The organism is Pseudomonas sp. GW821-FHT09E12 (assembly GCF_059416085.1).
The window spans coordinates 532212-647554 of record NZ_JBWKOM010000004.1 but is presented as its reverse complement, the minus strand read 5'-3'; the positions used below and the strand labels follow the sequence as shown (position 1 = coordinate 647554).

Annotated in this window: 100 protein-coding genes and 1 pseudogene (1 of these 101 only partly in view); 57 read left to right on the top strand and 44 right to left on the bottom strand. The window is 64.3% G+C overall.

The window, feature by feature from the left end; genetic code table 11:
- Nucleotides 1-610, bottom strand: the 5' portion of a protein-coding gene (gene pbpC / locus AC07PQ_RS14810) for a peptidoglycan glycosyltransferase PbpC (RefSeq protein ID WP_493185803.1). The gene continues 1703 nt to the left of window position 1, outside the view; only the first 610 of its 2313 coding nucleotides appear in the window; it begins with the start codon at nucleotides 608-610; its stop codon lies off the left edge, out of view.
- A 217-nt stretch (nucleotides 611-827) separates the two neighbouring features.
- On the opposite strand from pbpC, the gene AC07PQ_RS14805 reads away from it, so the two are divergent.
- Complete coding sequence (locus tag AC07PQ_RS14805; RefSeq protein WP_007921634.1) at nucleotides 828-1121, top strand: hypothetical protein; 294 nt, start codon at nucleotides 828-830, stop codon at nucleotides 1119-1121.
- A gap of 80 nt (nucleotides 1122-1201) precedes the next feature.
- Here the strand turns inward: AC07PQ_RS14805 and AC07PQ_RS14800 are convergent, their stop codons facing one another.
- Complete coding sequence (locus AC07PQ_RS14800; protein ID WP_493185777.1) at nucleotides 1202-6106, bottom strand: alpha-2-macroglobulin family protein; 4905 nt, start codon at nucleotides 6104-6106, stop codon at nucleotides 1202-1204.
- 189 nt (nucleotides 6107-6295) lie between these two features.
- Between AC07PQ_RS14800 and AC07PQ_RS14795 the strand changes: the two genes are divergently transcribed.
- Nucleotides 6296-7642: an MATE family efflux transporter gene (locus AC07PQ_RS14795; protein ID WP_493185776.1), complete on the top strand. Its 1347-nt coding sequence runs from the start codon at nucleotides 6296-6298 to the stop codon at nucleotides 7640-7642.
- Nucleotides 7643-7703: 61 nt separating this feature from the next.
- Here AC07PQ_RS14795 and speA read toward each other — a convergent pair whose 3' ends face one another.
- The 4 genes from speA to AC07PQ_RS14775 form a co-directional block, all read right to left on the bottom strand.
- The gene (speA, locus tag AC07PQ_RS14790) at nucleotides 7704-9617 is read right to left on the bottom strand and encodes an arginine decarboxylase (RefSeq protein ID WP_007921637.1); all 1914 of its coding nucleotides are present in this window, start codon (nucleotides 9615-9617) and stop codon (nucleotides 7704-7706) included.
- A gap of 223 nt (nucleotides 9618-9840) precedes the next feature.
- Nucleotides 9841-10212, bottom strand: a complete 372-nt coding sequence (locus AC07PQ_RS14785; protein WP_007921638.1) for a translation initiation factor Sui1 — start codon at nucleotides 10210-10212, stop codon at nucleotides 9841-9843.
- A 296-nt stretch (nucleotides 10213-10508) separates the two neighbouring features.
- Nucleotides 10509-11045: an NUDIX hydrolase gene (locus AC07PQ_RS14780; RefSeq protein WP_007921639.1), complete on the bottom strand. Its 537-nt coding sequence runs from the start codon at nucleotides 11043-11045 to the stop codon at nucleotides 10509-10511.
- 3 nt (nucleotides 11046-11048) lie between these two features.
- Entirely contained in the window at nucleotides 11049-12116 is a 1068-nt protein-coding gene (locus tag AC07PQ_RS14775) for a DUF2333 family protein (RefSeq protein ID WP_007921640.1), read from the bottom strand.
- 292 nt (nucleotides 12117-12408) lie between these two features.
- Between AC07PQ_RS14775 and AC07PQ_RS14770 the strand changes: the two genes are divergently transcribed.
- The 14 genes from AC07PQ_RS14770 to AC07PQ_RS14705 all read left to right on the top strand — a co-directional run bounded on the left by AC07PQ_RS14770 (nucleotide 12409) and on the right by AC07PQ_RS14705 (nucleotide 31191).
- Nucleotides 12409-14073, top strand: a complete 1665-nt coding sequence (locus AC07PQ_RS14770; protein ID WP_007921641.1) for a response regulator — start codon at nucleotides 12409-12411, stop codon at nucleotides 14071-14073.
- Nucleotides 14074-14125: 52 nt separating this feature from the next.
- Nucleotides 14126-16090, top strand: coding sequence for a methyl-accepting chemotaxis protein (locus AC07PQ_RS14765; protein ID WP_493185775.1), 1965 nt, complete (start codon nucleotides 14126-14128; stop codon nucleotides 16088-16090).
- Nucleotides 16091-16275: 185 nt separating this feature from the next.
- Nucleotides 16276-18069, top strand: a complete 1794-nt coding sequence (locus AC07PQ_RS14760) for a protein-disulfide reductase DsbD (RefSeq protein ID WP_493185774.1) — start codon at nucleotides 16276-16278, stop codon at nucleotides 18067-18069.
- A 144-nt stretch (nucleotides 18070-18213) separates the two neighbouring features.
- A complete protein-coding gene (aroQ, locus tag AC07PQ_RS14755) occupies nucleotides 18214-18669 on the top strand; it encodes a type II 3-dehydroquinate dehydratase (RefSeq protein WP_007921644.1) in 456 nt (151 codons plus the stop codon).
- 24 nt (nucleotides 18670-18693) lie between these two features.
- A complete protein-coding gene (gene accB, locus AC07PQ_RS14750) occupies nucleotides 18694-19155 on the top strand; it encodes an acetyl-CoA carboxylase biotin carboxyl carrier protein (protein ID WP_007921645.1) in 462 nt (153 codons plus the stop codon).
- 17 nt (nucleotides 19156-19172) lie between these two features.
- On the top strand, nucleotides 19173-20528 hold the full coding sequence (gene accC, locus AC07PQ_RS14745; protein WP_007921646.1) for an acetyl-CoA carboxylase biotin carboxylase subunit: 1356 nt from the start codon (nucleotides 19173-19175) through the stop codon (nucleotides 20526-20528).
- Between the two features lie 287 nt (nucleotides 20529-20815).
- Nucleotides 20816-21694 (top strand): 50S ribosomal protein L11 methyltransferase, encoded by an 879-nt coding sequence (gene prmA / locus AC07PQ_RS14740; protein ID WP_007921647.1) that lies wholly within the window; start codon nucleotides 20816-20818, stop codon nucleotides 21692-21694.
- Nucleotides 21695-21724: 30 nt separating this feature from the next.
- Entirely contained in the window at nucleotides 21725-22963 is a 1239-nt protein-coding gene (locus AC07PQ_RS14735) for a DUF3426 domain-containing protein (RefSeq protein ID WP_493185773.1), read from the top strand.
- Nucleotides 22964-23159: 196 nt separating this feature from the next.
- Nucleotides 23160-24173 carry a tRNA dihydrouridine synthase DusB gene (dusB, locus tag AC07PQ_RS14730; RefSeq protein ID WP_007921649.1) on the top strand — a complete coding sequence of 338 codons (1014 nt, stop codon included), beginning with the start codon at nucleotides 23160-23162 and terminating at the stop codon, nucleotides 24171-24173.
- Nucleotides 24170-24490, top strand: coding sequence for a DNA-binding transcriptional regulator Fis (gene fis, locus AC07PQ_RS14725; protein ID WP_007921650.1), 321 nt, complete (start codon nucleotides 24170-24172; stop codon nucleotides 24488-24490). The genes dusB and fis overlap by 4 nt, the downstream gene beginning before the upstream one ends.
- An 81-nt stretch (nucleotides 24491-24571) precedes the next feature.
- The gene (gene purH, locus AC07PQ_RS14720; protein WP_007921651.1) at nucleotides 24572-26179 is read left to right on the top strand and encodes a bifunctional phosphoribosylaminoimidazolecarboxamide formyltransferase/IMP cyclohydrolase; all 1608 of its coding nucleotides are present in this window, start codon (nucleotides 24572-24574) and stop codon (nucleotides 26177-26179) included.
- Between the two features lie 177 nt (nucleotides 26180-26356).
- Entirely contained in the window at nucleotides 26357-27652 is a 1296-nt protein-coding gene (gene purD / locus AC07PQ_RS14715) for a phosphoribosylamine--glycine ligase (protein ID WP_007921652.1), read from the top strand.
- Between the two features lie 99 nt (nucleotides 27653-27751).
- Nucleotides 27752-30535, top strand: coding sequence for a hybrid sensor histidine kinase/response regulator (locus AC07PQ_RS14710; RefSeq protein ID WP_493185772.1), 2784 nt, complete (start codon nucleotides 27752-27754; stop codon nucleotides 30533-30535).
- 62 nt (nucleotides 30536-30597) lie between these two features.
- Nucleotides 30598-31191 carry a MarC family protein gene (locus AC07PQ_RS14705; protein WP_007923493.1) on the top strand — a complete coding sequence of 198 codons (594 nt, stop codon included), beginning with the start codon at nucleotides 30598-30600 and terminating at the stop codon, nucleotides 31189-31191.
- Nucleotides 31192-31272: 81 nt separating this feature from the next.
- Here the strand turns inward: AC07PQ_RS14705 and AC07PQ_RS14700 are convergent, their stop codons facing one another.
- From AC07PQ_RS14700 to cobG, 5 genes are all read right to left on the bottom strand, one after another.
- Nucleotides 31273-31533, bottom strand: a complete 261-nt coding sequence (locus AC07PQ_RS14700) for a hypothetical protein (protein WP_009041974.1) — start codon at nucleotides 31531-31533, stop codon at nucleotides 31273-31275.
- An 837-nt stretch (nucleotides 31534-32370) separates the two neighbouring features.
- Nucleotides 32371-34068 (bottom strand): precorrin-3B C(17)-methyltransferase, encoded by a 1698-nt coding sequence (cobJ, locus tag AC07PQ_RS14695; RefSeq protein ID WP_493185771.1) that lies wholly within the window; start codon nucleotides 34066-34068, stop codon nucleotides 32371-32373.
- On the bottom strand, nucleotides 34068-34799 hold the full coding sequence (locus tag AC07PQ_RS14690) for a precorrin-2 C(20)-methyltransferase (RefSeq protein WP_493185802.1): 732 nt from the start codon (nucleotides 34797-34799) through the stop codon (nucleotides 34068-34070). Before AC07PQ_RS14690 ends, cobJ begins: the two co-directional genes overlap by 1 nt.
- Nucleotides 34799-35425: a precorrin-8X methylmutase gene (locus AC07PQ_RS14685; protein ID WP_007932940.1), complete on the bottom strand. Its 627-nt coding sequence runs from the start codon at nucleotides 35423-35425 to the stop codon at nucleotides 34799-34801. Before AC07PQ_RS14685 ends, AC07PQ_RS14690 begins: the two co-directional genes overlap by 1 nt.
- Nucleotides 35418-36731: a precorrin-3B synthase gene (cobG, locus tag AC07PQ_RS14680; protein ID WP_493185770.1), complete on the bottom strand. Its 1314-nt coding sequence runs from the start codon at nucleotides 36729-36731 to the stop codon at nucleotides 35418-35420. Before cobG ends, AC07PQ_RS14685 begins: the two co-directional genes overlap by 8 nt.
- Nucleotides 36732-36869: 138 nt before the next feature.
- On the opposite strand from cobG, the gene cbiE reads away from it, so the two are divergent.
- The 26 genes from cbiE to AC07PQ_RS14550 all read left to right on the top strand — a co-directional run bounded on the left by cbiE (nucleotide 36870) and on the right by AC07PQ_RS14550 (nucleotide 63186).
- Nucleotides 36870-38075 carry a precorrin-6y C5,15-methyltransferase (decarboxylating) subunit CbiE gene (gene cbiE, locus AC07PQ_RS14675; protein ID WP_493185769.1) on the top strand — a complete coding sequence of 402 codons (1206 nt, stop codon included), beginning with the start codon at nucleotides 36870-36872 and terminating at the stop codon, nucleotides 38073-38075.
- 108 nt (nucleotides 38076-38183) lie between these two features.
- On the top strand, nucleotides 38184-39281 hold the full coding sequence (locus AC07PQ_RS14670) for a cobalt-precorrin-5B (C(1))-methyltransferase (RefSeq protein WP_457275541.1): 1098 nt from the start codon (nucleotides 38184-38186) through the stop codon (nucleotides 39279-39281).
- On the top strand, nucleotides 39278-39991 hold the full coding sequence (locus AC07PQ_RS14665; RefSeq protein ID WP_493185768.1) for a cobalt-precorrin-6A reductase: 714 nt from the start codon (nucleotides 39278-39280) through the stop codon (nucleotides 39989-39991). Before AC07PQ_RS14670 ends, AC07PQ_RS14665 begins: the two co-directional genes overlap by 4 nt.
- A 205-nt stretch (nucleotides 39992-40196) precedes the next feature.
- Nucleotides 40197-40532: a type II toxin-antitoxin system RelE/ParE family toxin gene (locus tag AC07PQ_RS14660; RefSeq protein ID WP_009041967.1), complete on the top strand. Its 336-nt coding sequence runs from the start codon at nucleotides 40197-40199 to the stop codon at nucleotides 40530-40532.
- A gap of 5 nt (nucleotides 40533-40537) precedes the next feature.
- Nucleotides 40538-40861: a helix-turn-helix domain-containing transcriptional regulator gene (locus AC07PQ_RS14655; RefSeq protein ID WP_007932872.1), complete on the top strand. Its 324-nt coding sequence runs from the start codon at nucleotides 40538-40540 to the stop codon at nucleotides 40859-40861.
- Nucleotides 40862-40974: 113 nt separating this feature from the next.
- A complete protein-coding gene (locus AC07PQ_RS14650) occupies nucleotides 40975-41373 on the top strand; it encodes a DUF2946 domain-containing protein (RefSeq protein ID WP_007932873.1) in 399 nt (132 codons plus the stop codon).
- A 48-nt stretch (nucleotides 41374-41421) separates the two neighbouring features.
- Nucleotides 41422-41916 carry a copper chaperone PCu(A)C gene (locus AC07PQ_RS14645; RefSeq protein ID WP_493185767.1) on the top strand — a complete coding sequence of 165 codons (495 nt, stop codon included), beginning with the start codon at nucleotides 41422-41424 and terminating at the stop codon, nucleotides 41914-41916.
- 54 nt (nucleotides 41917-41970) lie between these two features.
- Nucleotides 41971-42375 carry a DUF2946 domain-containing protein gene (locus tag AC07PQ_RS14640; RefSeq protein ID WP_493185766.1) on the top strand — a complete coding sequence of 135 codons (405 nt, stop codon included), beginning with the start codon at nucleotides 41971-41973 and terminating at the stop codon, nucleotides 42373-42375.
- 91 nt (nucleotides 42376-42466) lie between these two features.
- Complete coding sequence (locus AC07PQ_RS14635) at nucleotides 42467-44602, top strand: TonB-dependent copper receptor (RefSeq protein ID WP_493185765.1); 2136 nt, start codon at nucleotides 42467-42469, stop codon at nucleotides 44600-44602.
- Between the two features lie 146 nt (nucleotides 44603-44748).
- A complete protein-coding gene (locus AC07PQ_RS14630; RefSeq protein ID WP_007930931.1) occupies nucleotides 44749-46131 on the top strand; it encodes a PepSY-associated TM helix domain-containing protein in 1383 nt (460 codons plus the stop codon).
- A gap of 158 nt (nucleotides 46132-46289) precedes the next feature.
- On the top strand, nucleotides 46290-48428 hold the full coding sequence (locus AC07PQ_RS14625; protein WP_493185764.1) for a TonB-dependent receptor: 2139 nt from the start codon (nucleotides 46290-46292) through the stop codon (nucleotides 48426-48428).
- A gap of 143 nt (nucleotides 48429-48571) precedes the next feature.
- The gene (locus AC07PQ_RS14620) at nucleotides 48572-49360 is read left to right on the top strand and encodes an ABC transporter ATP-binding protein (protein ID WP_493185763.1); all 789 of its coding nucleotides are present in this window, start codon (nucleotides 48572-48574) and stop codon (nucleotides 49358-49360) included.
- Nucleotides 49357-50322: an ABC transporter substrate-binding protein gene (locus AC07PQ_RS14615; RefSeq protein ID WP_493185762.1), complete on the top strand. Its 966-nt coding sequence runs from the start codon at nucleotides 49357-49359 to the stop codon at nucleotides 50320-50322. Before AC07PQ_RS14620 ends, AC07PQ_RS14615 begins: the two co-directional genes overlap by 4 nt.
- Nucleotides 50319-51329 (top strand): FecCD family ABC transporter permease, encoded by a 1011-nt coding sequence (locus AC07PQ_RS14610; protein ID WP_493185761.1) that lies wholly within the window; start codon nucleotides 50319-50321, stop codon nucleotides 51327-51329. The genes AC07PQ_RS14615 and AC07PQ_RS14610 overlap by 4 nt, the downstream gene beginning before the upstream one ends.
- 343 nt (nucleotides 51330-51672) lie before the next feature.
- Nucleotides 51673-52938 carry an urea ABC transporter substrate-binding protein gene (urtA, locus tag AC07PQ_RS14605; RefSeq protein ID WP_007930955.1) on the top strand — a complete coding sequence of 422 codons (1266 nt, stop codon included), beginning with the start codon at nucleotides 51673-51675 and terminating at the stop codon, nucleotides 52936-52938.
- A 175-nt stretch (nucleotides 52939-53113) separates the two neighbouring features.
- Nucleotides 53114-54616 carry an urea ABC transporter permease subunit UrtB gene (urtB, locus tag AC07PQ_RS14600; protein ID WP_037036347.1) on the top strand — a complete coding sequence of 501 codons (1503 nt, stop codon included), beginning with the start codon at nucleotides 53114-53116 and terminating at the stop codon, nucleotides 54614-54616.
- Entirely contained in the window at nucleotides 54616-55695 is a 1080-nt protein-coding gene (gene urtC / locus AC07PQ_RS14595) for an urea ABC transporter permease subunit UrtC (protein ID WP_062823804.1), read from the top strand. Before urtB ends, urtC begins: the two co-directional genes overlap by 1 nt.
- A complete protein-coding gene (urtD, locus tag AC07PQ_RS14590) occupies nucleotides 55692-56552 on the top strand; it encodes an urea ABC transporter ATP-binding protein UrtD (protein WP_007932912.1) in 861 nt (286 codons plus the stop codon). The genes urtC and urtD overlap by 4 nt, the downstream gene beginning before the upstream one ends.
- Nucleotides 56553-56706: 154 nt before the next feature.
- Entirely contained in the window at nucleotides 56707-57405 is a 699-nt protein-coding gene (gene urtE, locus AC07PQ_RS14585; protein WP_007932913.1) for an urea ABC transporter ATP-binding subunit UrtE, read from the top strand.
- Between the two features lie 42 nt (nucleotides 57406-57447).
- The gene (locus AC07PQ_RS14580) at nucleotides 57448-58299 is read left to right on the top strand and encodes an urease accessory protein UreD (protein ID WP_007932915.1); all 852 of its coding nucleotides are present in this window, start codon (nucleotides 57448-57450) and stop codon (nucleotides 58297-58299) included.
- A 64-nt stretch (nucleotides 58300-58363) separates the two neighbouring features.
- Nucleotides 58364-58666 (top strand): urease subunit gamma, encoded by a 303-nt coding sequence (gene ureA, locus AC07PQ_RS14575; RefSeq protein ID WP_007927275.1) that lies wholly within the window; start codon nucleotides 58364-58366, stop codon nucleotides 58664-58666.
- Between the two features lie 8 nt (nucleotides 58667-58674).
- A complete protein-coding gene (locus tag AC07PQ_RS14570) occupies nucleotides 58675-59208 on the top strand; it encodes a GNAT family N-acetyltransferase (RefSeq protein WP_493185760.1) in 534 nt (177 codons plus the stop codon).
- A gap of 6 nt (nucleotides 59209-59214) precedes the next feature.
- Entirely contained in the window at nucleotides 59215-59748 is a 534-nt protein-coding gene (locus tag AC07PQ_RS14565) for a GNAT family N-acetyltransferase (protein WP_087089953.1), read from the top strand.
- Nucleotides 59745-60053, top strand: coding sequence for an urease subunit beta (locus AC07PQ_RS14560; RefSeq protein WP_007927269.1), 309 nt, complete (start codon nucleotides 59745-59747; stop codon nucleotides 60051-60053). Before AC07PQ_RS14565 ends, AC07PQ_RS14560 begins: the two co-directional genes overlap by 4 nt.
- 141 nt (nucleotides 60054-60194) lie before the next feature.
- On the top strand, nucleotides 60195-61895 hold the full coding sequence (ureC, locus tag AC07PQ_RS14555; RefSeq protein WP_284172003.1) for an urease subunit alpha: 1701 nt from the start codon (nucleotides 60195-60197) through the stop codon (nucleotides 61893-61895).
- 154 nt (nucleotides 61896-62049) lie between these two features.
- Entirely contained in the window at nucleotides 62050-63186 is a 1137-nt protein-coding gene (locus tag AC07PQ_RS14550; protein WP_493185759.1) for a sensor histidine kinase, read from the top strand.
- A gap of 181 nt (nucleotides 63187-63367) precedes the next feature.
- Here AC07PQ_RS14550 and AC07PQ_RS14545 read toward each other — a convergent pair whose 3' ends face one another.
- Both AC07PQ_RS14545 and AC07PQ_RS14540 read right to left on the bottom strand, forming a co-directional pair.
- A complete protein-coding gene (locus tag AC07PQ_RS14545; RefSeq protein WP_007923674.1) occupies nucleotides 63368-63670 on the bottom strand; it encodes a chaperone modulator CbpM in 303 nt (100 codons plus the stop codon).
- A 40-nt stretch (nucleotides 63671-63710) separates the two neighbouring features.
- Nucleotides 63711-64649, bottom strand: coding sequence for a DnaJ C-terminal domain-containing protein (locus AC07PQ_RS14540; protein ID WP_007923673.1), 939 nt, complete (start codon nucleotides 64647-64649; stop codon nucleotides 63711-63713).
- A gap of 299 nt (nucleotides 64650-64948) precedes the next feature.
- Between AC07PQ_RS14540 and AC07PQ_RS14535 the strand changes: the two genes are divergently transcribed.
- Complete coding sequence (locus tag AC07PQ_RS14535) at nucleotides 64949-66214, top strand: Hsp70 family protein (protein WP_493185758.1); 1266 nt, start codon at nucleotides 64949-64951, stop codon at nucleotides 66212-66214.
- A gap of 126 nt (nucleotides 66215-66340) precedes the next feature.
- On the opposite strand, the gene AC07PQ_RS14530 is transcribed toward AC07PQ_RS14535, so the two are convergent.
- The 3 genes from AC07PQ_RS14530 to AC07PQ_RS14520 form a co-directional block, all read right to left on the bottom strand.
- The gene (locus AC07PQ_RS14530) at nucleotides 66341-67351 is read right to left on the bottom strand and encodes an AI-2E family transporter (RefSeq protein WP_007932772.1); all 1011 of its coding nucleotides are present in this window, start codon (nucleotides 67349-67351) and stop codon (nucleotides 66341-66343) included.
- A 163-nt stretch (nucleotides 67352-67514) separates the two neighbouring features.
- A complete protein-coding gene (locus tag AC07PQ_RS14525) occupies nucleotides 67515-67805 on the bottom strand; it encodes a PsiF family protein (protein ID WP_007932771.1) in 291 nt (96 codons plus the stop codon).
- Nucleotides 67806-67876: 71 nt separating this feature from the next.
- Nucleotides 67877-68665 carry an AraC family transcriptional regulator gene (locus tag AC07PQ_RS14520; protein WP_493185757.1) on the bottom strand — a complete coding sequence of 263 codons (789 nt, stop codon included), beginning with the start codon at nucleotides 68663-68665 and terminating at the stop codon, nucleotides 67877-67879.
- 97 nt (nucleotides 68666-68762) lie between these two features.
- Between AC07PQ_RS14520 and AC07PQ_RS14515 the strand changes: the two genes are divergently transcribed.
- Nucleotides 68763-69650 carry a DMT family transporter gene (locus AC07PQ_RS14515; RefSeq protein ID WP_009041942.1) on the top strand — a complete coding sequence of 296 codons (888 nt, stop codon included), beginning with the start codon at nucleotides 68763-68765 and terminating at the stop codon, nucleotides 69648-69650.
- Nucleotides 69651-69687: 37 nt separating this feature from the next.
- Here AC07PQ_RS14515 and AC07PQ_RS14510 read toward each other — a convergent pair whose 3' ends face one another.
- The 3 genes from AC07PQ_RS14510 to AC07PQ_RS14500 form a co-directional block, all read right to left on the bottom strand.
- On the bottom strand, nucleotides 69688-70578 hold the full coding sequence (locus tag AC07PQ_RS14510; protein ID WP_053259454.1) for an esterase/lipase family protein: 891 nt from the start codon (nucleotides 70576-70578) through the stop codon (nucleotides 69688-69690).
- A gap of 136 nt (nucleotides 70579-70714) precedes the next feature.
- Nucleotides 70715-71020, bottom strand: a complete 306-nt coding sequence (locus AC07PQ_RS14505) for a DMT family transporter (protein WP_007932767.1) — start codon at nucleotides 71018-71020, stop codon at nucleotides 70715-70717.
- A 9-nt stretch (nucleotides 71021-71029) separates the two neighbouring features.
- Nucleotides 71030-71668, bottom strand: a complete 639-nt coding sequence (locus tag AC07PQ_RS14500) for an FMN-dependent NADH-azoreductase (RefSeq protein WP_007932766.1) — start codon at nucleotides 71666-71668, stop codon at nucleotides 71030-71032.
- A gap of 143 nt (nucleotides 71669-71811) precedes the next feature.
- On the opposite strand from AC07PQ_RS14500, the gene AC07PQ_RS14495 reads away from it, so the two are divergent.
- Entirely contained in the window at nucleotides 71812-72723 is a 912-nt protein-coding gene (locus AC07PQ_RS14495) for a LysR substrate-binding domain-containing protein (protein WP_007932758.1), read from the top strand.
- A 121-nt stretch (nucleotides 72724-72844) separates the two neighbouring features.
- Here the strand turns inward: AC07PQ_RS14495 and AC07PQ_RS14490 are convergent, their stop codons facing one another.
- The gene (locus AC07PQ_RS14490; protein ID WP_493185756.1) at nucleotides 72845-74920 is read right to left on the bottom strand and encodes an AsmA family protein; all 2076 of its coding nucleotides are present in this window, start codon (nucleotides 74918-74920) and stop codon (nucleotides 72845-72847) included.
- 388 nt (nucleotides 74921-75308) lie between these two features.
- Between AC07PQ_RS14490 and AC07PQ_RS14485 the strand changes: the two are divergent.
- From AC07PQ_RS14485 to AC07PQ_RS14455, 7 genes and pseudogenes are all read left to right on the top strand, one after another.
- A pseudogene (locus AC07PQ_RS14485) lies at nucleotides 75309-75560 on the top strand (hypothetical protein); the annotation flags it as partial.
- Between the two features lie 241 nt (nucleotides 75561-75801).
- On the top strand, nucleotides 75802-76434 hold the full coding sequence (locus tag AC07PQ_RS14480) for a TetR family transcriptional regulator (protein ID WP_007925240.1): 633 nt from the start codon (nucleotides 75802-75804) through the stop codon (nucleotides 76432-76434).
- Between the two features lie 268 nt (nucleotides 76435-76702).
- Nucleotides 76703-77203: an urease accessory protein UreE gene (gene ureE, locus AC07PQ_RS14475; RefSeq protein ID WP_007925239.1), complete on the top strand. Its 501-nt coding sequence runs from the start codon at nucleotides 76703-76705 to the stop codon at nucleotides 77201-77203.
- On the top strand, nucleotides 77200-77874 hold the full coding sequence (locus tag AC07PQ_RS14470) for an urease accessory protein UreF (RefSeq protein ID WP_493185755.1): 675 nt from the start codon (nucleotides 77200-77202) through the stop codon (nucleotides 77872-77874). The genes ureE and AC07PQ_RS14470 overlap by 4 nt, the downstream gene beginning before the upstream one ends.
- Before the next feature lie 52 nt (nucleotides 77875-77926).
- A complete protein-coding gene (ureG, locus tag AC07PQ_RS14465) occupies nucleotides 77927-78541 on the top strand; it encodes an urease accessory protein UreG (protein ID WP_007925234.1) in 615 nt (204 codons plus the stop codon).
- 38 nt (nucleotides 78542-78579) lie between these two features.
- Nucleotides 78580-79152, top strand: coding sequence for a HupE/UreJ family protein (locus AC07PQ_RS14460; protein WP_493185754.1), 573 nt, complete (start codon nucleotides 78580-78582; stop codon nucleotides 79150-79152).
- Nucleotides 79153-79338: 186 nt separating this feature from the next.
- Nucleotides 79339-80472, top strand: a complete 1134-nt coding sequence (locus AC07PQ_RS14455; RefSeq protein ID WP_493185753.1) for an AGE family epimerase/isomerase — start codon at nucleotides 79339-79341, stop codon at nucleotides 80470-80472.
- Nucleotides 80473-80577: 105 nt separating this feature from the next.
- Here the strand turns inward: AC07PQ_RS14455 and AC07PQ_RS14450 are convergent, their stop codons facing one another.
- The 9 genes from AC07PQ_RS14450 to amaB all read right to left on the bottom strand — a co-directional run bounded on the left by AC07PQ_RS14450 (nucleotide 80578) and on the right by amaB (nucleotide 91966).
- Entirely contained in the window at nucleotides 80578-81483 is a 906-nt protein-coding gene (locus tag AC07PQ_RS14450; RefSeq protein WP_493185752.1) for a cation diffusion facilitator family transporter, read from the bottom strand.
- 246 nt (nucleotides 81484-81729) lie between these two features.
- On the bottom strand, nucleotides 81730-82497 hold the full coding sequence (locus AC07PQ_RS14445) for an SDR family oxidoreductase (RefSeq protein WP_007925222.1): 768 nt from the start codon (nucleotides 82495-82497) through the stop codon (nucleotides 81730-81732).
- A gap of 1007 nt (nucleotides 82498-83504) precedes the next feature.
- Nucleotides 83505-84224, bottom strand: a complete 720-nt coding sequence (locus AC07PQ_RS14440; protein WP_007925221.1) for an ABC transporter ATP-binding protein — start codon at nucleotides 84222-84224, stop codon at nucleotides 83505-83507.
- Nucleotides 84221-85096: an ATP-binding cassette domain-containing protein gene (locus AC07PQ_RS14435; RefSeq protein WP_007925220.1), complete on the bottom strand. Its 876-nt coding sequence runs from the start codon at nucleotides 85094-85096 to the stop codon at nucleotides 84221-84223. The genes AC07PQ_RS14440 and AC07PQ_RS14435 overlap by 4 nt, the downstream gene beginning before the upstream one ends.
- On the bottom strand, nucleotides 85093-86388 hold the full coding sequence (livM, locus tag AC07PQ_RS14430; protein WP_493185751.1) for a high-affinity branched-chain amino acid ABC transporter permease LivM: 1296 nt from the start codon (nucleotides 86386-86388) through the stop codon (nucleotides 85093-85095). Before livM ends, AC07PQ_RS14435 begins: the two co-directional genes overlap by 4 nt.
- Before the next feature lie 2 nt (nucleotides 86389-86390).
- Nucleotides 86391-87305: an ABC transporter permease subunit gene (locus AC07PQ_RS14425; protein WP_007925218.1), complete on the bottom strand. Its 915-nt coding sequence runs from the start codon at nucleotides 87303-87305 to the stop codon at nucleotides 86391-86393.
- 179 nt (nucleotides 87306-87484) lie between these two features.
- Nucleotides 87485-88621 (bottom strand): branched-chain amino acid ABC transporter substrate-binding protein, encoded by a 1137-nt coding sequence (locus AC07PQ_RS14420; RefSeq protein WP_007925216.1) that lies wholly within the window; start codon nucleotides 88619-88621, stop codon nucleotides 87485-87487.
- 362 nt (nucleotides 88622-88983) lie between these two features.
- Complete coding sequence (gene amaA / locus AC07PQ_RS14415; protein WP_493185750.1) at nucleotides 88984-90267, bottom strand: L-pipecolate oxidase; 1284 nt, start codon at nucleotides 90265-90267, stop codon at nucleotides 88984-88986.
- Nucleotides 90268-90475: 208 nt separating this feature from the next.
- Entirely contained in the window at nucleotides 90476-91966 is a 1491-nt protein-coding gene (gene amaB, locus AC07PQ_RS14410; protein WP_493185749.1) for an L-piperidine-6-carboxylate dehydrogenase, read from the bottom strand.
- Between the two features lie 163 nt (nucleotides 91967-92129).
- On the opposite strand from amaB, the gene AC07PQ_RS14405 reads away from it, so the two are divergent.
- From AC07PQ_RS14405 to nadE, 3 genes are all read left to right on the top strand, one after another.
- The gene (locus tag AC07PQ_RS14405) at nucleotides 92130-93035 is read left to right on the top strand and encodes a LysR family transcriptional regulator (RefSeq protein WP_493185748.1); all 906 of its coding nucleotides are present in this window, start codon (nucleotides 92130-92132) and stop codon (nucleotides 93033-93035) included.
- A gap of 231 nt (nucleotides 93036-93266) precedes the next feature.
- A complete protein-coding gene (gene pncB, locus AC07PQ_RS14400) occupies nucleotides 93267-94493 on the top strand; it encodes a nicotinate phosphoribosyltransferase (protein ID WP_007925207.1) in 1227 nt (408 codons plus the stop codon).
- A 3-nt stretch (nucleotides 94494-94496) separates the two neighbouring features.
- Nucleotides 94497-95324, top strand: coding sequence for an NAD(+) synthase (nadE, locus tag AC07PQ_RS14395; RefSeq protein ID WP_007925206.1), 828 nt, complete (start codon nucleotides 94497-94499; stop codon nucleotides 95322-95324).
- A gap of 218 nt (nucleotides 95325-95542) precedes the next feature.
- On the opposite strand, the gene azu is transcribed toward nadE, so the two are convergent.
- Complete coding sequence (azu, locus tag AC07PQ_RS14390; protein ID WP_007921507.1) at nucleotides 95543-95989, bottom strand: azurin; 447 nt, start codon at nucleotides 95987-95989, stop codon at nucleotides 95543-95545.
- A 349-nt stretch (nucleotides 95990-96338) separates the two neighbouring features.
- Here azu and AC07PQ_RS14385 point away from each other — a divergent pair, with 349 nt between their 5' ends.
- The gene (locus AC07PQ_RS14385) at nucleotides 96339-96926 is read left to right on the top strand and encodes a cytokinin riboside 5'-monophosphate phosphoribohydrolase (RefSeq protein WP_102678306.1); all 588 of its coding nucleotides are present in this window, start codon (nucleotides 96339-96341) and stop codon (nucleotides 96924-96926) included.
- Nucleotides 96927-96995: 69 nt separating this feature from the next.
- The gene (locus AC07PQ_RS14380; RefSeq protein ID WP_007921504.1) at nucleotides 96996-97181 is read left to right on the top strand and encodes a hypothetical protein; all 186 of its coding nucleotides are present in this window, start codon (nucleotides 96996-96998) and stop codon (nucleotides 97179-97181) included.
- 24 nt (nucleotides 97182-97205) lie between these two features.
- On the opposite strand, the gene AC07PQ_RS14375 is transcribed toward AC07PQ_RS14380, so the two are convergent.
- The 14 genes from AC07PQ_RS14375 to AC07PQ_RS14310 all read right to left on the bottom strand — a co-directional run.
- A complete protein-coding gene (locus tag AC07PQ_RS14375) occupies nucleotides 97206-97625 on the bottom strand; it encodes an NUDIX hydrolase (protein ID WP_493185747.1) in 420 nt (139 codons plus the stop codon).
- 118 nt (nucleotides 97626-97743) lie between these two features.
- On the bottom strand, nucleotides 97744-98649 hold the full coding sequence (locus AC07PQ_RS14370) for a transglutaminase family protein (protein WP_007921501.1): 906 nt from the start codon (nucleotides 98647-98649) through the stop codon (nucleotides 97744-97746).
- The gene (locus tag AC07PQ_RS14365) at nucleotides 98649-101135 is read right to left on the bottom strand and encodes a circularly permuted type 2 ATP-grasp protein (RefSeq protein WP_493185746.1); all 2487 of its coding nucleotides are present in this window, start codon (nucleotides 101133-101135) and stop codon (nucleotides 98649-98651) included. Before AC07PQ_RS14365 ends, AC07PQ_RS14370 begins: the two co-directional genes overlap by 1 nt.
- A gap of 87 nt (nucleotides 101136-101222) precedes the next feature.
- Nucleotides 101223-104498 (bottom strand): transglutaminase family protein, encoded by a 3276-nt coding sequence (locus tag AC07PQ_RS14360; protein ID WP_007921496.1) that lies wholly within the window; start codon nucleotides 104496-104498, stop codon nucleotides 101223-101225.
- A 173-nt stretch (nucleotides 104499-104671) separates the two neighbouring features.
- Nucleotides 104672-105190: a hypothetical protein gene (locus tag AC07PQ_RS14355; RefSeq protein WP_101336681.1), complete on the bottom strand. Its 519-nt coding sequence runs from the start codon at nucleotides 105188-105190 to the stop codon at nucleotides 104672-104674.
- Nucleotides 105191-105316: 126 nt separating this feature from the next.
- Nucleotides 105317-107617 (bottom strand): YgiQ family radical SAM protein, encoded by a 2301-nt coding sequence (locus AC07PQ_RS14350; RefSeq protein ID WP_007921487.1) that lies wholly within the window; start codon nucleotides 107615-107617, stop codon nucleotides 105317-105319.
- Between the two features lie 226 nt (nucleotides 107618-107843).
- Nucleotides 107844-109241: a replicative DNA helicase gene (gene dnaB / locus AC07PQ_RS14345; RefSeq protein ID WP_007921486.1), complete on the bottom strand. Its 1398-nt coding sequence runs from the start codon at nucleotides 109239-109241 to the stop codon at nucleotides 107844-107846.
- Nucleotides 109242-109374: 133 nt separating this feature from the next.
- Nucleotides 109375-109821, bottom strand: a complete 447-nt coding sequence (gene rplI, locus AC07PQ_RS14340; RefSeq protein WP_007921484.1) for a 50S ribosomal protein L9 — start codon at nucleotides 109819-109821, stop codon at nucleotides 109375-109377.
- Nucleotides 109822-109842: 21 nt separating this feature from the next.
- Nucleotides 109843-110742 (bottom strand): hypothetical protein, encoded by a 900-nt coding sequence (locus AC07PQ_RS14335; RefSeq protein WP_009041913.1) that lies wholly within the window; start codon nucleotides 110740-110742, stop codon nucleotides 109843-109845.
- Nucleotides 110743-110778: 36 nt separating this feature from the next.
- Nucleotides 110779-111009 carry a 30S ribosomal protein S18 gene (rpsR, locus tag AC07PQ_RS14330; RefSeq protein WP_002551829.1) on the bottom strand — a complete coding sequence of 77 codons (231 nt, stop codon included), beginning with the start codon at nucleotides 111007-111009 and terminating at the stop codon, nucleotides 110779-110781.
- Between the two features lie 28 nt (nucleotides 111010-111037).
- Nucleotides 111038-111463, bottom strand: a complete 426-nt coding sequence (rpsF, locus tag AC07PQ_RS14325; protein ID WP_007921481.1) for a 30S ribosomal protein S6 — start codon at nucleotides 111461-111463, stop codon at nucleotides 111038-111040.
- Nucleotides 111464-111738: 275 nt separating this feature from the next.
- Nucleotides 111739-112506: a 23S rRNA (guanosine(2251)-2'-O)-methyltransferase RlmB gene (rlmB, locus tag AC07PQ_RS14320; RefSeq protein WP_007921480.1), complete on the bottom strand. Its 768-nt coding sequence runs from the start codon at nucleotides 112504-112506 to the stop codon at nucleotides 111739-111741.
- On the bottom strand, nucleotides 112503-115109 hold the full coding sequence (gene rnr, locus AC07PQ_RS14315) for a ribonuclease R (protein WP_007921477.1): 2607 nt from the start codon (nucleotides 115107-115109) through the stop codon (nucleotides 112503-112505). The genes rlmB and rnr overlap by 4 nt, the downstream gene beginning before the upstream one ends.
- Nucleotides 115109-115343 (bottom strand): hypothetical protein (locus AC07PQ_RS14310; protein ID WP_493185745.1); only part of this gene is annotated, 235 nt, incomplete at its 5' end. The genes AC07PQ_RS14310 and rnr, both read right to left, overlap by 1 nt.

Genomic DNA, 115343 nt, shown 5'->3' with positions numbered 1-115343 from the left:
GCGCGGCATGCCGGTCCGGGCGCAGCCGGCTCGGCGCCTGGGGCAGTACCGCCAGCAGCGCCGCTTCGGCGTGGGTCAGGTGCTGCGGCGACTTGCCCAGGTAAGCCCAACTGGCCGCGGCCACCCCTTGCAAGGTGCCGCCGAACGGAGCGCGGTTGAGGTAGAGCGTGAGGATCTGCTGCTTGCTCAGGTGCCATTCCAGCTGCGCGGTGCGCCACAGCTGGCGCAGCTTGCCGTGCCAGGTTCGCGAGTGGGGATCGAGCAGGCGCGCCACCTGCATCGACAGGGTGCTGCCGCCGGACAACACCCGCCCGCCCGTGAGGTTCTGCCAGGCGGCACGCGCCAGCGCCATCGGGTTGACCCCGGGATGGCTGTAGAACCAGCGGTCTTCGTAGGTCAGCAGCGCGTCCAGGTAATAGGGCGAGACTTCGTCGGTGCGCACCGGATAGCGCCAGACGCCATTGGCATCGGCAAAGCGCCACAGTGGCGTGCCATCCTCGGCCAGCACCACCCGCGCCAGGTCATCCTTGGGCAGCGGCAGCGGCCAGATGCGGTCGGCCAGCCAAAGCCCGGCCCACAGCAGCAACAGGCCGCCCAGCACGGTCCGCAGGATGCGCCAGCCTCGGCGACCGCTTGGTTGCGGCGATGGCAAGCCGGGCGACTGTGCCTGGCCAAATATTCGCCACCAAAAACTGCGCAGGCGCGATGCAACTAATCGAAAAATCAAACCCGCGAACCTCTATGCTTGGAACGGAACTCGCCAGCGCGATTGATGGCCAAAGGCTCAGGTCTGGCAAGCACGCCAACTTTTTCATCAGGATGCACGCATGCAGGTAGAAAGCTTTTTTGAATGGCTCGGCCAGGCGCTGGGCTCGGTCATACGGTTTATCGTCGATGGCCTCAGCGGTCTGTTCAACGCCCTGACCAACGCCGGCGGCAACTTTATCGACGGCTTGTCGCGGGCGCTGGGCATGGACACCTCGATCATCAGCATCATCACCCTGATCGTCGGGCTGATGCTGCTGTACTCGGCGGTCCGCGCCTTCATGCGCGCCTCGATCGTCATGGGCATCATCTGGCTGCTGCTGGGGTTGTGGCTGCTGAGCTGGGTGGTGCACTGACCGATAGACGACCGCTGCGCGGTCGTATCGCGAGCAAGCCCGCTCCTATATAAGGAACGCGCTTGCCGCGATCGCCCTTCTCAACGCCCCTTGATCACCATCTCCGGCAGGGTTTCACCCACGGCCTGCCAGTTCGGCCGGTACATCGACTCCACTTGCGGCGGCGGCACACGGTAAGTGCCGGGCGTGACTGCGCGTGCCAGGTACAGCAGGTGCGTGACGCTGTCGTAGCCGTCCAGGTTCAGCGCCGCCACATAGCGGTCATCGCGGAATTCCTGGTGCTTGAGGCTGGCGTTCTGCATCGACTCGCGCCATTCCTTGACCTGGCTGCTGGCGTTTTCCAGGCTGGCGGCGCTCTGCGCCAGGTTCTGGTTTTCCAGTTCCAGGCCGGCCGGCAGCAGGTCCACCACCAGCGCATCCGGCACCCGCTGCTTGGCGCTGACCGCCAGGTGCACCAGCACCAGGTCGCCGCTGCCCAGGGCCCGCAGGTTCAGTGGCTGGCCGTTCATCCCCAGGTATTCGCGCCGAATGCTCAGGTTCTCGCCACCGGCCAGCGGCGCATGCTGTGGATAACCGGAAATGGTCAGTTGCTGGTACACCGGCTCGCTGCCCTGATTGCTGATCGACAACGGCGACGCCAGCAACGCGCCTTGCAGCTTCAGGCCGGGCTGGCCGTTGTTCAGCTCGCGGCTTTCGGCACCGCTGCTCAGTTGCGCGGTCCAGTTGGCTTCCGGCTTGCCCAGCAGGCCACGACCGGCGAGGAACAGCGAGTTGCGCTCCTGGGTCGACAGGTACGGGCTGGCCGCCAGTTGGTCGGACAGCTCGAACAGCCGCTCCTCGCGCTTGCCCTTGGCCAGGTCGTGCTCTTCCAGCAGCGCCAGGATCAGCGCCTGATCCCGTAGCGGGCTGCCGTAGTCGGCCAGCCAGTCCTTGCTGTTGCGCGAAGCCGCCAGGCCCGCGGTCAAGGCCTGCTCGGCCCGTGGCTGGTCGCCCATTTTCTGCAAGGCGATGGCCAGCTGTACCAATGGCAGGCCGGAGCGCGCATCGGTACGCCGTTCGAACAGGCTGCGCAGCGCGCCCAGCGGCGCCTGCTGACTGCGCGCCAGCACCAACCCGGCGTAGGCCTGCACGGCAAAGCGCGTGTGCTCGGCATTTTCGCTGTAGTTGACCTCGATCAGGTTGCGCTCCTGCAGGTAACGCAGCAGGCGTTCGTTGGCCTTCTTCAGCGCCTCGGCCGGCACCGCGAAGCCCTGGTCGCGGGCCCGCAGCAGGAAGTCGGTGACATAGGCGGTCAGCCAGTATTCCTCCTCGCCGTCCGCGCCCCACAGGCCGAAGCTGCCGTTGTAGCGCTGCATGCCCAGCAGGCGTTCGATGCCCAGCTCGATCTTGCGCTTGCGCTCGGCATCCGGCTCGCCTTCCAGGCCCAGGCGTTTCAGGCTGACGGCATCGGCGTACAGCGCCGGGTACAGGCCGCTGGTGGTCTGTTCCAGGCAGCCGTAGGGGTAGGCCTTGAGTGCGCGGATCTGCTCGCCGAGGTTCAGCGGCGGCCGGCTCGACAGGCTCAACAGTGCTTCACGCCCGGCCGGCTCGAATGCCGCCAGCTCGCCTTCCGGCAGGCTCCAGGGCTGATCCTTGAGTACCGCGCGGTAATGCCTGAGCAACGCCGGGTAAGCCGGTCGCACCCCCAGGGTCCATTCGCGGCTGAACGGCGGCAGGCTCTCGCCCGGAAGGTCCAGGCCATTGACCAGCACCTTGACCTTGCCCTGGCCGAAGCCGCCCAGCGCCCGCACCGGAATCCGCAACGTGGTGCGCTGGCCCTGGGTCAGTTGCACGCTCTGACGGGTTTCGTTGACCAGCGCCAGCTGGCCTTCGGCGCTCAGTTGCACATCGAGTTTCTGCGCCTTGCCCGACAGGTTGGACAGGTCCAGCGCCAGGGTGGTCTGGTCGCCGCCGGCGAGGAAACGCGGCGCCGACAGTTCGGCGATCAGCGGCGCGGCGATCACCGTCTTGCCTTCGGCCATGCCGTAGCGCTCGTCGGTCCAGGCCTGGGCCATCAGGCGCAGTTCACCGTTGAAGTCGGGGATGTCGACGCTGACTTCGCCTTCACCCTGCTCGTTCAGTGTCACCGGCGCGCTTTGCAGGGCGACTATGGTGACGCTGGTGTCCGGACGCTTGCCGCCCTTGGCCAGCGCCGCGTCGCCACCGAAGGCCAGGCTGGCCAGGCGGCCCTGGCCGGCTTCGATCAACTGGCCGTAGATATCCAGCTGGTCGGCGCCATAGGCCTTGCGCCCGAACAGGCTGGAGTACGGGTCCGGGGTCGGGTATTCGGTGATGTTGAGGATGCCCACGTCCACCGCCGCCAGCAGCACATGGGCCTGTTTCGGCACGCTGCCATCGGCGTTCCTGGCCTGGATCTTCACCTTGAGCGGCTGTTTGGGGCGCATTTTTTCCGGCGCCGTCAGGGTCAGGCCGAGCTTGCGCTGGGTACGATCCAGGGGCAGGTGCAACACGCCCACCGCGCGTTTCGGGGTGATGTTGGCCTTGCGCTCGCCGGGGCGGATCACCAGCGCACTGACGTACAGGTCGTGGCGCGCCCATTTCGGATCGAGCTTGATCCCATAGCTCTTGCCTTCGGCCGGTACGTCGATTTCCTGCCACCACAACGGACCGTCGCTGGACTCCACCAGCAGGTAACCCTTGCCGGCGGCCGGCGGGGTCACCGTGACATTGGCGGTGTCGTCGTCGCCATACAGCGGTTTGTCCAGCGCCAGCTTGACCTGGTCGGGCCGCACCGCGCCGCCTTCGGCGTTGTCCTGGGAACGGTAGCCGGCCCAGAAACGCAGGCTGCTGACCAGCCCGGTCTGCGGGTCTTCGACCTCGACGCGATAAGGGCCCCACTCCACCGGGAAGCTGACCTTCGCGGTATCGCCAGCCTTGATGCTCAGGACCTGTTCGTCCTGGGTGAGGAATTTCTCGTTGAAGTGATAACTCCAGCCGTCGCTTTCCGAGTAGTTCCAGTAGTAGTCGCGGCGCTCGCGCACCAGGCGCACCTTGAGGTTGTCCGCCGCCAGCTTCTGGCCTTCATTGTTGGCCACCAGTAGCTCGAACTCGGCCGGGCCGTCGCCGTCGGTTTCCGCACCGTCGAACAGCGCGCGCAGCCCCGGCAACCTGTCCGCCGGCCATACCGGCAGCACCACCCGCCGGGTGATCGGGCGACCGCCCGACTCCTGCAGGCTGCCCTGGACGATCAGTTGCAGCGGCGAACGGGCCTCGGCCCATTTGCTTTCCAGGGCGATCAGTTCTTCGCCGTTTTCATCCAGCGTCGACTCTTCTATCTCCAGGTCCTGGCTCAGCTCTTCTTCGGTGACCGAGCCGAACTGGTAGCCCGGCAAGGCCTTGACCGCCTCGCGCAGCGGCCGCACATAGATCTGGCCGCTCAGGCGATTACCGGCGGCCGGGGCGCCATACAGGTAACGGCCGTTGACGCTGATCTCGACGGTCTCGTCCGGTTTGAGCGGTGTGTCGCTGCCCTTGAGTTCCAGCGCCAGGCGCTCGGGCAGGAAGTCTTCCACAAGGAATTCGTACAGTTGCGGCTTGCCGTCGCCGAGGTCGAACACCAGTTGCCAGCGCCCGGTCGGCGCTTCGCCGGCCAGTTGCAACTGGTACTGATAGAGCCCCGAGGCATCGGCGTCCCAGACGAACTTGCGGCTGACCTGCTCATCCGGCCGGCGCACTTCGACGCTCACCGGCTGCGGCTTGACCGCATTGCCGTCCTTGTCCCGCAGCAGCGCGTTGAGCAGCACGGTTTCGCCCGGGCGATACAGGTCGCGGGGGCCGAACACGAAGAACTGCAACGGATGGGGCTGGGGGCCGCCGATATTGAATTCGGCCAGGTCCAGGGCGGCGCCGTTCAAGCGCAGCAGGCTGGTCTGCTCGCCCTGGTGGGCCAGCAGCACTTCAGCTTTCTTCGGCAGCGGCAACTCGGCATGGCCGCCCTTCTCGGTCTTGCCCTGGCCAAGCACGCGGCCATCGCCATCCAAGAGCTCCAGGCTGACGCCGTCCAGCGCCTTGCCGCCTTCCAGGGCCTGGGTGAAGACATCCAGGCGGTTCTGGTAACGGTGCACCGACAGGCCGATGTCGCTGAGGGTGAACAGGGTTGCCGGTTGCGAATAGTTGTAGGTGCCCGAGGCACGCATCACCGCCAGGTACACGCCCGGCTGTTGCAGCGGCTTGAGCCCGGCGATCGGCAGCAGCAGGGTTTCCCGGGTATTGCGCGCCGGATTGAGGTCGAAGCGGCCGCCATACACCAGGTCGGCCATCGGCAGCAGTTCCCGGGACTCGTAACTGTGCAGGCTGTTATTGCGCCCCCATTGGGCGAGGAACATCGGCAGCGATTCGGGCTTGATACGGAAGAACTCGACGTCGACCTTGTCGACGTTCAGCGCAATCACCGGCAGGCCTTCGGCGAGGCGGGTCGGCAACAGGGTGCCGCGGCTGGCGAACCCGACTGTGGCCTGCAGGTCGCGGGTTTCCAGGCGGCTAACGTATTCGGCGGCCAGGGTCGCGTCGTTCACCCCACGCAGCCCGGCGTCGACGGTCAGCACCAGTTTGCGCTGCGGCTCCAGGTGGCGCAGGCGCAGCTCCATGAAGTTGTCCGACAGCTCCCAGGCGCCGTCGACCTTGCCGCTCTTGCTGTCCACCAGATGCAGCTTGTCGGCGAACTTCTGCTGCGGGTCCAGGGGCACCGAGAAACTCACCGACAGGGTGCTGGCCCCGTCGAGCTGCACCTCGGACACGTCCACCACGTTCAACTCGCGACCGGCGTAGCGTTGCTTGAGCACAGCGACATCCTGCACGGGCCGGGCCTTGGCCGCGGGCACTGCCGCTGTCGGAGCCGAAGGGGTCGCCGCCTTGTCGGAGGTCGAGGAATCGCAAGCGCTCAGCAAGGCCAGCGCACAGGCCAGGAACAATCCTTTGTTAAACATGGGGCACTCATTGGCAGGAGTATCGAAGGGTTGAACTATATCTCACCGCCGTCCGGCTGGCTGTGGCGCAGCGCACATTGATCGACAGAGGGCCTATCACCCGCAGCGTCTTTGTAGGATTCGGGCCGTGATCGGGATGGCATGGCCGGGCGGGCAAGCGGCTACAATGCCCGCTCTCAAGGAGCCTGCATGTCCAGCCTGATTTCTGCCTGGCGCCACCGTCCGACCCATGCTCGGGTGTGGGCGCTGGCCGCGCCGATGATTCTTTCCAATATTTCCGTGCCGCTGGTGGCGCTGGTCGACAGCACCGTCATCGGCCATTTGCCCCATGCCCACCAGCTCGGCGCGGTGGCGGTCGGCGCCAGCCTCTATACCTTTCTGGCCTGGGCCATGGGCTTTCTGCGCATGGGCGCCACCGGCTTTGCCGCCCAGGCCGCCGGGCGCGCCGACGGTGCGGCGCTGCGGCAGATCCTGGTGCAAGGCCTGCTGCTGGCCATGGGTCTGGCCCTGCTGCTGGGCGCCATAGGCGTGCCGCTGAGCGGCGCGGCCTTGCAGCTGATGCAGCCTTCGGCCGAGCTGGACGAAATGACCCGCACCTTCTTCCATACCCGCTTGCTCGGGCTGCCGGCGGCGCTGGCCAGCATGGCCCTGGTCGGCTGGTTCCTCGGCACCCAGAACGCCCGGGCGCCGCTGGCGATCCTGCTGAGCACCAACCTGATCAACATCGCCCTCAACCTGTGGTTCGTGCTGGGCCTGGACTGGGGCGTGGCCGGCTCGGCCAGGGCCTCGGTGATCGCCGAATGGACCGGTGCGCTGATCGGCCTGGCCATGACCCGCCCAGCCCTGCGCGCCTACCCGGGGCAGATTGCCTGGGCGGCGTTGCAGCGCTGGGCCAGTTGGCGGCCGTTGCTGGCGGTCAACCGCGACATCTTCATCCGCAGCCTGGCGCTGCAATCGGTGTTCTTCCTGATCACCGTGCAAGGCGCGCGCCTGGGGGACGCGACCGTGGCCGCCAACGCGCTGCTGCTCAACGGCCTGCTGCTGACCGCCCACGCCCTGGACGGCCTGGCCCACGCGGTGGAAGCCCTGTGCGGTCACGCTATCGGCGCCCGCGATCGCCTGGCGCTGCGCCGTTCGCTGGTGGTGGCCGGCGGCTGGTCGCTGCTGGCCAGCATCGGTTTTGCCGTGCTGTTCCTGTGCGCCGGGCACCTGTTCATCGAGATGCAGACCGACATCGCCGAAGTGCGGCAGACCGCCTTCACCTACCTGCCCTACCTCGCCGCCCTGCCGTTGATCGCAGTCTGGAGCTACCTGCTGGACGGCCTGTTCATCGGCGCCACCCGCGCCCGGGAAATGCGCAACGGCATGCTGCTCAGCGTGCTCGTCACCCTGCCCTGCGCCTGGGCCTTGCAGGGCCTGGGCAACCACGGCCTGTGGCTGACGTTCCTGCTGTTCATGCTGGTGCGCAGCCTGACTCTGCTGGCCTTCGCCCTCGGGCTGCGCCGGCACGACGGCTGGTTCAGCCCGGCCCGCTGAGCTTTGCGGCGCGCATAAAAAAACCACCGCAAGCGGTGGTTTTTCTTGAGCCGTCGAAACCTCAGGAAGACAGGTACGACGAGCGGGTCAGGCCCAGACGCAGGGCGTCGAGGAACTGGGTACGCTCGCTGGCGCTGATCTTCGCGCTAGCCACCTTGTCGCGGTAATGAGTCATCAACTCCTCCGGCGACAAGTGCACGTAACGCAGCATGTCTTCGATGGTGTCATGGGTCTCGATCCCGGCGTGGTACACGGTGCCGTTCGGGTTCTGGTAGATGTTCACCGAGTCGGTATCGCCGAACAGGTTGTGCATGTCGCCGAGGATCTCCTGGTAGGCACCGACCAGGAACACGCCCAGCAGATAGTCCTCACCCTCGTTCAGGCCATGCACCGGCAGGCTGGTCTCGATGCTCTGCTCGTCGACGTACTGGTTGATCTTGCCGTCGGAGTCACAGGTCAAGTCTTGCAGCACGGCGCGGCGCAGCGGCTCTTCGTCCAGGCGATGCAGGGGGATGATCGGCAGGACCTGGTCGATGGCCCAGGTGTCCGGCAGGCTCTGGAACACCGAGAAGTTGCAGATGTACTTGTCGGCCAGCTTGTCGTTGAGTTCGTCCAGTACCTGGCGGTGCGAGCGCTGGCGCGCCTTCAGCGAGTTGTGCAGGCGCCGGCACACGGCGAAGTAGCACTGCTCGGCCAGGGCTTTCTCGGCCAGGGTCAGCTTGCCGTCGGCGTACTGGGCGGCCACGTCGCTCATGTAGTGGGTGGCGCGCCAGTAGGTTTCGGTGACCATCTCGATATCGGTCGGGCCCAGCAGATCCACCAGCCATTGCACGGTTTCCGGCAGGCTTTCCTTGTTCTCGATCAGCGGCACGTCGTCGTTGTGTTTCTCGACGTCGGTCACCTGCACCACCAGCATGGCGTGGTGCGCGGTCAGCGAACGGCCGCTTTCGGAGAAGATGTGCGGATGCGGCAGGCTCTGCGCGTCGCAGAACTCCTTGAGCATGCCGACCACGACACCGGCGTAGTCGTCCATGTCGTAGTTGATCGAACTGGCGTTGCGCGAGTGGGTACCGTCGTAGTCCACGCCCAGACCGCCGCCGACGTCGATGTGATCCACCGGCAGGCCGAGGTTGCGCAGCTCGCCGTAGTAACGGATGGCTTCCTTGAAACCGTGCTGGTAGTCCGCCAGGTTGGCGATCTGCGAGCCCATGTGGAAGTGCAGCAGGCGGATGCCCTGGTCCAGGCCGGCGCCACGGAAACGCTCGACCACCGACAGCAGCTGCGCCGCCGACAAGCCGAACTTGGATTTCTCGCCACCGGTGTCGGCCCACTTGCTCGACGCCAGGGACGACAGGCGCACGCGCAGGCCAACCTGCGGCTTGACCTTGAGCGAGGCGGCCTCTTCGATCACCAGGCCCACTTCGGATTCTTTCTCGATCACGATGAACACGTTGTGGCCCAGCTTCTGGCCCATCAGCGCCAGGCGGATGAACTCACGGTCCTTGTAACCGTTACAGACGATGGTGCCGCCTTTCGGCGCCAGCGCCAGCACCGCCAGCAGCTCGGGCTTGGAGCCGGCTTCCAGGCCGATGGAGACGTTCTGGGTGGCGATGATGTTCTCGATCACCGCTTCCTGCTGGTTGACCTTGATCGGGTACAGCGCGGTGTACTTGCTCTGGTATTCCAGGCGTTCGATGTTGGCGTCGAAGGCACCGGTCAGCTGGCGCACCCGGTCCTGCAGGATATCCGGGAAGCGCACCAGCAGCGGCAGGGACAAGCCGCTCTTGCGCAGCTCCTCGACTTGTTCGAACAGGTCGATGGGCGAGCTGTTCGGGCCGTTCGGACGAACTTCGACGCGACCGGCGTCATTGATCGCGAAATACCCGGCCCCCCAATGGCGAATCCCATAAACACTGCGGCTGTCCGCAACTGTCCATTGGCTGCCATCGTCTTTGCGTGTGCGTCGTACGGACATCGAAGTCCCCTATAAAGAAGTCATAGAGCGCCACCCCGGTCCGGGGCTGGCGCAGTCTAAAGAATGAAAATGACGATTAGCCTGCAACGAGGACATAGACCTCGGTTACAGCGCTGAGTTTAGAAACCGGTCATGAACAGGCTCTGTGAAAACCATGAAGACGACGGCAAGCCTGAATCGGATCAGGGCTGCATCAAGTCGGGGGTGGTTTTCACAGAGGCTGCTAGCCGCCGGACTTCTTCGCCTTGAAACCGTGCTTGATCAGCTCTGCCAAGAGTAGCTCGACATGATCGCCCTGGATCTCGATGACGCCGTCTTTCAGCGCGCCACCGGTGCCACAACGTTTCTTCAACGTGGTCGCCAGTTCCTTGAGCGCGTCTTCGGCCAACGGCACGCCGGTGATGGTGGTCACCGTCTTGCCGCCACGGCCCTTGCTTTCGCGACGCACGCGAGCGATGCCGTCGCCGGCAGGGATAACGGTTTGTTTGCAGATGCAGGCTGCCACCGGCTGGCTACAGTCCGGGCAATGTCGACCTGCGTCGGTGGAAAATACCAGGCCACCAAGGGCGGCGAAGGATGCGGCTTTTTTGGCCACCGGCAATCCTCTTGGGAGGACAAAGACTGGTCGAAGCACATGGCCTGTGCCATCGACCGCGAAGCCCCACTCAGGCAGGGGCAGCGCTACTGGACCGGTACACCTTGTAGGAGCGAGCTTGCTCGCGATGGACGTCAGCGATAACGCGTGCTTTCAGATAGCACCCATCATCCTTGCGTTCTTCGCGAGCAAGCTCGCTCCTACAAAAGCAAGCCGGCTCAGCTTGAAAAAGGTCGCGCAGTGTAACGGCAAAAAGCCGACTTGCTAAGAGCCTAACCGCGCCAATTTATACAACTTTAACGACGCCGCGCCAGATAGCGCTGCAAGGCCGCCAGGGAGTCCGGGCAATAGGGCTTTTCGGTGATTTCCCGCATCACTTCGTCGATCGCAATGAAGCGCGCTTCCAGCACCTCTTCCGGCTGCAAGCGCAGGGGCCCGTCCCAGACCGCCGAAAAGGCCGAACACCAGAGACGATTGTCGGTGTCTTCGAAAAAGAAATGGTCATGGGCGGTCAATTCCACCCCGCTCACGCCCAATTCTTCCTCCAGCTCCCGGGCCGCCGACTCGGCGTAGCTTTCGACAGCCAGCACCATGCCGCCCGCGGCCACGTCCCAATAACCGGGATAAATGGCCTTGCTCAGGGTGCGCCGATGCACGCACAGCTCACCGGCGGAATTGAACAGCAGGATATAGGTGCCGCGCCCGATCAGGCCGCGCTCGCGCAACTCCGAGCGGGCCAGCGTGCCCAGCAACTGGTCTTCGCCATCGACCCAGGCGACTTGTTCGGCATCGGAGGCCGCGCGATGCGCGGCCTCATTGGAGGTAACCACCATGAATCAACCCTGATTGAGCAATTGACGCAAGTCGATGACAGCCGCGTTGGCGCGGGAAATATAGTTGGCCATGACCAGCGAGTGGTTGGCCAGCACGCCGAAGCCGCTGCCATTGAGAATCATCGGGCTCCAGACCGGCTCCTGGGACGCTTCCAGTTCACGGATGATCTGGCGCACGCTGACGGTGGCGTTCTTCTTGGCCAGCACATCGGCGAAGTCGACCTCGATGGCACGCAGCAGGTGCGACAGGGCCCAGGCCTGGCCGCGTGCTTCATAGAACACGTTGTCGATCTGCATCCAAGGGGTTTCCACCACCTCCTCGTCGACCTGCGGCGACTGGCCCGGCGCCGGGGTTTCGGTTTTCAGCGCAGTGTTGAGCTTGACCCGGCCGACGCTGGCCGACAGGCGCTGGGACAACGAACCCAGGCGGGTCCCGACATCACCCAGCCAGTTGTTCAGGTTGTCGGCACGGGCGTAGAACAGCGCGCTCTTCTGGTTCGGATCGGACAGGCGTGCCTGGTAGCGGCTCAGGGAGTTGATGCCTTCCTGGTACTCGGACTCGCTGGACGGCAGCACCCAGCTCTTGTTGTCGAAGTTGAAGCGTGGCTCGGCCTTGGCCAGGTCGGCGTCCTCGGCGGACTGCGACTGGGAACGGGCGAAGTCCTTGCGCAGGGCCCGGGTCAGGTCACGGACCTGCACCAGCACGCCGTATTCCCAGCTCGGCATGTTGTCCATCCACAGGCCCGGCGGGAAACGGTCGTTGGAGATATAGCCACCCGGCTTGTTCAGCAGGGTGCCGGCCACGGTCTTGAGGGTTTCCACCGTGGTGTAGCCCACGACCATCTGCTTGCCTTCCTTCTCGGCGGCAATTTGCGCGCCTTGCTGGACGGGGAACAGCGACGGTTCCTGGCTCCAGTACCAGCCCAGGGCACCGGCCACCAGCAGGTACAAGGCCACCAGGGTGCCCAGGGCGCGGCTGAACAGCAGGCCACCAAAGTAGCTGCGTGTCGCCGACGTGGGTTCGGCAGCACGATCCGGCGCGCTGCCCGCGCGGTTCTTCCAGTCCAGCATGGCTATATCCTTTCAATCACTTGGGTTCATCGGTTCGACCACAACCCTACTCCATCGTGCCTCGAACCGAACGGATTAAAAATCATCCGCCGCGCAAGGCGCCACATGCCGGGTGTACATCGAGCGGCCACTATAAATGAAGCACAGTTCAGAACCTATGCGACCAGTCGGTCGGGAACTGAATAAGGTCGCTTTGCAGATTGTTGACGTACGACACTCGTACAATCCATAAGAGGTGCTAGCATAGAGCCACCAGTCGATCTCAGCATGCACCCTAACTAGTAGTCAGGATATGACCGAGCCAGAAGACCCCAGCCGTGAGCGCCTCAAGCACCACTTTGCCCAGCGGGTCATTCACCAGGCTCGTCAGATCCTCGAGATATGGCAGCGCCTGCAGCGCAGCGAATGGTCGACCGCCGACATGTCCGAACTCAGCGAGGCCAACCTGCGCCTGCTGCGTTTCGCCGAACGTTTCGAACAACCCGAACATACCCAGCTGGCACGCAGCATCAGCGACTCGCTGGAAGCGGTGGACGCCAACCGCGGACGCCTGAGCAGCGGCCTGATCACCGACCTCAACCGCCTGATGCAACGCCTGTCGCGCACCGGCCTGCGCCATGGCGACCAGTTGGAGCAGACCTTCCTGCCGCCCCTGCGCAAGCCGATCTACGTGATGCTGCAAGACCACGATCGCGGCGAGCGCCTGGCCAAGCAGCTGGAATTCTTCGGCCTCAGCGCCCAGTCCCTGGACAGCATCGCCGCGTTTCGCTCCTCGATGGTCGAGCGCTTGCCGGCGGCGATCGTCATTGACGTCGACTTCTGCGGCAACGGCATGGGCCTGCAACTGGCCGCCGAAGCCCAGGAAGGCCTGGAGCAGAAGCTGCCCCTGCTGTTCTTCAGCCTCCACGAAACCGACACCCCGACCCGCCTGGCCGCCGTGCGCGCCGGCGGCCAGGAGTTCCTCACCGGCACCCTGGAAGCCTCGAGCCTGCTGGAGAAGATCGAGATCCTCACCTGCGTCGCCCAGTACGAACCTTATAAAGTGCTGATCATCGACGACTCCCGCGCCCAGGCCCTGCACACCGAGCGCCTGCTCAACAGCGCCGGGATCATCACCCGGACCCTGATCGAACCGATCCAGGCCATGGCCGAACTGGCCGACTTCCAGCCGGACCTGATCATCCTCGACATGTACATGCCGGCCTGTACCGGCACCGAGCTGGCCAAGGTAATCCGCCATAACGACCGTTATGTCAGCGTGCCGATCATCTACCTGTCGGCCGAAGACGACCTGGACAAGCAGCTGGACGCCATGAGCGAAGGCGGCGACGACTTCCTGACCAAGCCGATCAAGCCGCGCCACCTGATCACCACCGTGCGCAACCGCGCCGCCCGCGCGCGCAACCTCAAGGCGCGCATGGTCCGCGACAGCCTCACCGGGCTGTACAACCACACCCATATCCTGCAACTGCTCGAAGACTGCAGCTTCCGCGCGCGCCGCGAAAACAAGCCGCTGAGCTTCGCCATGCTGGATATCGACCACTTCAAGCGGGTCAACGACAGCCACGGCCACCCCATGGGCGACCGGGTGATCAAGAGCCTGGCGCTGTTTCTCAAGCAACGCCTGCGCAAGACCGACTTCATCGGCCGCTACGGTGGCGAAGAATTCGCCATCGTCATGCCCGACACCGACCTGGAAGCGGCCTGCAAGGTGCTGGATGAAATCCGCCAGCGCTTTGCCGAAATCCATTACCCGGCCCAGCCCCAGGACCTGTGGTGCACCTTCAGCGCCGGAGTGGTCGAACTGCGGGAAGACTCCGACAGCCTGATGATGGCCAGCCAGGCCGACGAAGCGCTCTACCGCGCCAAGGACAGCGGGCGCAACCGGGTCCAGGCAGCGCGCCATCAAAGCGCCACCTTTTCACCAGAATCCACTGATTCGGTCATAACCTTGTAATACAAACGCAATAAGTTCAGGCGCTTACCATTCAAGTCGTTGGTAGGACGCGATGCGCCTGAAGCTGCTGACCAATCTCAATACCCTGCTATTAGTTGCCGTTTGCCTGGCCCTGGGCGCAACGCTCTGGTGGTCGCAACGCGCCCTCGAGCGCCCCTACCTATTGATGGAGCGCTACCTGGGGCTGTCCCAGCAGTTCCAGAACCAGGTGGCGCGCAACATCGAGGACTACCTGGCCAGCGGCGACGCCCTGCGCCTGAGCAGCGCCAGCCAGGCCATCGAAACCCAGCAGGCCCAGCTCGACGAACTGCCCGCGGAACTGGCGCAAAGCCTGCGCCCGAGCCTGTCGGGCCTGGCCGAGTTCAGCAAGACCGACCTGCTGGCCGCCGGCAAACTGGCCGGCGATCCGCAAGCGCTGCTGCTGCAGGCCGAGCGCGAGCTGGGGGCCAGCCTCGAACAACTGAGCCAGTACGCGACCGGGGCGGCCAGCAATCCGAGCGCCGCGACCTACCTGCCGTTGCTGCTGACCGCCTCCCAGCACCTGGGCAAGCTGTCCCTGGCCCGCGACAAACTGGTGAGCAGCGGCCGCAGCGAACTGGCCGCCGATGTCGAGCGCGAAGTGAGCAACATGCGCGCCCAGGCCGAGCAGCTGGAAACCCTGCCGTTGCTGGGTGTCGCGGCCAGCAATGCGTCGAACACCGATGATTTCGCGGCCATGATGGGCCTGGAGAACACTGAGAAGGCCGCCGTCGAAGACGCCGGCATCGGCCTCAAGCGCGAACTCAACAGCCTGCTCGGCCGCTACCCCGCCGAGCTGAACCGCACCCGCGAACAGATCCAGAAACGCGCCGACCTCAGCACCGCCACCCACCTGAAAATCACCGCCGTGCAGCAGGCCATCGCCGAACTGGAACCGGTCGTGCGCGCCCAGCACGGGCAGATCCAGGGCGAAGTGCGGCTGATGCAGGGCCTGATGATCGGCCTGATCCTGCTGATCGCCCTGCTGATCGACACCTTGCAGCGTCGGCTGGCACGGGTCCTGACCAATCTGGCGCCGGCCCTGTCGACCTGGGCCGAAGGCGACTTCAGCCGCGACATCCAGCTGGGCCGGACCAACCGCGAACTGCACGACATAGAAGAATCCCTGAACCGCCTTCGCGCCTACCTGGTGGACCTGGTGGGCACCATCCGGCAGAACGCCGAACAGGTCGCCGGCAGCAGCCGCGCCCTGGCGGAACTGAGCAGTGGCCTGCACGGCGGGGCCGAGCGCCAGGCCGGCGACACCGCGCAGATCCGCGACGCCCTCGGCGAGCTGGAAGCGACCATCCAGCAAGTCGCCGGCGATGCCAGCCAGGCCGCCGATGCCAGCCGCAGTGCCGGAATGGCGGTGGAACAGGGGCAGAAAGTGATCGGCCTGAGCCTGACCGGGTTACATGCCCTGGTCGGCGAAGTGCAAGGCAACGCGCAGATGATCGAACAGCTGGCCGAGGAGTCGGCAACCATCGGCGGCGTGCTCACGGTGATCCGTTCCATTGCCGACCAGACCAACCTGCTGGCCCTGAACGCCGCCATCGAAGCCGCGCGAGCCGGGGAAATGGGCCGCGGTTTTGCCGTGGTCGCCGAAGAGGTGCGCTCCCTGGCCCAACGCACGGCGGGTGCCACCGCCGAGATCCAGACCCTGATCGCCGGCCTGCAGGCCGCTGCCCGGCAATCGGTGGAAGGCATGCGCGCCCAGGTCGAACATGCCGAAGCCACGGCCAGCCAGGCCCAGGCCGCGGACGGCGCGCTGGATGAAATCGTCGGGGCGATCCAGACCATTTCCGATACCGCCATCCGCATCGCCGATGTCACAGCCCAGCAAAGCGGCGCCGTCAGCGAAATCCGCGACCACAGCGAGCGCATCCATCAATTGGGCGGGGATAACCTGCAACGCATCGGCGAAGGCCGCGAACAAGGCGAGAACCTGCTGGCCCTGGGCGGCCAGCTGCACACGGCGGTGCAGGCGTTCCGCGTCTAGCCCTGTAGTCCTGTAGCCGCTGCCGAGCCTGCGAGGCTGCGATCGAGGACGCAGTCCTCGCAAAACCGGCCTATGCAGGTTGCCTGAAAGAACGCGGTCGCAGGCTCGGCAGCGGCTACGGGGCGCATACGCATACCCCACCGCTCTCCGCTATCATGCGCACACCTTCGATTCGCGAGATTGCCATGCGTCGCCTGCTTTGCCTGATGCTGTTTGTGCTTGCCCTGCCGGCGACCGCCGCCGGGTTGCTGGACAGCCGCCCCAGCTCAACCCTGGGCTCGATCAATAACAGCGCCGACTTCCTGCCGGTGCGCGAAGCGTTCCAACTGAGCCTGCTGCAAAGCACGCCGCAGTCGATCAAGCTGCGTTTCGTCGCCACCGAGGGTTACTACCTCTATCGCCACCGCTTCCAGTTCCGCGCCGAGCCCGCCGATATCACCCTGGGTGCCGCCCAACTGCCCAAGGGCGAACAGAAACACGATGAGTTTTTCGGCGACGTCGAGGTCTACCACGGCATTGTCGATGTCGAACTGCCGCGCAGCGCCACGGACCAACGGGGCTTCACCCTGGCCGTGACCTACCAGGGCTGCGCCGACAAGGGCCTGTGTTATCCACCGGAAACCGAGCGTTTGCAGATCGATGGCGCGGCCTCTTCGGCAAATGCCTCAAGTGCCGGCGGCCCCGCTACCGATAATGGGAAAACCGCCTGGAGCTGGCGCGAACTGGCGCTGTTCTTCCTGGCCGGCATCGGCCTGACCTTCACCCCCTGCGTCCTGCCGATGCTGCCGATCCTGTCCGGTGTGGTCCTCAAGGGCCAGGTCGGCGGCTGGCGCGGCTTCAATCTGTCGCTCGCCTACGTGTTGCCGATGGCCGTCTGTTTCGCCCTGCTCGGCGCCTTGATGGGGCTGTTCGGCGCCCAGCTCAATTTGCAGGCACGCCTGCAATCGGCCTGGGTGCTGGTGCCCTTTGCGTTGTTCTTCGTCGTGTTCGCCCTGGCGATGTTCGATGTCTTCGAACTCAAGCTTCCGCGCTTTATCAGCCAGCGCCTGGAACGCATCGCCGGGCGCACCGAAGGTGGCTCGCTGTGGGGCGCGGCGATTCTCGGGGTGGTGTCCAGCCTGCTGGTATCGCCCTGCGTTTCGGCGCCGCTGGCAGGCGCCCTGCTGTATATCAGCGCCAGCGGCGACGCCCTGGGCGGTGCCCTGAAACTGTTCGCCCTGGGCCTGGGCATGGGCGCGCCGCTGTTGCTGGTGGCCACCGGCGGCGCGGCCTGGCTGCCGAAAAGCGGGCCATGGCTGGTCTACGTGAAAAACGCCATTGGCGTGCTGTTGCTCGGCCTGGCGATCGGCCTGCTGAGCCGGGTCTTGCCGGGCCAGGTCAGCCTGTTGCTGATTGGCGCGCTGGCGGCCGGTGTCGGCCTGTTTCTCGGTGCTCTGGAGTTTGTCTACAAGGCACCGCGCGCGCGCCTGGCGCAGCTGTGCGGGCTGTTCCTGCTGTTTTATGCCCTGGCCTGCTGGTACGGCGCGTTCAGCGGCCAGACCGATCCGTTCAGCCCGCTCGCCCGCCCACCGGTCGCGGCCACCAGCAACAGCGCCGGGCAAACCAGCGCCGGCCAGTGGCAGACCGTCACCACCCCCGGCGAGCTGGAGCAGGCCCTGGCCGATGCCCGGAATGCCGGTACCCCGCTGCTCCTCGACTGGTACGCCGACTGGTGCATCAGTTGCAAAGTCATCGAACGCGAGGTGCTCAACGACCGCCAGGTCGTCGAACGCCTGCGGGACTACCGCCTGGTGCGCTTCGATATCACCGCCAGCAACCGCGAACAGCGCGCCCTGCTGGACCGCTACCAACTGTTCGGCCCGCCGGCGCTGATGTTCTTCGGCAAAGATGGCGTCGAACGTGCCGATGTGCGTGTGGTCGGCGAAATCAGCGCCGCGGACTTCGCTGAACGCATTGCTGCAGCAAATGACCGGATTTAGTCAGTTGGTCACATATTTTAGGTAAACATCGGTCATCGTGCTGCCTATTGCAGAGAACTGGACAGTCACAAAGGCTTTGCGGCATAGTCGCCGGGTTCTGATAACCGCACATTCCAATCACTGCGCAATAACAAGGAACGGCAGATGGCGACCCTACTGGTTCTTCACGGACCCAACCTGAACCTGCTCGGCACCCGTGAACCGGGGGTCTACGGTGCAGTCACCCTGGCTGAGATCAATCAGGACCTGGAACGCCGGGCCCGCGAGGCCGGCCACCATTTGCTCTACCTGCAAAGCAACGCCGAGTACGAATTGATCGACCGTATCCACGCCGCCCGCGATGAAGGCGTGGACTTCATTCTGATCAATCCAGCAGCTTTTACGCATACAAGCGTCGCATTACGTGACGCGCTGCTGGCGGTGAGCATCCCATTCATCGAAGTGCATTTGTCTAACGTGCACAAACGCGAACCTTTCCGCCATCACTCCTACTTCTCCGACGTTGCGGTGGGAGTGATCTGCGGCCTTGGCGCCAGCGGTTACCGACTGGCCCTGGAGGCCGCACTAGAGCAGCTTGAACAACAAGCTAAACGCCCCTGACCGACCCTTGGGAGTTGATGATTCATGGATATCCGTAAAGTTAAGAAACTGATCGAACTGCTGGAAGAGTCCGGCATCGACGAGCTCGAGATCAAGGAAGGCGAAGAGTCCGTACGCATCAGCCGCCACAGCAAGACTCCAGCCCAGCAGTACTACGCACCGGCACCGATGGCTGCTCCAGTTGCCGCGCCTGCCGCTGCCGCTCCGGCCGCCGCTGCCGCACCAGCAGCTCCAGCTGCCCCAGCGCTGAACGGCACCGTTGCCCGTTCGCCGATGGTCGGCACCTTCTACCGCAAATCCTCGCCAACCTCGCCAGCCTTCGTTGAAGTCGGCCAGAGCGTGAAGAAAGGCGACACCCTGTGCATCGTCGAAGCCATGAAGATGATGAACCACATCGAAGCTGAAACCAGCGGTGTGATCGAATCCATCCTCGTCGAAGACGGCCAGCCGGTTGAGTACGACCAACCGCTGTTCACCATCGTTTGAACCGCGGAGAGCCAACGATGTCTGCGAAGTTGGAAAAAGTTCTGATCGCCAACCGCGGTGAAATCGCCCTGCGGATTCTGCGTGCCTGCAAAGAGATGGGTATCAAGACCGTCGCCGTTTACTCCAAGGCCGACAAGGAACTGATGCACCTGGGTCTGGCGGACGAATCCGTCTGCATCGGCCCGGCCTCCGCCGCGCACTCCTACCTGCACATTCCGGCGATCATCGCGGCCGCCGAAGTGACCGGCGCCACCGCCATTCACCCAGGCTACGGCTTCCTCGCGGAAAACGCCGACTTCGCCGAGCAGGTCGAGAACTCCGGCTTCGCCTTCATCGGCCCGAAAGCCGAGACCATTCGCCTGATGGGCGACAAGGTATCGGCCAAGCACGCCATGATCGCTGCCGGCGTACCTACGGTTCCCGGTTCCGACGGCCCGCTGCCGGAAGACGAAGAAACCGCGTTGCGCATCGGCCGTGAAGTCGGCTACCCGGTGATCATCAAGGCCGCTGGCGGCGGCGGTGGTCGCGGCATGCGCGTGGTGCATAAAGAAGAAGACCTGATCTCCTCGGCCAAGCTGACCCGCTCCGAAGCGGGCGCGGCGTTCGGCAACCCGATGGTCTACCTGGAGAAGTTCCTGACCAACCCACGTCACGTGGAAGTCCAGGTGCTGTCCGACGGCCAGGGCAACGCGATCCACCTGGGCGACCGCGACTGCTCCCTGCAGCGTCGTCACCAGAAGGTGCTTGAAGAAGCGCCGGCTCCGGGCATCGACGAAACCGCGCGCCAGGAAGTCTTCGCCCGCTGCGTCAAGGCGTGCATCGACATCGGCTACCGCGGCGCCGGCACCTTCGAGTTCCTGTACGAGAACGGCCGTTTCTACTTCATCGAGATGAACACTCGCGTGCAGGTAGAGCACCCGGTATCGGAAATGGTCACTGGCGTCGACATCGTCAAGGAGATGCTGAGCATCGCCGCTGGCAACAAGCTGTCGATCTCCCAGAAGGACGTGGTCATTCGTGGCCATGCCCTGGAATGCCGGATCAACGCCGAAGACCCGAAAACCTTCATGCCAAGCCCAGGCACGGTCAAGCATTTCCATGCTCCGGGCGGCAATGGCGTACGCGTCGACTCGCACCTGTACAGCGGTTACGCGGTTCCACCGAACTACGACTCGTTGATCGGCAAGCTGATCACTTACGGGGCAACCCGTGAAGAAGCCATGGCGCGCATGCGCAATGCGCTGGACGAAATCGTGGTCGACGGGATCAAGACCAACATCCCGCTGCACCGCGACCTGACCCGTGACGAAGGCTTCTGCAAAGGGGGCGTGAACATTCACTACCTGGAGCACAAGCTGGCCGGTCAACACTGATCGACACCGCACCAGAACGACAAGGCCGCTTTCGAGCGGCCTTGTCGTTTCTGCCCCCTTTGTAGGAGCGAGCTTGCTCGCGATAGGGCCATCAGCGACAGCGCGCATTTTCCTGGCGTTATGCGGCGCCCTTGCAGGCATCGCGAGCAAGCTCGCCCCTACAGAGAGGCGGTGCGGGCAAGTGGAAATGGTGCCTGGCGTGTCGTCTTCTGCGCCTCGCTCGCGTAAACTTGCGCGCTTCTCGCAGCCCGCTAGGCTGCACATTACATATTTCAAAGGTGCCCGCCATGCCTTGGCTGCAAGTCCGTCTCGCCATCAGCCCAGAACAAGCCGAAACCTACGAAGACGCTTTTCTCGAAGTCGGCGCCGTTTCGGTGACCTTCATGGACGCCGAGGATCAGCCGATCTTCGAACCGGAACTCAACACCACCCCGCTGTGGAACCACACTCACCTGCTGGCCCTGTTCGAAGACGGCACCGAGGCCGCCAGCGTGCTGGCCCACCTTGAGCTGCTGACCGGCAGCCCGCTGCCCGAACATCACAGCGAAGTGATCGAAGACCAGGACTGGGAACGCAGCTGGATGGACAACTTTCAGCCGATGCGTTTCGGCCAGCGCCTGTGGATCGTCCCGAGCTGGCACGCCGCTCCCGAGCCGGACGCGGTCAACCTGTTGCTCGATCCGGGCCTGGCCTTCGGCACCGGCACGCACCCGACCACCGCCCTGTGCCTGGAATGGCTCGACGGTCAGGACCTGAAAGGCTGCAACGTGCTGGACTTCGGTTGCGGTTCCGGGATCCTGGCGATCGCCGCCCTGCTGCTGGGCGCCAAACAGGCGGTGGGCACGGACATCGACGTGCAGGCCCTGGAAGCCTCCCGCGACAACGCCGGGCGCAACAACATCGCAGAAGCGCTGTTCCCGCTCTATCTGCCGCAAGACCTGCCGCAGGTCCAGGCGGACGTGCTGGTCGCCAACATTCTCGCCGGCCCGCTGGTCGCCCTGGCGCCGCAACTGTCCAGCCTGGTCAAGAGCGGCGGACGCCTGGCGTTGTCGGGCATCCTCGCCGAACAGGGTGAGGAAGTCGCTGCCGCCTACGCCCGGGACTTCGACCTGGATCCGATCGCCAACCTCGATGGCTGGGTACGCATCACCGGCCGTCGGCGCTAGAATGGCCGCCTGTATAAACCGGATCGCCGCATGACCGACAGTTTCGTCACCCAGTGTCCGCATTGCCAAACCAGCTTCCGCGTCAGCCACGCCCAGTTGAGCGTGGCCCGTGGCGTGGTGCGCTGCGGCTCGTGCCTGCAGGTGTTCAACGCCGCACGGCAGTTACTTGAGCAACGCGCTGGCAAGGACGCTGTCGTCACACCTCCCGCACCGACGGCCCCTGCTGAACCGCTGACCCCGCCGCCACCGCGCGCCATCAGCCAGAAGCAGTGGAGTGCCACCGAGCTCGACCTGGACAGCCTCGACCTGGACGAGGAACTGGCCAAGCTCGAACAACGGGAAATCCAGCCGACCAAGGCCTTCGGCCAGGAACGCGCCTCCAGGGAAGACGCCCTCAGCGCCCGCCGCGACCAGCCGGATGCCGAAGAGGAACACTGGCCCGACAGCCTGTTCAGCCAGCCACCAGGCACCAGCGGCGACCTGAACGAAAAACCTGAACAGCCGCCCGTCGACGCCGGCCGCTCCGGGCGTACCGAACCGTCGCTGTCCTTCAACCTGGACGATCTGGAAGACGAACCCAAGGCGCCCTCCCTGCTCCTGGACGACGACCTGGAGCCCACGCCAGCGCACGGCTCCCTGAAGGCCGACGAGCCCGATGAGATCGAGCCGCCAGCCAGCCCGGCGCCACGCAACAAGCGTGGGCGCGCCGAGCCCGCGGCGCCGGACGCCGTGCTGCTGGACCTGGAAGACGACCCGATCCAGCTGGACTGGCAAAAACGCCGCTCGCCCTGGGGCCGCCGCCTGCTCTGGAGCCTGTTGATCCTGCTGGCCGCCGCCGGCCTGGCGGGCCAGTACATCGCCTATCACTTCGACGAACTGGCGCGCCAGGACCAGTACCGCCCCTGGTTCCAGCAGTTTTGCCCGGAACTGGGCTGCACGGTGCCCTCGAAGGTCGATATCGGCCGCATCAAAAGCAGCAACCTGGTGGTGCGCAGCCACCCGGACTTCAGCGGCGCCCTGGTGGTGGATGCGATCATCTACAACCGCGCGCCGTTCTCCCAGCCCTTCCCGCTGCTGGAACTGCGTTTCGCCGACCTCAACGGCCATCTGATCGCCAGTCGTCGCTTCAAACCCGGCGAATACGTCAAGGGTGAGCTCGAAGGGGTGTCGGAGATGCCGCCGCAGACACCGATCCATATCGCGCTGGACATCCTCGATCCGGGCCCCAAGGCCGTCAACTACAGCCTAAGCTTTCACTCGCCCGAGTAAGGCGCGCCATCCGAGCAAAGGCCGCCCGGGATTGACGGCGGTTTTCTGACTGCTGCCCAGCGGACCAAACCGTTGGCAATAACAGAATAACTGTTCAGATTTTATCCAATTCAGCCTTTATCCAGTCATCGAGAGCGGGTATCATGCCAACCCTTTTTCGAACTCTCATGATCCGGCCCCACAACAGGGAAGTCCTATGTCGGCGGTACGCATCGGCCCATATACATTGCACAACGGCTTGATTCTCGCCCCCATGGCGGGCGTCACCGACCAGCCCTTTCGTCAGCTTTGCAAGCGGCTGGGTGCAGGCCTTGTAGTCTCGGAAATGGTCACCAGCGACATGAGTTTGTGGAACAGTCGCAAATCGCGCCTGCGCATGATCCACGAGGGCGATCCCGAGCCGCGCTCGGTACAGATCGCCGGTGGCGATGCACAGATGCTGGCGGATGCCGCCCGCGCCAACGTCGAGTTGGGCGCACAGATTATTGATATCAACATGGGTTGCCCGGCGAAGAAGGTCTGCAACAAGGCCGCCGGCTCCGCGTTACTGAAAGATGAAGATCTGGTGAACGAGATCCTGCAGGCCGTGGTGGCCGCAGTCGATGTGCCGGTCACCCTGAAGATCCGTACCGGCTGGGACCGGGCGAACAAGAACGGCCTGACGGTGGCGAAGATCGCCGAACAGGCAGGCATCACGGCATTGGCGGTCCATGGCCGGACCCGGGCCGACCTGTACACGGGCGTTGCCGAGTACGACACCATCGCTGCGATCAAGCAGGCGGTGTCGATCCCGGTCTTCGCCAACGGCGATATCGACTCGCCCGAGAAGGCCCGCTACGTCCTCGACGCTACCGGTGCCGACGGGCTGTTGATTGGCCGGGCCGCTCAGGGGCGGCCATGGATTTTTCGTGAGATCGAACATTTTCTGCGTACCGGTCAAACCCTGCCGGCACCTGAGCTGTTCGAGGTGGAACGTATTCTGCTTGAGCATCTGGCCGCGCTGCATGCCTTCTATGGCGATGTCATGGGCGTACGCATTGCTCGCAAGCATGTGGGCTGGTATCTCGCAACTCTGCCGGGCGCCAGGGAGTTTCGCGCCCACTTCAATCGTTTGGAAGATACGGAAGCACAGTGCGCCAACGTTCGTGAGTTCTTTGCCGAGCGTTACAAGAGCCTGGTGACAGGGGACGGAGAAGGGGTGGCCGCATGACGATGATGACCGAGACTTTAGTGAGTGGAACAGCACCCGTGAGCGACAACGTGAATTTGAAACAGCACCTCAATACGCCGAGCGAAGAAGGCCAGACCCTTCGCGGGAGTGTCGAGAAGGCGCTGCACAATTATTTCGCCCACCTTGAGGGCGCGGCCGTCACGGACGTGTACAACCTGGTGCTCTCCGAAGTCGAGGCTCCTTTGCTCGAAAGCGTGATGAACTACGTCAAGGGCAACCAGACCAAGGCCAGCGAGCTGCTCGGTCTGAACCGCGGCACCCTGCGCAAGAAACTCAAGCAGTACGATTTGCTGTAAGCATTCAATCAAACCAGAAAGGCGCCCGCGTAAAACCGGTCGCCTTTTTTGCTGACTCCTTTGCTTTTGATGGAAATTGAGATGACCGACCAGACTACCCGCCTGCCGATCCGCCGCGCCTTGATCAGTGTTTCCGACAAGACCGGGATCCTCGAATTCGCCAAGGAGCTGGAAGCCCTGGGCGTGGAGATCCTCTCCACCGGCGGGACCTTCAAACTGCTGCAGGACAACGGCGTGGCCGCAGTGGAAGTCGCGGATTACACCGGTTTCGCGGAAATGATGGACGGCCGGGTGAAGACCCTGCACCCGAAAATCCACGGCGGTATCCTCGGTCGTCGCGGTATCGACGACGCCATCATGAACGAGCACGGCATCAAGCCGATCGACCTGGTAGCGGTCAACCTCTACCCGTTCGAAGCCACCATCTCCAAGCCGGGCTGCGACCTGCCGACCGCCATCGAGAACATCGACATCGGCGGCCCGACCATGGTCCGTTCGGCGGCCAAGAACCACAAAGACGTGGCCATCGTGGTCAACGCCAGCGATTACGGCCAGGTGCTGGAAAGCCTCAAGGCCGGCGGCCTGACCTACGCCCAGCGTTTCGACCTGATGCTCAAGGCCTTCGAGCACACCGCGGCCTATGACGGTATGATCGCCAACTACATGGGCACCGTGAACCAGGCGGCCGAAACCCTCTCGACCTCCGGCCGCAGCGAATTCCCGCGCACCTTCAACAGCCAGTTCATCAAGGCCCAGGAAATGCGCTACGGCGAGAACCCGCACCAGAGCGCGGCGTTCTACGTGGAAGCCAAGCCTGCCGAAGTCGGCATCGCCACCGCCACCCAGCTGCAAGGCAAGGAACTGTCGTACAACAACGTGGCCGACACCGACGCCGCGCTGGAATGCGTGAAGAGCTTCGTCAAGCCGGCCTGCGTGATCGTCAAGCACGCCAACCCGTGCGGCGTGGCCGTGAGCCCGGACGCCGAAGGCGGTATCCGCCAGGCCTACGAACTGGCCTACGCCACCGACACCGAATCGGCCTTCGGCGGCATCATCGCCTTCAACCGCGAACTGGACGCCGAGACCGCCAAGGCCATCGTCGAGCGTCAGTTCGTTGAAGTGATCATTGCCCCAAGCGTCAGCGAAGAAGCTCGCGCCGTGGTGGCAGCCAAAGCCAACGTGCGCCTGCTGGCCTGCGGCGAGTGGTCGGCGGACCGCGTTCCGGCCTGGGACTACAAGCGCGTCAACGGTGGCCTGCTGGTGCAGAGCCGCGATATCGGCATGATCGGCGCCGACGACCTGAAAGTGGTGACCAAGCGCGCCCCGACCGAACAGGAAATCCACGACCTGATCTTCGCCTGGAAAGTGGCCAAGTTCGTCAAATCCAACGCCATCGTCTACGCCAAGAACCGTCAGACCATCGGCGTCGGCGCCGGCCAGATGAGCCGCGTGAACTCCGCCCGTATCGCCGCGATCAAGGCTGAACACGCCGGCCTGCAAGTGCAGGGCGCAGTCATGGCGTCCGATGCGTTCTTCCCGTTCCGCGACGGCATCGACAACGCGGCCAAGGTCGGCATCACCGCAGTGATCCAGCCAGGCGGCTCGATGCGCGACAACGAAGTGATCGCCGCCGCCGACGAAGCCGGAATCGCAATGGTATTCACCGGAATGCGCCACTTCCGCCACTAAGCATCAATGGGGCGCCACCCTCCCCTGTAGCCGCTGCCGAAGGCTGCGATAGACCCGAAGGGTCTTCAGCGATCTGAAATCCTGCAACCGCTTCGCGGTTGATCGCAGCCTGGCGGCAGCGGCTACAACGTCAGGCTTGCGCGCTTCCCCAAATTAGCGTCATCCGAGGTTTTTGAAATGAATGTACTGATCATTGGTAGCGGCGGTCGTGAACACGCCCTGGCCTGGAAAGTCGCTCAAGACCCACGGGTCGAGAAAGTCTTCGTGGCGCCGGGCAATGCCGGCACCGCCATCGAGGCCAAGTGCGAGAACGTGGCCATCGACGTATTGGCCCTCGAGCAGTTGGCCGACTTTGCCGAGAAGAACGTGTCCCTGACCATCGTCGGTCCGGAAGTACCGCTGGTGGCTGGCGTGGTCGACCTGTTCCGCTCCCGTGGCCTGGACTGCTTCGGTCCGACCGCTGGCGCGGCCCAGCTGGAAGGCTCGAAAGCCTTCACCAAGGATTTCCTGGCGCGCCACAAGATCCCGACCGCCGACTACCAGAACTTCACCGAGATCGAGCCGGCCCTGGCTTATCTGCGGGAAAAAGGCGCGCCGATTGTGATCAAGGCCGACGGCCTGGCCGCCGGTAAAGGCGTGATCGTCGCCATGACCCTGAGCGAGGCCGAAGACGCCGTGCGCGACATGCTGGCCGGCAATGCCTTCGGCGACGCCGGTTCGCGTGTGGTGATCGAAGAGTTCCTCGACGGCGAGGAAGCCAGCTTCATCGTCATGGTCGACGGCAAGAACGTGCTGCCCATGGCCACCAGCCAGGACCACAAGCGCGTCGGTGACGGCGACAGCGGCCCGAACACCGGCGGCATGGGGGCCTACTCCCCTGCCCCGGTGGTCACCGCCGACGTGCACCAGCGCGTGATGGACCAGGTGATCTGGCCGACCGTGCGCGGCATGGCCGACGAAGGCAACGTCTACACCGGTTTCCTGTACGCCGGCCTGATGATCGACAAGGCCGGCAACCCGAAAGTCATCGAGTTCAACTGCCGCTTTGGCGATCCGGAAACCCAACCGGTGATGCTGCGCCTGCAATCGAGCCTGGTGCTGCTGGTCGAGGCCGCCCTGGCCCAGGCGCTGGACAAGGTCGAAGCGCAATGGGATCCACGTCCGAGCCTGGGCATCGTCCTGGCCGCTGGCGGCTATCCTGGTGACTACGCCAAAGGCGCGGTGATCGAAGGCCTGGACGCGGCCGCCAAACTGGAAGGCAAAGTCTTCCACGCCGGCACCGCGCTCAAGGACGGTCAGGTGGTAACCTCCGGCGGCCGCGTGCTCTGCGCCACCGCCCTGGGCGAAAGCGTGGGTGCCGCGCAGCAGCAGGCCTACCAACTGGCAGCTAAGATCGATTGGCAAGGCTGCTTCTACCGCAAAGACATCGGTTACCGGGCCATTGCCCGCGAGCGTGGCGAAAGTCAGGAGTAATCCTGTCTTCCTGTCCGGCAGGGGCCCCAGGCCCTTGCCGGACGGCTCCAGCGCCGCGCATAGTTATAATCTGGCATCAACCTACGAAGGGATTTCGCCGTGCGCTGGCTCAGGACTGCCATAGGTTTCACCGTCACTCTGCTGACCCTGCTCTGCTTGATCCCGGCCCAGGCCGCACAAGGCAGTAACTGGGCCGTTTTGCTCGATGAACAGGCCGACCTGCAACTGAGCGATATCCGCTCCCCGCGCTACACCAATCAATTCAGCCCGATCGAACTGGAACGCATCACCGCCGCCGAACCCGGAGGCGCGTTATGGCTGCGTTTCAAACTGCAACCGGGCAAGCACGAACAACTGCTGCGGATCTTCGCGCCCGATCTGTCACGCCTGGACATGTATGTGCTGGACGGCGACAACCTGGTCGAGCAACTGACCTCCGGCACCCAGCAGCCCCAGGCCGAACGGCCTTTGCCCAGCAGCGACTTCATGCTGCCGCTGCCGCAGAACCAGAAGACCCTCGATGTCTACCTGCGCCTGGTCTCCGACCATCAGTTGCGCCCTTACATCACCCTGCAACCGGCGGTCATGACCGCGGCCAATCAAGGCCAGAGCGTGCTGTACGGCCTGCTGTTCGGCTGCATGGGCATGCTGATGCTGCACAACCTGGTGCGCTACGCCTACACCCGTTCGCGCAGCAGCCTGTGGCTGGCGTCCTGCGAAGCCCTGGTGATGCTCAGCCTGGCGCTGATGCTCAACCTGTTCGGCCCCTGGCTGCCGGACTGGCACGCGATACAGACCCCTGGCGCCTACCTGGCGCTGTTGCTGACCACCCCTTGCGGGCTGATGTTCGTCTATCGCTTTTTTGCCCCGCTGGGCCCGCACCCACTGAACAAGCTGCTGCTGGTCGACATCCTGATGGTCGGCCTGTGTAGCCTGTTGCTGCTGTTCGTCGATTCGCTCCCGCTGAACCTCATCACCTACGGCCTGGTGGCCCTGGTCGGCCTGAGCATGCTGTTCATCGCCGGTTATCACTGGCACAAAGGCTACCGCCCGGCGCGCTTCTTCGTGGCCGGCATGGGCATCTTCAACATCGGTGCGTTGATCGTGCTGCCAGCGTTGCTGGGGCTGACCATGGTCGCGCCCCAGGGCCTGATCATTACCTTGCTGGTAACCATGTGCCTGAGCGGGCTGGCGATGAGCATTGCCCTGGGCGAGCGCCAGCGCAGCATCACCGAGAACGAGTTCAGCGTCAGCCGCGACCTCGCCGCCAGCAACGCCGAGGTCAATGCCAAGGCCGAGTTCCTGGCCAAGATCAGCCACGAGATCCGCACACCGATGAACGGCGTGCTGGGCATGACCGAGCTGCTGCTGGGCACGCCACTGTCGGTCAAGCAACGCGACTACGTGCAAACCATCCACAGCGCCGGCAACGAGCTGCTGACCCTGATCAACGAGATCCTCGACATCTCCAAGCTCGAATCCGGGCAGATCGAGCTGGACGACGTGCAGTTCGACCTCAATGCACTGATCGAGGACTGCCTGAGTATTTTCCGCGCCAAGGCCGAGCAGCAGAACGTCGAGCTGATCAGCTTCATCCAGCCGCAGGTGCCACGCGTGATCAGCGGTGATCCGACGCGCTTGCGCCAGGCCATGCTCAGCCTGTTGGAAAACGCCCTGAAGAAGACCGACGAAGGCGAGGTCCTGGTGGTGGTCGCGCTGGACGAGCGCACCAGCAAACCGCGCCTGCGCATCGCCGTGCAGGACAGCGGCCAGCCGATGGAAGCCGAAGAGCGCGATGCCCTGCTGCATTCGGAACTGCACAGCAAGAACTTCCTCGCCAGCACCCGCCTGGGCGGCAATCTCGGCCTGGTCATCGCCCGCCAGCTGATCCTGCTGATGCATGGCGAGTTCGGGGTCAAGACCAGCGCCAACCAGGGCAGTACCCTGTGGCTGACCCTGCCGCTGGACCCTGAGCGCCTGGAGCACCCGACGTCCGACCTGGATGGCCCGCTGCAAGGCGCCCGGGTGCTGGTGGTGGACGACAACGACACCTGCCGCAAGGTCCTGGTGCAGCAATGCAGCGCCTGGGGCCTGAACGTCAGCGCCGTGCCTTCGGGCAAGGAAGCCCTGGCCCTGCTGCGCACCAAGGCGCACCTGCGCGACTACTTCGATGTGGTGCTGCTCGACCAGAACATGCCCGGCATGACCGGCATGCAACTGGCGGCCAAGATCAAGGAAGACCCGAGCCTGAACCACGACATCCTGCTGATCATGCTCACCGGCATCAGCAACGCGCCGAGCAAGGTCATCGCGCGCAACGCCGGGGTCAAGCGCATTCTCGCCAAACCGGTGGCCGGCTACACCCTCAAGACCACCCTGGCCGACGAGCTGACCCAGCGCAACAAGGGCCAACTGGTCCCCCATCAGCCCCATTCGCTGAGCGGGGTTGCGGTGCCGGTCAAGGTGCCGAGTGACTTCCGCATCCTGGTCGCCGAGGACAACAGCATCTCCACCAAGGTGATTCGCGGCATGCTCGGCAAGCTCAACCTGCAGCCCGATACCGCGAGCAACGGCGAAGAAGCCCTGCAAGCGATGAAGGCCCAGCGCTACGACCTGGTGCTGATGGACTGCGAAATGCCGATCCTCGACGGTTTCTCCGCCACCCAGCAGCTGCGGGCCTGGGAAGTCGGCAACCAGCGCGTGCGCACGCCGGTGGTGGCGCTGACCGCGCACATCCTCACCGAGCACAAGGAGCGCGCGCGGCAGGCCGGCATGGACGGGCACATGGCCAAGCCGGTGGAGCTGTCGCAACTGCGCGAACTGATCGAACACTGGGTGGCGCAGCGCGACCTGCAGGACCGCACCACGGCGCAACCGTCCTGAGCCGACAGTCCGGCAAACGCCTGTTAAACTCCGCTCGCCCTCCTTCGCTGTGAGTTTGCGCCATGCTCCATGTGCTGTTCAGCGTGTACCTGAAGATGCTGGTGCTCTACAGCCCCTTCTTCGTCCTGTCCTGCTTCATCAGCCTGACTCGCGGCTACTCCAGCAAGGAGCGTCGGCGCCTGGCATGGAACGTTGCCCTGGCGACCCTGGCCTCCAGCGTGCTGCTGTATCTGTTCGGACGGGTGATCTTCAATGTGTTCGGCATCACCGTGGACGCCTTCCGCATCGGCGCCGGTAGCGTGTTGTTCATCTCGGCACTGGGCATGGCCCAAGGCAAGTCGGCGATCCAGACCGACAACGTGCAGCAGGACGTGACCATAGTGCCCTTGACCATCCCCCTGACCGTCGGCCCCGGCACCATCGGCGCCCTGCTGGTAATGGGCGTCAGCCAGCCGCACTGGGACGACAAACTCACCGCGATCCTCAGCATCGCCCTGGCCAGCTTCACGGTCGGCGTGGTGCTCTACCTGTCCAACCGCATCGAACGCATCCTGGGCGAGCAAGGCTTGCAGATCGTCAGCCGACTGATGGGCCTGTTCGTCTGCGCCCTGGCAGCGCAGATCATCTTTACCGGGGTCAAGGGGTATTTGGGGTAGAGGCAGCTGCAAGCTACAAGCGGCAAGAACGAACGGGCTCACTGGAGACAGTGAGCCCGTGTTTTTTCTGGGGTGGACTTTTTATGCCTGCAGTTGCCACTGCAAGGCATCCAGCGCGTCGCAGCCGTCTTGCAGCAACAGGTGGGCGGCGTTGACGAAGTGAATCAGATCCTGGTCGCCCACGCCTTTGACACTCAGGCAATTGAGGCTGTGCATCAGATCCCGCGAAGCCTTGATGCGCTGCACCGCGCCGCCATGCAGATCGGCTGCGGGCGCGTTGCGGTCGAGGTGGAAAATTGGGGTGGGGGTGAGATTGCTTTGTAGGGGGATGAAGTCCGTCATGGGTATATCTCCATAGATTGCTGAAGAACAACCACCCTGAGCGGCTAAACAAAAGGGTGGCAGCTGTACGAGGGTTAGCCGACCGGGTGCAGTCTATGAAAAACCCGGCACACCCAAAGGTGTCCCGCGCACAGCTGCCATAGAAGGTGCCATGCAGCAAAAAGCGCCAGCATGTTAATGGATGGCGCTTAAGCATTCATAGAGATGCTTTCCGACCGGCTAAGATCGGCCGCCGATGCGTCGGCGACCGGGCAACTATGGCTTCGCCAAAAACCAGCGACAACCCTCAATGTGTTGCCATTCTTTCCCTCTGACGGCCCCCACGCTTCCTGTAGCCGCTGCCGAGCCCGCGAGGCTGCGATAGGACCGAAGGTCCTCCAGCGGTCTCAAGACCCTGCGCCTGCTGCGCAGTCGATCGCAGCCTCGCAAGCTCGGCAGCGGCTACAAAATTTAGCGCCGACCGGTAGGTCGCGCCCGGCTTTTGATTTTGATCTACCTGCCCCATCGGGAGGCCGAGTGGAGGCGTTCATCAGGGGACAGGCGCGCAGCGCCCCTCGACGCAGTCGAGGACATCGTATGGAGGTCGAAGCGAAGCCGACCGGAGTCGATGCCCCCTGATGGACGCCGGAGCGAGGGAACCTGAGCGCAGCGAAGGCCGTACGCAGGGGCAAGCGTTTTTGCTTACTTTTTAGGCGTTTGTAAAAAGTGAGTCGCCGTAAGGGCGAAACCGCCAGCAGCCGTGACCGCAGCAACGGATATGTACACCGTCCAAGAAATGCAGCGCCAAAACGGACGCCATCGCGGGCAAGCCTCGCTCCTACGGCGGTTCGAGGTTGCCTAAGGTTTCTGCCCGTACCACCTCGGCGTATACACCCACTCCCCCCCTCCAACCTTGGGAAACACACAGGTCGTGGATGACCCCACCAACACCATAGTGCGCATATCCACCTGCTCCGCTGTCAGCTCGCCCAGGGTGATAACGCGCAACGTCTGCCCCGGACGCCCGATATCCCGCCCCAGCACCACCGGCGTTTGCGGCGTGCGGTGCTGACGCACGATCTCCAGCGCGCGCCCCAGTTGCCAAGGGCGCGAGCGCGAGATCGGGTTGTAGAACGCCAAGGCCAGGTCGGCCTGGGACGCCAGGTCCAGGCGCTTCTCGATGATTGCCCAGGGCTTGAGGTTGTCCGACAGGGACAGCACGCAGAAATCATGGCCCAGGGGCGCACCAGCCTGGGCCGCGGTGGCCAGGGAAGCGGAGACGCCAGGAAGGATTTCCAGCTCGACCTGATGCCAGCCCGGTTTGCTGGATTCGTGCAGCGCTTCCAGCACCGCCGCGGCCATGGCGAAAACCCCCGGGTCGCCGGAGGACACCACCACCACCGAACGGCCTTGGGCCGCGAGCTCGAAGGCGTGGCGGGCACGCTGCATTTCTTCGCGGTTGTCGGTGCAGTGCATGACCTGGTCGGCGCGGAACGGGCCGGCCATGCGCACATAGGTTTCGTAGCCGAGGATATCGTTGGCCCGCGCCAGTTCGGCTTTCACCGCCGGCACCATCAGCTCGGCGGCGCCAGGGCCCAGGCCGATCACCGCCAGGCGGCCACGGGGGCGGCCGATCTGCTGCGGGTCCAGCGGCTGGCTGGCCACGGCAATGGCGATGTCTTCACCCACGCTGAGCGGGGGCAATAGTTGTGGCACGGCCTGTTGCGCCAGCTCGGCGACGCTGCCCGCCGCCGGGGCGAAACGCAGGGGCACGCCCAGGTCGGCGGCGGCTTCGCGCAAGGCTGGGCTGGCCATGTCGCTGTCAGCGGCCAGCAGGCAGGCGACGGATTGCACCGCGATCTGCTTCTGGTGCAAGGCATCGCGCAGCGCATTGGCACCCGCGATATTGCCGTTGCAGGCGATCAGCACACTGCGCGGATAGATCAGCAGTTCGTTGGCGGCGGGCTCGCGCTCGGCCGAGCCGACGCGGATGGTCAACCGGGCTTGCTGGTCCTGCGGCAACCGGGCCTCGGCCAGCCAGGGCGCGGCGCCTTCGATGCGCACGCTTTCACCGCCCAGCAGGTCGGAGACGAAACGCTTGCCCAGCTCCAGATCACCCAGGGCATAGCCGCTCGGTGGGTTGAGCAGGCAGGTGCCGAAGCGCAGCTCGCCGCTGGTGGTGATGGCCGCCGCCACACCCAACCCGGCGGCGATTTCCCGGGCCATGACGTTCACTCCGCCCAGGCCACCGAGCAACGGCACCACGGCGCTGCCGTCTTCGGCCACGGCCAGCACCGGCGGCTCCGCGCCCTTCTCCAGCAGCAGCGGCGCCAGGGTGCGGATGACGATGCCCGCGGCGCACAGGGCGATGATCGGCGTGTCCTGTTGATACAGCTGACGCAGGGTCGCGCCGAACTCCTGGTACGGGCGGTCGGCGCCCTCGACCCGTTCGGCCAGGCCGTGGATCAACGCGTCCGGGTACAGCTGCTGAAGTTTGCGCGCAGTCGCCAGGCTGCCTTGGCCAAGGATGACGATGGCCGGTGCGGAACGGGCCATCAACCTTGCCACCTTTCACCGGGCACGATGATCAACGAGAAATACGGAGAGGACATCGGCTGCACTTCATCCAGCGGCACGATCTTCTGGTTGGCCATGGTCGCGCGCTCGACGTACAGCGCGCGCCCAGCCAGGCCCAGCTCTTCGAGCACCTGGCGCACCTTGGGGAAGTTGCGTCCCAGCTTCATCACCACCGCCGCGTCGGCATCGGCCAGGCGGCGCTTGAGTTCGTCATGGGGCAACACGCCGGAGAGCACCGACAGGCTCTGGTTGCGATACACCAGCGGCGCGCCCAGCACCGAGGCGCCACCGAGCATCGAGCACACCCCCGGCACCACTTCGGCCGGGTAACGCTCGGCCAGGCGGTCGTGCAGGTACATGTAGGAGCCGTAGAAGAACGGGTCGCCTTCACAGATCACCGCCACGTCGCGGCCGGCGTCCAGATGCTTGGCCAAGTCTTCGGCGGCGCTGTCATAGAAGTCGCTGATCACTTGCTCGTAGGACAGCGGCGCCGGCAGCACTTCGGTGGTCACCGGATAGACCAGCGGCACCAGGGTCTGCGCGCCTTGCAGGTGCGCTTCGATGATGCCGAAGGCATTGCCCTTTTTACCCTTGGCGACGAAGTACGCCACCACCGGCGATTCGCGCAGCAGGCGCAGGGCCTTGACGGTAATCAGTTCCGGATCACCGGGGCCGACACCCAGGCCGATCAAACGTCCAGGTTGCTGCATCATTCGATCTCCGTGGCCAGGGCGTTAACGGCGGCGGCGGCCATGGCGCTGCCGCCCAGGCGGCCTTGCATGATCACAAAAGGCACGCCGCGGCTGTCGGCGGCGAGCATCGCCTTGGACTCGGCCGCGCCGACGAAACCTACCGGGAAACCGAGGATCAGCGCCGGTTTCGGCGCGCCGGCGTCGAGCATTTCCAGCAGGTAGAACAGCGCGGTCGGGGCGTTGCCAATCACCACCACGCTGCCTTCCAAGTACGGCCGCCACAGTTCCAGGGCCACCGCCGAGCGGGTGTTGCCCAGCTCGCGGGCCAGCTCCGGCACGCTTTCGTCGCGCAGGGTGCAGATCACCTGATTGTTCGCCGGCAGACGGGCGCGGGTGATGCCTTCGGCCACCATGCGCGCATCGCAGAGAATCGGCGCGCCGGCCGCCAGGGCAGCGCGCCCGGCCTGGCCCGCGCCTTCGGAGAACTGCAGGCCGTCGATGGCATCGACCATGCCGCAGGCATGGATCACCCGCACCGCGAGCTTTTCCAGGTCCGCGGGGATGCGATCGAGCCTGGCCTCCTCGCGAATGATCGCGAAGGAGTTGCGATAGATCTCCTGACCGTCGCGGATGTAATCAATCATGGGTGTTGCTCCGTGGGCGGGCATCGAGCAATGCGCCGGCCGCTTCAAGGGAAAGGTTGCGTGCGTGCAGCGTGCCGAAACCCGGCTGCGCGGCATCGCGAAAATAGAGGTCGTAACGACCGGGTGCGACGGCCAGCAAGGTAGCCGGTGCCACATGGGCGGCGGCGCAGGAACGCGAGCAGCCGGACAGGTGCACGTCCAGCTGATGGCCGTGGCGCTGGAGCAAGGCGGCCAGCTTCAGCGCGTCACCCTTGGTGTCGGCCAGGGCCTTGCCGCAGCCGCTGGAACCGGTGCAGGCAATCAGGTGGGCCAGGGGCTGCTCTGGCGAGCAGAGAAAACCCAGCTGCTGCAGGTGATGTGTGACTTCAACTGCGTCTTCGGCCCGCAGATTTGGCAGCAACAGGCTCTGCCAGGGGGTGAACCTCAGGCTGCCGTCGCCCCATTGCTCGGCCAGCTGCGCCGCGCCGCGCAGCATCGACGGGGCCAGCCGCCCCAGGGGCGTGACGGCACCGACATAGACCTGGTCCGGTTGCCGCTGTGGATAAGTGCCGATATGCAGCGGCTCGGAAGGGGCCTCGCGCTGCCAATCGCCCACCCTGATTACCGGCCCCGACAAGCGCGCGGACACCTGCGCCAGCAGCGCGTCCGCCGAGTGCTCCGTCAACAGCTGGCGCATGCGGGTCTGTTCGGGGCGGGCCAGGTCGAGGAACAGCTCCAGCACCGCCACCACCAGGGCCAACCCATCCTCCAGCGCCACGCTGGCCAGGGGGCGGTCCCCAGGGCAGCCGGCCAGACCGAAGGCCAGCCAGGGCTCGCCCGCGCCTTCGAACGCCGAGAGCCACAGGTCATGGGGATGCTTCAGCATGGCCAGGGCCTCGCCGCCGTCGAGTTGCACGGCGAACTTGGGCGACAACTCATGAAAGCGCGGATGGCTTTGCACAGTGGCGAGAATCTGCCCGGCCAGGGGACGGGTGTCGAGGATCATCGTGCGGTCGATCCCGGCCGTGGGGCTGAGCATCAGGTTGCGCACGTCATCACCGGCCGCGGTGGTCGGTCCCAGGCCGGCGGCCAGCAGATCGGCGATCAGCGCCTGATGCTCGGCGCCGATCCCGCGAATCTGCAGGTTGGCGCGGTTGGTCGCCTCGATCACCCCGCCGGCATAACGCTCGGCCGCAGCAGCCACCGCGCGGGCCTGGGCGGCGCTGATCGCCCCGCCGGCCAGCTTGATCCGGCAGATACCGCCGTCCAACGCCGGGACGATACGCAGCAACCCCGGACAGGCCGAGGGGCGTAAGGCGGTGGACATCGGGCGTTCGTTCAAGGGGGTGACCGGCTGTGTGGGAAAGGCGCTTCGCGGGCGAAGGCGCGGTATTATGCCTGCTTTGTCCGAAGGCATGAAAAGCCTGCCTGTCGGAAGAACAGGTTTTACCCTCGAGGAATAGCGATGTCGCCCTGGCTGACAGTAGTGGGAATCGGTGAAGACGGCTTCAAGGGCCTGGGCAAGAACGCCCGGCGGGCCCTGCTGGGCGCTTCACGGATCGTCGGCGGCCAGCGGCAACTGGACCTGTTGCCGGTGTGCATCCGCGGCGAGCGGCAACTGTGGCCGAGCCCTTTCTCACTGGAGCCGGTGCTGGCCAAGCGCGGCGAGCCGGTGTGCGTGCTGGCCAGCGGCGACCCGATGCTGTTCGGCGTCGGCGCCAGCCTGGCGCGGCAGGTGGCTCAGGAAGAAATGCACGTCCTGCCCTCGCCTTCCTCTTATTCACTGGCGGCCGCGCGCCTGGGCTGGCCGCTGCAAGAGGTGGTGACGCTCTCGGTGGTCGCCCGCCCCGTGGCGGCCCTCAGCGCCCAGCTGTTCAGCGGCGTGCGCCTGCTGGTCCTGAGCAATGACGGCCTCAGCCCCTCGGCCATCGCCGCGCTGCTGCGCGAACGCGGCTTCGGCCCGAGCCGTCTCAGCGTGCTCGAGCACCTGGGCGGCGAGGCCGAACGACGGACCGACAGTACCGCCAACGACTGGAGCGACCCGGCCATCGCCGACCTCAACCTGGTGGCCATTGAATGCCTGGCCGAGCCCGATACGCCGCGCCTGTCGCGCCTGGCCGGCTTGCCCGACTCGGCCTTCCAGCATGACGGCCAGCTGACCAAGCGCGACGTCCGCGCCATTACCCTGGCCCGCCTGGCACCTGTGCCTGGCGAACTGTTGTGGGATGTCGGCGCCGGCAGCGGCTCGATCGGCATCGAGTGGATGCGCGCGCACCCCAGCTGCCGGACCCTGGCCATCGAAGCCGACCCAGGCCGCCAGCAACTGATCGAACACAACCGCGACGCCCTCGGCGTGCCCGGCCTGCAACTGGTTCGCGGCAGCGCGCCCCAGGCGCTGGATGGCCTGGAAGCCCCGGACGCGATCTTCATCGGCGGCGGCGTGACCCGCCCCGGCGTGCTCGACGCCTGCTGGGCCCGGCTCAAGCCCGGTGGCCGGCTGGTGGCCAACGCCGTGACCCTGCAAAGCGAAACGACCCTGATGGCCTGGCGCGAACGGCATGGCGGCGAGCTGACCCGCATCCATGTCGCCCAGGCCCTGCCGCTGGGGGACTTCGACACCTGGCGCCAGGCCCTGCCCATTACCTTGCTCGACCTCGTCAAACCGCTATGAGCACCCTGCCCTCCCCTGTAGGAGCGAGCGTGCTCGCGATCCAGACCACGCGGTCCGTCTGGCGGACGCTATCGCGAGCAAGCTCGCGCCTGCACAAGGCCGCACGGCATGCGTGAAGAAACGGCGGAACAACCGGCCCCGCTGCGCAGCGGCCTGACCACCGGCAGCTGTGCCACCGCCACCAGCCTGGCGGCGGCGCGCCTGTTGCTCGGCGGCGCCAGCAGCGACGCCGTGGAGATCGTCCTGCCCAAGGGCAAGCAGGTGCAGATGCGCCTGGAATTCTGCCGCCTCACCGACACCGGCGCCGAAGCCGGCACGATCAAGGATGCCGGCGACGACCCCGACGTGACCCACGGCGCCCTGCTCTATTCCCAGGTGCGCCTGAGCCCGGACAGCGGCATTCGCTTCATCGCCGGCCAAGGCGTGGGCACCGTGACCCGCCCGGGGCTGGTGCTGGGTGTGGGCGAGCCGGCGATCAATCCGGTGCCGCGCCGGATGATCAGCGAACACCTGGCAACCCTGGCCCGGGAACAGGGTTACCAGGGCGGCTTCGAGGTCACGGTCAACGTCGAGGATGGCGAAGCCCTGGCGCTGAAAACCATGAACCCGCGCCTGGGCATTCTCGGCGGCCTGTCGATCCTCGGCACCAGCGGCATCGTGCGGCCGTTTTCCTGCGCGGCCTATATCGCCTCGATCCACCAGGGCATCGATGTCGCCAAGACCAACGGCTACCTGCACATCGCCGCCTGTACCGGCAACGCCAGCGAAGACACCATGCGCCGCGTCTACGACCTGCCGGAAATCGCCCTGATCGAAATGGGCGACTTTGTCGGCGCCGTGCTCAAGCACCTGCGCAAAGTACCGGTGGACAAACTCAGCCTGTGTGGCGGCTTCGGCAAGATCAGCAAGCTTGCGGCCGGGCACATGGACCTGCACAGCCGCCACTCCAGCATCGACCTGCCGCAACTGGCCGAGTGGGCCGCGGCGGTCGGCGCCGACCCGGCGCTGCAAAGCGCCATCCGTGGCGCCAACACCAGCCAGCAAGCGCTGGCCATGGCCAGCGCCGCCGGCATCGCCCTGGGCGACGCGGTGTGCCAGCACGCCCTGGATTTCGCGCGCAGCGTGGTGCCGCCACAGGTCCAGGTCGAAGTCTTCGCCATCGATCGCCAGGGCGGTATCGTCGGCCATGCCGGAGCTTTTCGATGAAGCGCGTACTGCTGCTGGGCGGCGTGACCGAGGCCCTGGCCATCGCCCGGACCCTGGGGCCGGAGCACATCTATAGCCTGGCAGGCATCGGGCGCGTACCCGCTGACCTGGACTGCCAGGTGCGGGTCGGCGGCTACGGCGGCGCCGAGGGCCTGGCCCGGTTCATCCGCGAGCAAGGCATCGAGCTGCTGCTGGACGCCACCCACCCCTATGCCGCCCAAATCAGCCAGAACGCCGCCACGGCCGCGCAGCTGTGTGGCATCCCCTGCTGGGCCCTGCGCCGACCGGCCTGGCAGGCGCAGGCCGGCGACGACTGGCGCGAAGTCCGCGACTGGGCCGAACTGGTCCAGGCACTCGAACCCTTCAAGCGCCCGCTGTTCACCCTGGGCCGCGAGCCCTTGCAGCATCTGCATGAGATCCCCGCCGGGCAGTTCTGGACCCTGCGCGCCCTCGACCCGTACCCCGGCAATGACCGGTGCGAAGTGATAGGCGCACGCGGCCCCTTCCTGATCGACAGCGAACGCGAGCTGTTCGAACGCCGCCATATCGACGTGCTGATCAGCAAGAACAGCGGCAGCAGCGCCACCGAACCCAAGCTGGAAGTGGCGCGCGAGCGTGGGGTACCGGTGCTGATCCTGCAGCGGCCGTCGTTGCCAGCCGTCGATCGGGAATTCCATGACCTGGGCGAGTTGCTCCAGGCCCTGCGCTGACCGTCTGGCCGCGCAAAACCCGGCCGATACATCGAGTTACCAAGTCCCCCGCTGAACGGTAGGACGCAGCCCTGGCCGCCGCGCCACGGGACCTTCGCGTATTGAAGACAGAGGAAACACTTGCAGCGTTGGCCACGGACAGGCTTTGCGGCACGATCAAAGGCCTACCCATATAGTAACTTATTTGTTACCTTTAAGGCCGGCGATGATCACAGTCGAGGAATACCAGCAAGAGAACCAGCGCAGCCCCTTCGGTCGCTGGTTCGAAACGCTGGATACCCAGGCAGCCGTCAAGGTTTCCACCGCGCTGCTGCGCCTGGAAATGGGCAACACATCCAACATCAAGTGGTTCGACGGGCTTGGCGAATACCGCATCGATTGGGGCCCCGGCTACAGGATCTACCTGATCCAGGAAGGCCGGCACCTGGTGATCCTGTTTGGCGGTGGCGACAAGTCCACCCAGCAGGCCGACATCAGGCAGGCGAAGAAACTGATCGCCGAATTCCATCACCGCAAGAAGGCCGAACTGAAAACGAGGTGACACCCATGGCACTGACTCGAAGCTTCAAGCACAGCATTGCCGAACGCGCCGAGCGCGACCCGGCGTTTTCCCAGGCGCTGCTGGACGAGGCTGCTACGCTGTTTCTCAACGGCGAACCGGAGATGTCGCGGATCATTCTGCGCGACCTGGTCAACGCCACCGTCGGCTTCGAAGCCCTGGCCCGCGAGACCGCCAAGCCCAGCAAGAGCCTGCATCGCATGCTGTCCGCCAGCGGCAACCCGAGCATGGACAACCTGGCCGCGATCTTCGCCGCCATCCGCGCCAAGCTCGGCGTGGCCATCGAGGTCCGCGCGGTACCGGCTCACTGAGGAACGGCCAATCCAGGTGGCTCTGCGACACCACACCGCACGGCGCCTTTTTACTTATCCACAGCGATCAGGCTAAATACCCCCCTGTTCGCTCAACCTGACGGATCGTCACCATGTCCCGACAACGGCTCGCATTTGCCTGGATCGCCTGCTTCGCAGTGCTGTTCAACATGCTTGCCATGCCGCTTTCGGGAGCCATGCAGCAGACCGATCGAGCACCTGCCGAGCAACTGTTGTGGGGCAGCTTCTGTTCCTCCAGCGGCACCAAGCTGGTGGCGATCTCCCTGGGCAAGCTGGAACAGCAAGCCCCGCAGAACGACGATCACTCCACGATGCAGCACTGCTGGTGCTGTTCCGGCTCGGCGCCCCTGGTCGCCCTGCCAGGCCATGCGCCGCAGTTGTATTTCGCCCGTTTCGAGTCCAACCGCAGCGTCGCGCCACCCGCGCTGGTCATGCCCACGCCACGCCAGCAATGGCCGAGCCTCAATCCCCGCGCTTCACCTCTGGTCTGATTCCACCTCGCAATTGATCTGCGTGTCGAATCGTTCTGGAGAACTGCCATGTTGAAATCCGTACAGGCCCTGCAAGCCCTGCTGCTGGCCGCCCTGCTGTTGCCCGTTGGTTTTGCCACCGCCCATGAATACCAGGCTGGCGAGTTGCAGATTGCCCACCCCTGGTCACAGGAGCTGCCGCCCAACGCACCGACGGTGGCGGCCTATTTCGTCATTCACAACACCGGCAAGAATGCCGACCGCCTGCTCGGCGTCGACTCGCCGATCTCGGGCAAGGCCGAGCTGCATGAACACGTGCAGCAGGGCGACCTGATGAAAATGCAGCAGGTGCCCAACGTGGCGATCGCCCCAGGCGCGACCGTCACCTTCGCCCCCATGGCCTATCACGTGATGCTGCTGGAGCTCAAAGACCGCAGCCTGCTCAGCGACGGCAAGCGCTTCCCGCTGACCCTGCACTTCGAGAAATCCGGCGACATCACGGTCGAGGCGGCAGTGCAGAAGCAGGCGCCCGTGGGCAACCAGGAACACATGCACGCCCAATAAGCCCCGGCCATCATTACCGTGAACGCCTTGCGCTCGCCTGGCACCTGGCGATCCGTGCGCACGCCCCTGAAAGTACGGCGCGGCAGCTGGATCAGCCTGTTCGCCATGCTGATGATCTTTATCGGTCCGCTGATTTCCCAGTCGATGCCGATGGATCAGGCTGTGCCGATGAACCTGTCCATGTCGACGGACATGAACATGGGCGAGCCCGGCTGCCACGGTGAAAACCCTCACGGCACGGAGCACGGCAAGGTCCAGGGCGAACACCATGCGCTCTGGGAAAAATGCGGTTACTGCAGCCTGCTGTTCAACTGCCCGGCACTGCCTGGCAGCCTGTCGTTCACAGCGCTCGACAGTTCACCGTCCAGCCACTTCCTCACCCCCTCGCCGCGCCTGGGCCATGCCCGGCAGACGGTGTTCCCCGGCGCCCGGACCCGCGCGCCACCTGTCATTGCGTAAACCCCTCAACCGCACTTCACCCGGCCGACTGTAGAAAAGACAGCCGCAGGCTGCTGGCCGTGTTGTTTACGAAATGATTGATGGAACCTTTATGTCCAGGTTTTCTGCTGACACTCGCCTGTGCTCCGCCCAGGCCCCCGCTACCTTTGCCCTGAACGAACCTCGCGTACGTTTCAACCACGCCATCGCCCTGCTCTGCGGCGCCCTGCTCACGCCGCTGGCCCTGGCGGCCGAACAACCGGTGGATCACAGCCAGCACGGCGAAGAACTGAGCCCGACGGTGATCACCGCCATCGCCCCCAGCTCACCGCTGACCGTGGTCACCAACCCCAAGGATCCGCGCCAGCCGGTCCCGGCCAGCGATGGCGGCGACTACCTCAAGACCATCCCCGGCTTCGCCCTGGTGCGCAACGGCGGCACCAACGGCGACCCGGTGCTGCGCGGCATGTTCGGCTCGCGCCTGAACATCCTCACCAACGGCGGCATGATGCTCGGCGCCTGCCCTGGCCGCATGGACGCGCCGACCTCCTATATCTCGCCGGAAACCTACGACAAGCTGACGGTGATCAAGGGTCCGCAAACCGTGCTCTGGGGGCCGGGCGCTTCGGCTGGGACCATCCTCTTCGACCGCGAGCCGGAAAACTTCGGCGAGCTGGGTACCCGGGTCAACGCCAGCGTCCTGGCCGGCTCCAACGGCCGCTTCGACAAGGTGGTGGATGCCGCCGCCGGCGGACCGCTGGGTTACGTGCGGGTGATCGGCAACCAGGCCCATTCCGACGACTACAAGGACGGCAACAACGACACCGTGCCGTCACGCTACGACAAGTGGAACGGTGACGTCGCCCTGGGCTGGACCCCGGACGCCGACACCCTGCTGGAGCTTACCGCCGGCAAGGGCGACGGCGAAGCGCGTTACGCCGGGCGCGGCATGGACGGTTCGCAGTTCAAGCGGGAAAGCCTGGGCCTGCGTTTCGAGCGCTCCAATATCGGCGAGGTGCTGGATAAGGTCGAGGCGCAGGTCTACTACAACTACGCCGACCACGTGATGGACAACTACAGCCTGCGCGCGCCGTCCGGCACCGGGATGATGGCCGGCCCCATGGCCAGCAACGTCGACCGCCGCACCCTCGGCGCGCGGATCAAGGCCACCTGGCGCTGGGCCGATGTGCAGTTGATCAGCGGTATCGATGCGCAGACCAACGAGCATCGCCAACGCAGCGCCATGGGTATCGACACCTATAAGGACCAGCCGCGCACCAAGGACGCCGACTTCCATAACTACGGCGCGTTCGGCGAGCTGACCTGGTACGCCGCCGACCGCGACCGGCTGATCAGCGGCGCCCGAGTGGACCGCGCCTCGGCCAAGGACTACCGCCAGAGCATCGGTTCCGGAATGATGGCCAGGCCCAACCCGACCGCCGGCGATACCCGCGCCGACACTCTGCCCAGTGGTTTCATCCGCTACGAGCATGACCTGGCCGACAGCCCGACCACCGTCTACGCCGGCCTCGGCCACGCGCAACGTTTCCCGGATTACTGGGAGCTGTTCTCGCCGAAAATGGGCCCGTCCGGATCGGTCAACGCCTTCGATTCGATCAAGCCGGAAAAGACCACCCAGCTCGACTTCGGCCTGCAATACAAGACTGCGGAACTGGAAGCCTGGGCCTCGGGCTATATCGGCCAGGTACGCGACTACATCCTGTTCAACTACCGCCCCGGGATGATGGGCATGACCTCGCAAGCCGAGAACATCGACGCCCGCATCATGGGCGGCGAGCTCGGCGCGGCCTACAAGCTGACCGACAACTGGAAGGCCGACGCCACCCTCGCCTACGCCTGGGGCAAGAACAGCAGCGACGGCTCGCCGCTACCGCAGATGCCGCCGCTGGACGCGCGTTTCGGCCTGACCTACAGCGCGGACAACTGGAGCGCAGGTGCCCTGTGGCGAGTGGTGGCGGCGCAGAACCGCATCGACGAAAACAAGGGCAACGTGGTCGGCAAGGACTTCGGCAAGAGCGGCGGCTTCGGCGTGTTCTCGCTCAACGGCGCCTATCGGATCAACAAGAACCTGAAGGTCAGCACCGGCGTCGACAACCTGTTCGGCAAGGCCTACGCCGAGCACCTGAACCTGGCCGGCAACGCCGGGTTCGGCTACCCGGCCAATGACCCGCAAGCCATCAACGAACCGGGGCGCACGCTCTGGACCAAGGTGGATCTGAGCTTCTAAACACAACAACAAATGGAGCCGCTGCCGAAGGGCTGCGATAAGGCCGAAGGCCTTCAGCGCTATTGAGTACGTTGCGGCCGTTCCGGCCGATCGCAGCCTATCGGCAGCGGCTACAGAGAGTAATTGCCCATGCGGAGCATTCCCTGATGAGCCAACCGAAAGTGTCTTTCTACAACCTGGCCTGGCGCTGGCATTTCTACGCCGGACTGTTCGTGGCCCCTTTCATGGTGATGCTGTCCCTGACCGGGATCATCTACCTGTTCAAACCCCAGCTCGACCCGCTGATGTACGGCCACCTGCTGCAGGTGCCGGCGGGGCACCACATGCTCAGCGCCGATGAACAACTCCAGCGGGTCCGGGCCGCGTATCCCCAGGGCCATGTCAAACAGTACCTGCCGCCGCTCGAAGCCGGACGCAGCGCGCAGTTCGTGGTGCAGAAGGAAGGTGGCGAACTCAATGTGTTCGTCGACCCTTACCACGGCAATATCCTTGGCGAGCAAGACGCCAAGAACAATCTGCAAGCCATCGCCCGGGCCATTCATGGCGAGCTGATGATCGGCACCCTCGGCGACCGCCTGGTGGAACTGGCCGCGGGCTGGGGCATCGTCCTGGTGGTGTCCGGGCTGTACCTGTGGTGGCCGCGCGGCAAGTCTTCGGCCGGGGTGTTGTGGCCGCGGTTCAGCAGCCGCGGCCGTGTGCTGTGGCGCGACCTGCACGCCGTGGTCGGCTTCTGGGGCGCGGCGTTCCTGCTGGTGATGCTGCTCAGCGGGATGACCTGGACCGGCTTCTGGGGCAAGCAATACGCCGAGCTGTGGAATCGCTTCCCGGCGACGATGTGGAACGACGTGCCCAAGTCCGACCAGCAGGCCGGCGAGCTCAACACCGCCAGCCGCCAGACCGTGCCCTGGGCCATGGAGAACACACCGTTGCCGATGTCCGGCGACCATGCCGAACACATGGCCCACGGCGCCGCGCACGAAGGCCCGGCGGCGCCCACGGTCAGCCTGCAGCAGGTGCAGGACATCGCCACCCAGCGCCAGGTCGAAGCCGGCTACAGCATCACCTTGCCGACCAGCGCCAGCGGCGTGTTCACCATCGCCGTGTTCGCCGACGACCCGCGCAACGACGCCACCCTGCATGTCGACCAGTACACCGGCAAGGTCCTGGCCGATGTGCGCTGGCAGCAGTACAGCAACGTCGCCCGCGCCACCGAAGTCGGGGTGATGCTGCACGAAGGCAAGATGTTCGGCCCGTTCAACCAGATCGTGGTGCTGCTGATCTGCCTGATGATTCTGCTGAGCGCCGTCAGTGGCCTGGTGATCTGGTGGAAGCGTCGTCCTCAGGGGCGCCTCGGTGTACCGCCGCTGCGCCATGACCTGCCGAAATGGAAAACCGCGATGGCGATCATGCTGGCGCTGGCCGTGGCCTTTCCCCTGGTCGGGGCCTCGCTGGTGGCCGTGTGGCTGCTGGATCGCGTGCTGTTGTCGCGCTGGAACCGCTCGACTGAATCGGCCTCATCTTCATCATGAATCAGGCGAGATGCGCGGTTTAGAGGGATCTGTAGACTGCTGTCGGTTCAATTTACGACACGCATAATGTTACTTTGTAACATTAAAGTGTAAGATCCCCTACCCGCAGCCGCCCATGCTGCGGGTAACCCTCTCGAAGAAGCGACTCAGCCGCCCCGATGAACCGCCCGACAACTAAGCTCCTGGCGTCCAGCCTCTGCCTGCTGACCCTGAATCACTCCGCCCAGGCCGACGACGCCCCCCTGATACTGCCCACCGGCACCATCAGCGCGCCTGCCATCGATACGCAGGACATCAGCCTGCACACCCCGACCACCGCCGGTTCGCGCCTGGGCCTGAGCGCCCTGCAAACCCCGGCCAGCACCGAGAGCCTGAGCGGCGAGCGCATTCGCCAGCGCGGCGACCGCAGCGTGCAGGACGCGGTGTCGCGCAGCACCGGGATCAGCCGCACTGGCACGCCCGGCGACGGCGGCACTTCGTTGTCGGCGCGCGGCTTTACCGGCCAGGGTTCGGTGATGCAGCTGTACGACGGCAATCGCCTGTACAGCGGCATGGGCACCGTGACCTTCCCGGTGGACACCTGGTCGGTGGAGCGGGTGGATGTGCTGCGCGGCCCGGCCTCGGTGCTGTATGGCGAAGGCGCCACCGGCGCGGTGGTCAATGTGATCCCGAAGAAACCCTTCGCCGGCGAGATCGAAAACCACCTGCGCCTCGGCTACGGTTCCTACGACAGCCAGCAGCAAGCCCTCGACAGCGGCGGCTCGCTGAGCGACACCCTGAGCTATCGCCTGAACCTCAACCGCCTGCGCAGCAACGGCTGGATCGATCGCGGCGACAGCGCCAGCGACTTCATCAGCGCGGCGCTGCGCTGGCAGGCCACGGACGACCTGGCGTTCACCCTCGCCCACGACTACGGCGACCAGCAGCCGATGAATGATTTCGGCACCCCGCTGGTCAATGGCCGCTTCCATGAGGGCCTGCGGGACAAGAACTACAACATCGGCAACGACAAGCAGCACTACAACGATCAGTGGACGCGCCTGACCAGCGAGTGGCAGCTCTCCGACACCGTCAGCGCCAGCAACGAGCTGTATTACCTCAAGGCCCAGCGCCGCTGGCAGAACGCCGAAAACTACAGCTGGGACACCACTGGCCAGCAGCTTCTGCGCAGCGGCAACTTCGCCATCAAGCACCAGCAGGAGCAGGTCGGCGATCGCCAGACCTTCACCTTCAAGCACGGCCTGTTCGGCCTCGACAGCCAGACCCTGGCCGGGGTCGATTACAACCGCATCCGCTTCCAGCTCAACAGCAACTCGCCGTTCAAGGATGCGCTGCCGGATGGCCAGCCGCTGGATCTGCAACACCCGGACAAGGGCCGCTTCGACAGCGCCTCGGCCTATCGCCCGCAATTCCAGAGCACCACCAAACAGATGTCGGCCTTCGCCGAAAACCGTACCCAGCTGAGCGAACGCTGGTCGTTGGTGACCGGCGTGCGCCGCGACTACGTGCAGGTGGATCGCGACAACCTGGTGGACGGCAGCCAGAGCGACAAGACCCTGACCGGCAACAACTGGAAGGCCGGGCTGGTGTTCGCCCTGACGCCGGACACCTCGTTCTACGGCCAGTACGCCACCAGCACCGACGGCGTCGGCGGCCTGATTTCCCTGAGCCCGAGCCAGCAGCAATACGACCTGGCCCGCGCCCGGCAGAGCGAGATCGGCCTCAAGCAGATGTTCTGGGACCAGCGCGGCGAGTGGACCCTGGCGGCCTATCACATCGTCAAGAAGAAGCTGCTGACCGACGACCCGGGCAACCCGACGCTCAAGCAGCAGGTCGGCCAGCAATCGTCCCGCGGCCTGGAAGCCAGCCTCGAGCTGCAACTGCCCCACGCCTGGCAACTGCAAGCCAATGCCGCCATCGTCAAGGCCGAGTACGACGACTTCGAAGAACAGGTCGGCAACCAGTTCGTCTCGCGCAGCGGCAATCGCCCGGTGGACGTGCCACGGCGCACCGCCAACCTGTGGCTGAACAAGGCGGTGACCGATAACCTGCAGGCCGGCGCCGGGGTGCGTTATGTCGATACCCGCTACGCCGACCTGGCCAACCGCAACGAGCTGCCCAGCTACACCGTGGTCGACGCGGTGCTGTCGTGGAAAGCCCTGCGCGATACCACCTTCGGTTTGCAGCTGAACAATCTGTTCGACCGGCAATACGCGCAAAGCCAATACAATGAGGGCCAGCAATGGATCCTCGGCGAACCACGGTCGTTTTTCGTGACCGCCGATTACGCCTTTTAACCAATACCTGTGCCGCCGCCGAAGGCTGCGATCGGTCTGCGCGGCATTCCGACGCAGCACACGCGCTCTTGAGGTCCTCGGAAGGTCCTACGGACCTTTTCGCAGCCTTCGGCAGCGGCTACAGGGCATCACACGGACACCGCATGACCTCGCTGAACCTCACCAACCTGGCCTGGACACCCCTGGGCCAGGGCCACTGTCATCACCAGTTCCAGCTGCGTGAGGCCAGCCTGCGCGTGGCGCCGGGGGAGTTCGTCGGGCTGATCGGACCCAACGGCAGCGGCAAGACCAGCCTGCTGCGCTGCAGCTATCGCTTCAGCCGGCCGGACCAGGGCGAAGTCCGGCTCGATCACTACAACGTCTGGAAGCAGACACCGCGCTGGTGCGCGCAACGCATCGCCGTGGTGTTGCAGGAGTTCCCCGATGCCTTCGGCCTGACCGTCGCAGAAGTGGTCGCCATGGGCCGCACGCCGCACAAGGGCCTGTTCGACGGCGACAGCGCCGCCGACCACGCCATCGCCCGCCAGGCGCTGGAGTCGGTGGGCCTGCTGGGTTTTGAGGCGCATGCCTTCGCCACCTTGTCCGGCGGGGAAAAGCAGCGGGTGATCCTGGCCCGCGCCCTGGCCCAGCAACCGCAACTGCTGATCCTCGACGAGCCGACCAACCACCTCGACCCGCGCTACCAGCTGGAGCTGCTGCAACGGGTCAAGCGCCTGGGCATCGGCACCCTCGCCAGCATCCACGACCTGAACCTGGCCGCCGCCTTCTGCGATCGCCTGTATGTGATCGACCACGGACGCATCGTCGCCAGCGGCACGCCCGAGCAAGTGCTGACGGTCACGCTGCTGCGCGAGGTGTTCGGCGTCGACGCCCTGGTCGACCGACACCCGCTGTCCGGCTACCCACGAATCACTTGGATAACCCAACCATGACCCCGCGCGTCTCCCTCAACCGCCTGATCCCTGCCGGCCTGGCCCTGTCGCTGCTCGCCAGCCAGGCCTGCGCCGAAGCCACCCGTTACCCGCTGACCGTCCACAGTTGCAACCGCGAGGTGACCTTCAAGGAAGCACCGAAGCACGCCCTGAGCCACGACATCAACATGACCCAGATGATGCTCGCCCTGGGCCTCAAGTCGCACATGGTCGGCTACAGCGGCATCAGCGGCTGGAAGGCGGTGACGCCCGAGATGCAGGCCATCCTCGACGGCCTGCCGGAGCTGGCGGCCAAGTACCCGTCGGTGGAAACCCTGCTCGACGCCAATGTCGATTTCTTCTTCGCCGGCTGGGACTACGGCATGCGCGTCGGCGGCGACCTGACTCCACAGACCCTGACGCCGCTGGGCATCAATGTGCTGGAGCTGACCGAGTCCTGCGCCTTCGTGATGAAGCGCCCGGCCGCCAGCCTCGACGACACCTACAACGACCTGCGCAACCTGGGACGGATCTTCGACGTGCAGGACCGCGCCAACCAGTTGATCGCCGGCATGCAGCAGCAGGTCGCCGCGATCCAGCAGGACCTGCCCACGGAAAAACCGCGGGTGTTCCTCTACGACAGCGGCGAAGACCGCGCCATGACCTCCGGCCGCCTGGGCATGCCCCAGGCGCTGATCGACGCCGCCGGCGGACGCAACATCCTCGACGATGTCGAGGCCAGCTGGACCCGGGTCAACTGGGAAACCGTGGTCGAACGCAACCCGCAGGTGATCGTGATCGTCGACTACAGCGAAGTCACTGCCGAGCAGAAACAGCAGTTCCTGCTCAACAACAAGGCCCTGCAATCGGTGGATGCGATCCGTAACCAGCGCTTCATCGTGATCCCTTACGTGCAGGCCACGCCGGGCATCGATAACGTCGAAGCGGTGCAAACCCTGGCCAAGGGTTTCCACGGCGCATGATCGATCGTCGTTATGCCTTTTTGCTGACTGCCCTCGGCGCGTTGCTGCTGGCGTCCTGCGTGCTGTCCCTGGGCTTCGGCTCGGCGCGGGTGCCGGTGGATGTGGTCTGGCGCATCCTGCTGCACAAGACCCTCGGCCTGGGCGAGGCGGACTGGAGCGCCGGGCAGGAACATATCGTCTGGCTGATCCGCGTGCCGCGCATGTTGCTCGGGGCCCTGGTCGGCGCCGGGCTGGCCTTGATCGGCGCGGTGCTGCAAGCAGTGACGCGCAATCCGCTGGCCGACCCGCACCTGCTCGGCGTGACCTCCGGCGCCACCCTGGGCGCGGTGATCGTGGTGCTGCATGTGGGTGAAATCGTCGGCCTGCTGACCCTGCCCATCGCCGCCTTTATCGGCGCGTTGGCGAGCATGCTGCTGGTGCTCGGCATCGCCGCGCGCCACGGCCGGCTCGACAGCGACCGCCTGCTGCTGTGCGGGGTGGCGGTGTCCTTCGTGATGATGGCGGTGGCCAACCTGCTGCTGTTCATGGGCGACCATCGCGCCAGCTCGGCGGTGATGTTCTGGATGCTCGGCGGGCTGGGCCTGGCGCGCTGGGAACTGCTCGCGGTGCCGGCGGCCAGCGTGCTGCTCGGGCTGGTCCTGCTGCTGGGCATGGCACGGCCGTTGAACGCGCTGATGGCGGGCGAGCAGACCGCGGTGACCCTCGGCCTGAATGCCCGCAACGTGCGGCTGCGGGTGTTCCTGATCGCGTCCTTGATGACCGGGGTGCTGGTGTCCATCAGCGGCTCCATCGGCTTCGTCGGGCTGATGGTGCCGCACATTGCCCGGCGTCTGGTCGGCGCCGAGCATCGGCGGCTGTTGCCGGTGTGCGTGCTGCTGGGCAGCGTGTTCCTGGTCTGGGTCGATGTCGCCGCCCGCACCCTGATCGCCCCCGAGGACCTGCCCATTGGCGTGGCCACGGCGGCCATTGGCGGGCTGTTTTTCATCGGCCTGATGCGCCGCCGCTAAAACCCCAAACCCGTAGGCACGGTTTGGCCAACGATGCCCTGTAGCCGCTGCCGCAGGCTGCGATAAGGCCGAAGGCCTTCGGCGATCTTGAAGCCGTGCGCGCCCTTCGGTCGCGATCGCAGCCTGCGGCAGCGGCTACAGGTCATCACTGGCACCAGCGCGGCGCATTCGTGCGCACCAAAGACGCCTGGCGGCCCCGCATTGGTGCGCCAGCCCTCCCCTCCACGCCATGAAAGCGACGTTTTCATGCCCTGTGCCGACTAGGCACACCCCTTGCAAAACAGCCCTTCAGTAGTCCGCATCTGCCAACCAAGAAAACTCATAAGTTCATGGAGATCGCACAATGAAGCGTCGCAGCTTGATCAAGGCTTTCACACTCACGGCAAGCATTGCCGCGATGGGCATGACCTGGACCGTCCAGGCCGCCGAGACCATCAAGGTCGGCATCCTGCATTCGCTGTCGGGGACCATGGCGATCTCCGAAACCTCGCTCAAGGACATGGCGCTGATGACCATTGACGAGATCAACGCCAAGGGCGGTGTCAACGGCAAGCAGCTCGAGGCGGTGGTGGTCGACCCGGCGTCGAACTGGCCGCTGTTCGCCGAGAAAGGCCGCCAGCTGCTGACCCAGGACAAGGTCGCCGTGGTGTTCGGCTGCTGGACCTCGGTGTCGCGCAAGTCGGTGCTGCCGGTGTTCGAGGAGCTCAACGGCCTGCTGTTCTACCCGGTGCAATACGAAGGCGAAGAGATGTCGCCGAACGTGTTCTACACCGGCGCGGCGCCTAACCAGCAGGCGATCCCGGCGGTGGAATACCTGATGAGCGAAGACGGCGGCAGTGCCAAGCGCTTCTTCCTGCTCGGCACCGACTATGTCTACCCGCGCACCACCAACAAGATCCTGCGCTCGTTCCTGCATTCCAAGGGCGTGGCCGACAAGGACATCGAAGAGGTCTACACCCCGTTCGGCCACAGCGACTACCAGACCATCGTCGCCAACATCAAGAAGTTCTCCGCCGGCGGCAAGACCGCGGTCATCTCCACGGTCAACGGCGATTCCAACGTGCCGTTCTACAAAGAGCTGGCCAACCAGGGCCTGAAAGCCACCGACGTACCGGTGGTGGCCTTCTCCGTGGGCGAGGAAGAACTGCGCGGCATCGACACCAAGCCACTGGTGGGCAACCTCGCGGCCTGGAACTACTTCGAGTCCGTGGAGAACCCGGTGAACCAAAAGTTCGTCGCCGACTGGAAAGCCTACGCCAAGGCCAAGAAGCTGCCGGGCGCGGATAAAGCCGTGACCAACGACCCGATGGAAGCCACCTACGTCGGCATCCACATGTGGGCCCAGGCGGTGGAGAAAGCCAAGTCCACCGACGTCGACAAGGTCCGCGAAGCCCTGGCCGGCCAGACCTTCGCCGCGCCGTCGGGCTACACCCTGACCATGGACAAGACCAACCACCACCTGCACAAGCCGGTGATGATCGGCGAGATCCAGCCGGACGGTCAGTTCAACGTGGTCTGGCAGACCGAAGGCCCGATCCGCGCCCAACCGTGGAGCCCGTTCATCCCGGGCAACGACAAGAAGCCGGACTACGCGGTGAAGAGCAACTAAGCAACGGATGGATGCCGGCCGCCGCTCCCGCGTCCGGCACAACCTCTGTAGCCGCTGCCGCAGGCTGCGATAAGGTCCGCAGGACCTTCGAGGCCCTCAAGAGCACGTCCTCTGCGAGGCCGATCGCAGCCTGCGGCAGCGGCTACAGACCCACGCTCCGCGCAAGGCCATTGATATGCCCACTGCCCTCTACCGTTTCATTCTCGCCTGCCTGCTGTTGCTGCCATTGGCCGCCAGGGCCGGCGACGCCGAAGACTTCGTCGCGGCCAACGCCACGCAACAGGCCAGGCTGCTGGAAAGCTGGGCCGCGCAGCCCGACCCGGCGCGCCTCGAACTGCTCGGTGCCTTGCAGCAAGGCCAGCTGACCGTCGATGGCCAAGCCAAGACCTTGCGCCTGAACAATCGCCTGCGGGGTCTGATCGACACCGCCATGGCCAGCCATCAACTGCTCGCCGCCGACGCAAAAGTCCGCCTGGCCGCCGCGCAGCAGTTGCAGAAAAGCGCCAAGCCGGCGCAGCTGAAATTCCTCGATGCCAGCCTGGCGGCCGAACAGGACCAGGGCGTACACGACGCCCTGAGCCTGGCCCTGGCCAACCTGCAACTGGTGGACGGCGACCCGGCCGTGCGCCTGGCCGCGGTGCGTCTGCTGGGTGAAACCGGCGACCCGCTGGCCCGCACCCGCCTCGAAGGCCTGCTCGAACCCGGCGTGGAAGCCGATGCCGGGGTGCGCACCGCCGCCGAAACCAGCCTGGCCCAGGTCAAGCGCAAACTGCTGGTGGGCGAAGTGCTCGGCCAGGCCTTCAGCGGCATGTCCCTGGGCTCGATCCTGCTGCTGGCGGCCCTGGGCCTGGCGATCACCTTCGGCCTGCTCGGGGTGATCAACATGGCCCACGGCGAGATGCTGATGCTCGGCGCCTACTCCACCTACATGGTGCAGTTACTGTTCCAACGCTACGCCCCGCAGGCCATCGAGTTCTACCCGCTGATCGCCCTGCCGGTGGCGTTCTTTGTCACCGCCGGCATCGGCATGGCCCTGGAACGCACGGTGATCCGCCATCTCTACGGCCGGCCGCTGGAAACCCTGCTCGCCACCTGGGGCATCAGCCTGATGCTGATCCAGCTGGTGCGCCTGGTATTCGGCGCGCAGAACGTCGAGGTGTCGAACCCGGCCTGGCTGTCCGGCGGGATCCAGGTGCTGCCCAACCTGGTGCTGCCCTACAACCGCATCGTGATCATCGCCTTCGCGCTGTTTGTCGTCGTACTCACTTGGCTGCTGCTGAACAAGACCCGCCTGGGCCTGAACGTGCGCGCGGTCACCCAGAACCGCAACATGGCCGCCTGCTGCGGCGTACCGACAGGACGGGTGGACATGCTCGCCTTCGGCCTCGGCTCCGGCATCGCCGGCCTCGGTGGCGTGGCCCTGAGCCAGATCGGCAACGTCGGCCCGGACCTGGGCCAGAGCTACATCATCGACTCGTTCCTGGTGGTGGTGCTCGGCGGCGTCGGCCAGCTGGCCGGTAGCGTGTTCGCCGCGTTCGGCCTGGGGGTAGCCAACAAGATTCTCGAACCCCAGATCGGCGCCGTGCTCGGCAAGATCCTGATCCTCGCGCTGATCATTCTGTTTATCCAGAAACGTCCGCAAGGCCTCTTCGCATTGAAAGGACGGGTGATCGACTGATGAATCAGCCTCTATTGGTTACCGCTACACAAAAGGCCGGGCCCAAGGTCTCGGTCGCCGTCGGCGCGCTGATCCTGGCGGTGCTGCTGGCCCTGCCGCTGCTCTCGCTGCTGGCGCCGGACAACCCGCTGCACGTCTCGGCCTACACCCTGACCCTGGTGGGCAAGATCCTCTGTTACGCCATCGTCGCCCTGGCCCTGGACCTGGTCTGGGGTTATGCCGGGCTGCTGTCCCTGGGCCATGGCCTGTTCTTCGCCCTCGGCGGCTACGCCATGGGCATGTACCTGATGCGCCAGGCCGCAGGGGACAGCCTGCCGGCGTTCATGACCTTCCTCTCGTGGACCGAGCTGCCGTGGTACTGGAGCGGCACCGGCAGCTTCCTCTGGGCCCTGTGCCTGGTGGTGCTGGCGCCGGGCTTGCTGGCGCTGGTGTTCGGTTTCTTCGCCTTCCGCTCGCGGATCAAGGGCGTGTATTTCTCGATCATGACCCAGGCCCTGACCTTCGCCGGCATGCTCCTGTTCTTTCGCAACGAGACCGGGTTTGGCGGCAACAACGGCTTCACCAACTTCCGCACCATCCTCGGCTTCGGCATCACCGAGCCTGGGACCCGCGCAGTGCTGTTCCTGGCCACCGTGCTGTTGCTGGTGGCCAGCCTGTATATCGGCTGGCGCCTGGCCCGGAGCAAGTTCGGCCGGGTGCTGACCGCGCTGCGGGACGCGGAAAACCGCCTGATGTTCTGCGGCTACGACCCACGCGGCTTCAAGCTGTTCGTCTGGGTGCTGAGCGCGGTGCTGTGCGGCCTGGCGGGGGCCTTGTACGTACCGCAAGTGGGCATCATCAACCCCAGCGAAATGTCGCCGACCAACTCCATCGAGGCTGCCGTGTGGGTCGCCCTGGGCGGTCGCGGCACGCTGATCGGCCCACTGCTCGGCGCCGGCGTGGTCAACGGCATGAAGAGCTGGTTCACCGTGGCCTTCCCGGAATACTGGCTGTTCTTCCTTGGGGCGCTCTTCATCATCGTCACCCTGTATTTGCCCAAAGGCATCATCGGCTTGCTGAAGAAAAGGGGCGAATCATGAGAATCACACCGACGGCCGAATTCATGCTCGAACCTATCCTCGATGCCAACAAGGATGCAGGCGCCAGCCGCGACGCCATCGGCCTCGGCCAGGCCGCCGGCAAGGGCCTGAACACCCGCCACGGCACCATCCTGACCCTGGAAGACATCAGCGTCAGCTTCGATGGTTTCAAGGCGCTCAACGACCTGAACCTGTACATCGGCGTCGGCGAGCTGCGTTGCATCATCGGCCCCAACGGCGCGGGCAAGACCACCCTGATGGACGTGATCACCGGCAAGACCCGGCCCACCCACGGCAAGGCCTGGTTCGGCGAAACCCTGGACCTGACGCAGATGAGCGAGGTGCAGATCGCCCAGGCCGGCATCGGCCGCAAGTTCCAGAAACCCACGGTGTTCGAAGCCCTGAGCGTGTTCGAAAACCTGGAGCTGGCGCAGAACACCGACAAGTCGGTGTGGGCCAGCCTGCGGGCGAAACTCTCCGGCGAGCAGAAAGACCGCATCGACGAAGTGCTGGAAACCATTCGCCTGACCGCCTCGGTGGAACGCCAGGCCGGCCTGCTGTCCCACGGCCAGAAGCAGTTCCTGGAAATCGGCATGCTGCTGATGCAGGACCCGCAGTTGCTGCTGCTCGACGAGCCGGTGGCGGGCATGACCGATGCCGAGACCGAGTTCACCGCCGAGCTGTTCAAGCGCCTGGCGGGCAAGCATTCGCTGATGGTGGTGGAGCACGACATGGGCTTCGTCGGCTCAATCGCCGACCACGTCACCGTGCTGCACCAGGGCAGCGTGCTGGCCGAAGGGTCGCTGGAACAGGTGCAGGAAAACGAACGGGTGATCGAGGTCTATCTCGGCCGCTGATCCCTCGAACGCCACATGATCCTGTAGCCGCTGCCGCAGGCTGCGATAAGGTCCGCAGGACCTTCCGAGGGCCCCAAGAGCACGTCCTCTTCGAGGCCGATCGCAGCCTTCGGCAGCGGCTACAGCGATCGGCGCAAGCCAGAAGGAACCGGAAATGCTGCAAGTCGACAAGCTGCACCAGTACTACGGCGGTAGCCACATCCTGCGCGGCCTGAGCTTCGAGGCGAAGGTCGGTGAAGTCACCTGCCTGCTCGGGCGCAACGGGGTGGGCAAGACCACCCTGCTCAAATGCCTGATGGGCCTGCTGCCGGCCAAGGAAGGCACGGTGAACTGGGAAGGCCAGGCCATCACCGCCTACAAGCCCCATCAACGGGTGCATGCCGGCATCGCCTACGTGCCCCAGGGCCGGGAGATCTTCGGTCGCCTGACCGTGGAAGAAAACCTGTTGATGGGGCTTTCCCGTTTTGGCGCGAAAGAGGCCAAGGAAGTGCCGGCCTTCATCTACGAGCTGTTCCCGGTGCTGCTGCAAATGAAACAGCGGCGCGGCGGCGACCTGTCCGGCGGCCAGCAACAGCAGCTGGCCATCGGCCGGGCCCTGGCCAGCCGGCCGCGGCTGTTGATCCTCGACGAGCCCACCGAGGGCATCCAGCCATCGGTGATCAAGGAAATCGGCGCGGTGATCAAGAAACTCGCGGCACGCGGCGACATGGCGATCCTGTTGGTGGAGCAGTTCTACGACTTCGCCGCCGAACTGGCCGACCAGTATCTGGTGATGTCCCGGGGCGAAATCGTCCAGCAGGGCCGCGGTGAAAATATGCAAGCCGAGGGTGTACGCGGCCTGGTTACCATCTAAGTTACGATCTAGCCTGTAACGTCCAGACATTAAGCACGAACCATGAACCTGCCAGCCCACACCGCCTTGTTCACCCCCAGCTGGCCTGCCGAGCTGGAACTCGGCTACGCCCGCTTTGGCGACAGCACGCGCCCGGTGCAGCGCCGACACAAGGGCCCGCTGCGGGTGCAGAAACACCTGTACGCCGAAGGCCCCGAGGTCTGCCAGCACATCATCGTGCATCCGCCCGGCGGGATTGCCGGCGGCGACCGCCTGCAGATCCGCGCCAGCGTCGACCGCGATGCCTGGGTGCAACTGACCAGCCCCGGCGCCGCCAAGTGGTATCGCGCCAACGGGCCCGCCTATCAGACCCTGGAATTGAACGTCGCCGCCGGCGCCACCCTGGAATGGCTGCCCCAGGAAACCATCGTGTTCAGCGCCGCCCAGGCCGAACTGAGCACCCGTATCGAGCTGCACGGCGACGCCCGGCTGTTCTACTGGGACGTGGTGGCCCTCGGTCGCCCGGCCAGCGACGAGCGCTTCGACCTCGGGCATTTCCAGTCGCACCTGGACATCCGCCGCGACGGCCAGTTGCTGTGGCACGAACGCCAGCGCATTGTCGGCGGCGACGGCTTGCTCGACTCACCGATCGGCCTGGACGGCCAGCCGGTCTTCGCCACCCTGTTGGCCACCGGCGAAATCGACAGCCAGCTGCTGGAGCGTTGCCGTTCGCTGCACCACTCCGAACATCGGTCAGTACGCGGCGACCTGACGCAACTGCCCGGCCTGCTGGTGGCCCGCTGCCTGGCCAGCGAAGCGTTGCTGGCCCGCGCCTGGCTGATCGACCTGTGGCGCCTGTTGCGCCCGGCCCTGTTGGGGCGCGAGGCGCTGCCGCCGAGGATCTGGAACACATGACACAGCGGCTACGGATGCATCGCGCCATGCCCTCTTTCAACGGCTCAACAACGGATTTTGAACGATGGACCTGACCCCACGCGAAAAAGACAAACTGCTGATCTTCACCGCCGGCCTGGTGGCCGAACGGCGCCTGGCCCGTGGCGTGAAGCTCAATTACCCGGAAGCCATGGCCTATATATCCGCGGCGCTGCTCGAAGGCGCCCGCGACGGCCAGACCGTGGCCGAGCTGATGCACTACGGCACCACCCTGCTGACCCGCGAACAAGTAATGGAAGGCATCCCGGAGATGATTCCGGAAATCCAGGTGGAAGCGACTTTCCCCGACGGCACCAAGCTGGTCACCGTCCACCAACCGATCGCCTGAGGCCGCCCATGACGTACTCCATCTGCGATGCCGTGCATGCTGACCTGCCGGCGATCCGCGATATCTATAACGACGCCGTACTCAACACCACGGCGATCTGGAACGAACAGGCCGTGGACCTGGGCAATCGCCAGGCCTGGTTCAGCGCCCGCCAGGCCCAGGGTTATCCGATCCTGGTGGCGGTCGGCGCCGACGAAAGCGTGCTCGGTTATGCCTCGTTCGGCGACTGGCGGCCCTTCGACGGCTTCCGCCATACCGTCGAGCACTCGGTGTATATCCGCAACGACCAGCGCGGCAACGGCCTCGGCCCGCGCCTGATGCAAGCGCTGATCGAACGCGCCGGGGCCTGCGACAAACACGTGATGGTCGCGGCCATCGAAAGCGGCAATGCCGCCTCGATCCGCCTGCATGAACGCCTGGGCTTCGTCACCACCGGACAGATGCCGCAAGTGGGCACCAAGTTCGGGCGCTGGCTGGACCTGACGTTCATGCAGCTGACCCTCGATCCGGGGGCGCCACCGCCCACCGTCCACAAGGAGTGATACCCGATGAACGCCGCCCAACTGCGTCGAGTCCATGCGGAGAGCTTTGCCCACTATCGCCAGGGGTTGATTGATCTGTTGTTCGACGCCGTGGGCCACGGCGCCTCGGTCGGTTTCATGGCCGACCTCGACGAGGAACAGGCCCGCGCCTACGTCAACAGCGTCCAGGCCAGCGTGACCGACGGCAGCCTGCTGCTGTGGGTGGTGGTTCAGGACGAGCGGGTCCTGGCCAGCGTGCAACTGGCGCTGTGCCAGAAGCCCAACGGCCTCAATCGCGCCGAGGTACAAAAGCTGCAGGTGCGCCACGACGCCCGCCGCCGTGGCCTGGGCCAGCAGTTGATGCACGCCGTGGAACAGGCGGCGCGCCAGCACAAGCGCGGCCTGCTGTACCTGGACACCGAAGCCGGCTCGGACGCCGAAGCCTTCTACAGCGCCCAGGGCTACACCCGCGTCGGCGAACTGCCGAACTACTGCCAAAGCCCGGACGGCACCTACAGCCCGACCGCCATTTACTTCAAGACTCTGGGGCAACCCGTATGATTCCAGGCCAATACCAGATCCAGCCCGGCGACATCGAACTCAACGCCGGCCGCCGCACCCTCAGCCTGAGCGTCGCCAACAGCGGCGACCGGCCGATCCAGGTGGGCTCGCACTATCACTTTTTCGAAACCAACGACGCCCTGGCCTTCGACCGCGCCGCCAGCCGTGGCATGCGCCTGAACATCCCGGCCGGCACCGCCGTGCGCTTCGAGCCGGGGCAGACCCGCGAGGTGGAACTGGTGGACCTGGCCGGGCATCGCCGGGTGTTCGGGTTTGCCGGGCGGATCATGGGTGACCTGGACTGATGCAATCCCGGTAGCCGCTGCCGCAGGCTGCGATGGCTGCGAAGCGGCCCCTGCATTTCAAAGCGAACGAAGGTCCTTCGGCCCTTAGCGCAGCCTTCGGCAGCGGCTACAGGTGCCCGACTCAATTCTTAGGAAGGTGCAATGAAGATTTCCCGCCAAGCCTACGCCGACATGTTCGGCCCCACCGTCGGTGACAAGGTGCGCCTGGCCGACACCGAGCTGTGGATCGAAGTCGAGAAGGACTTCACCACCTACGGCGAAGAAGTGAAGTTCGGCGGCGGCAAGGTGATCCGTGACGGCATGGGCCAGGGCCAACTGCTGGCGGCCGAGGTGGTCGATACCCTGATCACCAACGCGCTGATCATCGATCACTGGGGCATCGTCAAGGCCGACGTTGGCCTCAAGGACGGGCGCATTGCCGCCATCGGCAAGGCCGGCAACCCGGACATCCAGCCCGACGTGACCATCGCCGTCGGCGCCAGCACCGAAGTCATCGCCGGCGAGGGCATGATCCTCACCGCCGGCGGCATCGACACCCATATCCACTTCATCTGCCCGCAGCAGATCGAAGAGGCGCTGATGAGCGGCGTCACCACCATGATCGGCGGCGGCACCGGGCCGGCCACCGGCACCAACGCCACCACCTGCACCTCGGGGCCGTGGCACATGGCGCGCATGCTCCAGGCGGCGGACGCGTTCCCGATGAACATCGGCTTCACCGGCAAGGGCAATGCCAGCCTGCCGGAACCCTTGATCGAACAGGTCAAGGCCGGAGCCATCGGCCTCAAGCTCCACGAGGATTGGGGCACCACCCCGGCCAGCATCGACAACTGCCTGAGCGTCGCCGACCAGTACGACGTGCAGGTGGCGATCCACACCGACACCCTCAACGAATCGGGCTTCGTCGAAACCACCCTCGGCGCGTTCAAGGGCCGCACCATCCACACCTATCACACCGAAGGCGCCGGCGGCGGCCATGCCCCGGACATCATCAAGGCCTGCGGTTTGCCCAACGTGCTGCCGAGCTCGACCAACCCGACCCGGCCGTTCACCCGCAACACCATCGACGAACACCTGGACATGTTGATGGTCTGCCACCACCTCGACCCGAGCATCGCCGAGGACGTGGCCTTCGCCGAAAGCCGCATCCGCCGCGAGACCATCGCCGCCGAAGACATCCTCCACGACCTGGGCGCCTTCTCGATGATCAGCTCCGACAGCCAGGCCATGGGCCGGGTCGGCGAGGTCATCACCCGCACCTGGCAGACCGCCGACAAGATGCACCGCCAGCGCGGCCCGCTGCCGGGCGACGGCGCCGGCAACAGCAACTTCCGGGTCAAGCGCTACATCGCCAAATACACGATCAACCCGGCGATCACCCACGGCATCAGCCACGAAGTGGGCTCCATCGAAATCGGCAAATGGGCCGACCTGGTGCTCTGGCGTCCGGCGTTCTTCGGGGTCAAGCCGACATTGATCCTCAAGGGCGGGGCCATCGCCGCCAGCCTGATGGGCGATGCCAACGCCTCGATCCCGACCCCGCAACCCGTGCATTACCGGCCGATGTTCGCAAGCTACGGCGGCAGCCGGCACGCCACCAGCCTGACCTTTATCAGCCAGGCCGCGCTGGCGGCCGGGGTGCCGCAACAATTGGGGCTGAAAAAGCAGATCGCGGTGGTCAAGGGCTGCCGCGACGTGCAAAAGAGCGACCTGATCCACAACGACTACCTGCCGGATATCGAGGTCGACCCGCAGACCTATCAAGTCAAGGCCGACGGCGTGCTGCTCTGGTGCGAACCGGTGGACGTGTTGCCGATGGCGCAGCGCTACTTCCTGTTCTAGAAAGCTGGCTGTTCTAGAAACCTGGATCCAACGGGCGCCCATCCGGGCCGCCCAACGGTCAGCAAAGCCGGACGTCTTACCGTGTTGAACGGCTCAATCGCGACTAGAATTCGACACGCCGTCCTCACTCTGCTGCCTGACAAGGTTCCCGGCCATGCGTCTACCCGATTTCATCGTGCAACAGGTTGATCGCATCGTTGATGAGTGGGAGCGGTTCGCCCGATCCATTGCCCCCGATACCGACTCCCTGACCCGCCTGCAATTGCGCGACCACGCCAAGTCCATCCTGCTGGCCGCCGCTCGCGACATGCGCACTGCCCAGACCGCCAGCGAACAGGCCGCCAAGGCGCGGGGCGAAGGCCCGGAAAAGACCCCGAGCCTCGACGAAGCCGCCGCCAGCCATGGCGAATTGCGGCACAACGTGGGCTTCGACCTGGTGCAGATGACCTCGGAATTCCGCCACCTGCGCGCCTGCGTGATCCGCCTCTGGGTCGCCAGCCTGGAGTCGCCGGAACTGGCCTATTTCCAGGACATGATCCGTTTCAACGAAGCCATAGACGAAGCATTGGCCGAGTCCACCGCGGCCTATGCCGAACAGGTCAACCGTTCGCGGGATATCTTCCTGGCGATTCTCGGCCACGACCTGCGAACCCCCTTGCAGGCGGTGAGCATGTCCACCGAGATGCTGGCGCGCAAAGTCGCGCTGGACGCCGATGCGCTGGCCTACGTGTCGCGGATCAAGAGCAGCTCCCGGCACATGGCGACGATGGTCGGCGATCTGCTGGAGTTTGTCCGCAGCCGCCTGGGCAGCAGCCTGCCCATCGAGCCCGCGCCCATGGACATGGCCAGTGCCGCCAAGGCGGCCATGGACGAAGCCTGCGCCGGCTGGCCGGACTGCACGCCGGCGCTGAACTTCCATGGCGACAGCCATGGCATCTGGGATCGCGGGCGCATCGAGCAGATGCTGCAGAACCTGATCGGCAACGCCCTGCAGCATGGCAGCAATAACCACACCGTGACCGTCACCCTCACCGGCGCCGCCGAGCAGGTGCTGCTGACCATCCACAACTACGGCCCGCCGATCCCCAAGGAAGCCTTGAGTACCCTCTTCGATCCGCTGGTACGCAGCGCCAACGAAGAACTCGGCAGCTCCTCCACCAGCCTCGGCCTGGGCCTGTTCATCGTCAAGGAAGTGGTCACCGCCCACCAGGGCAGCATCGAGGTCAACTCCAGCGAGGCCGATGGCACCACCTTCACCGTGACCCTGCCGCGGGTGTCCCACGCCGAATAGTCGTAGAGAGCAAACGGCCGACATCCCTGTAGCCGCTGCCGAGCCTGCGAGGCTGCGCTCGACCGCGGAGCGGTCGTAAACCGGGCACTGCTTTCCTTCAGGTAAACCGCTAATACAGGTTTTGCGAGGACTCCGTCCTCGAACGCAGCCTCGCGAGCTCGGCAGCGCCTACAGACGCTCGTCACTCGCTGAGCAGACGCCCCAGGCGCTGCTTGAGCATCTGGTTTTCCGTGCGCAATTCGCGGACTTCGTCGAGCAGTTCCAGCGCCAGGGCGACGCCTTCCCACTCCAGTTCCAGATCACGCCGCAACTTGGCGGCGCGCTTGGCGACCGCCAGTTCGTAATCGGTGAAACGCCAATCCCGTGGCGCCGAGCCATGGGGATCGAGGATCCCGTGCTCGACAATTTCCATCACATAGGCGGCCGGCAGATCGGCCACCTCGCAGAACTCTTCCATATCCAGCTGAACGATCAGGGTGCTCATGGTTAGCGACTCCTTGTTTCAGATCAGAATGGGTTGCAGATCAGAAATGCTCCCGCGGATTGAAGGCGGCCTTTTTCGCCAGCTCCTGCCACAGCGCCTTGACGTCGTCGCCGGAGGCCTTGGGCATCACGGCCTTGAGCTGCACGAACAGATAACCGCGATGCCCGGCCTTGTTCAGCAGGCCATGGCCCTTGGCGCGCAGGCGTTGGCCGTTCTGGCTGCCGGCCGGCACCTTGAGGTTGATCTTGCCGGTCAGGGTCGGCACCGCGACCTCGGTCCCCAGCGCCAGCTCCCAAGGGGCCAGCGGCAAGGTGATGATCAGGTTCTCGCCCTCGATATCGAACTTCGGATGGGGCGCGAAACGAATGGTCAGGTACAGGTCGCCATTGGCCCCACCACCGACACCCGGCGCGCCCTGGCCCTTGAGGCGGATACGCTCGCCGTCGGCGACGCCGGCCGGGATCTTCACGTTCAGGCTCTTGCTGGTGTTGCTGACGTGCTGGCCGGCAGCGTTGTACTGCGGCACCTTGAAGCTGACCTTCTTCGACTCGGCCGACAGGGTCTCTTCCAGGAAGATCGGTAATTCCATTTCCACGTCTTGCCCCCTGCGCCCGGCGCTGCGCGATTGTCCACCGCCGAAACCCGGCCCGCGGTTGCCGAAGATCGAACTGAAGAAGTCCGAAAAATCCCCGCCATCGCCGAAACCGCCGGCATCCGCGCGGCCCTTCCAGCCCGGTGGGCCCTGGAACGGCTGGCCGTGCTGGCCGTAACGCCGCAGATCGTCGTATTCGGCGCGCTTGTCCGCGCTTTTCAGCGCTTCGTAGGCTTCCGACGCGTCCTTGAACTTGGCTTCGGCGTCTTTTTCCTTGCTGACATCGGGGTGGTATTTGCGCGCCAGCTTGCGATAGGCGGCCTTGATCGCCTTGTCGTCCGCCGTCGGCTCCACCCCGAGAATCTTGTAATAGTCTTTGAAGTCCATCTAAGGATCACCATCCGTTATCAATATGGCGCGGCGGGACGTACAGCATGCACTCTTGAACAGCGTCAAGGCTGATCGATCTCAATACTGTGACTCACGCGGCGCAGCAGAAGTTTATCGGCAGCTGGCGGCGGTTCTTGCGACCGCCCGATGGCTGCCCGGCCCATGCCTGCAAGTTTGGGGTGAAGAATAGTCTTTCAAGGCTTGCGGGTTTCGATTTAGCGGATAGTCGGCCTTCGATTCTGCGAACGACTGGCATACACTGCGCGGCCGTTTTTTCCAACCGGAACTCGAAAGACATGAAAAACGCATCTGCGGCCCGTGCCTGCGGTATCGACTTCGGCACGTCCAACTCCACGGTCGGCTGGCTACGCCCCGGCATGGAAACGCTGATTGCGCTGGAAGACGACAAGATCACCCTGCCGTCGGTGGTCTTCTTCAACATCGAAGAACGCCGTCCGGTGTATGGCCGCCTGGCGCTGCACGAATACCTGGAAGGCTACGAAGGCCGGCTGATGCGCTCGCTGAAGAGCCTGCTGGGTTCCAAGCTGATCAAGCACGACACCAGCGTGCTGGGCACGGCGATGCCGTTCAAGGACCTGCTGGGCCTGTTCATCGGCCAGCTCAAGAGCCGCGCCGAAGCCGCCGCCGGCCGGGAGTTCGAGGAAGTGGTGCTGGGTCGCCCGGTGTTTTTCGTCGATGACGATGCCGCCGCCGACCAGGAGGCCCAGGACACCCTGGTGGAAGTGGCGCGCAAGCTGGGCTTCAAGGAAGTCTCCTTCCAGTACGAGCCGATCGCCGCGGCCTTCGACTACGAGTCGACCATCGAGCGCGAAGAGCTGGTGCTGATCGTCGACATCGGCGGTGGTACCTCCGACTTCTCCCTGGTGCGCCTGTCGCCCGAGCGCCGTGGCCTGGACAACCGCCACGAGGACATCCTCGCCACCGGCGGCGTGCACATCGGCGGGACCGACTTCGACAAACAGCTTTCGCTGGCCGGCCTGATGCCGCTGTTCGGCTACGGCAGCCGGATGAAGAGCGGCGCCTACATGCCCACCAGCACCCACATGAACCTGGCGACCTGGCACACCATCAACTCGGTGTACTCGCAGAAGTCCCAGCTGGCCCTGGGCAGCATGCGCTACGACATCGAAGACACCGGCGGCATCGACCACCTGTTCAAGCTGATCGAGCAGCGCGCCGGGCACTGGCTGGCCATGGAGGTGGAAGAGACCAAGATCCAGCTGACCCACGCCGACAACCGCGTGGTGCCCCTGGACCGTATCGAGGCCGGCCTGAGCGTGGACCTGAGCCGGGCGCTGTTCGAGTCGTCGATCGACAGCCTGCTGGAGCGCATCCGCGGCAGCGTCACGCAACTGCTGAGCGATGCCAATGTCGGCGTCGGCCAGATCGATACGGTGTTCTTCACCGGCGGTTCCAGCGGCATCCCGGCCCTGCGCCAGAGCGTCGCGGACATGCTGCCCAACGCCCGCCACGTCGAAGGCAATATCTTCGGCAGTATCGGCAGCGGCCTGGCGATCGAAGCGAAGAAACGTTACGGCTAAAAAAGCATCGCCTGTAGCCGCTGCCGCAGGCTGCGATAAGGTCCGCAGGACCTTCAGCGATGTTGAGATCGCTACGGCCTTCGGCCGATCGCAGCCTTCGGCAGCGGCTACAGGGATAGCGTCAGGTCAAACCAACCCCGCCAGCTTCAATTCACTCTTCAGGTAGGCGTAGTAAATCGGCCCGGCCACCACCCCCGGCAGGCCGAACGCCGCCTCGAACACCAGCATCGCCAACAGCAATTCCCAGGACTTGGCACTGATCTGCCCGCCGACGATCCGCGCGTTGAGGAAGTATTCCAGCTTGTGGATAAAGATCAGGTAGCCCAGCGCCGCCGCGGCCACCCAGATCGACAGCGACATGCCGACGATGGTGATCAGGGTGTTGGAGATCAGGTTGCCGATCACCGGCAACAGCCCCAGCAGGAAGGTCAGCACGATCAGGGTCTTGGTCAGCGGCAGCTTGACCCCGAACATCGGCAGGATCAGCGCGAGGAAGATCCCGGTGAAGAAGGTGTTGAGCAGGGAAATCTTGATCTGCGCGAACACGATGTTGCGAAAGGCCTGGACCAGCAGGTGCAGGCGGTCGAACAGCGCGGCCGCCAATGGCTTGCGCTTGGTCAGGTCGGGCACGCGCTGCAAGGCGATGATCGCCCCCAGCACCATGCCGATCAGCAAGGTCACGAACATGTGCGCCGCGTCCTTGCCCACCAGTTGCAGCTCGCTCAGGTGCTTGCTGGCCCAGGCGCCGATGGCCACCTGGAACTCCGCCGCGCTGGCCGGCAGATAGGAGTCGAGGAACGGCGGCAGCTGGCCGCGCGCCTTGTCCACCACCGTCATGAACTTGTCCAGGGAAGCCCCCGGGTTCTCCGCTTCGTGCAGCAGGAAGCTGATGGCGCCGGCGAACAGCAGCGTCAGCACGCTGACCACCAGGGTGCCAAGCAGGGCCACCGCCAACCAGCGTGCCCGCCGACCTTCGATCAGCCGTTGCAGTTGCGGGGTGAGCATGTTGACCAGTTCGAACACCAGCAGGCCCGCCAGCAGGCTCGGTAATAGCCGCAACGGGATTACCAGCAACAGGCCGCCGAAGATGATCACCCAACTGAACAACAACAGATGACGCTGAGAAAACGTTGGCATACAGCCTCAAACAAACAGCGTGAAAGGATTGGCAGTCTGCCAGCGTTGCACTGACGATGCGAGGCCGACAGGCGCGGGTTTGCTGGCGATCAACGATACAGGGTGTGTCAGGCAAACCGCCGCGACCGGATCGTGAACAAGCTCGCGCCTGCGAGGGAGAAGGTTATTGCTTCTTCAGGCACGTGCTCATGAAGGTCTTGCGCTCATCGCCCTTGAGGGCTTTGGCAGTGGCGTCGGCGTTGCAGGTCTTCATCCGTTCCTGCGGGGTTGCCGCGGCAGCCGGGGTGGCTTTCAGGCAGGTGCTCATAAAGGCTTTGCGTTCATCGCCCTTGAGGGCTTTCGCGGTGGCGTCGGCGTTGCAAGTGGTCATCTTGTTCTGCTGGGCGGTGGCGGCAAAGCCTTGGGAACAGAGCAGCAGACCGACCATCAACAAAGGGATACGCAGCATCTTCATGGAGTTTTCTCCTTGTTACCGCACCGACGGGCGCGGCCTCCAGCGCAGTGTAGACAAACCCTGTTACAGGTTCACCTGTTCTGTAGGCTGGTGCGCCGGTACTGCTCGGGGGTGCAACCGGCCTGGCGCTGGAACATCGCGATAAATGCCGAGGCGCTGCTGTAGCCCATGTCGAACGCCACCTCCTGGACACTGCGCGCGCTGTCCAGCGCCTCGATGGACGCCAGGAAGCGCAGGCGCAGGCGCCACTCGCCGAAACTCATGCCCAGCTCGCGCACGAATTGCCGGGCCAGGGTGCGTTCGCTGACGTGGATCTGCCGCGCCCAATCGGCCAGTGCGCGGTTATCCCCCGGGGCGGCCTGCAACGCTTCCAGCACACCGAGCAAGGCCGGGCTGCTGGCATAAGGCAGGTAACCGTCATGCACCGGCGCCTGTTGCAACTGGTCGAGCATCACCTGAGCCAGGCGGCCGTCCGCTTCCTGCTCGGGAATCTGCACGTCGCGCGCGGCGAAGTCCTTGAGGATCGCCTTGAGAATATCGCTGATGGCCAGGGTACAGGCCTGCTGCGGCAGCGCCTGGCACAACTGCGGGGCCAGGCACACGGCGCGGTACACGATCGGCTGCGGGCTGTAGAAACTATGCTCGGTGCCCGGCGGAATCCAGATGGCGTACTGTGGCGGCGACATAAAGCGCTGGCCGGCGATTTCCATGTGCATCACGCCATGGGCCGAATACTCCAGGCAACCCCAGGGGTGGCGATGTTCCAGCGCATGGCTGTGGGCGTCGAAATCGGCGTAGCGGAAGTACACCGGCGCCGGCAGACCGCTGAAGGGCAGCAGGTCGATGTGTTTTTTGCTCATGCTGTCCGGATTCAGGGGCGGGTTGTCTGGATCGAAGTATAGGCCTTGATCCAGACAGAGGGATAATCACCCTTCATCAACGTTCTGGTTTTTCCTCATGCAATACGCTTATCCGTTACTGGCCGTCTTTATCTGGGCCGGCAATACCGTCATCAATAAACTGGCGGTCGGGGCGATCTTCCCCGCGGAGATCGGTTTCTATCGCTGGCTGCTGGCCGGCCTGTTGTTCACGCCGTTCATGCTCAAGGCAGTGGTCGCCCATTGGGCGGTGATCCGCCCGAACCTGGGCAAGATCTTCATCCTCGGCGTGCTGGGCATGGCGGTGTATCAGAGCCTGGCCTACTTCGCCGCGACCCTGACCTCGGCCACCAACATGGGCATCATCCTCTCGCTGATGCCGCTGATGTCGCTGGCCATGGCCATCGCCAGCCTCGGCCAGCGCCTGACGGCCGGCGCCCTGGCCGGTGCCGTGTTGTCGTTTGCCGGGGTACTGGTGGTGGTGTCGTCCGGCAGCCTCGACGTGCTGCTGGAACAGGGGGTGAACCTGGGCGACGCGATGATGCTGATCGCCACCCTGGCCTACGCGATCTACAGCACCCTGCTGAAAAAATGGCAGCTGCGCCTGCCACCGCTGGTGCTGCTGTACCTGCAGGTGCTGGTGGCCGTGGTGGTGCTGTTTCCGCTGTTTTTGGCCTCGCCGAAAACCGGCCTGACCCTGCACAACATTCCCCTGGTGCTCTATGCCTGCCTGCTGGCCTCGATGCTCGCGCCGCTGGCGTGGATGCAGGCGGTGGTACGCCTGGGACCGAGCCGCACCACGCTGTTCTTCAACCTGCTGCCGCTGATCACCGCGCTGATTGCCGCCGTGGTGCTGCATGAACAGCTGGCGTTGTATCACCTAGTGGGTGGGGTGCTGACCCTGGGCGGGGTGATTCTGTCGGAACGCTGGACCACCGCGCTGGGGCGCAAGGCCAGCGTCGCCTGACAGATCGTCATCTCAAGACCGCCACATCCCTCTCTGGCTATACCCCCGCCGCCTTCAACCGCTGCGCATGCTCGACAAACAGCCGGATCGGCTCGGCGCCCTTGCCCACCAGCCCCAGCGACTGGTTGACGATATCGAAGTGGTCCAGGGGGTAATCGTCGCCAATCACCGTGCCCAGGTGCGAGCTGTAGCGGCCGACCATGCCATCGCATTGCCCGGCCTCGCGGACAAAGGTCCTGGCGAACAGCCGGCAAGTGCGGTTGGTGCCGTCGAACAGGTTGCGCCCGCGATTGGTCTTGCCCGGCTGCAAGGTGCCGGACCAGGAGTAGTAGCGCACCCCGTTGACCTCTTCCGGCCCCTGCCCGCCCCAGGTGTCCGGCAGGCCCTGGGGATACTGGCGGTTGAACAGCGCCACGCCCTCGCTGGTCAGCGAGCGGTGCGAGGCATGGATATCCGCCGGCAGCTTCGGCCCGCGATAGCCGGTGTCGAGCCAGCTCATCAGCACGGCAATCACCCGCAGGATAAAACTCAGCACACGCCCGCGCAGGGTGTCGATGGAATGGTGGCGCTCGATGTAGTCGGCCAATTCGGAGCCATGATTGGGCCCGGCCACCGAGGTCACCGAGGCCACCCAGTCCGGCCGTTTGGCCGCGGCATAGCGGGCGGTAAGCGAGCCCTGGCTGTGACCGATCAGGTTGACCTTGTCCGCGCCGGTTTCGCGGCGGATCTCCTCGATCCGTGCCAGCAGTTGCTCGCCGCGCACCTCCGTGGAGTGCAGCGGCGAGACCTGCACGGCAATCACCGTGGCCCCGCCGCGGCGCAACGCCGACTCGATGCCGAACCAATAGGAGTACAGCACCAGCCGGATAAACCCCAGCATGCCGGGGACCAGGACCAGCGGGTAACGCGTGGCAAGCTCTTGGGACATGGGAACATCCTTGTGATCGGACTTGTATCAGGGACCGCGGCGCCCAAGGCTGGATGCAGGACAGCAGCCAAGAGCATCGACAGCCAAGATGACAGTTTCACGACCACTGTATGACATTCCCCGGGTTCCATCCCTTCTACTTCAACCCCACCACCCCGGCCACGATCAGCCCCACCGACAGCAGCTTGACCAGCGTCAGGCTCTCCCCCAGCAAGGCGAAACCGAGGAACACCGTGCCCAGGGAGCCGATGGCGGTCCAGATCGGGTAGGCGATGCTCACCGGCAGTTCACGCATCGCCAGGGTCAGGAAGTAGATGCCGCCCAGCGCGGCCACCACCGTCAGCAGCGACGGCCACAACCGGGTGAACCCCTCGGCGTACTTCATGCCCATGGCGAAGGTGACTTCGAAGGCGGCGGCGATCAGCAAGAACAGCCAGGCCATGTCGCCTCCTCAGAAGGTCCGCGCCAGTGCCAGCAGGCGCTGCTCGGCTTCGGCGCAGGACACCTGGAACGTGCGCTCGGCCGATTCCTCGCCTTCGGCCGCGACCACCGTGACGTCGTTGATACCGATAAAGCCCAGCGCCGTGCGCAACCATGGGTCGGCATGGTTCATGGCCTCCAGCTCGCCGCCCGGGCCGAAGCCGAAGCCGCCGCGACTGGTGACGATCAGCGCTTTCTTGCCCCGCACCAGCGGCTCGTACTGGGCGACACCGTTGTCCTGGACGGTATTGAAGGTCAGGCCCAGGCGCACGATCTGGTCGACCCAAGCCTTGAGGCCGCTGGGCACGCTGAAGTTGTACATCGGCGCCGAGATCACCAGCAGTTCATGTTCCAGCAACTCCGTCACCAGCTCGTCGCTCAGGGCCAGGTCGGCCTGCATCGACAAGGGTCGTGCCTGGGGTTCGGGATAAAACGCCGCGGCGACAAAGGCTTCGCTGACGTGGGGCAGCGAAGCGCGACCGACTTCCCGGCGGGTCAACCGGCCCTGGGGATGGGCCTCGAGCCAGGCCTGGAGAAAACGTTCCGTCAGCCGCCGCGAATGGGAGCGTTCGCCACGGGGGCTGCCATGTACTGCTAGAATTCTGCTCATCTGTCATTCCTCATCCTGGATCATTCTGGAAGACCGTAAAAAGCCTTCCTGGGCGAGGAATAAAGCTATTGATGCAGGCCCCATGGAACAAATGAGCAATAGTTGATCAGGATGAATCCATTTCACCCATAAGGTGACCCAGTATGTTTGCCAACCTGCCGTTGACCGCCCTGCGCGCCTTCGAATCGGCGTCCCGGCTCCTGAGTTTCAAGGCCGCCGCCGAGGAACTGTCGGTTACGCCCACGGCGATTTCCCACCAGATCCGCTCCCTGGAAAGCTGGCTGGGCGTGCCGCTGTTCCAGCGCCTGCCGCGCCAGGTGCGCCTGACCGAATGCGGCGAACGGCTGTTTCACAGCCTGCACGGCGCCTTGCTGGAAGTGGCGCAGAGCGTCGACAGCCTGCGCCCGCAACGCAGCGGCGCGAACCTGATGATCTCCACCACGCCGGCCTTCGCCGCGCTGTGGCTGGTGCCGCGCCTGGGGCGCTTTTATGCCCGGCACCCGAACATCAACCTGCGCCTGGACACCAACTGCGAGGTCATCGACCTGCAACAAGATGCGAGTGTCGACCTGGTGATCCGCTACAGCCTGGACGACTACCCCAATCTCTATGGGCTGTGCCTGTTCGACGAGTGCTTCGCGGTCTACGGCTCGCCGGAGCAGGTGGCCCTGGCCCGCCAACAGACGCCGACGCTGATCAGCGTGCGCTGGCACAATTCCAAGCTCTACGCCCATGGCTGGGAGGCCTGGTGCGACAAGGCGCAGGAAAGCTGGATGCAGGGCCGCCCAGTGATTCGCGAATACGACGAGGAACACTACGCCCTGCAGGCGGCCATTGCCGGCCAGGGCCTGGTGCTGGCCAGCAATATCCTGGTGTCGGAAAGCGTGGCCAGCGGCCTGTTGCTGCCGTATCGCCCGGAGATCCATGTCGACGGCGCGGGCTACAGCGCCTTGTGCGTACCCGGGCGCGAACGGCATCCGCCGGTGCGGGCGTTTTTCCAGTGGTTGCGCGAAGAGGCCCAGGCTGCCGGGCATCCGCTGCTCGCCGCCGGCTAATGCCCTTGAACGGGTAGGAGCGAGGCTTGCCCGCGAAAGACGCGCCGCGGTTATGCAGATGCACCGCGTCGGATTCTTCGCGAGCAAGCTTCGCTCCTACAGGCGCGAAAGGCGCGTGAGCTCAACGCGTCGGCTTGACCGCCACCGGCGCCTTGCCCGAACGCATCTGCTCGAGTAGCGGCGCGCACTGGTTCGGCTCGCCGCCGCTCGGAGCCACCAGCGCCAGCAACCCGGCCGCCGGCCCGGCGATCACCCCCAGCGCCACCATGCCGGCGCCGCGCAACATCAGCGGTACGGCCTTGACCCCGGCCTCCGGCTTGATGAACTTGCCTTGCACATAGAGCGGCGAGCGCAGGGAGAACAGGCGCAAGCCCTTGGATTCCGGGGTGATGGTCAGGTCCAGTTGCTCGCTGGCCATGTTCGCGGTGCCGTCGATGTAGACGATCGCGTTCTCGGTGTCGAACACGAACAGGCGGCTGGTGGCCAGGCCGGTCTTGATGCCGAAGTCGGCGGCGGCGCAATTGATCTTCACTTCCTTGTCGCCAAACATCTTGCCGATCACATAGTTGCCGACGTTGAGCCCGGCGATCTCCATCAGGCTGCGGCTGATGGCGCCGTCGTTGATCAGCATCTTCAGCTCGCCATTGGCACTGCCGAGCAGGGCCGCCACCGAGTTTCCGCGCCCAGCGATATCGGCATCGCCATTGAGTTCGCCGAAGCTGGTTTTCATCGGCTCGAAGGTCGGGAACAGCTGCTTGAGCTTGAAGTTGCGCGCGGTCAATTTGGCCCGGCCTTCCAGCGGCGTGGCCTGGCCGTTGAGGCGAATCTGCGCATCCAGCTTGCCGCCGGCCACGCCGAAACGCAGCGGCTCCAGGCTCAGGCGCCCGTCGTCGAGCACCAGATGGGTGTACAGGTCGGTGAAGGGCAAGTCGGCGCTATGGACGATGCGCTTGCCGGTGAACTCGACATCGGCGTCCATGTCGCGCCAGCGCTCGGTGCGGAACTCTTCCACCGGCAACACCTTGTCCGCTGGCTGCTTGCTGTCGCCGCCCCGGGCCTTCTGCTCGGCGTTGGAGTCGGCACCGATCAGCGGCGCCAGGTCGCTGAACAGCAACTGATTGGACACCAGCGTACCAGTCAGCTTGGGCCGCGGCTGGCTGGCGACGTAGGTCAGGTTGCCGTGGATGTCGCTGTCGCCGATCTTGCCGTTGAAATCCTGGTACTGGAACTTCGCCCCGGCCGGGTCGCGCAACTGCGCGCTCAGGTGGCCATCGGTGGCATAGGCCGGCGAGTCCGGCAGGGTCACGCCGGTCAGCGGGTACAGGTTGCCCAGGCTGGTGCCGGCAAGCTTCATGCGCAGATCCAACGCACCGAGGTTGAGCGGGTCGGTCAGGGTGCCGGCCAGTTCGACGCGGGTATCGCCGATCGTTGCCTGGACCTGCAGCGGAAACGGCTTGCTCGCGTCCTGCAGCGCCAGCAAGCCGCCGATCTTGCCGGAACCGGCGAGCGCCTGGCCGTGATATTGCCCCTTGGCCTTGAAGGCAAAGGCGTAGGACTGGGGAGCCGCGCCTTTCTCCTCGGCTTTCTTCGCCGCCTTGTCGCCGACGATGTCGCTGAACGGAATCGGCTTGCCCAACGGGTCGATCAGCAGGTCGAGGCGGGTTTTTAGGCTTTGGTCATTGAGGGTGACATGGCCTTTGTCGAAGCCGATGGCGCCGATATCCACCACCCAGTTGGAGGGCTCGGCATTCGGGTCTTTCGGGTCGAACTGGAAGGTCCAGTTGGCGCGGCCGTCGGCCAGGCGTTCGAGGGCCGCGTTCGGCTCGGTGAGGTCGATACGCGGAATGCGCACGCGCTGCGCCAGCAATGCCAGGGGTGAAATACGCAATTCGACGCGCTTGAGGCTGACCATCTGCGGCGCCTTGGACCAGTCGGGGTTGCCCAGGGTCAGGTCTTCGGCCACCACATGCGGCCACGGCACCCAGGTCCGCCAGCCGCCTTCGTCGGGCTCGCGCTGCCAGATCACCGCCAGGTTGCCGTTGATGGCGAAGGGGCGATGCAGTTCTTCGGAGACTTTGGCATTGAGTGGCGGCTTGATCCGGTTCCAATCGAAGAACGCGATGATCAGTACCAGCACGGCCAGCAGCAGGAAAAGGCTACCGACTGTCCAGGCGAGAATTTTACGAGTGCGCGTCATGCACAGGGCTCCTGACTACTGAAGGGCGCCGGGATAACGACGCCCCTGTGAACGGCCGGGGTTGAAATCCACCGGTCATGGAAACTAGGACTGACAAACGGCCCGCAGGTTTAACCCAAGGCCGCGAATCAGACACAAAAGCACGGATTTTCCTGACCGAAGCGCCAGCTTGGCGTTACCGCCGCCGCACTTTTGCGAGGCGCAGATGGGTCGAAAATACCCACCCCGGTGCAAAACCCCTCTTCGGAAACGCCCGTTCTAGAGGCCTCGGGCAGAACAATCAATTCTGTTGATTATTACCATTGTCTTTATGAACTTTTATATCGATTTTGCGCGCGTAACATTGGCTCCGTACCCACTTTATCGCCCTCCCAAGGAGCAACCCATCATGAAACGCCAATTACTGCTTAGCCTGACCCTCTCGATCCTGGCAGCCAACGCTTTCGCCCTGCCAGCCGCTGAACAGGCTACCCCACAAGTCAAAGCAAGCACCTCGGTATTCACCCAGACCCTGGCTTCCGACGGTAGCGACCGTACCCCACAAGGCCAGACCCTGGCTGAAGACGGCTTCGATCGCACTCCCCTGGGCCAGGCTGTAGCCGAAGGCGGCCGTGATCGCCTGGAAGAGAAAGGTCTGGTTTAAGACGGCAACGACCGTTTGGCCTAACGCAACCCAGCTGTGAGTCAAGCCTATGATGCCTCTACAGAAAAGCCCGGTCCCTGGATCGGGCTTTGTTTTTTCCTGAGCCGCGCCGTTTTTTTCTGCGTCCACCGCTCCGATCCAGGTCTCGCCTTCAGCCTACCGCCCCCACCAGGTTCGACGCCGGCAAAGTTGATTTGCTAGAGTGCGCCGCTCTCTTGATCAGAAAACCAGCCCGCCGATGCTGCCCCGCGCCGAACAGAAACAACAGACTCGCAACGCTCTGATGGACGCTGCCCGCCACCTGATGGAATGCGGCCGCGGATTCGGCAGCCTGAGCCTGCGCGAAGTGGCGAAAACCGCCGGCATAGTGCCGACCGGTTTCTACCGGCATTTCGACGATATGGACCAACTCGGCCTGGTACTGGTCAGCGAAGTCGGCCAGACCTTCCGCGAAACCATCCGCCTGGTGCGCCATAACGAATTTGTCATGGGCGGCATCATCGATGCCTCGGTGCGGATCTTCCTCGATGTAGTGGCAGCCAACCGCTCGCAGTTCCTGTTCCTCGCCCGCGAGCAGTACGGCGGTTCGCTGCCGGTGCGCCAGGCGATCGCCAACCTGCGGGAAAACATCAGCGCCGACCTGGCGGCCGACCTGACCCTGATGCCCAAGCTGCAACACCTGAACATCGCCGACCTGACGGTGATGGCCGACCTGATCGTCAAAAGCGTGTTCGCCACCTTGCCGGACATCATCGATCCGCCTGCGCAAGCCCTGCCCGAGCACCTCACGCCCCAGGCGAAAATCACCCAGCAGCTGCGTTTCATCTTTATCGGCCTCAAGCATTGGCAAGGGCTGGGCAGCACCGAATAACCCCCGCCGCTGCGCTCAACCGCACAACCTCCTCCACCGCCTCATCTGCCCGCCATGGCTCGCGCCAGAGCGGCGCTTCGCCGCGCATCAAAAAACAGCACAACGCACCAAGTCAGTGCTATAAATCAGCGCACACCCTGAATTTGTAACAAAATAAAACAGAAGCCTGCCCCATTTTCAGGCGCTTTCCACCCGTTTCCAATCAGACCGGGCGATTGGCAAGGCACTTGCTCTACACCCTGCATCGCTCATAGCTGGAAGCCTTCCAATGCTGGTGATTCATCGCAGAATCGCGCCGCAACCCGACTGGTCCGCCGAGTTGCACCTGACCTTCGAAGCCCGCAGCAAAAGCCGCTTGCGCTGCTTTAGTGCCGACGGCGAAGACGTCGGGCTGTTTCTGGAGCGTGGCCAGCCGCCGCTGCACGACGGCGAATGCCTGCAAGCCGAGGATGGCCGGATCGTGCGGGTCTGCGCGCGTCCGGAAACCCTGTTGCATGTCACCTGCCGCAATGCCTTCGAACTGACCCGCGCCGCCTACCACCTGGGCAACCGCCACGTCGCCCTGCAAGTCGGCGATGGCTGGCTGCGCCTGCTCGACGACTATGTGCTCAAGGCCATGCTCGAACAGCTCGGCGCCAATACCAAAACCATCGAGGCGCCGTTCCAGCCGGAACACGGCGCCTACGGCGGCGGCCATCATCATTCCCGCCACGGCGACGAGGACTTCAACTACGCGCCGCGGTTGCACCAGTTCGGCGTCCGTCAATGAACCCAGCCTGGGCCCTGCTGCGCCTGGCCAGCCCACAGCTGCCGATTGGCGGCTACAGCTATTCCCAGGGCTTGGAAATGGCCGTGGAACAGGCCAGGGTCAACGACCCGCACAGCGCCCGACGCTGGATTGGCGACCAGTTGCTGCTCAACCTCGCACGCTTCGAAGCACCGCTGTTGCTGGCCCATTGTCAGGCGGCCACCGACGAGGACTGGGCGCAATTGCTGCAGCTGTGCCAGGAACATCGCGCCAGCCGCGAAACCCGCGAGCTGCATCAGGAAAGCCGGCAAATGGGCTATTCCCTGCAACAGCTGTTGAACGGCCTGCCGGAGCTGGATCCGCCGGCCCGCGCCTTTCTCGCGCAGATCGCCGAGCCGCATCTGGCCCTGGGCTGGGCCCTGGCCGCGCGGGCCTGGCGGATCAGCCCGCAGGACGCCCTGGCCGCCTGGCTGTGGAGCTGGCTGGAAAACCAGCTGGCGGTGCTGATGAAAACCCTGCCCCTGGGCCAGCAGGCTGCTCAGCGCCTGACCAGCGAACTGTTGCCGCTGTTGCAAGAGGCCCAGCGCAATGCCTCGAACCTCGACCCCGAACATTACGGCAGCGCCGCCTTCGGCCTGTCCCTGGCGTGCATGGCCCATGAGCGCCAGTACAGCCGCCTGTTCCGTTCCTAGGTCCTTTTAGTCTGGCGCCTTTTACTGGGTGCCTTTTATTGTGGAGAGTCACATGAACGCACAACCTCTGCGCGTCGGTATCGGCGGCCCGGTGGGCTCCGGCAAGACCGCCCTGACCCTGGCCCTGTGCCTGGCCCTGCGCGAACGCTACAACCTGGCGGTGGTGACCAACGATATCTACACCCGCGAAGACGCCGATTTCCTGGTGCGCAATCAGGCCCTGGCGCCCGAACGCATCATCGGCGTGGAAACCGGCGGCTGCCCGCACACGGCGATTCGCGAAGACGCCTCGATCAACCTCGAGGCGGTGGATCAGCTGAACCGGCGTTTTCCCGGCCTCGACCTGATTCTGGTGGAGTCCGGCGGCGATAACCTGTCGGCGACCTTCAGCCCCGAGCTGTCCGACCTGACCATCTACGTGATCGACGTGTCGGCGGGCGACAAGCTGCCGCGCAAGGGTGGCCCGGGCATCTGCAAGTCCGACCTGCTGGTGATCAACAAGATCGACCTGGCGCCCCTGGTCGGCGCTTCGCTGGAGATGATGGACGGCGATACCCAGCGCATGCGCGGTGGCAAGCCGTTCGTCTTCAGTAATCAGAAGACCGGCCAGGGCCTGGAGGAAATCATCGCCTTTATCGAACGCCAGGGACTGCTGATCGCGGCCTGATCGCTCTTTTCAAAAAAGCTCAACAAGGAAGCCTGTCCATGACCCTCAAACGTATTCTCGGCACCCTCGCCCTGCTGCTGACTCCAGCTTTGGCCTTCGCCCACCCGGGCCACGGCGACAACGGCCTGATGGCCGGCATCAGCCACCCGATCGGTGGCCTCGACCACTTGCTGGCGATGGTTGCGGTCGGCCTGTGGGCCGCGCAGCAGCAAGGCGCGGCGCGCTGGGCACTGCCCTGCACCTTCGTCGGCACCATGCTGATCAGCGGCGTGCTGGGTTTTGCAGGGCTGAACCTGCCGGCCCTGGAAAGCGGGATCGCCGCCTCGGTCCTGGCCCTCGGCCTGGCCGTGGCCCTGGCGGTGCGGCCACCGTTGAGCCTGGCGGTGGCCGCCACCGCGCTGTTCGCCCTGTTCCACGGCGTGGCCCACGGCCTGGAACTGCCGGACATGTCCAGCCCCTGGACCTATGCCGCAGGCTTCGTCGCCGCCACTGCGGCACTGCACGCGGTCGGTTATGCCGTGGTCCGGCTCCTGCCACAGGCCGCTGCGCCGCTGGTGCGCCTGGCGGGCGCGGCGTCCGCCGCGACGGGCGTGTGGTTGCTGGCCGGCTGAGTCGCCCTATACCGGCGCTCCTGTAGGAGCGCCGGTCAAAACTCGATTGCTCGCGATGCGTTCTTGGCGACATACCCCGTCGCCTGGATCGCGAGCAAGCTTCGCTCCTACCCCGCACACCACGATCCCCGGGGCCTTCTCTGCTACCATGTCGCGCATTCCACCCTGCCGTGACGACGCCAGCCAATGCCCGATGTTTCCAGCCCCACTTCCCCGTCTGAATCGACCGCCCTGTTTACGGCCGTGCAACAGCATTTCCACAGCGTGATCGTGCCGCTCTGGCAGGGGCCGGGCTGGAATCCGGAACTGGCACTGCCCTTCGAGGCGCTGGACGCCGAACATGCCCCGCTGCCACCTCAGCGTTATCGGGCCATGGCCTGCGCCCGGCAGCTGTACCTGTTTTCCAGCCTGATCGGCGATGGTCGTACGCCGCTTGCCGAAGAGCGCGCCGCAGCGCTGTTCCGTTCCCTGCAACGGCACTTCCACGATGCCGAGCACGGTGGCTGGTTCTACAGCATCGATGCCCAGGGCGCGCCGCTGGACAGGCGCAAGGACCTCTACACCCACGCCTTCATCGTCTTTGCCTGCGCCCATTACTGGGCCAGGGTCCGCGAGCCGCTGGTGGAATCGGTGCTCAATGCCGCGCTGAAAGTGGTGGCCGAACGTTTTGCCAGCGGCGATGGCCTGTACGAAGCAGTCCTCGCCGAAGACTGGTCGCCCCTGGCCTGCGGCCCCTTGCAGAACCCGCTGATGCACCTGGCCGAAGCCTTCCTCGCCACCCTGGCCGTGCGTGACGACGCCGCCGTGCAAGGCGCACTGCTGGCCCTGTGCACGACCATGCAGCAGCGCTTCATCGAGCCACGGCATGGGCTGATGATGGAGAAACCGCTGGGGGCTGTGGATAACTGGTTCGAGCCGGGGCACCAGTTCGAATGGTTCTTCCTGCTGCAATCCTCGGCCTTGCTGCGCGGCTGCCCGCTGCACGCCTCGCTGGAGCGGGCCTTCGCCTATGCCGAGCAGGTTGGTGTGGATAACTCCAGCGGCGCGGTGAGTGGGATGCTGAGCATCGATGGCGATGTGCTCGACCCGACCCAACGCATCTGGGCCCAGGCCGAATACCTGCGCGCCCTGACCTTGCGCCAGGACCGCGCCGAACGCCTGCAGCACCAGTTGCGGGCGTTGCAACAACACTTCCTGCATGCCAAGGGCTGGAACGAATGCCTGGACGCCCATGGCGTACTTAGCCGTCGGGACATGCCGTCGACCACGCCTTATCACCTGGCGACCTGTTATCTCGGCCTGGCTGAATACTTCAGCTGATCTTTACATCGCTATCGCGAGCAAGCTTCGCTCCTACAGAAAAACGGGCATACCTGTGTAGGAGCGAAGCTTGCTCGCGATTGCGCGCCTGCGCTCAGAAAGGCCTCAGGCAATCCACTTGCGATCACCGGTAAAGCTGATGGTCAGCCAGCGCGCCGCATCCGCCTTGCCGAGCTGTGTGGATATCTCCTCGCGCAGCTTGTCCAGCGTCGCCACGCCCTGCAATGGATAGTCCTGCGGCAGCACGATGTGAATCTCGATGAACCGCGCCCGTCCGTGCTTCTGCACATACGAGACATAGTCGGCAAAGCCGTGCTCGACTTTCGCCTCGTCCATCACTTGGCGAACCTTGTCATCCAGTTGGTCCGGGACAATTCCCAGTACATCGCGTAACGCTGGCTTGAGAATATTGAAGGCCGGCGCGAGCATGCTCAGGGCCAGCAGGATCAGGATCGACGGGTCGACGTAAGCGGCCCACTGGCCATAACCCTGGGTCTTGAGCAGCAACGCGATGAGAAAGCTCACCAGCAAGCCGATCGAGAGCATCGCGTCCACCAGCCAGCTGACGTTGTCGAACTTGATCAACGAGGATTTCAACGTGCGATTGCGATAACGGACGTAGAAGAAATAGGCGAAACAGACGACGCTAAGCACCATCGCAAAAGGGATCACCAGGCCCAGTTCGATCTCGCGGCCACCGTTGATGATGCCGAACATACCGCTGAGAAAGGCGTAGATCGCAATCAGCAACAAAAAGCTGCCTTCGATCAGCAGCACCATCGGTTCCAGGTGCCAGAAGCCGAACTGAAAGCGCTGGTTGCTTTCCTTGGCGATCAGCTTGGCGGTGATCAGCATCAGGACCTTGATGACGGTCGCGATCAGCGAAAAAAAACCATCGAACAGAATCGATTGGGAACCGGAAAAAAAACCCGTGACGATAGCGGCGATCGCCACGGCGAACATCAGGACGGTCGATTGTTTGAGCAGTACCTGCTCACCTCGGTTACTCACATTTCCTCCTCGAGAACCTTTGACTTCGCGGCCTTGATGCAAGGCTGCGGTGGGTTGCGGAGCGGGAGTCTACCTTGTGCGGGCTGATTCAGGCCTGAACGGCTGTGTTGCCAAACGCATCGGCACATGAGGTGTGTAGCCGCTGCCGCAGGCTGCGATAAGGCCCGGAGGGCCTTCGGCGATCTTGAAGAGCACGCCCTCTTCGAGGTCGATCGCAGCCTTCGGCAGCGGCTACAGGGGGAGCACTCAGCCCTTGGCATTGCGCTCAATGGCGAAGCCGGCCCAGGTCTGGCTCACCGGCATCAGTTCCAGGCTGTTGATATTGACGTGGGCCGGGGTGTTGAGCACCCAGAAGATGGTGTCGGCGATGTCCTGCGGCTGGATCGGCTCGGCACCGGCGTAGGTGGCGTCGTAGCGCTCCTGGTCGCCTTTGAAGCGCACCAGGGAGAACTCGCTTTCGCACAGGCCCGGCTCGATGTTGGTCACCCGCACACCGGTGCCTTGCAGGTCGCAACGCAGGTTCAGGGAGAACTGTTTGACGAACGCCTTGCTCGCGCCATACACGTGACTGCCCGGATACGGGTAGTTACCGGCGATGGAGCCGAGGTTGACGATGCCGGCGCCGCGGCCATGGGCGATCAGCCGTGGCAGCAGCAGGCGGGTGCTGTACATCAGGCCCTTGATGTTGGTGTCGACCATGGTGTCCCAGTCGTCCAGGTCGCACTTGGGCGCCGGGTCGACCCCCAGGGCCAGGCCGGCGTTGTTGATCAGCCCGCGCAGCTTGGCGAAGGACGGCGGCAGGTTGGCGATCGCTTCTTCCATGGCCTTGCGGTCCCGCACATCGAGCACCAGGCCGTGCACTTCGGTCTGCTTCGACAGCTCGGCGCACAGGGCGTCGAGACGCTCTTCGCGGCGCCCGGTCAGCACCAGCGACCAGCCGGCCTCGGCAAAACGACGGGCACAGGCTTCGCCAAAACCGGAGGTCGCGCCGGTAATAAACAGGGTGGAAGTCATGGTGTTCTCCTTGCTGGGCGTCGAACCGCCGTGGAAATGAAAAATCGTTTCGCAGCATGCCCGGCCTGAATCGCAGCGGCAACCGGAGGTTGTGCGAGCCCGGCTATCAGCCTCCCCTGTAGCCGCTGCCGAAGGCTGCGATCGGTCTGGGCGGCATTCCGTTCGAGGAGGGCGTGCTCTTCAAGATCGTTGAAAGGCCCTCCGGGCCTTATCGCAGCCTTCGGCAGCGGCTACAGAGACGCAACTGTACAAAAAACGACCAACAACCGCCAAGCCAGGCAGGTCGTGGCCCGCAGCCACATGCACGCACCTTATCCACAGGACGCTCCACAGTCTTTGGGGGCAAGTGCAAAAGTCCGCAAGCCGCTATCCACAGGGGCTGCAGGCGGTTTTAGAAAGTTTTTTGCTTGACCTGGGCATGGCGTCCATGCAGCCCCGACCGATACAGGCGACCGAACGGTCAGGCAAGGGATGGCTTCAAGCCAGTAACGACGCTGCCTCGGCGAGTCTTTCCAGAGTTTAATCACAGACTTATCCACAGGCTTGCCCAGGGGGTTTCCGCCCTTTGCCTGCGACAATAAAAAGGTTGACAACGGCCGCTCAAGGTCCGGCAAAAACGCCTGATCAAAAAACGATCGCCAGCCTGCAGGCCACGCCATTCAAGGCGTCCAGCCAGCTACTCCCACGTTACCCACAGCCAGTTCCACAGCAAACGGGGACAAGTCAAAACCTTGGCAAAACAACTATTTGCAGCGTCTTTATGCCGCGCTTTGCCAGCTTGCGCAGAATGTTTTCCACAATTTGCGTTTTCTGCTGTGGACAAGGTCATCCAGCCTCTGTAGGAGCGAGCTTGCTCGCGAAGAACCGGAGAACGACGCGTATATCCAGGCAGCCAGCGTCATCGTTGACGAGCATCGCGAGCAAGCTCGCTCCCACAAGATCAAGGGGATAAAAAATGCCCCGGCGGCGTGAGCCGGCGGGGCAGGTCTTATCCACGGCACTCAGGCTCAGTGACCGCCCAGATACGCGTTACGCACCTCCTCGTTGACCAGCAGTTCCTGGCCGGTGCCGCTCAGGCGGATCTCGCCGTTGACCATCACATAGGCGCGGTCCGACAGCTTCAGCGCGTGGTTGGCATTCTGCTCGACCAGGAAGATGGTCATGCCGGTGGAGGCCAGCTCGCGCAAGGTGGCGAATATCTGCTTCACCACGATCGGCGCCAGCCCCAGGCTCGGTTCGTCCAGCAACAGCAGCTTGGGACGGCTCATCAGCGCGCGGGCGATGGCGAGCATCTGCTGCTCGCCGCCGGACATGGTCATGGCCCGCTGGGTCCGACGTTCCTTGAGCCGCGGGAACAGCTCGAACATGCGCTGCATGTCTTCGCTGGCGTACTTGTCGCCGATGGGGATAGTGCCCATCAGCAGGTTCTCTTCCACCGTCATGTCCGGAAACACCCGGCGCCCTTCCGGCGACTGGGCGATGCCGTTGGAGGCGATGTAGTGCGAGGACTTGTGGGTGATGTCCACACCGCGGTAGATGATCTGCCCGGACTCGGCCCGCGGCTGGCCGAAAATCGACATCAGCAGCGTGGACTTGCCGGCACCGTTGGAGCCGATCAGGCTCACGGTTTCACCTTCGTTGATGTGCAGCGAGACTTTCTTCAGAGCCTGGATCGGCCCGTAGTACACGTCCAGGTCCTTGAGTTCGAGGATAGGCGCAGTCGTCATACCAGTTCCTCTTCGTCCGCACCCAGGTAGGCGGCAATCACTTTCGGGTCGTTGCGGATCGCTTCGGGCCCGCCCTCGGCGATCACGTTGCCGTGGTCGAGCACCACGATATGGTCGGAAATACTCATCACCATGCCCATGTCATGTTCGATCAGCACCACGGTCAGGTCGTGCTCATCGCGCAGCAGCCGGATCATCGCGCTGAGCGCTTCGGTTTCCTGGGGGTTGAGACCGGCGGCCGGTTCGTCGAGGCAGATGATCTGCGGCCGGGTGCACATGGCGCGGGCGATTTCCAGGCGGCGTTGCTGGCCGTAGGACAACTCGCCGGCCAGGCGGTTGGCGCAGTCCACCAGGTCCACCACCTCCAGCCAGTAGAAGGCGTGGTCCAGGGCGTCGCTTTCAGCCTTCTGGTAACCCTTGGTGTTGAGGATGCCGGACAGCAGGTTGCGGTTGACCCACATGTGCTGGGCCACCAGCAGGTTCTCCAGCACCGACATTTCCCTGAACAGGCGAATGTTCTGGAAGGTCCGCGCCAGGCCCGCCCGGTTCACCAGGTGGGTACCGCCGAACATCTTGTAGAACAGTCGGCTGGCAAAGCGCTTGGGCGACACGAAGTCGGTCGCGCGAAACGGCTCGCCCAGCAGCTTGATGACGTTGGTCGGCTTGCCTCGGGTATTGAGGGCGATGTGCCCGCCCGTGGCCTTGTAGAAACCGGTCAGGCAGTTGAACACCGTGGTCTTGCCGGCGCCATTGGGGCCGATCAGGGCGAAGATGGAGTTGCGCTTGACCTCCAGGCTGACGTCGCTCAGGGCCTTGATGCCACCGAAGTGCATCATCAGGTTCTCTACCTTGAGAATGACTTCATCGCTCATGGCACGCTCCTCTCGACCAAGGCACCTTTACGCGGGGTCACCCCGGTACGGCTGATACGAATCAGGCCTCGCGGCCGCCAGATCATCATTAACACCATGAGAATGCCGAACAGCAGCACCCGGTACTCGGAGAAGCTGCGCAGCAGCTCCGGCGCCACGGTGAGCACGAACGCCGCGATCACCACGCCCACGGTCGACCCCATGCCGCCCAGGACCACGATGGCCAGGATCAGCGCCGACTCGAAGAAGGTGAAGGACGAGGGGTTCACGAAGCCCTGGTAGCTGGCGAAGAACACCCCGGCCAGGCCGGCGGTGGAAGCGCCGATGGTAAAGGCCGAGAGCTTCACCAACACGTGGTTCAGGCCCATGGCGCGGCAGGCGATCTCGTCTTCGCGCAAGGCTTCCCAGGCCCGGCCGACCGGCATGCGGGTCAGGCGGTGCTTGATGTAGAGCACCAGCAGCACCACGATGAACAGCACGATGTAGATGAACAGGAACTTCAGGTTGGGGTTGTATTCCAGGCCGAAGAACTCATGGAACGGCACCCCGCCATCCTTCGCCCGCCGAGTGAATTCCAGGCCGAAAATGCTCGGCGACGGAACCGGCATGCCGTTCGGACCGCCAGTGAAGGACAGCCAGTTGTTGAGGATCAGGCGGATGATCTCGCCGAAGCCCAGGGTCACGATGGCCAGGTAGTCACCGTGCATGCGCAACACCGGGAAGCCGAGTATGCACCCCGCCAGCGCCGCGGCGAGGGCCGCCAGGGGCAGCACGGTCCAGAAGCCCAGGCCCAGGTACTGGTAACCCAGCGCCAGGCCGTAGGCACCGATGGCGTAGAACGCCACGTACCCCAGGTCGAGCAGCCCGGCCAGGCCGACCACGATGTTCAGCCCAAGACCGAGCAGCACGTAGATCAGGCCGAGGATGACCACGGTCAGCAGGTACTTGTTGGCAAATAACGGGAAGACGATAGCGATCACGATCAGCGCCGGGATGATCCAGCGCAGCCGCGACTTGTAGTCCGGCGCCCGCACATGCACGCCGGAGCCGGTGCTCTCGAAACCCTGGAGGATCTTCAGCCCCTTGGGCGTCTGCAGGAACAGGCTCAAGGCGAAACGGCCGATCATCACGATCGCCACCAGCCAGCCGACGCGGGCCGGTTGCAGGTTGAAGCTGTAGCCCTCGAGTACCACGCCCACGATAGGACCGAACACGATCAGCGAGATCAGCCCGGCCAGTACGGCGTCAATGAGGCTCTTTTTGATATCAATCGGTTTATTGGCAGCAGACATACTTATACCTTCGCCACGAGTGGGCGACCCAGCAGGCCTTGGGGACGGAAGATCAGAATCAGCACCAGCAGCGAGAAACTGAACACGTCTTTGTAGTCGGAGTTGATCAGACCGGAGAACAGCGACTCGGAGATCCCGAGGATGATCCCGCCGAGCATCGCGCCCGGCAGCGAGCCGATGCCGCCGAGTACCGCCGCGGTGAACGCCTTGATGCCGATGATGAAGCCGGCATAGAAGTCGAACGTGCCGTAGTTCATGGTGATCAGTACGCCCGCCAGCGCCGCCATGGCGGCGCCGATGATGAACACGTAGGAAATCACCCGGTCGGTGTTGATCCCGAGGATCGAGGCCATCTTGCGGTCTTGCTGGGTGGCGCGGCACATGCGGCCGAGCTTGGTGTACTTGATGATGTAGGTGAGCACGGCCATGCCGGCGAATGCCGCCACCAGGATGAAGATCTTGGTGTAGGTGAGCTGGACGAAACCGGTGCCGATGTCGACCTTCCAGGCGCCGGCCAGCAGCGTCGGTACACCTTGTTGCTTGGCGCCCTGGCTGATCTGCGCGTAGTTCTGCAGGATCAGCGAGATACCGATGGCGCTGATCAGCGGCGCCAGGCGGGTGGAGTTACGCAGGGGTTTGTAGGCGACGCGCTCGATGACCCAGCCGTAGATCCCCGTCACGACGACGGTGAAGACCAGGGTACCGAGAATGAGTAGCGGGAAGGATTCGATGCCGAAGTAGGCCAGCAGAGCCAGACTGATTGCCGCGAGGTAAGCGGAAATCATGTAAACCTCGCCGTGGGCGAAGTTGATCATGCCGATGATGCCATAGACCATTGTGTAGCCGATGGCGATCAGACCATAGACGGACCCGAGGGTCAGTCCATTGATCAGTTGCTGCAGGAAAATACCATCCATAACGCAATCTCACGCATTTGAGAGACTGCACACAGCGGATACGACGGCCTGGGGTTCAACCACCCGCGCAACACGACAGTTGTGCAGCTCTACGAGAAAAGACAGGTACTGCACGGACACGCATGCAGCAGGCCTGCGCCCTCCCCTGGAGGAAGGGCCGGCCTGCCCAGACGCTCATGTCACTTCTGTTTTTCCAGCTGGTGGTATTTGCCGTCCTTGTCCCACTGGTAAACCACGTAGTCGGAGACTTTCAGGTCGCCCTTGGCATCCCAGGTCTTCTCGCCCATCACGGTTTTCACCGGGTTGGCCTTGAGCCACTTGGCGGCGTCCTCGCCCTTGTTGGACTTGGCCCCGCCGAAGCCGGCAGCCAGTGCCTGGACCGACGCGTAGGCGTACAGGGTGTAGCCTTCAGGCTCGGTGCCGGCCTTGCGGAAAGCGTCAACCACAGTCTTGCTGTCCGGCAGCAGGCGCGGGTCGGCGCCGAAGGTCATGTACACGCCATCGACGTATTGCGGACCGCCAGCGGTGGTCACCAGTTCGTCGGTGACGATACCGTCGTCGGACATGAACTTGACGTCTTTGAGGCCCTGCTCGCGCATCTGGCGTACCAGCGGACCGGCTTCCGGGTGCAGGCCGCCGAAGTAGACGACATCGGCACCGGCGGCGCGGATCTTGGTGACCACGGCGCTGAAGTCTTTTTCGCCACGAGTCAGGCCTTCGTACAGCACCGGCGTCACGCCGCGCTTGCTCAGCTGTGCCTTGGTGGCGTCCGCCAGGCCCTGGCCGTAGGTGTCCTTGTCGTGCAGGACCACAACTTTCTTGCCCTTGAGCACGTCGACGATGTAGTCGCCGGCGACGATGCCCTGCTGGTCGTCACGCCCGCACATGCGGAACATGGCGGAGAGGCCGCGCTCGGTGACCTGTGGGTTGGTGGAGCCCGGGGTGATGGCGATCACGCCCGCATCGCTGTAAACCTCGGAAGCCGGAATGGTCGACGACGAGCAGAAGTGACCGACCACACCGGCCACCTTGTCCTGGTCCACCAGGCGGTTGGCCACGGCCACGGCCTGTTTCGGTTCGCAGGCGTCGTCACCCTTGACCAGGACGATCTTCTCGCCGTTGACGCCGCCCTTGGCGTTGATCTCGTCAGCCGCTGCCTGTGCACCCTTCATGTACTGCTCGCCAAATGCCGCGTTGGCGCCTGTCATGGGACCCGCTACGCCGATCTTGAGGTCGGCCTGAGCAAACGCAGAAACACCCAACGCAGCTGCCACTGCGAGGGCCAGAAAGCCTTTCTTGTAAAACGTCTGGGACATGAGGTGGTGCTCCAAGGTTTTTTTAGTTGGCACTGCGACTTCACCGAATGCTCAGAGCAAGGGCCGTGCCATTGGTTTTTTATTCTGAAAAAAGTCGCTCTTTTATTGTTATTTCGACTGTTTCGAGCCCTTTTTTATTGGGCGTGCAACCGTCTAAACCGCGGAAGGTGAAACCTTACAAAACATCAGGCGCAACCCGCCTGCGCCATCATTGCAACCGCGGCGCAAATCAACGTGCAACCAGCCTGTAACAGCCTGCGTAACCGAACTGCACACTACTGGTGCAGGACTGCTACGCCCCGCACCACTACAGGCTAGTCGCTGCGCCGAAAAGCGCCGCACCCGGCAACATATTTCCTTTGTCAGATAACGATCCGCAGGCACTGGCCCGCGTGATACAGGGAGAACCCGGCCTCGTACAGGCAACTGCGCAAGCCCACGCCGGCCAGGGGCTGCATGGGGGTGAAGGGAATCGGCAACGCCTGAGGATTTCCGTTACACAGGTAATCGGCGAACGCCTTGCCGACCACGGTGCCGGTGGTCACGCCCCGGCCGTTGTAGCCGGTGACCGCCACCAGACCGGGCGCCGGCTCGAACAGACGCATCAGGTGATCGGGGGTAAAGGCGATGCAACCGGTCCAGGTGCACTCCCACTCCACCGCTTTCAGGTAGGGGAAATAGTGCTGTTGTACCCGGTCGGCCCAGGCCTTGAGGAACCAGGCCGGCTTCTGGTTGCCATTGCCCAGGCTGCCCAGCAGCAGGCGGCCGTCGGCGTCCCGGCGAATGCTGCTGAGCACCTGGCGGGTGTCCCAGGAGCCCTGGCCACCCGGCAGGATCCGCTGCGCAGCTTCCTCGGTCAGCGGCCTGGAGGCGACCTGATAGTAGTAACCGGGGAAAAAATTGCGCCGCAATTCGGTCCAGTCGCCCTCGGTGTAGGCATTGGAGGCAATCACCACCTGCTCGGCCAGCACCGAGCCCTGGGCGGTCTGCACCGACCAGCGCTGGCCCTGGCGTTCGAGACGGGTCACCGGCGAATGGTCGAACAGTTGGCCCCCCAGGTCGACCGCGGCCTTGGCCAGGCCACTGACATAGGCCATCGGATTGACCGTGCCGGCCCGGCGATCGAGCAAGGCCGCGGCGATCTTCCTGGTGCCGGTGGCGGTTTCACAAGCCGCGCCGGTCAACAGCTCGACCGGTGCTCCCCGGCGCTTCCACTGGGCTTCCCGGCTGCGCAGGTCGGCCTCGCCCCGGGCGTTGTGCGCCATGTGCAGGGTGCCTTCGCGGCGCAGCTGGCAATCGATGCGGTATTTGTCGATCAGGCTGAACACCAGGGCCGGCGCCGCCCCCAGCATGCGGTTGAGCTGGCTGCCGACCGCCTCGCCGAAACCGGCCTCGATCTCGTCTGGCGGGATCCACATCCCGGCATTCACCAGGCCCACGTTGCGTCCCGAACCACCGTGACCGGTGCGGTGGGCTTCCAGTACACAAACCCTTTTGCCCTGCTCCAGCAGGTGCACGGCGGCCGACAGGCCGGTAAAGCCCGCGCCGATCACGCAGACATCCACCCTGACCTCGCCCTTGAGCGGGGCATTGTCAGGCCTTTGCGGCGTCAGTTTTTCCCACAGGCATTCTTCGCGTAACGGCATTGCCAGACTCCGAAATCAACGAACCACAGACCATGAACCAGCACCTCCCCTGTAGTCGCTGCCGCAGGCTGCGATCGACCGCTACGGTCGCGGCGACCTGAAGACCGCCATAGGCCCGACAGGAGATCGGGAACCAAGCTCCTTCGGAGCTTATCGCAGCCTTCGGCAGCGGCTACAGCGCCCGGCAGGCGGGCGCGATCGGGGTCGATCAATCGAAGGTAATACCCTGCGCCAATGGCAACTCCAGCGAGTAGTTCACGGTGTTGGTCTGCCGGCGCATATAGGCGCGCCAGGCATCGGAGCCGGACTCGCGGCCGCCGCCGGTTTCTTTCTCGCCACCGAAGGCGCCGCCGATTTCCGCGCCGCTCGGGCCGATGTTGACGTTGGCGATGCCGCAGTCGCTGCCCACCGCCGACATGAACTGCTCGGCCTCACGCACATCGGTGGTGAAGATGCAGGACGACAGGCCTTGCGGCACGGCGTTGTTCAGGCGCAGCGCTTCGGCGAAATCGCTGTAGCCCACCACGTAGAGAATCGGTGCGAAGGTTTCGCTGCACACCCCGTCGCTCTGCTCCGGCATCTCGACGATCGCCGGCGACACGTAATAGGCGTTGGGGAACTGGTCTTCCAACTGGCGCTTGCCGCCGAACACCCGGCCACCCTCGCTCAGGGCCTGCTCCAGCGCATCCTGCATGTTGTCGAAGCTGTGCTTGTCGATCAGCGGGCCGACCAGGTTGCCTTGCAGCGGATGGCCGATGCGCACCTTGGAATAGGCGGCCTTGAGGCGGGTGACGATTTCGTCCTTCACCGATTCATGGGCAATCAGCCGGCGCAACGTCGTGCAGCGCTGGCCAGCGGTACCGACGGCGCTGAACAGGATGGCGCGCACGGCCATGTCCAGATCGGCGCTCGGCCCCAGGATCATCGCGTTGTTGCCGCCCAGCTCGAGGATGCTGCGGGCGAAACGCGCGGCGACTTTCGGCGCCACTTCGCGGCCCATGCGGGTGCTGCCGGTGGCGCTGATCAGGGCCACGCGCGGGTCGTCCACCAGCGCTTCGCCGGCGTCGCGCCCGCCGATGATCACCTGGCTCAGGTACTCGGGGGCATCGCTGAAGTTCTTCAGCACGCGCTCGAACAGCGCCTGGCAGGCCAGGGCGGTCAACGGGGTCTTTTCCGAGGGTTTCCAGATCACCGGGTTGCCGCAGACCAGCGCCAAGGTGGTGTTCCAGGCCCAGACCGCGACCGGGAAGTTGAACGCGCTGATCACCCCGACGATGCCCAGCGGGTGCCAGGTTTCGCGCATGTGGTGGCCCGGGCGCTCGGAGGCGATCGTCAGGCCGTACAGCTGGCGCGACAGGCCGACCGCGAAGTCGCAGATGTCGATCATTTCCTGCACTTCGCCCAGGCCTTCCTGAGTGATCTTACCGGCTTCCCAGGACACCAGCTCACCGAGGTCGGCCTTGTATTCGCGCAGCACTTCGCCGAACTGGCGCACCAGCTCGCCGCGACGCGGCGCCGGCACCTTGCGCCACAACTCGAACGCATGCTCCGCGCGACTGACCTGCTGCTCCACCTCGGCCGCGCCCTGCCAGTTCACCGAGGCGATGCGGCTGCCGTCGATCGGCGAATGCACGGGCTGCTTGCCCGATTGATACAGGGCCGGGTTCACACCAAGACGATCAAGCAATGCGGCAACCATGGGTCACTCCTTACAAATGGAAAGCAAAAAGTCGTAGCCGTTGACACAGCCATTCAGGACTGTAGTTGTAGCCGGCCCGAGACTTGCCAACAAACGACGATTAGGCGAGATATCATTCCGTTTATTCATGCTGCGCAGCCGGGACAAGAACAAGGAACCCTCGATGCTGAACAAACGCTACCTGCCCTCGATCACCGCCCTGCAGTGTTTCGAGGCCGTCACCCGGCACCTGAGCTTCACCCGCGCCGCCGAGGAGCTGAACCTGACCCAGAGCGCAGTCAGCAAGCAGGTCGCGCAGCTGGAAGAGCTCCTGCAACACCTGCTGTTTCGCCGGGTACGCCGGCGCCTGCAACTGACCCCGGCCGGCGACCTGTACCTGGTGGAAGTGCGCAAGATCCTCTCGCAGATCGAGATGTCGACCCACTACCTGCGCTCCTACGGTGGCGAAACCGAAGTCCTGCGGGTGTCCACCCCATCGACCTTCGGTGCGCGCTGGCTGGTGCCGCGCCTCAAGGGCTGGCGCCTGCGTCACCCGCAGATCCATCTGGACCTGTGCAACGAGCAGGAAGCCGACGACCTGCTGCAGGGCCGCAGCGACATGGCGTTCTACTTCGGCCAGGGTTCGCGCCCCGGCACCGAGTGCCTGAAGCTGTTCGGCGAAGAGCTGGTGGCGGTCTGCGCCCCCGGCAGCCTGCCGGACAAGCCGTTCACCGACCCGACGCAGCTGGCCGAGCTGGTGCTGCTGCAACTGGCCTCGCGGCCGCAGGCCTGGCATGACTGGTTCGACAGCCAGGGTTACCACACCGAGCACAGCTATCACGGCCCGCGCTTCGAAACCTTCTACATGTGCATCCGGGCCGCCCAGGTCGGCTGCGGCGTGGCCCTGCTACCGCGGTTCCTGGTGGAAGAAGAGCTGGCCGAGGGCAAGCTGGTGCTGGCGTGGGACTACGCCATGCCCAGCCACGATGCCTATTACCTGGCCTACCCCGAACATGCGGCCGAAGTGCCCAAGGTACGGGACTTCGTACGCTGGATGCTGGAACAGATCGACAGCCCGGCGCCGGCCTGATCCGGGATGAGTGCAGGCCGCACGGGCGCTATCGCGGGCAAGCCTCGCTCCTACTGGTACGGCACCGCTCTTGTAGGAGCGAGGCTTGCCCGCGATGGGGCCATCAGCCTCGACATCGTCCCCAAGCAAAAAACACTGGCAAAACCCACGGCGGATATGCGCCACTACTGCCTTCATTGAACAAGCTGGAAAGCCGCGCCCTTGATCGCGGCCAGCATGGAGATTCCCGTTATGAGCGAGAGTGTGTTTGCCGATCGCATCGTGCAGAACCTGCTCGACACCGACTTCTACAAACTGACCATGATGCAGGCGGTGCTGCACAACTACCCCAATGTGGAAGTCGAATGGGAATTCCGCTGCCGCAACAGCGAGGATCTGCGCCCCTATCTGGCGGAGATCCGTTATCAGTTCGAGCGCCTGGCCGACCTGAGCCTGAGCGCCGACCAGTTGAGTTTTCTCGAGCGCATCAGCTTCCTGAAACCGGACTTCCTGCGTTTTCTCGGGCTGTTCCGCTTCAACCTGCGGTATGTGCATACCGGTATCGAGAACGGCGAGCTGTTCATCCGCCTGCGCGGGCCCTGGCTGCATGTGATCCTGTTCGAAGTGCCGATGCTGGCGATCGTCAGCGAGGTGCGTAACCGCTATCGCTACCGCGAAGTCGTCCTGGAACAGGCGCGCGAACAGCTGTATCGCAAGTTCGACTGGCTGAGCGCCAACGCCAGCGCCGATGAACTGTCGCACCTGCAGGTGGCCGACTTCGGCACCCGCCGGCGCTTCTCGTACCGGGTCCAGGAAGAAGTGGTGAACGTGCTCAAGCACGACTTCCCCGGACGTTTCGTCGGCACCAGCAACGTGCACCTGTCCCGCGAGCTGGACATGAAACCCCTGGGCACCATGGCCCACGAATGGATCATGGCCCACCAGCAACTGGGACCGCGGCTGATCGACAGCCAGATCGCCGCCCTCGACTGCTGGGTCCGCGAGTATCGCGGCCTGCTGGGGATCGCCCTGACCGACTGCATCACCACCGACGCCTTCCTCAACGATTTCGATCTGTACTTCGCCAAGCTGTTCGACGGTTTGCGCCACGACTCGGGCGACCCGATCGCCTGGGCGGAAAAAGCCATCGCCCATTACCTGAAACTGGGCATCGAGCCGATGAGCAAGACCCTGGTGTTCTCCGACAGCCTGACGCTGCCCAAGTCCCTGGAGATTTTTCGTGCGTTGCGCGGTCGGATCAATGTCAGCTTCGGTATCGGCACCAACCTGACGTGCGATATTCCCGGTGTCGAGCCGATGAGCATCGTGCTTAAAATGGCCGCCTGCAATGGCCAGCCCGTCGCCAAGATCTCCGACGAAGCGGGCAAGACCCATTGCAAGGATCCCAACTTCGTCGCTTATTTGCGCCACGTTTTCCAAGTACCTGCCGCCCTTTCTGGCACATCAAGCAAGGAGTGAATCATGCAAGCCGTACAGCGTGAGATTGCTGAACAGCTCAAGGTCCAACCCCCTTTCAAGGACCAGGCCGATCTCGAGGCAGAAGTCGCCCGGCGGGTCGCGTTCATCCAGCAATGCCTGCTCAATTCCGGGCTCAAGGCCCTGGTGCTGGGCATCAGCGGTGGCGTCGACTCCCTGACCGCTGGCCTGCTGGCCCAGCGGGCGATGCGCGAACTGCGCGCCAGCAGTGGCGACCAGGGCTATCGTTTCATCGCCGTGCGCCTGCCGTACGACGTGCAGTTCGACGAACACGATGCCCAGGCCTCGGTGGACTTCATCGAACCCGACGAGCGCCACACCGTGAACATCGGGCCGGCGGTCAAGTCCCTGGCCAATGAAGTGGCGGCCTTCGAAGGCCATCAGGCGGTAACCCGGGACTTCGTCCTTGGCAACACCAAGGCACGCATGCGCATGGTCGCGCAGTACACCATCGCCGGCGCCGCCCACGGCCTGGTGATCGGCACCGACCACGCCGCCGAAGCGGTGATGGGTTTCTTCACCAAGTTCGGTGACGGCGCCTGCGACCTGGCCCCGCTGAGCGGGTTGGTGAAGAATCAGGTGCGGGCCATTGCCCGGCATTTCGGCGCGCCGGAGTCGCTGGTGGAGAAGATCCCTACCGCCGACCTGGAAGACCTGTCTCCCGGCAAGCCGGACGAAGCGTCCCACGGCGTGACCTACGCCGAGATCGACGCCTTCCTCCACGGCCAGCCGGTGCGCGAGGAGGCGTTCAAGATCATCTGCAACACCTACAACAAGACCCATCACAAACGCGTGATGCCATTCGCGCCATAAACAGCCCGTAGCCGCTGCCGAGGCTGCGCACGGCCGCAGAGCAGTCGCCAAACCAGGCGCCACGTTATGTTCGATGGACCGCGTGGGCAGGTTTTGCGAGGACTGCGTCCTCGTACGCAGCCTCGCAGGCTCGGCAGCGGCTACAAGTCTGTATACGCAGTTCCAGGCACAAAAAAAGCGCCCCGCAGGGCGCTTTTTCATCACACCGAATCAACCGATCACTTCAGCACCACAGCGCCTTTCATCATCGAGTTGTGGCCCGGGAACGAGCAGAAGAACTCGTAGCTTTCGCCAGCGGTCAGCTTCGACACGTCGAAGGTCACCGAGTCTTTTTCGCCGGAGCCGATGATCTTGGTGTGGGCGATGACGCGGCTGTCGCCTTCTTTCAGGTAGTTCTTGTCGATGCCGGCGGCCATGCCGTCGGTAGCGATACCGGCCATGTCCGCGCTTTTGCTCAATACCCAGTTATGGCCCATGACGTTCTTCGGCAGGCTGCCGGAGTGGGTCAGGTTCACGGTGAAGGTCTTGCAGCTCTTGTCGATGGTGATTTCCTTCGTGTTGAAGGACATCTGGTCGGTGGAGTCGACATCGACCTTACATTCGGCGGCCATCAGTTGGCTGCTGGCCAGTGTCAGCAGGGATACCGCAACGAGTTTGGCAAACATGGTGAATCTCCAAGGCAGGGTTAACAAAATCCATCTGAATCCATGAAGGTGAAGACTGCCTGAATTTTTCACAAGTTCCTATGATTTACATCAAGAAATTGTATACAACTTTGCGCTATCGGCCTGATCGAGAGAATCAAACAGCCAGCCGCCAGCCGCGGGCCTATGCTCGGCGCACATCACTATCGGAGTGTCTGCCATGCACCTCAACAGTCTGTTCCGCAGCCTGCTCGCAGCCTATGCCTGTGGCGCCAGCGGCACCTATGAAAGCCCCCGCGGCGAGGATTGACCCTTGGAGCGCGGCCGGCCAGCCATTACTCTGTGGCCCTCACCGACCATGGAGTAAGGCATGTCTTTAGCGTCTGTATGCGTGTTCTGCGGTGCCAGCACTGGCACCAACCCGGCCTACCGCGAGGCCGCCGAAGCCCTCGGGCGCCAGCTGGCCGAGCGCAAGCTGACCCTGGTCTATGGCGGTGGCGCCGTCGGCCTGATGGGCATAGTCGCCGACGCGGCCCTGGCGGCTGGCGGCGAAGTCATCGGCATCATTCCCCAGAGCCTCAAGGACAAGGAAATCGGCCATCCGGGCCTGACGCGCCTGGAGGTGGTCGATGGCATGCACGCCCGCAAGGCACGCATGGCCGAGTTGAGCGACGCCTTTATCGCGCTGCCTGGCGGCCTGGGTACCCTGGAAGAATTGTTCGAAGTCTGGACCTGGGGGCAGTTGGGCTATCACGCCAAGCCCCTGGGGTTGCTGGAAGTGAATGGCTTCTACGAGAAGCTCACGGGTTTTCTCGATCACATCGTCGGCGAAGGCTTCGTTCGCGCCCCGCACCGTGACATGCTGCAAGTGAGCGAATCGCCGCGCAAACTGCTGCAAGCCCTGGAAGCCTGGCAACCCACGGTAGTCCCCAAATGGGCCGAGCAGAAACCCGATTAACCGCCGGGCCCCGATACAAGGCAGAATACGCGCCGCTCAAACCTCACCTTCGACCCCAGAGGATCGCCCATGGCTAAACCCAATTACTCCTTCGCCAAACGTCAGCGAGACCTGGCAAAGGAGCAGAAGAAAGAGGAAAAGCTGCAACGCAAGAAAGCGGCCGCTGAAGAAGCCGGCGCACCAAGCCCGGATACAGAAGACGACGTGGCCGTCGACAACGCCGATGCAGTAGACGATCAGACCCCCAAGGCCTGAGACCCGCCAGGCCCGATACCTCTATCAGGCCCTCGGGATCTGGGGTCGGCCATCCGTTGCCGACCCTCGGATACCCAACGCTTTGACAATCGAATCGCGATAACCCTGCGGCAAGTTGGCCGGTAGTCGGTCCGGCGCGAACAGGCCGATTTCCTTGTGCTCGTGGCTGACGGCCGGCACAAAACCGCCCAGGAGCCGGCAGCGATAGGTCGAGATAAACACATGCTTGCCGGGGATGACTTCGAACAGGTACGAATCCAGCGGCTCGCCCACCGCCACCCGCACGTCCAGCTCCTCCTCGATCTCCCGCGCCAGGCATTGCGGCGCCGTCTCCCCCAGCTCGATCCGCCCGCCGGGCAGCTCCCACTCGTCACGCTCGTTGAGCATCAGCACCACCAGCCCCTCGGGTGATTGCAGCACGCCCTTGATCGATACCGGGAACATAAACGACTCCTGTAAAAACCTGTAGCCGCTGCCGAAGGCTGCGCTCGGGCGCGTAGCGGCCGTGTTTTTTTAGACCGCTGGAAGGTTCTGCGAACCTTATCGCAGCCTGCGGCAGCGGCTACAGTGAGATCCGTTCATTCAGCGGCATCACCGTCACCCGCACTTCCGGGTCGTGGCTGCCGCCGCCGAGAATCACCCCGCGCAACGGCGACACATCGGAAAAATCCCGGCCCCAGGCCAGGGTGATGTGCTCCAGCGCCGGCTGCACGTTGTTGGTCGGGTCGAAATCCACCCAGCCGAGCACCGGGCAGAACACCGAAACCCAGGCATGGGAGGCATCCGCGCCGATCAGGCGTGGCTGCCCCGGTGGCGGCTGGGTCAGCAGGTAGCCGCTGACATAACGCGCTGCCAAGCCACGGGAACGTAAACACGCCAGCATCAGGTGGGCGAAGTCCTGGCAAACCCCGCGCCGCCGCTCCAGCACTTCCACGAGCGGCGTCGCCACCTGGGTGGCTTCGGCATCGAAGGTGAACTCGCTGAAGATCTTTTCCATCAACGCTTGCACCCCCAACAACAACGGACGCCCGGCGGGGAAACAGCTTTCGGAGAACTCGACGAAGCTTTTCTTCAAGTGCACATAAGGCGACTCGAAGCGGTAACGGCACGCCTCCATCAAGGCCGCGGATAACGGCCGGCTGCTGTAGGTCAGCGCACTGCGGGTGGCGTCCCAGGGCAATGAACGGGTGAAATCCAGCGCAGGCCGGGCCAGCACCTCCACCGTCAGCTGCGCATTGACCAGCAATTCGTCATGGGGGCGCTCGAACGCCAGCCGGGTCAGCGGATTGCCGAACACATCCAGCTCGTCGCGGCGGGTGGTGGGGTCGGGGCTGATCAGCAGTTCCTGCTGGCTGCAATGCTGCCAGGCGCAGGCGCGCGGCCACAGGTGCGCCAACTGCTGGGCCAGGGAAACCGGGCTGTCGTAGTGGTAATGGGTATCGTGGAAGATCTGGTAATGAGCGCTCATCAGACGGATACCGTTCGTTGGCTGACATCGTCGACATGGGCGAAATGCCGCAGCGCCAGGCGGTCGGAGACCTGCCCGCTGGCATCGGCGATTTCCTGCAACAGGTCGGCCAGGCCTTCGAGCGCCGCCCGCACGCTGGCCTCGCCGAACAGCGGGTTTTCCAGGCAGCCCAGGTCGAAGCGCCCCAGACGCCCCACCAGCTTGGGCAAACCGGCCTCGCGCGGTACGCCGAACTCGTCGTTCAAGCGATTGAGGGTCCGGGTCACCAGCTTCAGCTGGAACAGCACCGCATGGGGGTTCTGTTCGTCGAGCAGCAACAGGTCGAGCACCGGAATCAACTGCGCCACCGCCAGGTAGCGGGAACGGTAGGTGATGCTGCTGTTGCCCAGTTCCAGCAGCCACTCCAGCCCGGCCTGGTCGAACGCGGTGGCGCTGCGCAGGAAGGCCGCCAGGCTGCTGCTGAGAAACTGCAGGCGCTCGATGCGCCGGCCAATCATCAAAAAGCGCCAGCCTTCGTCGCGGGTCATGTCGTCCAGGGCGAAGCCCGACAGCGCCGCCAGGGACATCACCAGGCGGTTGAGGAAGTCCAGCAGCTCGCCGAAGTCCGGCTCGCGGGCTTCCAGCGCCAAGGCTTCGCGCTGCAATTCCACCAGCGCCTGCCAGTTTTCCCGCGAAAGCTTGCCGCGCACCTGGGACGCCGCCCACTGCAGGCGCTGCAGGTTGGAGCGCAGGCTGAAGGACCAGTCGTCCCCCAGCAGGGCCGCCAACAAACGCTCGGGCAGTTCGCCTTCGTCCGGCAGCAGCATCAGGCTTTCGCCCAGCTCGACCGCCGCCTGCAAGGCCTGCGGGTCATCGCCGTCGACATAGCGCGCCAGCATGATCCGCAACAGCCGCGCACTGCCATCGCAACGCTCGCAGTAACGGCCGAACCAGAACAGGTTTTCCACCACCCGCGACGGCAGGTACGGATCGCGCCGCACCAGTTCATGCACGCCGATGGTCCGCTGGCCTTTCCACTGTTCGCCGCTGGGCGCACGTTCGCCCAGCACCCAGGTGTCCTTGCTGGCGCCGCCGCGCTGCATCGATACCACCTCGGCATCGGCCTCGGCGGCCACCCGGGTCAAGCCGCCCGGCAGTACCCGGTAACCATCGTGGCTGGCCACGGCATACACCCGCATGCCGATGGCCCGCGGTTGCAGCTGGCCGTCCTCGGCCTGCCAGACCGGCGCCTGGGACAGTTGCGCCAGTTCCTGGGCGACATAGGCATAAGGTCGCGCCCGCATGCGTTCGGCCAGGGCCTGGCGTTCTTTCTCGCAAAGGTCGCGACCGAACAATGGGGCAAAGCTCTGGGACGGGAACGCCGGCTTGATCAGCAGTTCCGGGAGTTTCTCCAGGGCCTGGGCCAGCACCGGTGCCTCGCCGCACCACCAGGTGGCGACAGACGGCAGAATCAGTTTTTCGCCGAACAAGTGCTCGCTGATCTTCGGCAGGAAACCCAGCAGGCCTGGCGACTCCAGCACGCCGCTGCCCAGGGCATTGGCCACCAGCACCCGCCCCTGCCGCACCGCCTCCAGCAGCCCCGGCACGCCGAGGGCCGAGTCGGTGCGCAGTTCCAGCGGGTCGCAGAAATCGTCGTCGAGCCGGCGCATGATCGCGTGCACCCGCCGCAGGCCGCTCAGAGTCTTGAGGTAGACCGTGGCGTCGCGCACCGTCAGGTCGCCGCCTTCCACCAGCGGATAACCGAGCTGGCGCGCCAGGTACAAGTGCTCGAAATAGCTCTCGTTGAAACGTCCCGGGGTCAGCAGCACGATCAGTGGCGCTTCGTCGTCCCGGGGCGCCTGGCGGGCCAGGGTTTCCTGCAGCGTGCGGAAGAACCCGGCCAGGTGCTGCACCTGCAGATCGCGGTACAGGTCCGGAAAGGCCCGGGACACGATCATGCGGTTTTCCAGGGCGTAGCCGGCACCGGACGGCGCCTGGGTACGGTCGGCGGTGACCCACCAGCGCCCGTCCGGGGTGCGCGCTAGGTCGACCGCGTACAGGTGCAGGAAGGCGCCATCCGGCGGCTGGATGCCCTGGCACGGCCAGAGAAAGTTGTTATGGCCAAAGACCAGTTCGGCCGGCAGCAGGCCCTCGCTGATCAGCCGCTGGGGCCCGTACAGGTCGGCCAGTACCGCATTGAGCAAACGTGCCCGCTGCGCGATCCCGGCGGACAGCTGCTGCCATTCATCGGCGGCGATCACATGGGGCAACAGGTCCAGTTCCCATGGCCGGTCGGCGCCCTTGGGGTCGGCATAGACGTTGTAGGTGACGCCGTTTTCCTGGATCTGCCGGGTCAGCAGCGCCTGGCGCTGCATCAACTGCGCTGGCGTGCTGCGCTGCAACTGGTCGAACAGCCGGCGCCAGTGCGGGCGCACCGCGCCGCTGGCGTCGAGCAGTTCGTGGTAGGTACCCGCCGTCAGCGGGTAGTGGTCAAGCAGGTCAGGCATGGAAAGCTCGGCAGACGGCAAGGTAAGTCAGATTAACGCAGACACATGACGCCCGGATATGCGAAACATCCGGGCGTCGCGTCTGCTTTAGAAACGTCGCAAATCGAGTGTCATCGGCAACTCGTCGTTGATCGTCAGGCTCGGCACCGACAAGGTGCCGGGGCTATGTCCCAGGCGGAAGAAGCGCGCCATGCGCCGGCTCTCGGCCTCGTTGGCATTCACCGGCAGGCTGTCGTAGTTGCGCCCGCCCGGGTGGGCCACGTGGTATTGGCAACCGCCCAGGGACCGCTGCATCCAGGTGTCGAGCAGGTCGAACACCAGCGGTGCGTGCACCGGGATGGTCGGCTGCAGGCAGTTGAACGGCTGCCAGGCCCGATAGCGCACGCCGGCGACGAACTCCCCGACCCGCCCGGTGGGCTGCAGCGGCACCGCGACACCGTTGCAGGTCAACAGGTAGCGCTGCGGCGCCAGCCCGGTGAGCTTGACCTGCAAGCGCTCCAGCGATGAGTCGACATAACGCACCGTGCCGCCAGCGGAGCCCTCCTCCCCCAACACGTGCCAAGGCTCCAGGGCCTGGCGCAGCTCCAGTTCGACACCGCCGACCGCATAATCGCCAACCTTGGGGAAACGGAACTCCAGGTGCGCGGCGAACCACTCGGCGCGCAGCGGGTAGCCGGCGGCGTTGAGCTCGACAATGACATCGGCGAAGTCCTGCTCGATGAAGTGCGGCAACAGGAAGCGGTCGTGCAGTTCGGTGCCCCAGCGCGCCAGCTTGGCCGGTGCGTAGGGCTCGCGCCAGAAGCGCGCCACCAAGGCCCGCAGCAACAATTGCTGGGCCAGGCTCATGCGCGCATGGGGCGGCATTTCAAAGGCGCGCAGTTCCAGCAGGCCCAGGCGGCCTGTAGCGCCGTCCGGCGAGTACAGCTTGTCGATGCAGAACTCGGCGCGATGGGTATTGCCGGTGACATCGATCAACAGGTTACGCAGCAGCCGGTCGACCAGCCATGGCGGGCACTCCTCGCCCGGTTCGGGCATCTGCGCGAAGGCGATTTCCAGCTCGTACAACGCATCGTTGCGCGCCTCGTCGACCCGCGGTGCCTGGGAGGTGGGGCCGATGAACAGCCCGGAGAACAGATAGGACAACGACGGATGGTTGTGCCAGTAGCTGATCAGGCTGCGCAACAGGTCCGGCCGGCGCAGGAACGGCGAATCCGCCGGCGTCGCGCCACCCAATACGAAGTGGTTGCCGCCGCCGGTGCCGGTATGGCGCCCGTCGATCATGAATTTCTCGGTGGTCAGGCGGGTCTGCCGGGCTTCCTCGTAGAGGAATTCGGTGCGCTCCACCAGCTCGTCCCAACTGGCGGACGGCTGCACGTTGACCTCGATCACGCCCGGATCGGGGGTGACGCGGAAGTTGCTCAGGCGCGGATCGCTCGGCGGCTCGTAGCCCTCCAGCAGCACCGGGCAATGCAGCTCCTCGGCGGTGGCCTCGATGGCGCTGACCAGCTCCAGGTAATCCTCCAGGCGCTCCAGGGGCGGCATGAACAGGTACAAGCGCCCGCCCCGCGCCTCGGCGCAGAACGCGGTGCGGGTCAGCCAGTCGGCGGACTGGTCGATCTGCGGCACCCGCTCATCGGCCTCGGCCGCTTCGCCGTGTTCGCGCAGTTGCGCGCTGTCCGGCAGCTCGGGCAGGTCCTGGTTCGGGTCGGTGGGGTGCACATAGGGATACTCCGCCGCCGTCACCCAGGGCTGGGACGCCAACGGCAGGCGATAACCCAGGGGCGAATCCCCCGGGATCAACCGGCAATGGGTGTCGCGCAGGTACCAGCGGCCGCTCTGCCACTGGTCGCCCCTGGCGGTACGGGCCAGCGGCAGGACCTGGCCGATGACCTTGTCCAGGCCCTGGCTGAACACCTTGCGCAGCCGCGCCCGCTCCAGTTCGTCCGCCAGCCGCGAATCCTCGGCGCTGACGTTCTGCGGCAAGGTGCCTTCGCGCCACAGGTAGTAGAAATTGTCTTCGTAGGCCGGGAATACAAAGCGCGCGGGCAGCTTCAAGCGTTCGGCGACGCTGGCGAGGAAACGCCCGGCCAGCTCGCTGTCGGCGCCATAGTCTTCATGCTCGTCGGCAATCAGCGCGGCGTTGTGCCAGATCGGCACGCCGTCGCGGCGCCAGTAGCAGTTCAGCGACCAGCGCGGCAACTGCTCGCCCGGGTACCACTTGCCCTGGCCGAAGTGCACCAGGCCCTTGGGCGCGTAGTGGTTGCGCAGGCGCTGGAACAGCTCGGCGGACAACCGGCGCTTGTTCGGCCCGAGAGCCGCGGTGTTCCATTCGGCGCCATCCGGGTCGTCGATCGAGACGAAGGTCGGCTCGCCGCCCATGGTCAGGCGCACGTCGCCTGCCAGCAGGTCGGCATCGATCTGCCGGCCCAGGGCCTGGATCGCCAGCCATTGCTCCTCGGTGTAGGGCTTGGTGACCCGCGGCGCTTCCCAGACCCGCTCCACCGACATCTCGTGGCCGAACTCGCATTCACAAGGCTCTACCAGGCCGCTGATCGGCGCCGCCGAGGACGGATCGGGGCTGCAGGCCAACGGGATATGCCCTTCCCCGGCAAACAGCCCGGAAGTGGCGTCCAGGCCGATCCAGCCGGCGCCGGGCAGGTACACCTCGCACCAGGCGTGCAGGTCGGTGAAGTCGACCTCGGTGCCGGACGGGCCGTCGAGGGATTTGACGTCGGCGGTCAGCTGGATCAGGTAGCCGGAAACAAAGCGCGCGGCCAGCCCCAGGTTGCGCAGCAGTTGCACCAGCAGCCAGGCGGAGTCGCGGCAGGAGCCGGAAGCCTTGTCCAGGGTCTGCTCCGGCGTCTGCACGCCGGGCTCCATGCGGATCAGGTAGCCGATGTCTTCGCTCAGGCGCTGGTTCAGGGCCACCAGGAAATCCACCGCCGGTATCGGCGTGCGGTCGATGCCCTCGAGGTAGGCCTTGAACTTCGGCGTCAGCGGCAGGGTTTCCAGGTAAGGCGCCAGCTCGCGCTGCTCGTCGGCGGCATAGGCGAAGGGGATTTTCTCGGCGTAGGGCTCGAGGAAGAAATCGAACGGATTGAACACCGCCATCTCCGCCAGCAGATCGACTTCGATCCGCAGCTCGTCGGTCTTCTCCGGGAAGACCAGGCGCGCCAGGTAGTTGCCCTGGGGGTCCTGCTGCCAGTTGATGAAGTGCTGCTCGGGCTGAACCTTCAGCGCATAGGAGAGAATCCGCGTGCGGCTATGGGCCGCCGGACGCAGGCGAACGATCTGTGGGCCGAGTTCGACCGCGCGGTCGTAGCGGTAATGCGTGACATGGTGCAATGCGACATGGATCGACACGGCGTGCCTCCTGCGGGCCTGAACGTACACGAAAGCGCGCAAGACTTATGCCAGAGCACCAGTCCCGGGGCTTTCCCCAACGGCTGTGGGCAGTACAGCACCAAAAGCGAGCGGCGCGTGCTTCGGCGTGCGCAGGGTTGCACATAAATGTGGCGACAGGCTGTAACCGGCGGTCAGCGCACCCGCTTCAGGCCGGCTTCCAGTCGCTGCAGGCGCCGGCGTTTGCGCGCCGCCACTTGCAGCACCTTGAGCCCGCGCTGGTAGCGCCGGGTGCTCATCAGGTACAGCCCGGCCAGGGGAATGCACAGGACAAAGGCCGGGAACAGTCGCTGGCGGGAGTCCAGCAGGACCAGCAGCGCGCATGCCAGGCAGAACACCAGCGCGCCGAACAAGGCCCAGGCGCCACGCGGGTAGCCGCGGATCACCAGCATGAAACACAGGCTCATCAGCAGGCCTGCGCCCAGCATGGCCATCGCGGCGTAGTTGGCGACCTGGAAGTCACGGGGGAAATACAGATGGGGCACCTGCGCGGCGGTCAGCGAGATGCTGAAGACCGTCGTCATCATCACCGCGATGTGAATCACCCCGAAACGCCGCACATAGGGCTGCCAGGCAAGCCATTCGGCGGTCTTGAGGCGTAGCAGCCGGTCTTCGACCTGCCGTTGTTGCGGGGTTTTCCGGCGACGTAACACGCGGCTCTTCCTTGAGTTGATGCCAATCCTGGGGGCGCACCTTAACAAACCCGAACGCCGAAATGCACAACGCCAACCCTGGGGTTGGCGTTGTGTCTGTGGCGTTGGGTCCGTACAGCAGTGGCCTTAGCGGGGCACGACCGGTTTGCGGGCCGGCTTCTTGCCTTTGCCCTTGGCCGCATCCGTGCGTTCCTTGGCGGCCTGCTTGTTGCGGGCCATCGCGGCGGCCTTGGCCTGTTCGCGCTTGTCCCACGGGTTGCTACCGTCGCTGCCGCGTGGAGGCAGGCCGGTGTGCTGGGTGAGAATTTTGGTGGTTTCCTTGGCCACTTTGTGGCTGCCAGCCGGCGTCGAGTTCTTGCGACGGGCGCTCTGGTAGCTGTCGGTCGACGGCTGATGCAAAGGAATCAACTGGTTCTTGCCCGGCCCGATCAGGTCGGCGCGACCCATGCGGGTCAGCGCTTCACGCAGCATCGGCCAGCCTTTCGGGTCGTGGTAACGCAGGAACGCCTTGTGCAGGCGACGCTGCTCCTCGCTCTTGACGATGGTCACCCCGTCACTCTTGTAGGTGACCTTGCGCAGCGGGTTCTTGCCCGAGTGGTACATCGCGGTGGCGGTGGCCATCGGCGACGGGTAGAACGCCTGCACTTGGTCGGCGCGGAAACCATTGCCCTTGAGCCACAGGGCCAGGTTCATCATGTCTTCGTCGGTGGTGCCCGGGTGCGCGGCGATGAAGTACGGAATCAGGTACTGCTCCTTGCCCGCTTCCTTGGAGTACTTCTCGAACATCCGCTTGAACCGGTCGTAGCTACCGATGCCCGGCTTCATCATCTGGTTGAGCGGACCTTCCTCGGTGTGTTCCGGGGCGATCTTCAGGTAGCCACCGACGTGGTGGGTCACCAGTTCCTTGACGTACTCCGGCGACTCGACCGCGAGGTCGTAGCGCAGGCCGGAAGCGATCAGTATCTTCTTCACCCCCGGCAAGGCGCGGGCGCTGCGATACAGCTGGATCAGCGACGAGTGGTCGGTATTCAGGTTCGGGCAGATGCCAGGGAACACGCAGGACGGCTTGCGGCACGCGGATTCGATTTCCGGGCTCTTGCAGGCGATGCGGTACATGTTCGCGGTCGGGCCGCCGAGGTCGGAAATGACCCCGGTAAAACCTGGAACCTTGTCGCGAATCTCTTCGATCTCGCGAATGATCGACTCTTCGGAACGGTTCTGGATGATCCGCCCTTCGTGCTCGGTGATCGAACAGAAGGTGCAGCCACCGAAGCAGCCACGCATGATGTTCACCGAGAAACGGATCATGTCGTAGGCCGGGATCTTCTCCTTGCCGTACGCCGGGTGCGGGATGCGCTGATACGGCATGCCGAACACGTAGTCCATCTCTTCGGTGGTCATCGGGATCGGCGGCGGGTTGAACCAGACATCGATCTCGCCATGTTTCTGCACCAGCGCACGGGCGTTGCCCGGGTTGGTTTCCAGGTGCAGCACGCGGTTGGCGTGGGCGTAGAGCACCGGATCGTTACGCACCTTTTCCATGGACGGCAGGCGGATCACGGTCTTGTCCCGGGTCATCTTCGGGCTGGCCAGGATCTGCACGACCTTGGCTTCCTGGGGATCTTCGACCGGGCCCTTTTCCTGCTCGATGGCACAGGCCTGGGTGTCCTGGGTGTTGACGTACGGGTTGATGATCTTGTCGATCTTGCCCGGACGGTCGATACGCGTGGAGTCGACTTCGTACCAGCCCTGCGGCGTGTCACGGCGGATGAACGCGGTGCCGCGCACGTCGGTGATGTCTTCGATCTTGTGCCCGTAGGACAGGCGCTGGGCGACTTCGACAATCGCCCGCTCGGCGTTGCCGTAGAGCAGGATGTCGGCGCTGGCGTCGATCAGGATCGAGTTGCGCACCCGGTCCTGCCAGTAGTCGTAGTGGGCGATGCGGCGCAGGGAGGCTTCGATGCCGCCCAGGACGATCGGCACGTGCTTGTAGGCTTCCTTGCAGCGCTGGCTGTAGACCAGGCTGGCGCGGTCCGGACGCTTGCCCGCCAGGCCACCCGGGGTGTAGGCGTCGTCGGAGCGGATTTTCTTGTCCGCGGTGTAGCGGTTGATCATCGAGTCCATGTTGCCGGCTGCGACGCCGAAGAACAGGTTCGGCTCGCCGAGCTTCATGAAGTCGTCTTTGGACTGCCAGTTCGGCTGGGCGATGATCCCGACGCGGAAGCCCTGGGACTCCAGCAGCCGGCCGATGATCGCCATGCCGAACGACGGGTGATCGACGTAGGCATCGCCGGTGACGATGATGATGTCGCAGGAATCCCAGCCGAGCTGATCCATTTCCGCCCTGCTCATCGGCAGGAACGGCGCCGGTCCGAAACATTCGGCCCAGTACTTGGGATAGTCAAATAACGGCTTGGCTGCTTGCATGTCGATGACCGGTATAGGTGTAGATGAGGGCGCGTTTATTTACAGAGAAATTCGCGGGCGCGGAATATAGCACAAAAAATAACCAATTCCGACGACTATGGTCGGAAATCGGTGGCCTGTGGCCGCTGTCGCAGACTGCGATCGGCTGCGCGGCAGACGCAACGCTCACCCATCGAACGAAGGCCCTGCGGCCTCTGTCGCAGCCTGCGGCAGCGGCTACGGCTGTTTATTCGTCGTCGTCGAAGTTGTAGCTGCCCGGCGCGAGGTTCTCGAAGCGGGTGTACTTGCCGATGAACGCCAGGCGGATAAAGCCGATGGGGCCGTTCCGCTGCTTGCCGATGATGATCTCGGCAATGCCCTTGTGCTCGGTCTCGGGGTGATACACCTCGTCCCGGTACACGAACATGATGACGTCGGCGTCCTGCTCGATCGCTCCGGATTCCCGCAAGTCGGAGTTCACCGGGCGCTTGTTCGGGCGCTGCTCGAGGGAGCGGTTGAGCTGGGACAAGGCCACTACCGGGCAGTTGAATTCCTTGGCCAGGGCCTTGAGGGAACGGGAGATCTCGGAAATCTCGTTGGTCCGGTTGTCGCCGCTGGAACCCGGGATCTGCATCAGTTGCAGGTAGTCGATCATGATCAGGGCGATGTCGCCGTGCTCACGCACCAGGCGGCGGGTCCGCGCGCGCATTTCCGAAGGGCTGATACCGGCGGTGTCGTCGATGAACAGCTTGCGGTCGTTGAGCAGGTTGACCGCCGAGGTCAGGCGCGGCCAGTCGTCGTCTTCCAGCTGGCCGGAACGCACCTTGGTCTGGTCGATACGGCCGAGGGACGACAGCATACGCATGATCAGCGATTCGCCTGGCATCTCGAGGGAGTACACCAGCACCGCCTTGTCGCTGCGCAGTACGGCGTTTTCCACCAGGTTCATGGCAAAGGTGGTCTTACCCATGGACGGACGACCGGCGACGATGATCAGGTCGGCGGGCTGCAGGCCGCTGGTCTTCTCATCGAGGTCGGTGTAGCCGGTGGACAGGCCGGTGATGGCGTTGTCGGTGTTGAACAGGGTGTCGATGCGGTCGATGGCCTTGGTCAGCAACTCGTTGACGCCCACCGGACCGCCGGTCTTCGGACGCGCTTCGGCGATCTGGAAGATCTGCCGTTCGGCTTCGTCGAGGATCTCTTCGGCGGTGCGGCCTTCGGGGTTGAAGGCGCTGTCGGCGATCTCGGTGCTGATGCCGATCAGCTGGCGCAGGGTGGCGCGCTGGCGAACGATCTGCGCATAGGCCTTGATGTTGGCCACCGACGGCGTGTTCTTCGCCAGTTCGCCCAGGTAACCCAGGCCGCCGACCTGGGACGTCTGGCCTTCCTTGTCCAACTGCTCGGACAGGGTCACGACGTCGATCGGCATGTTCTGATCGGCCAGCTTGGCGATCGCACGGAAGATCAGGCGGTGGTCATGTCGATAGAAATCGCCGTCGGAGACTTGATCGAGCACCCGCTCCCAGGCGTTGTTGTCCAGCATCAGACCACCGAGCACAGCCTGTTCGGCCTCGATGGAATGTGGCGGCACCTTCAGGGCAGCGGTTTGCAGATCGTATTGCTCGGGAGCGGAGATATCGTTCATGGCCACTTGGTTTTTTAGGAAAAGCAGGGGTTTGAAAACTGAGGGTACAGAAAGACAAAGGGCACGACCTGTAAACAGGATCGTGCCCGATGTTACCGGCTAGCTCCCGAGGGTGCCAGCCGACAAGTACTGCTTAAGCTGCTACCACGACAACGCGTACGGTGGCTTCAACTTCAGCGTGCAGGTGCACGGCTACGTCGAATTCACCTACGTTGCGGATGGTGCCGTTCGGCAGACGAACTTCGCTTTTTGCAACTTCAACGCCGGAGGCGGTCAGTGCATCAGCGATGTCGTGGGTGCCGATCGAACCGAACAGCTTGCCTTCGTCACCAGCGGTGGCAGTGATAGTCACTTCCAGCTCAGCCAGTTGGGCAGCGCGAGTTTCGGCAGAAGCCTTTTTCTCTGCAGCCAGTTTTTCCAGCTCGGCACGACGCGCTTCGAACGCAGCCAGGTTGGCAGCGGTAGCAGCGGTGGCTTTGCCGAAAGGCAGCAGGTAGTTACGGCCGTAACCAGCCTTAACGTTTACCTTATCGCCCAGGTTGCCCAGGTTGGCGATTTTTTCCAGCAGGATCAGTTCCATTTGGTAATAACCTCTTAACTTTTAACCTTCACCGTTCGCAGGACCGTTATCGGCGTCTTTCGGCGCCGAACGACCGCGAAAATCAATCAGGCTGTCGACTATGGCCAACACCACGAGCAACGGATAGATCAGCTGCATAAACAGCAACAGCGTTACGTACAACCCCACCAGCCAGAACCTGGCCAGTCGCCCTTGCGCCACCAGCCCGTGAATCAGGGCCAGCCCGGCGAACACCAGCGGTACGCTGCACAACGGCGTCAGCATCGCCATCTGTGGACCGAGGTTCGGTCCCAGCAGCATGCAGGCCAGCAGCAACATCGCCAGTCCCAGCGGGAGCTTGATAGCGCGAAACTCGCGCCCAAAACCACCCGGGTTGTACAACAACGCCTGCCAGTAGCGCCCGACAATCAGGCTCAGCACACTGACGACCTGCAACAAAGCCGCAATCAGGCCGGTCAGGACCGGTGCAATCAATGAGGCGAGGCGAGCCCGCTCTTCAACCGACAGTTGCTGGTAGAGATCACCAAGGGCCAACGGCAGGATTTTTACCAACTCCTGCGAGAGCATCTCGATCTGGGGGCGGTAAGCCACACCCAGCACTCCAGCAAACACCAGGCCCAGCGCTATGCTGACCAGCAGCACACGGTTCCAGGATTCGCTTGCGCGCAAAACCAACGCAAGGCCCGAAGACCCGAGCAACACCATGAGTGCGCGTGGATCGTCGGAATACAGCCACCAGAACAATGCTGGCAGCAATCCCAGGGCGAGGACACCAAGGGCGTCGCTCAAACCGCGCCGCAGGAGCACCAGGCTTCCCGCAGCAGCACCCAACCAATACAACAACGGCAATGCCGCACATCCGGCCACTACCAGAGTGGCCTGCATACGGCCGCGCATGATGAACTCAGCTAAGGCGCGCATGCATTCAATCCCTTACTACTTGTCGACTGCCCGGTCTCAGCGGCCGTGGCTGTCGGTGTAGGCCAGCAGGGCCAGGAAGCGGGCGCGCTTGATAGCGGTGGCCAGCTGACGCTGATAACGAGCTTTGGTACCGGTGATACGGCTTGGAACGATTTTGCCGGTCTCGGATACGTAGGCTTTCAGAGTGTTGAGATCTTTGTAATCGATCTCTTTCACGTCTTCAGCGGTGAAGCGGCAGAATTTACGACGACGGAAGAAACGTGCCATGTAATTGGCTCCTCAAAAGGTCCGTGGATTACTCGTCAGCGTTATCGCTGGCGTCGCTGTTATCGCTGTCATCGCCATCGGCGCTGTCAGAATGCTCAGGACGGTCACGACGCTCACGGCGCTCACTGCGGTTCTCTTCAGCCTTGAGCATCTCGGATTGGCCAGTGATGGCTTCTTCGCGACGGATGACCAGGTTACGGATCACAGCATCGTTGTAACGGAAGTTGTCTTCCAGCTCAGCCAGGGCTTTACCGGTGCACTCAACGTTCAGCATCACGTAGTGAGCCTTGTGAACATTGTTGATTGCGTAGGCCAGTTGACGACGGCCCCAGTCTTCCAGACGGTGGATTTTGCCGCCGTCTTCTTCGATCAGCTTGGTGTAACGCTCAACCATGCCGCCGACTTGCTCGCTCTGGTCAGGGTGGACCAGAAAGATGATTTCGTAATGACGCATGAATGCTCCTTACGGGTTGTAGCCTGCCGCTCAAAAGCGGTCAGACAAGGAGTGAATGACACTTGTGTGTCTTGCCTCAGAGATAGGCACATATGCGCCTGCCGCAACGGCAAGGGGCGCAATTGTAGAGAAGGGGGAACAGCGGCGCAAGGCAATTGGTGATTATTTGAACAATCAGTGCCGACCCATAAACCTGTAGGAGCGAGCTTGCTCGCGATAGCGGCACATCTGACACACCGCATCGCGAGCAAGCTCGCTCCTACCGATAGATTGGATCAGGCTTTTTTGGCGGCAGCCTTGGCCTTGGCCGCACGCTGGCGCGTGGCTTCGAACAGGCATACGCCGGTAGCCACCGAAACGTTGAGACTGCTGACGCTACCGGCCATCGGCAGGCGCACCAGGAAATCGCAATGCTCGCGGGTGAGGCGACGCATACCCTTGCCTTCGGCGCCCATGATCAGGATGGTCGGCCCGGTCAGGTCCTGGTCATACAGTTCCTGCTCGGCTTCGCCAGCTGTGCCGACAACCCACAGGCCGCGCTGCTGGAGCTTTTCCAGGGTGCGCGCCAGGTTGGTCACGGCCACCAGCGGAATCACTTCCGCGGCGCCGCATGCCACTTTACGCACGGTCGGGGTCAGGGTCGCCGATTTATCTTTCGGCACCAACACCGCCAGCGCACCGGCCGCATCGGCGGTACGCAGGCAGGCGCCGAGGTTGTGCGGATCGGTCACACCGTCCAGCACGAGCAGCAGCGGCGCACCCTCGGTACGGTCAAGCAACTCATCGAGCATCGCCTCGCCCCAGACCTGGCTCGGGCTCACTTCAGCCACGACGCCCTGGTGAACGCCCTCGACCCAGGCGTCCATTTCGCGACGCTCGGCCTGACCGACCGCCACGCGATTCTGCCCGGCCAGGTCCACCAGCACCTGCACGCGCGGATCGCTACGGCCTTCGGCCAGCCAGATCTGCTTGACGCGCTTGGGGTGGTGACGCAGCAATGCTTCTACAGCGTGCACGCCGTAGATCTTTTCCAACTGACTCATGACTTGGCCTTGGGTTTACGCGCCCCGCCGCTTTTCGCCGCAGGACCTGCGCCCGCTTTCGGCGGACCTTTACGATGTTTGCTCGGCTTGCTGGACGCCGGCTTGCCGGACTTTCCCCCAGACGCCGCTTTACCGCCGCTTTTGGCTTCGGCCAGCAGCGCCTGCTTCATCTCACGACTCTTGCGCACTTCGGCGTTTTTCGCCGCCGCATCGCTGGAGCGGTAGGCCTCGACCGGCTTCTCCTTGGCCGGACCACGACGCCCGGCCTTGGCTGGGGCAGGCTCGGCAGCCGTCTTGGCCGGAGGCGCATCGACAGCGCCACGCTTTTTGCGACCGATCGGTGCGCTGATGGTTTTTTCCGCCATCTCGAAGTCGATCTTGCGCTCGTCCAGATCGACGCGCATGACCCGCACTTCCACGCTGTCACCCAGGCGGAAGCTGCGGCCGGTACGCTCACCGGCGAGGCGGTGATGCACGGGATCGAAGTGGTAGTAGTCGCCCGGCAGCGCCGTGACATGCACCAGACCTTCGACATAGATATCGGTCAGTTCGACGAACAGGCCAAAACCGGTCACAGCAGTGATCACGCCCGGGAACGCCTCGCCCACGCGGTCTTTCATGTATTCGCACTTGAGCCAGTTCACCACGTCGCGGGTCGCTTCGTCGGCACGCCGCTCGCTCATCGAGCACTGCTCGCCAAGCTGCTCGAGAATCGCCTCGTCGTAGGGATAGATGCGCGCCTTCGGAATGCTCATCGCACCGGCACGACGCACATGAGGCGTGTTCTGCTTGGAATGGATGACACTGCGAATCGCCCGGTGCGTCAGCAGGTCCGGGTAACGGCGAATCGGCGAGGTGAAGTGGGTATAGGCTTCGTAGTTCAGGCCGAAGTGGCCCTGATTGTCAGCGCTGTACACCGCCTGGCTCAAGGAGCGCAGCATCACGGTCTGGATCAGATGGAAGTCCGGACGATCCTTGATGCTCTCCAGCAGGGCCTGGTAGTCCTTCGGCGTCGGGCCGTCCTTGCCTTTATGCAGGGACAGGCCTAGCTCGCCGAGGAAGGCGCGCAGTTTTTCCAGGCGCTCTGGCGGCGGACCGTCGTGAACGCGATAGAGCGCGGGGATTTCGTGCTTCTTGAGGAATTCGGCGGTGGCCACGTTGGCCGCCAGCATGCATTCCTCGATCAGCTTGTGCGCATCGTTACGGGTAGTCGGACGAATTTCGGCGATCTTGCGCTCGGAGCCGAAGATGATCCGGGTTTCCTGGGTCTCGAAGTCGATGGCGCCACGGGTATGACGGGCACCGAGCAGAACCTTGTACAGCGCATAAAGCTGCTTGAGGTGCGGCACGACATCGGCGTATTCGCCACGCAGCTGCTTAGCCTCGCTGGTTTTCGGCTGCTCGAGGATAGTGCTGACCTTGTTGTAGGTCAGGCGCGCCTTGGAATGGATCACCGCTTCGTAGAACTGATAGTCGGTCATCTCGCCGGATTTGGAGATGGTCATCTCGCACACCATGGCCAGACGATCGACTTTCGGGTTCAGCGAGCACAGGCCGTTGGACAGCTGTTCCGGCAGCATCGGCACCACGCGCTCGGGGAAATACACCGAGTTGCCGCGCACCTGAGCCTCGGCATCCAGCGCCGAACCGATCTTCACGTAACTGGAAACGTCGGCAATCGCCACGTACAGCTTCCAGCCACCGCCGAACAGGCGCAGCTTGCCAGGCTTGGCTTCGCAATAGACCGCATCGTCGAAGTCGCGAGCGTCTTCGCCGTCGATGGTGACGAACGGCAGATCACGCAGGTCGATGCGCTTCTCTTTGTCCTTCTCTTCGACTTCCGGCTTGAGCTTGCCGGCTTCCTTCAGCACCGCCTCGGGCCAGACGTGAGGAATATCGTAGGTGCGCAAGGCAACATCGATTTCCATGCCCGGGGCCATGTAGTTGCCCACGACCTCGACCACGTCGCCTTGCGGCTGGAAGCGCGGAGTCGGCCAGTGGGTGATCTTCACCTCGACGAACTGGCCGATCTTGGCGCCGGCATTGCGACCCGGGGTCACCAGCACTTCCTGCTGGATCTTCGGGTTGTCCGCCACCACAAAACCGATTCCGCCTTCTTCGAAATAACGGCCGACGATGCTCTCGTGGGCACGGGACACTACTTCGACGATCATGCCTTCGCGGCGACCGCGGCGATCCAGACCGGAAACCCGGGCCAGTGCACGGTCGCCATCGAACACCAGGCGCATCTGCGCCGGGCTCATGAACAGGTCGTCGCTGCCGTCATCGGGAACCAGGAAGCCGAAGCCGTCACGGTGACCGCTGATGCGGCCGAGGATCAGGTCGAGCTTGTCCACCGGCGCATAAGTGCCGCGACGGGTGTAGATCAGTTGGGCATCGCGCTCCATGGCGCGCAGGCGGCGGCGCAGGGCTTCGATCTGGTCTTCTGTGGTCAGACCAAACTCTTCGACCAACTGTTCGCGGTTAGCAGGCGAACCCCGATCAGCAAGGTGCTGAAGGATCAGTTCGCGGCTAGGGATAGGGTTTTCATATTTTTCCGCTTCACGAGCGGCCTCGGGATCGAGGGACTGCCAATCGGCCATTAGATAAATTTCACCTTGTCTATATGCGGGTTAGTTTGGCATACGCGTATTGAAACGGGAAATTTCAGGCTAAGACAGGCTCCGAAAAGTCCTTTAGAGGCTTCAGAACCATCCTGCAAAAGCCGTCGGCGAATTTTTTTCAATATTTTCAAGATCAGGGGTTTACAGCTCAAAAGGTGGTCCGTATAGTGCGCGCCATCGACGACGGAGACGTTGCCGATACTGCCCAGATGG

Coding starts and splice junctions, on each gene's coding strand:
- AC07PQ_RS14805 (WP_007921634.1), top strand. CDS start 828: ATGCAGGTAGAAAGCTTTTTTGAATGGCTCGGCCAGGCGCTGGGCTCG.
- AC07PQ_RS14800 (WP_493185777.1), bottom strand. CDS start 6,106: ATGTTTAACAAAGGATTGTTCCTGGCCTGTGCGCTGGCCTTGCTGAGC.
- AC07PQ_RS14795 (WP_493185776.1), top strand. CDS start 6,296: ATGTCCAGCCTGATTTCTGCCTGGCGCCACCGTCCGACCCATGCTCGG.
- speA (WP_007921637.1), bottom strand. CDS start 9,617: ATGTCCGTACGACGCACACGCAAAGACGATGGCAGCCAATGGACAGTT.
- AC07PQ_RS14780 (WP_007921639.1), bottom strand. CDS start 11,045: ATGGTGGTTACCTCCAATGAGGCCGCGCATCGCGCGGCCTCCGATGCC.
- AC07PQ_RS14775 (WP_007921640.1), bottom strand. CDS start 12,116: ATGCTGGACTGGAAGAACCGCGCGGGCAGCGCGCCGGATCGTGCTGCC.
- AC07PQ_RS14770 (WP_007921641.1), top strand. CDS start 12,409: ATGACCGAGCCAGAAGACCCCAGCCGTGAGCGCCTCAAGCACCACTTT.
- AC07PQ_RS14765 (WP_493185775.1), top strand. CDS start 14,126: ATGCGCCTGAAGCTGCTGACCAATCTCAATACCCTGCTATTAGTTGCC.
- AC07PQ_RS14760 (WP_493185774.1), top strand. CDS start 16,276: ATGCGTCGCCTGCTTTGCCTGATGCTGTTTGTGCTTGCCCTGCCGGCG.
- aroQ (WP_007921644.1), top strand. CDS start 18,214: ATGGCGACCCTACTGGTTCTTCACGGACCCAACCTGAACCTGCTCGGC.
- accB (WP_007921645.1), top strand. CDS start 18,694: ATGGATATCCGTAAAGTTAAGAAACTGATCGAACTGCTGGAAGAGTCC.
- accC (WP_007921646.1), top strand. CDS start 19,173: ATGTCTGCGAAGTTGGAAAAAGTTCTGATCGCCAACCGCGGTGAAATC.
- prmA (WP_007921647.1), top strand. CDS start 20,816: ATGCCTTGGCTGCAAGTCCGTCTCGCCATCAGCCCAGAACAAGCCGAA.
- AC07PQ_RS14735 (WP_493185773.1), top strand. CDS start 21,725: ATGACCGACAGTTTCGTCACCCAGTGTCCGCATTGCCAAACCAGCTTC.
- dusB (WP_007921649.1), top strand. CDS start 23,160: ATGTCGGCGGTACGCATCGGCCCATATACATTGCACAACGGCTTGATT.
- fis (WP_007921650.1), top strand. CDS start 24,170: ATGACGATGATGACCGAGACTTTAGTGAGTGGAACAGCACCCGTGAGC.
- purH (WP_007921651.1), top strand. CDS start 24,572: ATGACCGACCAGACTACCCGCCTGCCGATCCGCCGCGCCTTGATCAGT.
- purD (WP_007921652.1), top strand. CDS start 26,357: ATGAATGTACTGATCATTGGTAGCGGCGGTCGTGAACACGCCCTGGCC.
- AC07PQ_RS14705 (WP_007923493.1), top strand. CDS start 30,598: ATGCTCCATGTGCTGTTCAGCGTGTACCTGAAGATGCTGGTGCTCTAC.
- AC07PQ_RS14700 (WP_009041974.1), bottom strand. CDS start 31,533: ATGACGGACTTCATCCCCCTACAAAGCAATCTCACCCCCACCCCAATT.
- cobJ (WP_493185771.1), bottom strand. CDS start 34,068: ATGGCCCGTTCCGCACCGGCCATCGTCATCCTTGGCCAAGGCAGCCTG.
- AC07PQ_RS14690 (WP_493185802.1), bottom strand. CDS start 34,799: ATGCAGCAACCTGGACGTTTGATCGGCCTGGGTGTCGGCCCCGGTGAT.
- AC07PQ_RS14685 (WP_007932940.1), bottom strand. CDS start 35,425: ATGATTGATTACATCCGCGACGGTCAGGAGATCTATCGCAACTCCTTC.
- cobG (WP_493185770.1), bottom strand. CDS start 36,731: ATGTCCACCGCCTTACGCCCCTCGGCCTGTCCGGGGTTGCTGCGTATC.
- cbiE (WP_493185769.1), top strand. CDS start 36,870: ATGTCGCCCTGGCTGACAGTAGTGGGAATCGGTGAAGACGGCTTCAAG.
- AC07PQ_RS14670 (WP_457275541.1), top strand. CDS start 38,184: ATGCGTGAAGAAACGGCGGAACAACCGGCCCCGCTGCGCAGCGGCCTG.
- AC07PQ_RS14665 (WP_493185768.1), top strand. CDS start 39,278: ATGAAGCGCGTACTGCTGCTGGGCGGCGTGACCGAGGCCCTGGCCATC.
- AC07PQ_RS14660 (WP_009041967.1), top strand. CDS start 40,197: ATGATCACAGTCGAGGAATACCAGCAAGAGAACCAGCGCAGCCCCTTC.
- AC07PQ_RS14655 (WP_007932872.1), top strand. CDS start 40,538: ATGGCACTGACTCGAAGCTTCAAGCACAGCATTGCCGAACGCGCCGAG.
- AC07PQ_RS14650 (WP_007932873.1), top strand. CDS start 40,975: ATGTCCCGACAACGGCTCGCATTTGCCTGGATCGCCTGCTTCGCAGTG.
- AC07PQ_RS14645 (WP_493185767.1), top strand. CDS start 41,422: ATGTTGAAATCCGTACAGGCCCTGCAAGCCCTGCTGCTGGCCGCCCTG.
- AC07PQ_RS14635 (WP_493185765.1), top strand. CDS start 42,467: ATGTCCAGGTTTTCTGCTGACACTCGCCTGTGCTCCGCCCAGGCCCCC.
- AC07PQ_RS14630 (WP_007930931.1), top strand. CDS start 44,749: ATGAGCCAACCGAAAGTGTCTTTCTACAACCTGGCCTGGCGCTGGCAT.
- AC07PQ_RS14625 (WP_493185764.1), top strand. CDS start 46,290: ATGAACCGCCCGACAACTAAGCTCCTGGCGTCCAGCCTCTGCCTGCTG.
- AC07PQ_RS14620 (WP_493185763.1), top strand. CDS start 48,572: ATGACCTCGCTGAACCTCACCAACCTGGCCTGGACACCCCTGGGCCAG.
- AC07PQ_RS14615 (WP_493185762.1), top strand. CDS start 49,357: ATGACCCCGCGCGTCTCCCTCAACCGCCTGATCCCTGCCGGCCTGGCC.
- AC07PQ_RS14610 (WP_493185761.1), top strand. CDS start 50,319: ATGATCGATCGTCGTTATGCCTTTTTGCTGACTGCCCTCGGCGCGTTG.
- urtA (WP_007930955.1), top strand. CDS start 51,673: ATGAAGCGTCGCAGCTTGATCAAGGCTTTCACACTCACGGCAAGCATT.
- urtB (WP_037036347.1), top strand. CDS start 53,114: ATGCCCACTGCCCTCTACCGTTTCATTCTCGCCTGCCTGCTGTTGCTG.
- urtC (WP_062823804.1), top strand. CDS start 54,616: ATGAATCAGCCTCTATTGGTTACCGCTACACAAAAGGCCGGGCCCAAG.
- urtD (WP_007932912.1), top strand. CDS start 55,692: ATGAGAATCACACCGACGGCCGAATTCATGCTCGAACCTATCCTCGAT.
- urtE (WP_007932913.1), top strand. CDS start 56,707: ATGCTGCAAGTCGACAAGCTGCACCAGTACTACGGCGGTAGCCACATC.
- AC07PQ_RS14580 (WP_007932915.1), top strand. CDS start 57,448: ATGAACCTGCCAGCCCACACCGCCTTGTTCACCCCCAGCTGGCCTGCC.
- ureA (WP_007927275.1), top strand. CDS start 58,364: ATGGACCTGACCCCACGCGAAAAAGACAAACTGCTGATCTTCACCGCC.
- AC07PQ_RS14570 (WP_493185760.1), top strand. CDS start 58,675: ATGACGTACTCCATCTGCGATGCCGTGCATGCTGACCTGCCGGCGATC.
- AC07PQ_RS14565 (WP_087089953.1), top strand. CDS start 59,215: ATGAACGCCGCCCAACTGCGTCGAGTCCATGCGGAGAGCTTTGCCCAC.
- AC07PQ_RS14560 (WP_007927269.1), top strand. CDS start 59,745: ATGATTCCAGGCCAATACCAGATCCAGCCCGGCGACATCGAACTCAAC.
- ureC (WP_284172003.1), top strand. CDS start 60,195: ATGAAGATTTCCCGCCAAGCCTACGCCGACATGTTCGGCCCCACCGTC.
- AC07PQ_RS14550 (WP_493185759.1), top strand. CDS start 62,050: ATGCGTCTACCCGATTTCATCGTGCAACAGGTTGATCGCATCGTTGAT.
- AC07PQ_RS14545 (WP_007923674.1), bottom strand. CDS start 63,670: ATGAGCACCCTGATCGTTCAGCTGGATATGGAAGAGTTCTGCGAGGTG.
- AC07PQ_RS14540 (WP_007923673.1), bottom strand. CDS start 64,649: ATGGACTTCAAAGACTATTACAAGATTCTCGGGGTGGAGCCGACGGCG.
- AC07PQ_RS14535 (WP_493185758.1), top strand. CDS start 64,949: ATGAAAAACGCATCTGCGGCCCGTGCCTGCGGTATCGACTTCGGCACG.
- AC07PQ_RS14530 (WP_007932772.1), bottom strand. CDS start 67,351: ATGCCAACGTTTTCTCAGCGTCATCTGTTGTTGTTCAGTTGGGTGATC.
- AC07PQ_RS14525 (WP_007932771.1), bottom strand. CDS start 67,805: ATGAAGATGCTGCGTATCCCTTTGTTGATGGTCGGTCTGCTGCTCTGT.
- AC07PQ_RS14520 (WP_493185757.1), bottom strand. CDS start 68,665: ATGAGCAAAAAACACATCGACCTGCTGCCCTTCAGCGGTCTGCCGGCG.
- AC07PQ_RS14515 (WP_009041942.1), top strand. CDS start 68,763: ATGCAATACGCTTATCCGTTACTGGCCGTCTTTATCTGGGCCGGCAAT.
- AC07PQ_RS14510 (WP_053259454.1), bottom strand. CDS start 70,578: ATGTCCCAAGAGCTTGCCACGCGTTACCCGCTGGTCCTGGTCCCCGGC.
- AC07PQ_RS14505 (WP_007932767.1), bottom strand. CDS start 71,020: ATGGCCTGGCTGTTCTTGCTGATCGCCGCCGCCTTCGAAGTCACCTTC.
- AC07PQ_RS14500 (WP_007932766.1), bottom strand. CDS start 71,668: ATGAGCAGAATTCTAGCAGTACATGGCAGCCCCCGTGGCGAACGCTCC.
- AC07PQ_RS14495 (WP_007932758.1), top strand. CDS start 71,812: ATGTTTGCCAACCTGCCGTTGACCGCCCTGCGCGCCTTCGAATCGGCG.
- AC07PQ_RS14490 (WP_493185756.1), bottom strand. CDS start 74,920: ATGACGCGCACTCGTAAAATTCTCGCCTGGACAGTCGGTAGCCTTTTC.
- AC07PQ_RS14480 (WP_007925240.1), top strand. CDS start 75,802: ATGCTGCCCCGCGCCGAACAGAAACAACAGACTCGCAACGCTCTGATG.
- ureE (WP_007925239.1), top strand. CDS start 76,703: ATGCTGGTGATTCATCGCAGAATCGCGCCGCAACCCGACTGGTCCGCC.
- AC07PQ_RS14470 (WP_493185755.1), top strand. CDS start 77,200: ATGAACCCAGCCTGGGCCCTGCTGCGCCTGGCCAGCCCACAGCTGCCG.
- ureG (WP_007925234.1), top strand. CDS start 77,927: ATGAACGCACAACCTCTGCGCGTCGGTATCGGCGGCCCGGTGGGCTCC.
- AC07PQ_RS14460 (WP_493185754.1), top strand. CDS start 78,580: ATGACCCTCAAACGTATTCTCGGCACCCTCGCCCTGCTGCTGACTCCA.
- AC07PQ_RS14455 (WP_493185753.1), top strand. CDS start 79,339: ATGCCCGATGTTTCCAGCCCCACTTCCCCGTCTGAATCGACCGCCCTG.
- AC07PQ_RS14445 (WP_007925222.1), bottom strand. CDS start 82,497: ATGACTTCCACCCTGTTTATTACCGGCGCGACCTCCGGTTTTGGCGAA.
- AC07PQ_RS14440 (WP_007925221.1), bottom strand. CDS start 84,224: ATGACGACTGCGCCTATCCTCGAACTCAAGGACCTGGACGTGTACTAC.
- AC07PQ_RS14435 (WP_007925220.1), bottom strand. CDS start 85,096: ATGAGCGATGAAGTCATTCTCAAGGTAGAGAACCTGATGATGCACTTC.
- livM (WP_493185751.1), bottom strand. CDS start 86,388: ATGTCTGCTGCCAATAAACCGATTGATATCAAAAAGAGCCTCATTGAC.
- AC07PQ_RS14425 (WP_007925218.1), bottom strand. CDS start 87,305: ATGGATGGTATTTTCCTGCAGCAACTGATCAATGGACTGACCCTCGGG.
- AC07PQ_RS14420 (WP_007925216.1), bottom strand. CDS start 88,621: ATGTCCCAGACGTTTTACAAGAAAGGCTTTCTGGCCCTCGCAGTGGCA.
- amaA (WP_493185750.1), bottom strand. CDS start 90,267: ATGCCGTTACGCGAAGAATGCCTGTGGGAAAAACTGACGCCGCAAAGG.
- amaB (WP_493185749.1), bottom strand. CDS start 91,966: ATGGTTGCCGCATTGCTTGATCGTCTTGGTGTGAACCCGGCCCTGTAT.
- AC07PQ_RS14405 (WP_493185748.1), top strand. CDS start 92,130: ATGCTGAACAAACGCTACCTGCCCTCGATCACCGCCCTGCAGTGTTTC.
- pncB (WP_007925207.1), top strand. CDS start 93,267: ATGAGCGAGAGTGTGTTTGCCGATCGCATCGTGCAGAACCTGCTCGAC.
- nadE (WP_007925206.1), top strand. CDS start 94,497: ATGCAAGCCGTACAGCGTGAGATTGCTGAACAGCTCAAGGTCCAACCC.
- azu (WP_007921507.1), bottom strand. CDS start 95,989: ATGTTTGCCAAACTCGTTGCGGTATCCCTGCTGACACTGGCCAGCAGC.
- AC07PQ_RS14385 (WP_102678306.1), top strand. CDS start 96,339: ATGTCTTTAGCGTCTGTATGCGTGTTCTGCGGTGCCAGCACTGGCACC.
- AC07PQ_RS14380 (WP_007921504.1), top strand. CDS start 96,996: ATGGCTAAACCCAATTACTCCTTCGCCAAACGTCAGCGAGACCTGGCA.
- AC07PQ_RS14375 (WP_493185747.1), bottom strand. CDS start 97,625: ATGTTCCCGGTATCGATCAAGGGCGTGCTGCAATCACCCGAGGGGCTG.
- AC07PQ_RS14370 (WP_007921501.1), bottom strand. CDS start 98,649: ATGAGCGCTCATTACCAGATCTTCCACGATACCCATTACCACTACGAC.
- AC07PQ_RS14365 (WP_493185746.1), bottom strand. CDS start 101,135: ATGCCTGACCTGCTTGACCACTACCCGCTGACGGCGGGTACCTACCAC.
- AC07PQ_RS14350 (WP_007921487.1), bottom strand. CDS start 107,617: ATGCAAGCAGCCAAGCCGTTATTTGACTATCCCAAGTACTGGGCCGAA.
- dnaB (WP_007921486.1), bottom strand. CDS start 109,241: ATGAACGATATCTCCGCTCCCGAGCAATACGATCTGCAAACCGCTGCC.
- rplI (WP_007921484.1), bottom strand. CDS start 109,821: ATGGAACTGATCCTGCTGGAAAAAATCGCCAACCTGGGCAACCTGGGC.
- AC07PQ_RS14335 (WP_009041913.1), bottom strand. CDS start 110,742: ATGCGCGCCTTAGCTGAGTTCATCATGCGCGGCCGTATGCAGGCCACT.
- rpsR (WP_002551829.1), bottom strand. CDS start 111,009: ATGGCACGTTTCTTCCGTCGTCGTAAATTCTGCCGCTTCACCGCTGAA.
- rpsF (WP_007921481.1), bottom strand. CDS start 111,463: ATGCGTCATTACGAAATCATCTTTCTGGTCCACCCTGACCAGAGCGAG.
- rlmB (WP_007921480.1), bottom strand. CDS start 112,506: ATGAGTCAGTTGGAAAAGATCTACGGCGTGCACGCTGTAGAAGCATTG.
- rnr (WP_007921477.1), bottom strand. CDS start 115,109: ATGGCCGATTGGCAGTCCCTCGATCCCGAGGCCGCTCGTGAAGCGGAA.